Source organism: Jannaschia rubra (genome assembly GCF_001403735.1).
Lineage (GTDB): Bacteria > Pseudomonadota > Alphaproteobacteria > Rhodobacterales > Rhodobacteraceae > Jannaschia > Jannaschia rubra.
The window spans coordinates 220,642-329,038 of the sequence record NZ_CXPG01000009.1 but is presented as its reverse complement, the minus strand read 5'-3'; the positions used below and the strand labels follow the sequence as shown (position 1 = coordinate 329,038).

Below are 108,397 nucleotides of genomic sequence, written 5' to 3'. Positions count from 1 at the left end.
AGGACCACCCGTTCATCCCGCCCCTGGAAGAGTTCGTCCGCGATGCATATGCGGCGTCCAAACCTCTCGTCGGTATCTGCTTCGGGCATCAGATCGTGGCGCAGGCCCTGGGCGGTCGGGTCGAGAAGTTCCCGGATGGCTGGGCGCTCGGCCGGACGGAATACGAGCTTGCGGACGGTCGGCGGATCGCGCTCAACGCCTGGCATCAGGATCAGGTGACCGAATTGCCCGAAGGCGCCACGTCTCTTGGGCGCAATGCCTTCTGCGACAATGCAATCGTGGCATACGGCGATCGCGCCTTCACGGTGCAGCCCCACCCCGAATTCGACAACGCGCTGATGGCCGATTACGTCGACATGCGGCGGGGCAGCGGAACCTACCCCGACGACAGGATGCAGGCGGCGATGGATGGCACGGTCCTTCCCGTACAGTCCGATGTCATCGCCCGCGCCATCATCCGGTTCTTCACCACGAGGCAGGTCCATGTCGACACCTGAATGGCTGGCGCACGCGCCGGCCCACGCCCGCGCCTTCCTCGAAGGACGGCAACTCGACGAGGTGGAGTGCATCATCGCCGACCTGTCGGGCATCGCGCGCGGCAAGGCCATGCCCGCGGTCAAGTTCGCCAAGCAAACGCATTTCTACCTGCCCAGTTCGATCTTCCAGCAGACGATCGCGGGCGACTGGGCCGATGACGGCGATGCGGCCTTTCTGGAGCCCGACATGGTGCTGACACCCGACTTCAGCACAACCCGCGCCGCGCCTTGGACCGCCGACTGGACCATGCAGATCATTCACGAGATGTCCGAGCAGGATGGCACCCCGGTCCCCGTGGCTCCGCGGAACGTCCTGAAGCGGGTGGTCTCCCTCTATACGGAACGGGGGTGGAAGCCCGTCGTCGCGCCCGAGATGGAATTCTATCTGGTCGCCCGGAATATCGACCCCACGCAGCCGGTCATCCCGCCCATCGGCCGGTCGGGGCGCCGCGCCGCGGGCCGTCAGGCCTATTCGATGTCGGCCGTGGACGAGTACGGCCAGGTCATCGACGACATCTACGACTTCGCCGAAGCCATGGGGCTGGAGATCGACGGCATCCTTCAGGAGGGCGGGTCGGGGCAGGTCGAGATGAACCTGCGCCACGGCGACCCCGTCAAGCTGGCAGACGAGATCTTCTACTTCAAGCGCCTGATCCGTGAAGCGGCGCTGCGCCACGACTGCTATGCGACCTTCATGGCCAAGCCCATCCAGGATGAGCCCGGCAGCGCCATGCACATTCACCATTCGGTCGTCGATGCGGCCACCGGGCGGAACCTGTTCGACGGGGGCGACGGCACGGAAACGGCGGAATTCCTGCACTTCATCGGCGGCATGCAGAAGCATCTGCCGTCGGTCATCGCGCTGCTGGCGCCCTATGTGAACAGCTACCGCCGCTACGTCCGCGACTTCGCCGCGCCGATCAACCTGGAATGGGGCCGCGACAACCGGACCACGGGCCTGCGCGTGCCCATCTCGGACCCGGAGTCGCGGCGCGTCGAGAACCGCATCGCCGGCATGGATTGCAACCCCTACCTGGGTCTCGCCGCATCGCTGGCCTGCGGATACCTGGGGCTGGTCAACAAGCTCGACCCCGCGCCGCAATACGCAGGCGACGCCTATGACAGCGACGACGGTGCCATTCCACGCGACCTGTCCGCGGCGCTCGACATCTTCGACGCCGCGACCGAAATGCACGAGGTCCTGCACCCCCGGTTCGCGTCGATCTACTCCTCGGTCAAGCGGCTGGAATACGACGCCTTCCTGCAGGTCATCAGCCCGTGGGAACGGGAGCATCTTCTGCTCAACGTATGACCTCCTGGCTGCATGCGAACGGCGACAGGGGCGTCTGGCCGCGCACCTTCTACGCCGACGGGCTGGTCCTGCCGGACCCCTTGCCGCCGCTGAAGGGACAGGTCGACGCCGACCTTTGCATCGTGGGAGCGGGGATCACGGGCCTGTCGGCTGCTTTGCACGCAGCCCGAGCGGGAATGGAGGTCGTGGTACTGGAGGCACAGCGCGTCGGCTGGGGTGCCTCGGGGCGCAACGGCGGACAGGTCGGCACAGGCTTCAACTGGCCGCAGCGGAAGATGGAGGAGAAACTGGGCCGCGCCGACGCCCGCGCTCTCTGGGACCTGGCGGAGGAGGCGAAGGCCCTGACCCGTACCCTGATCGCCGACCATGCGCCCGACGCGAACTGGCGCCCCGGCGTCCTTGCCGCTGCCCGGACCGACACCGAATTCGCCACGCTACGCAAGGAGGCCGCGTGGATGGCCACGCACTACGGCACCGCCGCGGTCCCGCTGGACCGCGGCGCCGCGCTGGCGGACCGGATCGGCACCGGGGCCTACGCGGGCGGCGTGCTGGATGAGACGGCGGGCTTCTGCGATCCGCTGGCCTATACGCTGGGCCTTGCCCGCGCCGCACAAGCTGCGGGTGCCACGATCCACGAGGGGGCGGAGGTCCACGCGATCGACGGCACGACCGTCCGCACCGCCATCGGACAGGTCCGCGCCCGCGCCGTGGTGCAGGCGACCAACGGATATTCCCCCTGGCTGACCGACCGGACCGCCGTACGCGTCCTGCCCATCAACAACTACATTGCCGTCACCGAACCGCTGGCCCACCCGCCGATGCGGACGCCCACAGCCGTGGCCGACAGCCGCTTCGTGGTGAACTACTTCTGGCAGACGGACGACGGCCGCCTCGTCTACGGTGGAGGCGAAAGCTACGGCAAACGCTTTCCCCGCGACATCGCCGCCCGCGTCCGCCGCAACCTGGCCCGCGTCTATCCCGACCTTGCCGACGTCCGCTTCGACCACGCCTGGGGAGGCACCCTCGCCGTCACCGCCACCCGCCTGCCCTACCTCGCCGAAGTCGCCCCCGGCGTGTTCTCGGCCGGAGGATATTCGGGGCACGGGCTGGCGCTCTCGGCGCTCTTCGGAAAGCTCTGCGTGGAGGCGGCGCGGGGCGAGCGGGGCCGGTTCGACCTGGTGGGGAGATTGCCGGTTCCGGCGCTGCCGGGGGGACGGCTGTTCGGCGGGCTGATGGCGCAGGCGGGGATGGTTTGGGGTGCGGTGATGGATCGGTTTTAGCCGATCAATCGCTCCAGTAGAGCGATCAAAGCGCAGAGCGGCCGGAGTGGAGGCGGAGGAGCACGCTTGGTGTGATTAACGGCGGACTTAACACAGCTATCAACCGTATTAGAAACTCCAGTTCTGCACCCTACTTACAACAAGGGACGGGTTGAAAACTGAATGGAAAATTTTCCTCTTTGCGGTTTTTCCGCTGGCCCCAAAGGAATATCTGAAAGAAAGCGGACGGAGAACGATCCCTTAAAACAATCCCCTGAAACAAATCCATATGCGTCAAGATGATAATCAAGAGAAATATCCATGGGTACTTCTATCATGGTGCCCGTTGCAAGATCAGGAAATTCCTCGCCACGACGCAGTATCAGAGGCTGTTGATATGTAAAGTGCGTTAAGACATTTTCATCCATTGAAAGATGCGTGGCATTTGAAATAGCATGAAAACCTGATGCGCCCAGCCTTTTCTGAAGCCTCTGCATAAGAGGGAGCGGTGAAAGAGTTTCGATATAAGCAACAATTTTTCCTAACCCGCTATCTCTTGCGCACCAGCCCCGCTCGATAGAGACCCGCATACCTTGAAACAAAGCAGGAGCGCCGGGCATTTCATCGTATGTTAAACTCCCAGCTATTATATCGACCTCAGAAGGTATACCTTCTGCAAGTGGTTCGCCGACGAACAACTTGGGCTCGCTCACACCAAGAGAAGTCAGCAAACTCCTCATGCCGTCTTCCCAAGATGCTAAGTTACAATGTTGTAGATCGCTATATTTTTCGCCTCCTCCTATGGTTCGATCTTCAATATCTTCCTCGTCAAGCTTCACTGGAATCAACCAGCTCTTTGATTGCGGTCTTTTGCGGACTTCGTCAATAGCGACAACTAACTCTTCGTTAGCATAGGTACTTTCCCGAACCGTTCTGTTTTTCGAATGAACTGATATAAAGAATGAGCCATTCCTGATTGCATCCTCAAGAGCTGTTTTCCATCGAGTTCCCGGTATTAACTGCTCTTTGTCCAGCCAAACTGAAATGCCATTCTCCTCAAGTATCGCCTTAATCAGGTGTACCGCGGAATAGTCTTCTTTGACATAAGAAATGAACGCACGCTTCTTTATCATTTTGCCACGCTCCCCAATTACTGAAATCGCTCCAGACACAACACCCATAACTTTACCCCACCACCCTCCTAAACTCCCGCCACTCACCAGCACTCATCCCGCTATTCTCTAACGTCACCTCCTCCCCGGCCACCATCCGCCGCACGCACTCCACCCCCTTCGCGCTCAGCGACGCCCCTCCCAGCCGGTAGTCCTCGAAGGCCGCGTAGGCCAAGGGCACCCAGTCGGCGACGATCCGGCACATCGCCTCGGCATAGACGCGGATTTCCATCTGGGCGTGGGGGTCGGCGCGCAGGCGCAGGAAGTGGAACAGGTTGTGCAAGTCCACCTTCCAGTACCATTGCGTATAGACGTTCGCCGGCAGGTTCATCCGCGCCAGTTCGCGGGCCAGACCGGCCTGGGGGGTGCCGTCGGGGGCGGTGTCGGAGATCATCGCCTCGTAATGGTCATAGGCGCGGTTCGAATCGTCACGCAGCCAGTCAAGGACGCGGGCCGCCTCCTCGCCCGACAGGGCCTCGCCCCGTCCCTGGTTGTTGACGACGCTTTGCGCGGCGAGGTCGCATTTGGCGGGGATGTAGAATTCGCGGTCGAGGATGGAGTAGCGCGCGGAATATTCGTTCACGTTCGCCGTCCGATGCCGGATCCACTGGCGCGCGACGAAGACCGGCAGCTTGACGTGCAGCTTGACCTCGCACATCTCGAACGGCGTCGAATGCCAGTGCCGCATCAGGTAGCGGATCAGCCCTGCGTCGTTCGACACGGCCTTCGTCCCCCGGCCATAGCTGACGCGCGCCGCCTGACAGATGGCGGCATCGTCGCCCATGTAGTCGATCACGCGGATGAAGCCGTGGTCCAGCACGGGGTGCGCGGTATAGAGATGCTCCTCCATCCCCGGGACGGTGGCGCGGCGGGTCTGATGCGACTGCGCCCGTTGTTCGTCTATTTCGGCCTGCTGTTCCGGTGTCATGGCGGTCCCCTTCGATTCTCTGCCGCAAGGTATCGCGGGGGTGCGGGGGTTGCACCAAGGCGCGAGTGCATTACCGTTAGCGCTGTCACCGAAAGGAACCGGCATGCCCCTGACCTATCTGCACACCATGGTCCGCGTGAAGGACCTCGACGCCTCGATGGAATTCTACAAGCTTTTGGGCCTGAAGGAGCGCCGCCGCAGCGAAAGCGAGAAGGGCCGGTTCACATTGGTCTACCTCTGCCCGCCGGAGCAGGACGACGGCCACGCCGATCTGGAGCTGACCTACAACTGGGACGGCGACGACGGCCTGCCGTCCGACAGCCGCCATTTCGGCCACCTCGCCTACACCGTCGACGACATCTACGCGACCTGCCAGATGCTGATGGACAACGGCGTGACGATCAACCGGCCGCCACGCGACGGGCACATGGCCTTCGTCCGGTCGCCGGACAACATCTCGATCGAACTGCTGCAGGGAGGCGAGGCGAAGGCACCGCAGGAACCCTGGGCCAGCATGGAGAACACCGGCCATTGGTAAAGCTGCCCTGACCGGGGACGCGCCGCGAACTCACCATGAATTCGCCCGATTTCGCCTGCATCACGTAGTGCAACCCATCGGAGCGAACTGCCATGCGCATCCTGACCCCCTTCCTCCACGACGAGACGGCGACCGTCGCGTTGAACTGGGTCGTCCTGACGGCGGGACTCACCGGGCTTGCCGGCGCTGCCATGGTGGTCTTCTCGGGTGAGATCGACGCACTGTCGTTCAACGTGGGCGCGGGCATGCAGAACCGGGAGCAGCGTCCGTCCTGGGCCTACAAGCCTCACGATCAGGCGCGATACGACGGAATGCGGACGGCGCTGGCCACCTTGACCCGGCCGGAACTCGACGCGGTCTCGGCTTGGGGCAACGCGCTGCGCCCGTACCGCGACACGGTCTCTGGCGAGGATGGGGAGGCGTTCGACGACCTCGACGCCGCGATCACGGCGAATTTCGGCGACCGTTCGCTGGAACGCGGCACTGAAACGACGGCTGACGAGCAGGCCTTGGCAGGCGCTTTCGCCAAGCTCGGGGTTTCTGCCCAGAACGGATCGGGGGCGACCGGACCGACCTAAGCAATCGCTCAGGATCGTTCGACTGAGAGGACGGCCGCGGCCACCCGCCGCCCCTCGCCCACAAGGACGTTGTAGGTCCGGCAGGCGGCCGGGGTGTTCATGACCTCGAACCCAAGACCCGCATTCTCCACCGCCTGACGCAGATCAGCGGGAACATGCGTGATCTCCGCCCCTGTTCCGACAAGCACGAAATCCACAACGTCGGCCAGACGGGTCAGGGCGGTCATGTCGGCGTAGCCTTCCCAGCGGGCCATCCCGCCCGGGTGCAGAACGATCGCGCCCTCCACCACTTCACCGCCCACGCGGAAGAAGCCGGGGCCGTAGCCATCGAACGGGCGCGCACCGTCGAAGGTCATTTCTGTCAGGTCCATACCGAAACCCTCCTTTGCGAAAACAGCTGCGGCGCCCAGTCAGAATTGTGGCCCACCCTGTATACAATGCCTGCCGAAAGCGCCGCATCTTTGCCACAAACAAGTGCCAAGTTTGCCATAATTTCGACGAGAGCGGAGGGGGCCCAATCATGACATTGCAAGACTACGCAAGATCCGAACGCGCCACCGTGACGGTAGACTGGGTCATCCTGACGGCCGCGCTGGTGGGCCTCTCCCTGGCCGTCACGGGGGTCGTGGCCGAAGGTCTGGGCAAGGCGGTAGACGAGCTGTCCCGCATCCTGAGCAACATCGAGATCAATACGGAGTTCTGATCGCTTTCGCTCCGTCAAGCTGTGGTCCGACGATCAGGCATCCAGGTCGGCAAATTGCGTTCCCGCGTCGGAAGGTTTTTTTGGGTCGCGGTTCACGCCAAGCCACAGCACCACGTTCTTAGCGACGTAGACCGACGAATAGGTTCCCACGATCACACCCCAGAAGATCGCGAAGACAAAGCCCCGGATCACGTCGCCCCCGAGCACGAGAAGTGCCAACAGGGCGATCAGCGTCGTCCCGGACGTCATCAGCGTGCGCGACAGCGTCTCGTTGACCGAACGGTTCATCACGTCGACCAAGGGTGATTTCTTGTACTTTATGAGGTTCTCGCGCAGCCGGTCGAAGATTACCACCGTGTCGTTGATCGAATAGCCGATGATGGTCAGCAGGGCCGCGATCACGGCAAGGTCGAACCGGATCTGCAGCAGCGCGAACACCCCGATCGTCAGGATCACGTCATGGAACAGAGCGACAACCGCGCCGACCGAGAACTGCCATTCGAACCGTAGCCAGATGTAGAACAGGATCGCGACCAGCGATGCGCCGACGGCCAGGAACGCCGTCGTCACCAGCTCCCCCGAAACCTTCGGGCCGACGGATTCGACGGAAGGAAAGGTGATCGTCGGATCGACTGTCCGGAGCGCTTCCTCGACTGCGGCAATGGTCTCCGGCGTCACGGCTTCCGCGTCGCCTTGTGCCTGGATGCGGACCTGGCCAACATGTCGTCCCTCCGCAAAGGTCGGGTCGAAGACCTCGGTAATGGAGACATCACCCAATCCAAGGGGGGCGATGGCAGCGCGATAATCGCCCACATCGACCGCCTGCGCGGACTCGGTCCGGATCGTGGTCCCGCCAAGGAAGTCGATACCAAAATTCAGCCCGAAAACCACCCAGGCGAGCACGGCAACAATCATCGCGACGACGGATAAGCCGAAAGTGAACTTTCGCCAGGCGAAGAAATCCCAGTTGGTCTCGTCGGGGACAAGTTTCAGACGCATCTCAGACCTCGATCTGCTTGGGGCGGCGACGTTCGAACCAGATGATGATCAACAGTCGCGTGACGAAGATCGACGTGAAGACGGACGTCATGATCCCCACACCCAGCGTGACCGCGAACCCGCGGACGGGACCGGACCCGAGCATGAACAGGATCGTCGCGATAATGAACGTGGTGATGTTGGCATCGACGATGGCCGACAGTGCACGCTCATAACCCAGCGAGATCGCGCGCGCCGGACCGCGCGCAGTCTTCAGTTCCTCGCGAATGCGCTCGAAGACCAGGACGTTCGCATCGACCGCCATGCCGATGGTCAGCACGATACCCGCAATCCCAGGCAAGGTGAGCGTACCGCCGATCATGGACAGGATTCCGAAGATCAAGGCAACGTTGATCCCCAAAGCAACCGTTGCGAACACGCCGAACAGACCGTAGCTCGCGATCATGAAGACCACCACGGCGGCCATCGCGACGAGCGATGCGGTTTGTCCCGCGTCGATGCTGTCCTGGCCCAATTCCGGGCCGATGGTGCGTTCTTCGAGAAAGGTCATCGCCGCCGGCAAGGCCCCGGCGCGCAGCAGGATGGCCTGACGGTTGGCTTCCTCGACGCTGAAGTTGCCGGTGATCTGCCCCGACCCGCCGGTGATCGCCTCACGGATGTTCGGTGCAGTGACCACCTGATCGTCAAGGACGACGGCAAAAGGCGATCCGACGTTCTCAGCGGTATAGATGGCAAAGATGCGGGCGCCGGCCGGATTGAACCGGAAGGTGACGGAGGGAGAGCCGTTCTGGTCGAATCCCGGTTGGGCATCGACAAGGTCGTCGCCGCTGACGACCGGCGTGCGTTCCAAAATGTAGAAACGCTCTGGATCGTCGATGTCGGGCAGCAGGATCTGGTCGGCCGACACCGGCGCATTGGGGTCGCGCGTCTCGCCCCGCACAGGATGGAAGGTCAGCTTGGCCGTTGTACCGATAAGTTCCTTCAGTTCCTGAGCTGAGCCGATGCCCGGAACCTGGATCAGGATGCGGTCGCCGCCCTGTCGCTGGATCGTCGGTTCGCGGGTTCCGGCCTCGTCCACCCGGCGGCGGATGATTTCGAGCGATTGCGCCAGCGTCCGCTCGTCGATCGCCGCACGCTCGGCCTCCGACAGACGGACGGTCAGGGTGTCACCGCTGCCCGACACTTCGATGTCCTGCTGGCCCACGCCCGACAGCGAGGTGATCGGGCGGGACAGTCCGCGCACCGCATCGACCGCGGCCTGAAGACCCGCGGGCTCGGATATGCGGACGCTCAGCGCATCCCCCGGCCCATTCTGGCGACGGATGGTGCCGACGGTATCGCGAAGGTCACGCAGGGTATCGCGCACCTCGGGCCAATAGGCGTCGATCCGGCTCTCATAGACGTCGGCCAGTTGCACCTCGGCCAGAAGATGGGCGCCGCCGCGCAGGTCCAGGCCCAGGTTGACGACGCCCGATGGCAGAAACTCTGGCCAGGCCGCAATGTCCTCGGCCATCTCGGGAGTTGTGACGGCCCCGCGCTCGATCGCGGTCATGGCGTCGTTATGGCGCTCCGCTCGCGAATAGAAGGCATTGGGCAGCGCAAGCGCCAGCCCGACAAGGCAGACGAACAGGATCGCCAGCCGTTTCCAGAGCGCGAGGTCGATCATGTCAGGCGGCCGGATCGGTCTTCGACAGCACTTGGGTGATGGTAGCACGCACGACGCGCACCTTCACGCCGTCCGCAATTTCGACCTCGACCTCGGCATCGTCCTTGATCTTGCTCACCTTGCCGATCACGCCGCCTTGGGTGACAACCTGGTCGCCGCGCCGAAGGGCTGCGACCATCGCCTTGTGTTCCTTCATCTTCTTCTGCTGCGGGCGGATCAACAGGATGTACATGATCGCGAAGATCAGGATGAGGGGCACAAAGCTGGTCAGGCCACCGGCGATGCCACCGGCGGATTGCGCATAGGCGGGGGTTGCGAACATGTCTGGTCCCTTGCGTGTCCGGGGCTGTCGTGCGCCCCCTGGAAAAGTCGCGGCAACCTATAAGCCGCGCCCTGTCGGTGCAAGCGCATGTGGCAGCCTCTGGTCCGGACGGGCGGCCTGTGGCATGTCGCCGGTCGAGACTTATGCGAAGGGCAGACCCATGCACGACATCCGCATCATCCGCGAAGATCCGGCCGCCTTCGACGCGGCCCTCGCCCGCCGGGGGCTGGCGCCGGTTTCCTCCGATATCCTCGCGCTGGACGAAGCGCGGCGCAGAGCCATCGCCGGCTCGGAAAGTGCCTTGGCGGAACGGAACGCGGCATCAAAGGAAGTCGGGGTCGTGAAGTCCAGGGGCGACGACGCCGAGTTCGAACGTCTGCGCGCGCTCGTCGCCGCCAAGAAGGATGAGATCGCCCGGCTGGAGGAGGAGACCCGTGCCGCCGATGCCGCCCTGCGCACCGCGCTGCTGGAAATCCCGAACCTCCCCGACGCCGATGTGCCCGATGGCGCGGACGAGACCGACAATGTCGAAGTGAACCGCCGGGGCACGCCCCCGACCTTCGACTTCGCGCCCCTTGAACACTACGACATCGCGGGCGTGAAACCTGGCATGGACTTCGAGACCGCCGCCCGGCTGTCCGGCACGCGCTTCGTGCTCCTGCGCGGCGGCGTGGCCCGCATCCACCGCGCGCTGGCGCAGTTAATGCTCGACGTTCACACTCAGGACAACGGCCTGACCGAGGTCAACGGCCCCGTCATGGTCCGTGAAGAGGCCATGTTCGGCACCGGGCAACTGCCCAAGTTCGGCGACGACAGCTATCTCACGCGCGAAGGTTTCTGGCTGATCCCCACGTCGGAGGTGACCCTGACGAACACCGTCGCGGGCGAGATCCTCGATGCGGAAGCCCTGCCCCGGCGCATGGTCTCCCATTCGCTGTGCTTCAGGTCCGAAGCCGGTTCGGCCGGCCGCGATACCTCCGGAATGCTCCGGCAGCACCAGTTCGAGAAGGTCGAGATGGTGAGTGTCACCCACCCCGACGAAAGCCGGGCGGAGCTGGACCGCATGACCCGCTGCGCGGAGGACATTCTGGAACGGCTCGGCCTGCCCTATCGCACCGTCGTCCTGTGCACCGGCGACATGGGGTTCGGCGCGCGGCGGACCCATGACATCGAGGTCTGGCTGCCGGGTCAGGATACCTACCGCGAGATTTCGTCCTGCTCCACCACCGGCGATTTCCAGGCCCGTCGCATGAACGCGCGGTTCCGTCCCGCAGGCGGCGCCAAGCCCGAGTTCGTGCATACGCTGAACGGGTCGGGGCTGGCCGTGGGGCGTTGCCTGATCGCCGTGCTGGAAAACGGTCAGCAGGCGGACGGGTCGGTCCGGCTGCCCGACGCTCTCGGTCCTTGGCTCGGTGGCAAGCTGACGCTGACGGCCGAGGGCGCGCTCGCCTGATCAAAGTTCGCGGATCAGGTCCGGCAACTCCGCCAGCGTCTCGATCCGGCGATAGCGTTCGGCTCCCTCGGGGGCCGGCGCGGCCTCCAGCGCCCATTCGATGCGCGACGGGCAGAAGACCCCCCAGGCGCCCACGGCGATGGCAGGAAGGACGTCGGACTTCATCGAATTGCCCACCATCAGCGCGTTCGACGGACCGTCACCATGCAGCGCGAAGGCACGCACATAGGTCGCGGGCGTCTTGTCGCTGACGATCTCGATTCCGTCGAACAATTCCCCAAGCCCGGACTCGGCCAGCTTGCGCTCCTGATCCAGAAGATCGCCCTTGGTGATGAGGACGAGGGTATGACGCTCGGCCAACTGCCGGACACAATCCTCGGCGCCGGGCAGCAGGTGGACAGGATGGCGCAGCATCTCCCGTCCCTCCGCCAGAAGCCGCTCGATCACATGGGCCGGAACCCGGCCTTCGGTCACCTCGATCGCCGTCTCGATCATCGACAGGGTGAAGCCCTTTATCCCGAAGCCGTAGTGTCCGATGTTGCGACGTTCCGCCGCGAGCAGCCGTTCCATCAGGTGATCCGGATCGGAATGGTCGGCCAGAAGGTCCGCGAAACGCTCCTGCGTCAGGCGGTAGAACGTCTCGTTCTGCCAGAGCGTGTCGTCGGCGTCGAAGCCCACGGTGGTGACGGTATCGGACATGGTCGCGGGTTGCCCCCTCTTTTCCTGCGTGGATGGATGGCTATATGGTCCGGTTCATCCAGTCATGTCACCATCGGACCTGCAACCATGCGCCTCGATCCCCATTCCATGGCCGAAACGCCGGAAGACGGCGACGGCGACACGTCCGTCGTCACCCGGACCCGGCCCAAGACGCAGCGGCCACCGCTCTACAAGGTGCTGCTGCTCAACGACGATTACACGCCGATGGAGTTCGTGGTCGTCGTGCTGGAGCGTTTCTTCGGCATCACCCATTCGCAGGCGGTCGAGATCATGCTGACCGTCCACAAGAAAGGCCTCGCCGTCGTCGGCGTCTTCAGCCACGAGATCGCCGAGACCAAAGTGGCGCAGGTGATGGATTTCGCGCGCCGGCATCAGCACCCCTTGCAGTGCACGATGGAGAAGGAGGAGTAATCCTCCGCCATGAACTCACGCCTGTCCCTTGCCCTGTCGGGCGGTGCCGTCGCCCTGCCGGACGGCCGGGTGGTCCTGTTTCGCCCCCCTGCCGATCTCGACCTCGACGGCCTGCCGGACGGGGTCGTGGCGATGCAGGGGTTCCGACCCGACCATGATGCCCTTGCCGCACGCGGCGTCGATGTGATGGCGGAAGTGGGCGGGCCGGCCGACGCCGCCGTGGTCTTCGTCGCCCGGTCCAAGGCCCTCACGCGGGACATGATCGCGCGGGCCTGTGCGATGGTGCCTGCGGGAAATCCGGTCGTGGTCGACGGCGCACGGGCCGATGGCATCGATTCCATCGTGCGGGACTGTCGTGCCGTCTTCGATGTGGGCGAGGTCTTCGCCAAGGCCCACGGCAAGTGCTTTTCCTTTCCGTCCGGGCCGGCTCCCGATGGCTGGGCCGCCGCGACGCAGAGGGTCGACGGAATGGAAACGCGAGCTGGGGTCTTTTCGGCGGATGGGGTCGACCCCGGCTCCGCCATTCTGGCCCGGTACGTCACGGGCCTCTCGGGGCAGGTCTGCGACCTGGGCGCCGGATGGGGCTACCTTTCGCGGGTCGTTCTGACCTCTGACAAGATCAGCCGTTGCGCTCTGGTGGAGGCGGAGCATGACGCTTTAGCCTGCGCGCGTGGGAATGTGACGGACCCGCGCGCCGAATTTCATTGGGCTGACGCAACGACGTGGGCCGGGGGGCCGTTCGACACCGTCGTGACGAACCCGCCGTTCCACACCGCCCGAAAGGCCGACCCTTCCATCGGGCGCGCCTTCATTGCCGCCGCGGGACGCCTGCTGACGCCGGCCGGGCGGCTCATCATGGTGGCGAACCGGCATCTTCCATACGAGGCCGCGCTGGGCGAGACCTTCGCCGAGACCGTGGTGGTGGAGGATACCGGCGGCTACAAGGTGATCGAGGCGCGCAGGCCGCGCCGGACACGAGGACGGAGCCGATGACCAACAGCATCGAAGGCAAGACCGCCATCGTCACCGGGGCCGCCAACGGCGTCGGGCTGGCGGTGGCGCGGCATTTCGTCGAACAGGGCGCCAACGTCATGTTCGCCGACCGCGACGAGGAACGCCTGCTGGCCGAAGTCGGCGACGCCCAGATCGAGGAAGGCGCGCGCCTGCGGTATTTTGCCGGCGACCTGCGCGAACGCCTGACCATCGCCAACCTGCTGTCCGCCACCATCGACGCCTTCGACCGCGTGGACATCCTGGTGAACGCGTCGCGGCGCATCCAGATCACCGATCCTCTCGATCCCGATGACGACAGCGTGACAGCACTTCTGGAACAGAACCTGATGACGGCGGTCAAGCTGACGCAGGCCGTGGCCAAGCGGATGATCCATCAGGCGGAGCGGGACAAGCAGGAAAATGGGACGATCGGGACCATCGTCAACCTGAGTTCCATCGCTGGTCGCCGGACACAGCCCGCGCTCCTAGGCTATTCGATCAGTGCTGCGGCGCTCGATCAGGCGACACGCAGCCTTGCGGTCAGCCTCGCGAAGGAACGGATCCGGGTGAACGGGGTGGCCGTGGGCTCGATCATGTCGGGCAACCTGCAGGCGCTGCTGGGCGACGCCCGCGATCTGCGGCAGGCCATCGTCGATGCGACCCCGATGGGCCGGATCGCGGCCCCAGTGGAACTGGCCGAGACGATACAATTCCTCGCCTCCGACGCCTCCAGCTTCATGACGGGGCAAATTCTCACCGTCGACGGCGGGCGAACCCTAATCGACCCGGTGGTCGAACCCGCCCACTAAAAGCCGCGGGTCGCGCCTGGTCGGGCGCGGCCTGTGGGGCCGGCAGGCTGGACAGGATGAATGGCCCGAACGCTGTCAGAGGCCGGCCGGGCACACGCAGTCCGAGCCCCGCCGCGCCCCGTCATTGGTTGGCATAGCGCTGCCGAACGATCGTTCCAGCAGGCGTGACAACAAGACCAGGGTACCCGCGATGACACCACCCGACCCATGAAACATGTTCATCGCGCCCCCACCGCTTCCCTCAGGAGCAGGGCTAGCGCCAGACCGTGACCGAGCAGTTAACACCGCAGTCGATTGCGGCCCGTGGTGGCCGCGCCTATATGGGCCGTCATGCTTGAGACACCCGCACCGAACCGTCCCACCCTGCCGCCGGAGATCGCGCGCCGCCGGACCTTTGCCATCATCAGCCATCCGGACGCGGGCAAGACCACGCTGACGGAAAAGTTCCTGCTGTATGGCGGGGCGATCCAGATGGCGGGACAGGTCCGCGCCAAGGGCGAGGCGCGTCGGACCCGGTCCGACTTCATGAAGATGGAGCAGGATCGCGGCATCTCGGTCAGCGCCTCCGCCATGTCCTTCGATTTTGCCACCGCGGACCGGGCCTTCCGGTTCAATCTGGTCGATACGCCCGGTCACTCCGATTTTTCGGAGGATACCTATCGCACGCTGACGGCCGTGGACGCGGCCGTGATGGTGATTGACGGCGCCAAGGGGATCGAGAGCCAGACCCAGAAGCTGTTCGAGGTCTGCCGCATGCGCGACCTGCCGATCCTGACGTTCTGCAACAAGATGGACCGCGAAAGCCGCGACACCTTCGACATCATCGACGAGATCCAGGAAAACCTCGCCATCGACGTCACGCCCGCCTCCTGGCCCATCGGCGTCGGGCGGGAATTCATCGGATGCTACGACCTGCTGCATGACCGGCTGGAATTGATGGACCGTGCCGACCGCAACCGGGTTGCCGAAACGGTCCGCATCTCGGGGCTCGACGATCCGCAGCTGGAGGCCCGCATTCCCGCCGACCTGCTCGCCAAGCTGCGCGAGGAGGTCGAGATGGCGAGGGAGCTTCTGCCGCCGATGGATCCCGCGCGCTTTCTTGAAGGGTCACTGACGCCGATCTGGTTCGGCTCGGCCATCAACAGCTTCGGCGTGCAGGAACTGATGGCCGGCATTGCCGAGTTCGGCCCCGAACCGCAGCCACAGCGCGCAGAACCGCGACAGGTCGGTGCCGACGAAACATCGGTGACGGGCTTCGTCTTCAAGGTGCAGGCCAACATGGACCCCAAGCACCGCGACCGCGTGGCTTTCGTGCGCCTCGCGTCGGGGCATTTCGAACGCGGCATGAAGCTGACGCATGTCCGCACCAGAAAGCCGATGTCGGTGTCCAACCCCGTCCTGTTTCTGGCCGCCGATCGCGAGCTGGCGGAGGAAGCCTGGGCCGGTGACATCATCGGGATCCCGAACCACGGCCAATTGCGGATCGGCGACGCGCTCACCGAGGGAGAGACCCTGCGCTTCACCGGCATCCCGTCGTTCGCCCCCGAGCTTCTGCAGACCGTTCGTGCCGGCGACCCCATGAAAGCCAAGCATCTGGAAAAGGCGCTGATGCAATTCGCCGAGGAAGGCGCGGCAAAGGTCTTCAAACCCGCAATCGGCTCGGGCTTCATCGTCGGAGTGGTCGGACAGTTGCAATTCGAGGTTCTCGCCTCGCGGATCGAACTGGAATACGGCCTGCCCGTCCGGTTCGACACGACCCAGTTCAAGTCGGCCCGATGGCTGTCGGGCTCCAAGGCCGCGTTGGACGGGGTGATCGCGAAGAACCCGCAGCATATTGCCCACGACAACGACGGCGATCCGGTCTTCCTGACCCGACTTCAGTGGGACATCGACCGGATCGAACGCGATCATCCGGACGTACGACTGAGCGCTACGAAGGAAATGATGACGGGGTAGGCCCCGCCATCGTTCCGGCGGCGGTCAGGACACCTTGGCATCCATCGTGATCTCGGTCGCAAGCAACTTCGATATCGGGCAATTGGCCTTGGCCGTCTCGCAGGCGGCCAGGACATCCTCGTCCGACGCGTCGGGAACCGAGACGGTCACATCGAGGTGGGATTTCGTCACGGCAAACCCGCCGTCGACCTCGTCCAGAGTTACCGTGGCCTTCGTATCGATGGACGACGGCGTCAGGTCCGAATCGCCCAGAACCATCGACAGCGCCATGGAAAAGCAGGACGCATGGGCCGCTGCGATCATTTCTTCGGGGTTGGTTCCGGGCTTGCCCTCGAACCGGGTGTTGAAACCATAGGGCTGGTCGTTCAGAGCCCCGGATTCCATAGATACCCGACCCTTCCCGTCCTTCAATCCGCCTTCCCAATGGGCGCTTCCGTGTTTCTTGGGCATCGTGACCTCCTCTTGTATGGCTCATGGGTCAACACCCATCATGCCGCCCTGTTCCCCGGCGCGCTGCGCCAAGTTGACCCCTCTCCCCGCCTTTGCTAGGGCAACGCGACGGCAGCGGGCCAATGGGTCCCCGCCGCAGACGTGATTTCCGAGGGGCGCATCAGGTGCAGGCGTCCCGCCATCCCTTCTCCGAGCGCGGGCAATACGGCCCAAGGCTCCAAACAGGACGCCCATGACAAGCTTTTCCGACCTGAACCTGGACCCCAAGGTTCTCAAGGCCATTGAGGCCGCAGGCTATACCACCCCCACGCCGATCCAGTTGGGTGCCATCCCGCCCGCGTTGCAGGGGCGCGACGTCCTCGGGATCGCCCAGACCGGCACCGGCAAGACGGCGAGCTTCACGCTTCCCATGATCACCCTTCTGGGCAAGGGCCGCGCGCGGGCACGGATGCCCCGGTCGCTGGTGCTCGCCCCCACGCGGGAACTCGCCGCGCAGGTCGCGGAGAACTTCGACACCTATGCCAAGGGCAGCCGGCTCAAGAAGGCCCTGCTGATCGGCGGCGTGTCCTTCAAGGAACAGGACCAGCTGATCGACCGGGGTGTCGACGTCCTGATCGCGACGCCCGGGCGCCTGATCGACCATTTCGAGCGCGGCAAGCTTCTGCTCACCGGGGTCGAGATCATGGTCGTGGACGAGGCGGACCGGATGCTCGACATGGGGTTCATTCCCGACATCGAACGCATCTTCGAGATGACGCCCTTCACTCGACAGACGCTTTTTTTCAGCGCCACGATGGCGCCCGAGATCGAGCGGATTACAAACAAGTTCCTGTCCAATCCCGAGAAGATCGAGGTCGAGCGGCAGAACTCCACCTCCGCCACGATCACCCAGATCCTGATCGAGCATGAGCCGAAGCGCAAGGACATGGCCGCCAAGGACAAGCGCGAGATCCTGCGCGCGATCATCGAACGCGATGGGGCCGACCTGCGGAACGCGATCATCTTCTGCAACCGGAAGACCGAGGTGGACACGGTCGCGAAGTTCTTGAAAACCAACGGTTACAACGCCGAACCGATCCACGGCGACCTGGACCAGTCGCAGCGCACGCGCACGCTGGACGGGTTCCGCGACGGATCGCTGCGGTTCCTCGTGGCGTCCGACGTGGCCGCGCGTGGCCTCGATATCCCGAATGTGAGCCACATCTTCAACTTCGACGTTCCCAGCCATGCCGAAGACTACGTCCACCGGATCGGCCGGACCGGACGCGCTGGCAAGCTGGGCATAGCCTACACCCTGTCGACGCCGTCGGACGCGAAATACCTCGATGCGATCCGGCACTTGGTAAAGGCAGAGATTCCAACCGGCGAGAACCCCTGGACCGCTCCCGGCGGCAAGGCGGAGACGCAGGAGCCAGCGGCGGAGGAGCCACGTCGCACCTCGTCCCGGACGCGCAGCCGGTCGAAACCCAAGGCGGAAGCTCCGAAGGACGCGCCCGAAGCCCCGCGTGAGGAGCCAGCCGCCCAGTCGGAGGCCCCGGCGGCTCGGCCGAACGACCGGTCCCGTGGTCGGCGCAACGGCGATTCAGGCCCGCGCGTGGTGGGTCTGGGCGACCATGTTCCGAGTTTCATCGAGATGAGCTTCGAGGAACGGCGCAGCGAGGGCTGAGTCTTACCCGCGGTTCATCCGCGGGCCAGCGCCCTTTCGAACACCGCGCGATCGACATTGCCGCCCGTGGCAATGACGGCGACGTTGCCGTCGTGATGAAACAGGCCAGCGGCCAGCGCGACCGCGCCACCCGGCTCCAGTACGATCCGCAGATGGTGCCACGCCAGCGCCATGGCCCGTAGCGCTTCTTCATCGCTGACTGCGATGCCCGGCCCACAAAGCGTGGACATGATCGGAAAGGTCATCTCACCCGGCGCGGGCGTCAGGATGGCATCGCAGATCGAGCCCGTCGCCTTGTCGTTCCGGACCCGCTCCCCCAAGAGCAACGACCGCGATACGTCGTCGAACCCCTTCGGCTCCACCGGCCGCACCGTTGCGCGGCCTGCGAGGGCGATCGCGACGCCCGACGTAAGCCCCCCGCCCCCGCAGCACACGAGCACCTCGTCAACGCCCTCCGGCAAATCCTCCCCGATCTCCAGCCCGCAGGTTCCCTGCCCTGCAATCACGCGCGGATCGTCGAACGGTCGCACAAGCTCCAACCGCCGCTCCGCAACCAAGGCCGCGCCGATGGCGTCACGGTCCTCGCGCGCGCGATCGTAGAGCACGACCTTGGCTCCATAGGCGCGGGTATTGTCGATCTTCACCGCCGGCGCATCGGCCGGCATGACGATAACGGCGGGGATGCGCATCATCCACGCCGCCAGTGCCACGCCCTGCGCGTGGTTTCCCGACGAAAAGGCGACCGCCCCACGCGCACCCGGCCCGAGTTGTGACAAAGCGTTGAACGCGCCACGAAACTTGAAGCTTCCGGTCTTCTGCAGGTTCTCGGCCTTGACGAAGATCCGCCGCCCGAAGGCCGCGTCCAGCAGCGGCGCATTCAGAAGCGGCGTGCGCACGGCGTGGCCTCGCAGGCGCTCCGCGGCCGCGTCGATGTCGGCGCGGGTTACAGGAGCATCGTCCATTCGTTCAGCGCCTCCAGCGCCTCCGGCTCATCCAGGAAGGGCACATGGCCGCGGCCGGGTACTTCGGCGACGATCATGTCGGGCCTGCGACGCCGCATCTCGGCCAGCGTCGCGGGCGTCAGCAGATCAGAATTCGCCCCCCGGATGCAGGCGAGCGGCAGGCCATCCAGCGCATCGAACAGCGGCCAGAGGTCGGGCGGCGGCAGGCCATCCGCTTCCAGCACCGCATCGCGCAGCCGTGCATCGTAGTTGATGACGAGGCCGTCGTTCGTTTCGCGATAGTGCTTCTCGACCTCCTCGCGCCAACGGCTTTCGGGAACGCCTTCGAACCCGGCCATCAGCCGGGCCCGCTGCGCGACGGCGTCGTCAAGGGTGGCGGCCGAGGGGTTCCGTCCGACGTAGTCCCGAATCGCATCCATGCCGTCGGGCGCGATTTCGGGGCCGATGTCGACCAGGCAGAGCCCGCCGACCCGATCCTTGGCCATCATCGCGAGGGCCATGCCGATCAACCCGCCCCGAGACGTCCCCAGGATCGGCGCGCGGTCGATGCCCAGATGGTCCAGCAACTCCAGAACATCGCGGGCCTCGGTCGGAATGGTATAGCTGCGCCAGTCGGGCGCGCGCTGCGACTTGCCGCGTCCACGATAGTCGAGCCGGATCACCCGGTGTTCGCCGACGAGATATGGCAGGACGTATTCGAAATCGGTCGAGTTCCGCGTCAGGCCCGACAGGCATACCAGCGGCGGCCCGTCGCCCTGATCCTCGTACCAGAGGCGCAGGTTGTCGGATGACTTGAACTCGGGCATCAGATCGACGCGGCCAGGTCGGGGATGCCGGACAGATCGCTCAGCACATGGGCGGGCGTCCATGGCAGACGTTCCATCGGCTGCCCTGCCCTGTTCACCCAGACCGAGGTGAAGCCGTATCCTGCCGCCGCTGCCGCATCCCAGCCGTTTGCCGAAACGTACAGGACATCGCGTCGTTGGCCGCCGAACGCCCGGCCGACCATGTCGTAGACTTTGAAGGACGGCTTGTAGACGCCGACGCTTTCCACCGACAGGACGTGATCCAGAAGGCGTCCGATGCCCGCCGATGCGACCGCTTCCTGCAACATCTCGGGCGAGCCGTTCGACAGGATGCCGGTCGCGCGGCCCGCGTCCTTCAACGCCTGCAGAGCCTCGGTCACGTCAGGATAGGCGACCAGTTCGCCGTAAAGCTGCATCAGGCGATCCCGCAAGGCGGGGTCGTCCAACCCTGCAGCTTCGAGCGCCCAGTCGAGCGCATCGCCAGTGACCTTGTGGAAATCGGCATGGTCATCGGTGACCGCGCGAAGCCAGGTGTATTGCAGCTGCTTCTCGCGCCAGTCGCGCGCAACCTGCCGCCAGTGGTCCGATAGCGCCTCGAACCCGTCCTCCGACGCGGCCTCGCGCGCGGCGGAGGTCACGTCGAACAGCGTGCCATAGGCGTCGAAGATACAGGTTTCCATGGGCATGCCGGGCCCCTTTCGGCGTGTCGCGATCGGCCGGACCCTGACACGGGCCTTTCGCCTAGTCGAGACCGCGCAAGACGATATCGCACGCCATCAGACCGCGAATAGTGTCATTGCGTGACCAGGTCCCGCCGGGTCGGCCATCCGCCATCCGGGCATAATCCCGAAGCAGGTCCGCATCGCTGAGGCTGGCGGAATAGGTGGCGAACCAGGTGTCGGGGTCGATCGGCTCATCCCCCCGCGCGGCGGCGCTCTCCTCCTCGCGCATGCGCACGCCATCAAGCCCGCCCCCGCAGAGATCGGACCCGAAGCTTTGTCGCACCACCTGTTCGCGGAGCTGGTCGGAAGTTTCGAACGCGACGTCGTCTATCCCGCCGGATACGGTTCCGACAACGGACAGGGCCGTTCCCGCGATCACGGCCGTCAGGACGATCCAGTCCAGCGAGACAGCGCCGGATTCCTCCGAAATAAATCTATCAATCAGCGTCAGCACGTCGAAAAATTCCGTGTAACAAGGTTAATAGTGACGTCGTGCCATCAGGATGCGGCGCAATTGCGACAAAACGCCCCTCGTGCTGCCCAATTCGTCAAATTTTCCGGAGCCCTGAGCGGTGATCCGCCGACAGGTGGCGAATGTCCTTCGAATCGTCAGAGGTTCTCAGGCCGTGGCATCCCCATGACATGATAGCCACCATCCACGTGGATCACCTCGCCCGTGGTCGAGGCGCCCGCATCGCTGCAGAGGTAGAGCGCCGTGCCACCGATGGCCTCCAGCGTCGCATTGGCCCGCATGGGTGCGTTCGTCTCGGCGTGGCGGAACGTCTTGCGCGCGCCGCCGATGGCCGCACCCGCCAGCGTCTTCATGGGGCCGGGGCTGATCGCATTGACGCGGATGCCGTCCTGCCCCAGGTCGGACGCCAGATACCGCACCGATGCCTCCAACGCGGCCTTGGCCACGCCCATCACGTTGTAGAACGGCATGACCCTGCGGGAGCCTTCGAAGGTCAGCGTCAGGATGGTGCCGCCTTCGGTCATGAGCGGTGCGGCCCGGCGCGCCACCTCGATCAGGGAATAGCACGACACGTCCAGCGAATGCTTGAAGTTGGCGCGGCTGGTGTTGACGAAGCGACCGGTCAGTTCCGACTTGTCTGAAAACGCGATGGCGTGGACGACGAAGTCGAGCCGTCCGCCTTCGGCCAGGCTGGCGAAGGCCGCATCGAGCGACGTATCGTCGGTGACGTCCACGTCCAGCATCGTGTCCGCCCCCAGGCTTTCCGCCAGCGGTGCGAGCCGCTTGCCGAAGGCCTCGCCCTGGTAGGTAAATGCCAGATCCGCCCCAGCCTCGGCCAAGGCTTTCGCGATGCCCCAGGCGATGGAACGGTCGTTCGCCACGCCCATGACCAGCCCGCGCTTGCCGCGCATGTCCAGGGCGGTCATGTCCGGTGCTTCGAGATGATGACGGTGCCGTTCGTCCCGCCGAAACCGAAGGAATTCGAGAGGATCGAATCGATCTCGACTCCGTCCTTGAGCTCGGTGTTGATCTCCGACGGCGACAATTTTGGATCGAGTTCGGTCACGTTGATCGACGGCGCGATGAACCCCTTGTTCATCATCAGCATGGAGTAGATCGCCTCCTGGACTCCGGTCGCGCCGAGGGAATGACCCGTCATCGACTTGGTCGACGAGACGGGCGGCGTCTTCCCCTCGCCGAAGATGTTCCGCAGGGCCACGATCTCCTTTATGTCGCCTACCGGCGTCGATGTGCCATGCGAATTGACGTAGTCGATCCGGCGATCCTCCGGCAACTGGCTCAGCGCGAGACGCATTGCCCGCTCGCCACCCTCGCCCGACGGCGCGACCATGTCGGCCCCGTCCGAGGTCGCGCCGTAGCCCGTCACCTCGCCGTAGATCTTCGCTCCGCGCGCAATGGCCCGCTCGCGCTCCTCCAGGACCACGACCCCCGCCCCGCCCGCGATGACGAAGCCGTCGCGCGTGGCGTCATAGGGGCGCGAGGCTTTCTCCGGCGTGTCGTTGTACTTGGACGACATGGCGCCCATCGCGTCGAACAGGCACGACAGGGTCCAGTCCACCTCCTCGCCGCCGCCGGCGAAGACGATGTCCTGCTTGCCGAACTGGATCTGCTCGACCCCGTTGCCCATGCAGTGCAGCGACGTCGTGCAGGCCGAGGTGATCGAATAGTTCACCCCCTTGATCCCGAAGGGCGTCGCAAGGCAGGCCGAATTGGTGGACGACATGCAGCGCGTCACCATGAAGGGGCCCATCCGCTTGGGGCTTCCCTTGTTGATGACCGTGTCGAAGGCGGTGAAGAAGTTGGACGTGGATGGCCCGCCCGACCCCATCACGAGGCCCGTGCGCTCGTTCGAGACCTCGTTCTGCTCCAGCCCCGAATCCGCGATGGCGCGTTCCATGGCGATGAAGTTGTAGGCCGCGCCCGGCCCCATGAACCGCAGGTCGCGCTTGTCGATGTGATCCTCGACCACGATGTCGGGCACGCCGTGGACCTGGCTGCGGAAGCCGTGCTCCGCATAGATCGGAGCGAAGGTGATGCCGGACTTCCCCGCGCGCAGCGAAGCCTCCACCTCATCCGGTGTGTTGCCGATGGGCGAGACGATCCCGATCCCGGTGACGACGACGCGACGCAGCATTGTTCTACCCCTCAGCTCTCGGAAAGAGCGACTTTCATGTCCTTGACGATATAGATGACTTCTCCATCCGCCTCGACGACTCCATCGGCCACGCCCATGGTCAGGCGGCGCGTCTGCAATGCCTTGGTAAAGTCGACCTTGTAGGTCAGCATCCTGCGATCCGGCCGCACCATGCCCGTCAGCTTTACCTCACCCACGCCCAGGGCATAGCCCCGCCCCTGCCAGCCGCGCCAGCCGAGGTTGAACCCCGTCAACTGCCAGAGCCCGTCTAGACCCAGACATCCGGGCATGATCGGATTGCCGGGAAAGTGACAGCCGAAGAACCACAGGTCCGGCGTGATGTCGAATTCGGCGACGACATGACCCTTGCCATGAAGGCCGCCGTCGCCGGAGATGTCGGTGATCCGGTCCATCATCAGCATCGGCGGTTCGGGCAGTTGCGCGTTGCCCGGCCCGAACAGCTCGCCCCGCGCGCATTTCAGCAGGTCATCGCGGTCGAAAGAAGTCGGATAGTCGGCCATGAGCCCCCCAGAAGATCGGTCCCGGCCGGTCTATCACCCGACGTTTCGGCCTCGCAACCCTGCGCGAGGTGGCGATACGTCGGAAGGGGGGCCTGGCATGCGTGGCGAATCCGTTTGAAAAGCCCGTGTCCCGGCCCCTATATTGCGGTCATGGATACCCTCAGCGACATTGCACGCCAACGCGGCGAAACCTGGCTGATGCGGGCCGACGTTCGCCCGACGCGTCAGCGCGTCCTGTTGGCATCGTTGCTTGTCGGCGATGGACGTGATCGGCACGTGACCGCGGAATGGCTGCACGACGCCGCCCGACGGTCCGGCGACCGGGTCTCCCTCGCGACGGTCTACAATACGCTGCGGGCCTTTACCGAGGCAGGACTCGTGCAGGAAATCACGGTAGACGGCACGGGGTCCTATTTCGACACCCGTCTCGACGATCATCCGCATTTCTATTGGGAAGACGACGCCCGCCTCACCGATGCCGGAACCCAGCCGCTAGAAATCGTGGACCTTCCCGATGCACCCGAAGGCATGGAAATCGCGAAGGTCGACGTGGTGATCCGCCTTCGGGCGAAGGTCTGAGGAACGGAAAGGGATCCGGATGGAACGCATCGGTTTTGTGGGCGCGGGCCTGATGGGTCATGGCATGGCCATGCAGTTGATCAAGGCCGGCCATCCGCTCACCGTGATCGCCCACAGCAATCGCGGCCCCATCGACGATCTCGTGGCGAAGGGCGCATCCGAGGCGGCGACTTTACAGGATCTCGCCCGCGTCTCCGACGTCGTGCACATCTGTGCGCCGGGCAGCCCGCAGGTCGAAGCGATCGTCGACACTCTGCTCGGGCACATGGCCGAGGGAAGCGTCATCCTGGATTGCTCGACCTCGAACCCCGTCTCAACGGAAAAGCTCGCGTCGCGGGTCGAGGCAGCGGGACTGCACTGGGTCGACGCGCCCCTCGGCGGCACTCCGGCGCAGGCCGCGACCGGCGAGCTGGCCGCAATGGTCGGCGCGCGGGAGGATGTCTTCGCCCGCGTCGAGCCGATCATCAGGACGTGGGCCAGGTCCATCGTCCACGTCGGCGGCCCTGCGTCGGGTCACAAGATGAAGCTGCTCAACAACTTCGTCGCCATGGGCTATGGTGCCATCTACGCCGAGGCTCTCACGCTGGCCGATGCGTCCGGCGTGGGCCGCGAGATGCTCGACAGCGTGCTGCGGGGCAGCCGGATGGATTGCGGGTTCTACCAGACCTTCATGGCCTGCGCGGTGAAGGGCGACCGCGAATCCCACAAGTTCACCCTGACCAACGCGTTGAAGGACATGCGCTATCTGTCCGCGATGTTCGACGGTGCGGGTGTGACGAACCCGGTGCAGGCGGCGATCCGGGACAGCTATGCGATGGCGGTCGAAACCGGCGGGGACGGGCCACAGGACTACGTCCCCCATCTGGCGGACTTCGTCGCGCGCGCCAACGGCAAGGGCTGACAGAGCCTGGTTCCGTCAACCGATGCCGAGTTCGGCAAAGGCGATGTAGCGGACCAGATCGCCCGGCGCGATCTCCACGGCCCTGTCCGGCAGCTCGACGAAGCCTTCGGCCCAGGACAGACCCGACACGAGGCCGGACCCTTCGGAGCGAAAGATTTCGGCGCGACCGTCCCGCAGGCGCGCGCGCAGAACCTCGCGCCGCCCGGCCTTCTTGGACTTGGAGAACGCCGCCGGGACCGTGACGCCGACCGGCACCCGCCACCCCGCGCCGGCCATCTGGAACAGCGCCGGACGCGCGAACAATGCGGCGCAGGTGAAGGCCGCCACAGGGTTGCCCGGCAGGCCGAACAGGGGCGTTCCGTTCCAGTGCCCGAGAGCCAGCGGGCGCCCCGGCTTGATCGCAATGCGCCAGTGATGGAGGCCCCCGCGTTCGCGCAACAGGCGCGACAGGTGATCCTCGTCGCCCGCCGAAGCTCCGCCCGACGTCAGGATCGCATCGACGTCCGCCGCGTCGAGCGTGGCAGCCAAGGCTCCCGCCTCGTCAGGGGCACGCCCGAGATCGACGGCATCGAAGTCCCATCCGGCGACTATTGCCAGAAGCATGGGCCGGTTCACGTCGGGGATGCCTCCGCCCTCTCCCGGCGCGACGATCTCGTCGCCCGTGGACAGCACGCCGACGCGCAGTCGACGGCGGACCGGCAGCGTCCCGTGCCCTGCCGCAATCGCCAGGGCCACGTCGGTGGGTCGCAAGATGCCCCCGGCACGAAGGACGGGATCGCCTTCGCAGACGTCCTCGCCCGCGCGGCGCGTGTTCGCACCCTTCCGCGGGACGGCCTTGAGGTGCAGCAGGCCGTCGGCGAGCATCGCATCCTCCTGCAACGCCACAGTGTCGGCCCCTTTCGGGATCACCGCCCCGGTCAGGATGCGGATGGCCTCTCCGCGCGGCACGATCCCTTCGAACGGCCGCCCGGCGGCGGCCCGGCCATCCACTATGGGGATGCCGCCTGGCCGAAGCCCGTCATGGGCAAAGGCCCAGCCATCCACGGCCGCGTTCGCCTCGGGCGGATTGGATCGCACCGCCACGACGTCGCGCGCGAGGATGCGGAAGGCGGCCTCGACGATGGTGACATCCTCGATCCCCGTCACCACCGTCAGGTCGCGGCGCAGCGTGTCGAGAGCGACGTCCACCGGCGTCCAGTCCGCGCCCGGCGGCAGGGCGAAGCAACTCGACGGCGGCAGCACGCCCAGGATCCACCCCTCCTCCGCCGCGACACGGGCCGTGTCCGGCAGGACGGAGGGCGCGGTGAACCAGCCGGCGGGCGCCTCGCGCAGGGCGCGGGCCGTGGCGATGACCTGCCCCGCGTCCCGAAAATCATGCGCGGCGGGTTCGAACAGGCTGGGGTAGATCTCGACCAGCAGGTTTCCAGACTCGGGCAAGGCAAACCCGGTTTCCTGCGGCCAGACGCGCAGGTCCGGGTGACGCCGCCGCAGATGGGCGAGCGCAGCCAGCCCGACCAGCGATTGCGACCCGACCGATCCGGCGGTGTAGAGTTTCAGGACCGATTGCGCGCGGGGCACAAACGCGTCGACCGTTCGCCGATCGTCGACCCCATGATCCTGCCGGTCCGAGCCGCGCTCCGGCAGGTCGGGATGCAGCTGGGAAGCGGGGCGACCCCACAGCGGCCCGACGCCCGGAAAAGCCCGGTTCACCTGCTCCGCCACGGCGAAGCGGTTGTTGACGTTATCGGGGCCATCTTCGATCCGCTCGGCCAGCCAGTCCCAGACCGCAAGCGCGTCGGGCCGGCCGGTCAGCGTGGTCGCGAAGCCGGCCGGGTAGCCCATGGCGAAGTCGAAGCCGACAAGCGTGCGGTAGCCGCGCGACAGCCAGTCGTCGATCCACGCGAGAGCGAGCGACCGGGTCGGAAAATACTCGACCGTCTGCTCGCCCTTCAGATCGGCGCAGACCCAGATCGCGTCCTTGCGCGGCTTGCGGCCGGTATGGCCCGACGTCGCGGACCAGTCGGCCACCAGGATCAGATCGAACATATGAACTCCGCGACCTTGCCTACGTCGCCCAAGTCGAGTGTCGGGCAATCCACACCAGGATCGCCGGTGCAGGCGACGGCGATTATGGTCCCGTCGCGCCGGGCCAGCGGCGGCTGGCCGACCTCCGGGCGCCAGACCTCGATCCTGGGGTGGGTACCCGATTTCCAGCCTTCGGCCAGCACCACGTCACAAGGCGACAGTCGCGTCAGCAGATGGGTCAGCATCGGCTCCCGCACCTCTTCCATCAGCGTCAGGCGGCGGTCGCTCGCCAGCAGGACCTGATGCGCTCCGGCCTGCCGGTGCCGATGGGTATCGGTGCCCGGCGTTTCCAGATCGACCGCATGGTGCGTGCGTTTCAGGGTGCTGACGCGCAGCCCGCGCGACGACAGTTCGGTCACCAGCGCTTCGGTCAGGGTCGTCTTGCCGGCATTCTTGTGACCGACGATGCCCATGAGGATCATGCCATCGCCTCTGCCTGAGCCAGCTCTTCGGGCGTGTTGACGTTGAAGAACGGGTCGAACGGGTCCGTCGGAAAGACCGCCAGGCCGACAGCGTGCCGATCCGTCCAATGCAGCACCTTCCGCGTGCCCTGCGCCAGCGCCTCCCGCAGGTCGTCGCGCAGGCCCGTGGGCCAGAGGCCGAAGGTCGGCTGCGGCCAGATCCGATCCCCCTCCCGCGTGGCGGCGAGGGCTAGGCCGGAGGGGCCCGCCGCCTCCAGAAGACGGGGCACGAGGTCGGGGGGCAGGAACGGCGTGTCTGCCGCCGCAGTAACGATATACGAGCAGCCGAGCGATGCGGCCCAGTCGAGACCTGCGAGAACTCCCGCCAGCGGGCCGGGGTGCCCCTGAACGCTGTCGGGCAGAACCGGCAGCCCAAGGTCGTCCCATCGCGCCGGATCGCCGTTCGCGTTCAGCGCAAGCCGGTCCACCTGTGGCCCGAGCCTCGTCATGACCCGCGCGATCAGGGACGTGCCGCCCACGGTCAGGCGCCCCTTGTCGACGCGGTTCGCGTCGGTCCCGCCCATGCGCGTCGCCTTGCCGCCAGCAAGGATCAGTCCATGCGGCTGGATCATCGCGATACCCTTCGCCGCATCGAAATCACTCCCCGTCCCATATCACCCGCTCCTCGCCGCTCAGGCAGACGAAGCGGGCGCCCTTCATGCGGCCGATCACGGTCAGGCCGACCTGCCGCGCGATCTCCACCCCCCAGGCGGTGAAGCCGGACCGCGACACGAGCGCCGGAATCCCCATCAGGGCACATTTTATGACCATCTCGGACGTCAGCCGCCCCGTTGTGTAGAGCGTCTTGTCGTCAGGCTGGGTCCCCGTCGTCCTCATCCAGCCCGCCAACTTGTCCACGGCGTTGTGGCGGCCGACGTCCTCGAAATAGGCCAGCGGATCCGGCCCCCGGCACAGGCAGGTCCCATGGATCGCGCCCGCCTCCAGATAGAGGCTGGGCGTGCGGTTGATCGCGGCCGACAACCGCTGCAGGTCGGACACTTTCAATGCCGTCGACGGCAGGGTCAGCCCCTCCAACCCTTCCATCATGTCGCCGAACACCGTTCCGACGGCACATCCCGATGTGCGGGTCGCGCGCGCCAGCCGCGCCTCATGGTCCGTCTCGACGGCGGTGCGGACGATGACCGCATCGACCTCGGCGTCATGGTCGATGCCCGTGACGCGGTCCCCCGCGCGCACCATCCCCTGATTGACGAGGAACCCGAGCGCCAGCCATTCGGGGTGATCCCCGATCGTCATGACGGTCACGATCTCCCGAGCGTTCAGATAGATCGTCAGCGGCCGCTCCTCTACCACGCGCAGATCGACGGGCGCGCCGGCCTGATCGACGCCGCGGAGGGCGCGGGTCAGGCGCGGATCGGCCGGGTCGGGCGTGACGCGAAGCGTGGACGGCGTTGTCGTGGACACTTGAGACCAGTCGCTGGGGCGGTTACGCCACGATGTCCGGCGGTGATGGAGGATGCAAGCGATGGGGTCGCCTTTCGGCAGGGGCGTGGCCGAGGGCCTGCCCTTCGTCGTGATCATGGTGCCCTTCGGGGCCCTGTTCGGGGTGCTGGGGGTCGAGGCGGGACTGCCGCTGGCGCAGGTCATGGGCTTTTCGGTCCTGGTCATCGCCGGTGCGTCGCAGTTCACTGCCGTCCAGTTGATGACCGACGGGGTCCCGGCGGCCATCGTGGTGTTGTCGGCGCTGGCCGTGAACCTGCGGATGGTGATGTATTCAGCATCCATCGTCCCGCATCTCGGGTCCGCGCCGCTATGGCAGCGCGCCCTGGTGAGCTACATGCTGGTCGATCAGACCTATGCGCTGGCCGTCCAGACCTACGAGGGGCGCCCCGCCTGGACCGTGGCCGACAAGATCGCCTATTTCGCAGGCGTATCGCTTCCCGTCTTTCCCTCCTGGGTCGGCGCCACCTGGATGGGCGCGGTGCTGGGCGCGCGGGTTCCGGCGGGGTGGCAGCTCGACTTCGCGCTGCCGCTGGCATTCCTTGCGCTGGTCGGTCCGATGCTCAAGACACGGGCGCATGTGATCGCGGCGCTGGTATCGGCGGTGGCGGCATTGGCCTTCGCCTGGGTGCCCTGGAACCTGGGCCTGATCGTTGCGGCCGTCCTCGCCATGCTGGCCGGCGCGGAAGTGGAGCGGCGGGCATGACCGACACCCCAGTCTGGCTCATCATCGCGTCGCTCGGCGCGCTGACCTATCTCACGCGGTTCGTTTTCCTCGGGCTGGTAGGAGACCGCCCGCTTCCCCCGTGGCTGTTGCGGCACCTGCGTTATACCGGCGTGGCGATCCTGCCGGGCCTGGTCGCGCCGCTGGTCGTCTGGCCGGCCGCGGCGGGTGGCGAAACCGATCTTCCGCGTCTCGTTGCGGCGGCCGTCGCCCTTGGCGTCGGCGCGTGGCGCAAGGACGTCATCCAGGCGGTCATCGCGGGTGGGCTGACGCTCGGCCTGCTTGGATGGCTGGTCAACGGATGACCTCGGTCCGAAGGTGTCGGCGGCAGTAGAAACCGTTATCCTTTATCGCAAAGGCGAAAGAGGGAGAATCGCAATGCTCATCGGTTGCCCGAGGGAAATCAAACCGCAGGAGTTCCGCGTCGGCCTGACGCCCATGGCCGCGGCGGAGGCGATCGCCCACGGGCACTCGGTCGTCGTCGAGGCCGGTGCGGGCAGCGGGTCGGGTTTCGACGATGACCAATACCTCGACGCGGGAGCCGCGGTCGCAGACACAGCCGAGGAGGTCTTCGCGACCGCCGACCTGATCGTCAAGGTGAAGGAGCCGCAGCCGGCCGAGCGCGCGCGTCTGCGCGACGGACAGATCCTGTTCACCTATCTCCACCTCGCGCCGGACCCGGACCAGGCGGCCGACTTGCTCGCCTCCGGTGCGACCTGCATCGCCTATGAGACCGTGACGGACGTGGCAGGCGGCCTGCCCCTGCTCGCACCGATGTCCGAAGTCGCCGGTCGGCTCGCACCGCAGGTCGGCGCCTGGACCTTGCAAAAGGCCAACGGTGGGCGCGGTGTCCTGCTGGGTGGGGTGCCGGGGGTCGGCCCCGGTCGCGTCGTCGTCATCGGGGGCGGCGTCGTGGGAACCAACGCGGCCCGCGTCGCTGCGGGCATGGGGGCAGATGTGACGGTCCTCGACCGATCCCTGCCCCGGCTCCGCTATCTGGACGACACCTTCGGTGCGCTATTCAGGACGAGATACGCGAACGCCGGAAACATGGCGGAACTGATCCCAATGGCGGATCTGGTGATCGGCGCAGTTCTCATCCCCGGTGCCGCCGCGCCGAAATTGATGACCCGCGACGATCTGGCCACCATGAAGCCCGGTGCCGCCATCGTCGACGTGGCCATCGACCAGGGCGGATGTTTTGAAACGTCCCGCGCCACGACCCACGACGATCCGATTTACGACGTCGACGGCATTATGCACTATTGCGTCGCCAACATGCCGGGCGCGGTTGCCCGGACATCGACGCTGGCGCTGAGCAATGCGACCCTGCCGTATCTTCTGGCTCTCGCGGACAAGGGCTGGCGGCGGGCGTGCTCGGACGATTCGCATCTGCTCAATGGCCTGAATGTCCACGCGAGCAAGGTGATCCACCCTGCGGTGGCCGAAGCCCTGGGAATGGAGTCCGTTCCCGCCGACAGTGTCGTCTGATCGGGCGGGTCCGGGCCCGCAGGGCGAGGGTCGGCGCTCTGATACCGTGCCTCATTCGGCCGGCGTGGCGGCGCCGCCCGGGCGGTTCAGGCTGTCGCGGATCTGAAGCAGCACGTCGAGTTCGGAGGGGCCGGTGTCCACCTCGGGCGCGATGTCGTCAGGGCGCTCGGCGGCCTCCTTCAGCCGGTTCACGGCCTTCACGAGCATGAAGACGACGAACGCGATGATGAGAAAATTGATGCAGGCCGTGACGAAGGCACCATAGGCGAAAATGGCCGCGCCGGATTCGCGCGCTGCCTCCAGCCCGACGCGCGTCGTCCCGGTATTGCCCGGAACCTCGCCCGAGAGCACGACGTACATGCTGGTGAAGTCGATCCCACCCAGCACGAGGCCGATGAGCGGATTGATCAGATCGTCCACCAGGCTCGACACGATGGCCGTGAACGCCGCACCGATGATGATGCCGACGGCCAGGTCCATCACATTGCCTTTGGCGATGAAGTCCTTGAATTCCTGAATCATCCTATGTTCCTCTCATCTCCTGAATCATCGGCACGCCGCTTCCGGGCACCCGGCCCCAAGGTGTGTCAGATCAGTTTCGAAAGTCATCACCTTTGTGGCCGTCGTCACGGCGGATCGCGACGCCCCATCGTCGACAGGAGCGACCGGCGGCCCGCCCGCGACTATAGGTGCGCAGGACGCCGCCGTTCCCCTGTGTTCCACGGCGTGCCGGGTCGCGACGGTGGGCAGTCTGGTCCCGCCGAAGGCCGATCGGGGATCAAACTATCCCCAGCGACAGCACGACCACGCCCGAGAGGAAAACAAGAGCGATACACATCGCGGTGATTTCGAGTCGTATATTCATGCCGGCTTTCTGTTCCTGCAATTCTTTCCCGCGGGTTAACGGAGGCGGAGAATTCTTCGCCATTTCCGTTTAGCGTTTGGAAAGGATTGGCCGTTAGGCCAGCGGCATGAGATCGTTCCAGGCCCTCCTCGCGCTCGTGCTGTTTCCCGTCATCTGGTGTGGCGTGATGCTCGCCGCTCTACCGCGAGCGGCCGAGGGTCGTCCGGTTCTCGTGATTCCGTCTCCGTTCGGGCCGTCCGCCGATCAGATCGTCGCGCAGGCGGGCGGCTATCCCGTCGGCCTGCGCCCGCCGCTCGTCGGTATCGTCGCCCATTCGACGCTGCCCGGGTTTGCGGTCCGCCTGCAGGATGCGGGCGCGATGGTTCTTCTGAATGCCGAACGTCTCCCTGCTTTCCTGTGTGGTGCGAATGTCCAGACTATCCCTTGATCTAAGCCGAGAGCATGCCGCGACGATCCTCCTGATCGCATCCCTCGTCTCTGTCTTTCCGGTCGCAGGGTCGGCAGTCGCCAGCGGGATGATGCCGACAATTCTCGGCGCGACGTCGCTGGCGCTGACGGTCCTCGCCTTCATCGTCCGCCGCATGGAACGGTCCGTCGGCCGGATCGCGGTGGCATTGGCGATGGTCGGACAGGTCATGCTGCTGACCGCGGCGATGTCCGGGCAGAGTTGGCAGCTCGACAGCCACATGTACTATTTCGTGGCTCTGGCGGCTATAGCGGCGATGGTCGATCTTCGTGCGCTGGTCGCTGCCGCAGGCGCCATTTGCCTTCATCACCTCATGCTGTCTTTCGGCATGCCGCTGCTGGTCTACGGGCAGGACGCGGTCAGCTCCGTCCTTGAGCGGACCTTGTTCCATGCTCTGGCGGTCGCGTTGACGACCGTGTCGCTCGGCGCCGCGATCCATGTCCGGCTCCGCCTTGTTGGAGCCTGGAAGGAAGAACGCCAAGCCGCACAGGCAGCGGTCGAGCGCGCGCGATCAGCCGAGGCGCAGGCTTCCGCTGCCCTCACACAAACGGAACAGGCGCGGATTCAGGCCGATACCGCCAGAGAGGAAGCCGAAGCCGCGCTCGGCCGGATGCAGGCCGAAACCAAGCGTGCGGAGCGGGCCGATTCGGAGGCCGCTGCTCTTCGTGAGATCGACGAGAAGCGCCGCGCGCTCGAACGGGAGACTCAGGCGCACGTGATCGGAACCCTTCGCGAGGCTTTCGCCAAGCTCGCCGAAGGAGACCTTGGAGCGCGAATCACGGGTGCGCTGCCGGAGGGCTACGAAGATCTGGGCGATGGGTTCGACTCGACGCTCGCCGCGCTTGAAATCGCCCTGCAGGCTATTCGCCGCGCTTCCCGCTCGATCACGGGCGAGACTGACGAGATCGCGTCTGCCGCGACCGACCTCGCCCACCGCACCGAGGAACAGGCCGCCACCCTGGAAGAGATCACCCGCTCGACCGAGCAATTGACACAGTTGATCCGTGCGACCGCCGAAGATGCCGGTCAGGCCGAGGTCGTGATGAACGGAACCGGATCGGAGGCGCAGACGGGAGCGAAGGTCATGGAGCAGGCGATCGCGGCCATGGCGGAAATCGAGACGTCGTCCCGCGAAGTCCGCAAGATCACGTCGATGATCGAGGATATCGCATTTCAGACGAACCTGCTCGCGCTGAATGCCGGCGTGGAGGCCGCGCGCGCGGGCGACGCCGGCCGTGGATTCGCCGTCGTCGCCTCCGAAGTCCGCGCCCTTGCCAAGCGATCGTCGGATGCCGCCATGCGGATAAACACGCTGATCATGCAGTCGGGCGCGCAAATCGAGCGGGGCGTGGCCCTGGTGCATGACACCGGCGGCGCACTGGAAAAGATCATCGCGTCGGTCGAGGCGACCGGCGCGCGGATCAGCAAGATCGCCGCAATCTCCGACGAACAGGCGACCGGCGTTCACGTCATCAACGCGGCACTTCGCGACCTGGACAGGGTCTCCCAGCAGAATGCGACGATGTTCGAGGAGACGACAGCGGCCTGTCAGACCTTGCGAGCCAGCGCCCGCGGTCTTGCAACGGCCGTCGAGCGGTTCTCAGGAGACGAAGGACCGGAAATCGACGACATGTCCATTGGCAAAGCCCGGCCCAGTCGGAACCACGCCGCCTGATCGCGTGGAGATGACGATCTGTCAGCACAGCATTGGTGCACGGATCCGAACCTCCGTACCGGCCGCGCCCACGCACTACCGATCGCTGTCGCATGCCTGAGCGGACGAATCGTCCGATCTGAGAATCGAAGTTGGAAGACCGACCGACCTTCGTCGGTCTGAATGAAAAGAGCCCCGGCGTCGCTGCCGGGGCTCTTCTCAGTCAGTGTGGAAGGATCATTCCACGTCTTCGCTGGCCTGTTCCTCGCCCGTCTCCTGGTTGACCATCTTCATGGCCAATCGGACTTTGCCGCGATCGTCGAAGCCCAGAAGCTTGACCCAGACGTCCTGTCCTTCCTTGAGGACATCGGAAGGATGGTTCAGGCGACGGTTCTCGATCTGGCTGACATGAACCAGACCGTCACGCTTGCCGAAGAAGTTCACGAAGGCTCCGAAATCGACGATCTTCACGACCTTGCCCTTGTAGACCTTGCCCTCCTCCGGCTCGGCCACGATCGAATGGATCATGTCCCAAGCCTTCTGAATGGCCTCGCCGTTGGCGGAGGCTATCTTGATCGTGCCATCGTCCTGGATGTCGACCTTGGCTCCCGACGTCTCGACGATCTCGCGGATGACCTTGCCGCCCGATCCGATGACTTCCCGGATCTTGTCGGTCGGGATCTGCATCGTCTCGATCCGGGGCGCGTGGGCCGAGAACTCGGTCCGGCCCGCCGTCAGCGCCTTGGCCATCTCGCCCAGAATGTGCACCCGTCCGGACTTGGCCTGATCGAGAGCCTTCTCCATAATCTCGGGCGTGATGCCCGCGACCTTGATGTCCATCTGCAGCGACGTGATGCCGGCTTCGGTGCCCGCGACCTTGAAGTCCATGTCGCCCAGGTGATCCTCATCGCCCAGGATATCCGTCAGCACGGCGTACTCACCATCGTCCTCGAGGATCAGACCCATGGCCACGCCCGCGACCGGCGCCTTCAGCGGCACGCCCGCGTCCATCATCGACAGGGACGACCCGCAAACCGTCGCCATCGAGGACGAGCCGTTCGACTCGGTGATCTCGGATACCAACCGGATTGTATAGGGGAAGTCGGTAGCCGAGGGCAGAACGGCCTGAAGGGCGCGCCAGGCAAGCTTGCCGTGACCGATCTCGCGACGTCCCGGAGGTCCGAAGCGGCCGACTTCGCCGACGGAGTACGGGGGGAAGTTGTAATGCAGCAGGAAGTTCGACTTGAAGTTGCCGTGCAGCGCATCGATGAACTGCTCGTCATCGCCGGTGCCAAGCGTGGTCACCGCCAAAGCCTGGGTCTCGCCCCGCGTGAAGAGCGCCGAACCATGGGTCCGCGGCAACAGCCCGACCTCCGATTCGATTGGCCGCACGGTGTCGAGGGCGCGCCCGTCGATGCGCTTGCCGTTCTTGACGACATCACCGCGCAAGACGTTCGATTCCAGCTTCTTGAGCGCCGTGCCGAGATTCGGATCGGCCAGTTGATCCTCGGAAAGCGACGACTTGATCGCGTCCTTGGCCGCGGCGACGGCCGAGGTGCGCTCCTGCTTGTCGGTGATCGCGTAGGCGTCGCGCATCTTCTGCTCGCCCGCGGACTTCACGGCTTCGAACAGCGCCGAATAGTCGGGCGCCTCGAAGTCCATGGGCTCCTTCGCGGCCTGCTCGGCCAGCGAGATGATCAGGTCGATCACCGGCTGCATCTGCTCGTGGCCGAAGCGGACGGCGCCCAGCATCTCGGCCTCCGACAGCTCGTAGGCTTCGGATTCGACCATCATGACGGCGTCCCGGGTGCCTGCGACCACGAGGTCGAGCCGCTGCTCGGGGTTGGTCTTGAGGTTCTGCATATCGTCGACCGACGGGTTCAGGACGTACTCGCCGTCGACGAAACCGACGCGGGCGCCGGCGATCGGGCCCATGAAGGGCGCCCCGGAAATCGTCAGCGCGGCCGACGCGGCGATCATGGCGACTACGTCGGGGTCGTTCTCCAAATCGTGCGACAGCACGGTGCAGATGACGAGAACTTCGTTCTTGAAGCCATCGACGAACAGCGGACGGATCGGCCGGTCGATCAGGCGGGACGTCAGCGTCTCCTTCTCGGTTGGACGGGCCTCCCGCTTGAAGAAACCGCCGGGAACCTTGCCCGCCGCATAGTATTTCTCGTTGTAGTGGACCGTGAGCGGGAAGAAATCCTGCCCTGGCTTCGGCGCCTTGGCATAGGTGACGGCGGCCATGACGCTGGTTTCGCCGTAGGTGGCGATGACGCAGCCGTCGGCCTGACGGGCGATCTTGCCTGTCTCCAGGGTGAGGGTGTCGTGACCCCACTCCATCGATTTCGTAGCAATGTTGAACATTTCGTATCCTGTCTGACGCAGCCCGGCCCCTGCCGGAACGTCGTTGAATGGCGGCCCCATTGCCGCCGACCCCTGTTCCTTTGCACGACGCCGGGGTCCGGTGCGTCACGTCTCAGATGGTGGGGCATTAGACCGTTTCGGCACGGATTAAAAGCGAACCGTGACGCAGGGCAACCGTCGCACGTGCCGGAATTTCGAGGCTAGGGCCGCAAAACGCGAAAGCCGCGCCCAAAGGCACGGCCCGTCGCATATCTCGTCGGCACGGTTCAGCGGCGGATGTTCAGCCGCTTGATGAGGTCGAGGTAGCGCGCCTCGTCCTTGGCACGGGTATAGTCGAGCAGCTTACGGCGCTGCGCGACCATCATCAGAAGGCCACGACGGGAATGGTTGTCCTTCTTGTGGGTCTTGAAATGCTCGGTCAGGGTGGTGATCCGGCTGGTCAGGATGGCGACCTGGACCTCGGGCGAACCGGTGTCGCCTTCCTTGGTCGCGAATTCCTTGATGAGGCGGTTCTTCTCTTCGACGGTGATCGACATCGGGGTCTCCTGGGTTTGAGGGTGATGGCGCAGGCCGGGATGTCGTCCAGCAAGGCCCGTGGAGTGAGCAGGGCGGATACACCAGCGGCCCGGTCATGGAAAGCCCTTTCGCATTAACCTGTTTCACAGGTTTTGCTGGGGTCCGGGCGGGGCCGATGCTAGTGTAATGCACGGGCCGATGGCCCACGATCGCCGACCTTTCCGTCGCCAGTCAAAGGACGTCTTCATGTTGTTGCTCGCGGGTCTCGTGGGACTGTTCGCATCCGGCGTGATGATCGCCCTGCCGTCCGAGGCTGAAACCGAAGCGGCCGAGGTCGAAGTGCCCCAGATCGATTCGTCCGACGACGAGGTGACGGCGGGCGGCGGACTCGACGCCTACCTGGGTGAAGATTCCGTCGGAACCGATGCCGCCGTGGAAGCGGACTCCAGCGCGGCCTCGGACGGTTCTCAGGCCGATCGGGATCTTCCGCCCCGCGACGTCCTGGGCGGCGACCACCTGACCGACCGACTGGACGGCTCCTCCGTCGCACCGATCCGCCTTGACGGCGATGCGATGTACGGGAACGGGTCGGACGACAAGTTGGCCGGCGGCGTGACCAATGACCTGATCATCGGGAACGGCGGCGACGATGCCCTGTTCGGGGGCGACGGCCGCGACATCCTGATGGGCGGCGACGGCAACGACAAGCTGGCCGGCGGCTCCGGCGCGGACGAACTCCACGGCGACGCGGGCGACGACCATCTCGACGGCGGGCTGGGCGACGACCTTCTCTCCGGCGGCGACGGCGACGACATGCTGGCGGGGGGCGACGGCGACGACCGCCTGTTCGGCGGCGCAGGTAGCGACACACTCGACGGCGGCGCGGGCAACGACATTCTGGATGGCTCCGTGCTGGGTGACGACGGGACGGATCGCGATGCCGGTGACCGTCTGATCGGGGGCGACGGCGACGACACCATCGCGGGCGGCATGGGCGACGTGCTGGTCGGTGGCGCTGGATCGGACCTCTACATGGTGCAGTCGGGGGGCGGTGCGGCGAACGAGGACGAGGCTCCGATGATCGAGGACTTCGATCCCGAGCAGGACGAAATCGAAATCGTCTATGAAACGGCCAAGCCTCCGACCCTCAGTATTATCGAGAGGATGGATGTCACGAGGATCTTGGTCGACGGCATGGTCGTCGCGCAATTGAAAGGTGCGCCGGGTATCGAGTTATCGCATCTCAGGCTGGTGTCCGCCGCCTGAGCCGAGGCCGGTGTCCGCCAGATGCCGAGCCATCGGTGCCAAAGACCGCAAACCTGAGCATCGAGGTGCAACCTGATCCGGCGTGCCGATGCGTCGGCATCAACTCAAGGTCGGCTCCCACGGTGTCGGCTGCACGGTATACCCGATATACAGCGGGTGTTTCGGATGCCCGGCCTTCGACAGGCCCAGGGTCGTCAGCGGCTGTCCCGTCGCGCGCAGCAGTTGGGCAACCGCATGGCCCCGATCCAAGTATGCGCCGTGGGTGCCCCAGGCACAGATCACTTGGTCGGCCCAGAGTGCCGCATCCCGGATCGCCGCGTCGTTGGCTGGCCCACCCACAGGGTCGGGTTGCGCGCGCATGTCGCGCGGGTCCGTTGCGCGATAGGCGAAGATATTGGTCACCCGGAAAGCGCCGAAGCCCAAAGCGCGGGCCCGACGCTCACACCGCTCCACCGTCGGATCATTCGCGAACTCAGTGGCCGTCGACGGGTTCAGCATGACGAAGTTGATGCGGCTGCCCGAGTGGTTCCACGTCCGGATCAGATCGTAGCGATAGCGTTCGTCATCGGAATAGACCGCGGTCGAGGGCGCGTCGCCCTTGGTAAAGGTTCGGGTGATCATCCGCACCGGATGCCAGCACCCGCAGGGGTCTGGCAAGGTCCGATCAGGGGGCGGCAGCCGCTCCCCGGGGGTGCTGTAAGCGATGTTCCATGATGGCTGCGGCCACCACGGCGAACAGACTTTGCCCGACCAGCGCGACCCGGGTGAAGCCGAGAACCGCGGGGTTTCCCGCGACCGGCGTGGCCGTGACGTAGACCGCGAAGACCCAAAGCGTCGTCCTGTAGCCGACCGCCATCAGAGGCCAACGCAACGTCATCACGCGCCGGGCCCGCCAGCGCGCGACGAGCAGATATCCCAGCGGATAGAACTCCGGCTCCGTGACAATGCGTAGCGTATAGGCCGCGCCTGCGGGCGCATCGCCTAAGGCCCGAGACAGGACCTGCTGCGCGAGGCCCATGGGCGCGACCCTCGAACAGCCGAACAGGGGCGAAAGGCCCCGCCCAAAGGGGTCGAAGGCGACGGCGGCGAGCGCATCGGCGACGGGAACGGTCCAGACGGTATCACCCGACAGACGATGAGAAGCGGCGGCCATCGACACCACCCCAAGTGATGGCGGCGCGGGCTGCCGCGGTTGCGATGGATGAAGGGTACGCAGCCGCCCCTGGTTGTCGCGGCACCCCACGCACACATCAGGGCATGTGACGGGACCGTCCGTCCATGCGGTTCAGACCTGGAACACCTTGGTCGGATGGATCGCCCCGGCGCGGTAGACACCGATGGCCACGGGTTGCCCCAGATGCGATGCCCAGCAGGTCTCGCCATGATCCGCCCCCGACAGAACCTCGCCCGGGTTTCCGTGCCGCAGACGATGGGCAGCGGCTTCGGATACCGGCAATTCCGGCAGGTCGCACAGCCCAAGTTGCAGCGGTTTGAGCCGCGCATGCAGGGCCGGCGTGCGCGCCAGGCTTTCGATTTCCTCCAGCGACAGGCCGTCGTTGGCATCGAAAGGACCGGACCAGGTGCGTCGCAGCCATCCCACATGGCCGAGACACCCCAACGCCGCGCCCAGGTCGCGCGCGATCGACCGCACATAACCGCCCTTGCCGCAGACCATCTCGAACTCCGCCCAATCGACGTCGCCGTCTGTCATTTCCAGGCGGTCCACGAACAGGGGACGCGCGACCAGGTCCATCTCGACGCCTTCGCGCGCCAGATCATAGGCCCGTTCCCCCTCGACCTTCACGGCCGATACCTGGGGCGGTACCTGGAGGATATCGCCGCGGAACGCCACCAGCGCCGCTTCGATATCGGCCGGCGCCGGGCGCCGGTCCGACCGTTCCAGCACGGCGCCGGATACGTCGTCCGTGGCGGTCGACGCGCCCCAGATCACGCGGAAGCAATAGCACTTGAGCGCATCCGTCACGAAAGGCACGGTCTTCGTCGCCTCGCCCAGCGCCACGGCCAGGACCCCGGTCGCATCGGGGTCGAGCGTGCCCGCATGCCCGGCCTTCTGCGCGTCGAGCGCCCAGTGGACCTTGCCCACGACCTGCGTCGAGGTGACGCCAGCCGGTTTGTCCACGATCAGCCAGCCATGGACCGCGTTGCCCTTCTTCCGCCGGCCCACGTCAGCGCTCCGTCACGGCGATCATCGGGCCCATGGTTCGACCCGGGTCGTGGCGACCCGCCGCCGGCACATGGAGCCGCGAGATGCTGCCATCAAGGAACAGCGCGTTGCGGACGCCCAGCACATCGCGGAACAGCGTTCCCATCTCGTAAAAGGTAACGGGGCCGTCGGAGATCACGAAATACACGGTGCCGCCGTCGTCGCTTGCGCCGACGCCATTGCGGATCTTGGCCGACGGGCTTTCGGGCAGAAAGCGGGGATGCAACGCGCCGTCGATCACCAGCATCGGTCCCGATTGCGTCGCCGCATCGCAAGCAACCGGGTCGGCGGCGAAGGCGCGCGTCTCGAACACGTCCGCCCGGTCGGCCCGGACGCAGAAGATGCCATTGGGCAGCATGCCGAAATTTCCCGGCCCGGCCTGCGTGACCATCCCGGCGGTCTGGACACCGTCTTCGACATAGAGCCCCACGGGACGCCGATCCTGATGATACATGCCGCCGTTCATGGCAAAGACGATCGGGGCCTCGACCGCCCGCTCCAGCGCCTCGAAACTGCCCAGCGGCTGACCGTCCGGCCCGTTCAAGTGCAGCGTCACCTTCTGCGTCGCCAGATCGGCGGTGCAAACGGTAAAGACGCGATCGCGATGCGTGACCGGCGCGCAATCCTGCGCGACGGATGGCACGGCCAGCGCGAGCCAGGCGAACAGCGCGTGCCGGATCATTCTTCCTCGCCGTCCGCGTCGTCGTCGCGCGCGGCAATGTCGCGCTGCACCGTCTCGTCGGCGAACATGCGGCGGGTGTCGTCCATCCGGTCGAAGGTCTCATCGATGCGGAACCGCAGGTCGGGCGCGAATTTCAGCGTCAGGTCGCGGTTGATCGCGCGACGCAATTCGCCCTTGTTGCGCGTCAGCCCTGCAATGGCGGCCTCCCGCCCTTCCCCACCCAGAGGCAAGACCCAGGCAGTGGCGATCTTGAGGTCGTTGCTCATGGTGACCTCGCCCACGGTGATCGACATGTACTGAAGCTCCGGGTCGTGGATGTCACCGCGCGCCAAGACCTCGGACAGGGTCCGACGGATCAGCTCTCCGACCCGCAACTGTCGCTGACGGGGGCCCTTGTCGTGCGTGTCGCGGGATCGTGCCATGGCGTAGCCCTCCTGAAGGGGCGCAGATATTTGCCCGCGCCCGCGGGTGCAAGCGTTGCATGAAATCCGCCGATCCCGCAAAGACGGATCGAGCAGGAGGACGCGATGGACAGGATCGGAATTGCGGTAATGGGCGGATCGGGACGCATGGGCCGGATGCTCTGCGACCTGATCCGGGACTCGGACGATCTCCGGCTTGTCGGCGTGACCGAAGCGCCGGGGCACCCGTGGATCGGACACGATCCGGGCCGGATGGCGGGCGGCGCGGATACGGGGCTTTGCGTCACCGACACTCCGGCGGCAGCGATCACCGACGCGCGGGCCGTCATCGATTTCACCACGCCCGGCGCCACCGTCGCCATGGCGCAGGCCTGCGCGCAGGCCGGCATCGTCCATGTGATCGGAACGACCGGCCTGTCACGGGATGACATCGCCGCCATCGACCGGGCCGCCAGGCAGACCACCATCGTGCGCGCCGGCAACATGTCGCTTGGCGTGAACCTCCTGACGCAGCTCGTCCGTCAGGTCGCGGAGAGCCTTGACGACGACTATGACATCGAGATCGTCGAGGCGCATCACCGCCACAAGGTCGACGCACCTTCGGGCACGGCGTTGATGCTGGGCCATGCGGCGGCGGAGGGACGCGGCGTGGACCTTGACGCGGTGTCCGACCGGGGGCGCGACGGGATCACCGGGGCGCGGGGGCGCGGCGCCATCGGGTTCCATGCGATCCGGGGCGGCGACATCGTGGGCGAGCATGATGTCGTCTTCGCGGCCGACGGGGAGCGGATCGTCCTGCGCCACGTCGCCTCCGACAGATCGGTCTTCGCACGCGGCGCCCTGCGCGCCGCCCGCTGGGCGCAGGGCAAGGCCCCGGGGGCCTACGACATGCTGGACGTCCTGGGGTTGCGCTGACGCCGTCAGAAGTCGACGGCGATACCCTTCAACTCCCAATCGCCATAGCGCACAGGCTCCGGGCCTTTGCGGCCGCCGAGTTCGACCGGCAGGTCGGGGGCGACAAGCTTGCGGGCCTCGGCCTCCTCCAGCGCGCGGCGCGCCACTTCCGGCAACGCGGCCCGGCGGGCGGCCTCCGCCTCGGGGGGCAAGGGCGACAGGTCGATGCCGCGGTCGCGCGGCGTCGTGGGACAGGCGGGCGCATCCGCGCAGGCCTCGGGCAGGGCTGCTGGATCGACGGTCATGCGTTCGGGGCTGCTGGACCTGACAGACATCGGCTCTCCTCCTCGGCGCTCCGGTCGCGTCCTTGCGGGACGGGTGCATTGGATATACGTCGCGGGGCCTGATCTGCAAGGACACCGCCCGATGACGGACATCTCCCAAAGCCTGGCCACGCGCGCGGGCGTGCTCCGTTTGCTGGCGCATGTCCTGCGCGACGGAAGGATGCTGGGCGACGGGGCGTCCGGGCTGGACGGCGCGGCAGCGGCGCGCGCGCTTCGGCTCGCCGGCCTGACGCTGCGGCACATGGGTCGGGCCGATGCGCTTCTGGCGGGGCGGATGCAGCGGCAGCCCGCAACGCGGGTCCGCGACATCCTGCGCCTCGCCCTGACCGAAGTGTTCGAGGACGGCGCGGCACCCCACGGCGTCGTCAACGATGCCGTCGCACTGGCCCGCATGTCGCCCAGGACGGCCAAGCAGGCGGGGCTGGTGAACGCCGTGCTGCGCGGGCTGGTCGACGACCGCGCCGCCTGGGATGCGCTGCCGCCACCCAGCCTTCCGCCCTGGCTGCGCAAGCCGCTGGCCAAGGCCTGGACCCGCCCCCGGCTGGAGGCGATCGAAGCCGCGCACCTGCGGGGCGCCCCGCTCGACCTGACGCCGAAACCCGGCGTGACGGTGGACGGCGCCGAGGTTCTGCCCACCGGCACGCTGCGCCTGCCCGGCGGGCAGGTGTCGGCCTTGCCCGGCTATTCCGAAGGGGATTGGTGGGTACAGGATGCAGCCGCCGCGCTGCCCGTCCGCCTGTTGGGCGAAGTAAGGGGGCTTCGCGTGCTCGACCTCTGCGCGGCACCTGGGGGCAAGACGATGCAGCTCGCCGCGGCGGGCGCGAAGGTCACGGCGCTGGACGTATCGGCCCGTCGGCTGGAGCGCGTGGCGCAGAACCTGGCGCGCACCGGGCTGGAGGCGGAGATCGTGGAGGCCGACGCGCTCGACTGGGCGCCCGACGCGGCCTTCGACGCCGTCCTTCTGGACGCACCCTGCACCGCCACGGGCACGATCCGTCGCCATCCCGACCTGCCCCACCTGCGCGACGCCCGCGATGTCGAGGCGCTCACCGCCCTGCAATACCGCCTGATCGACCGCGCCCTGACCTTCGCCAGGCCCGGCGCCCCCGTCGTCTTCTGCACCTGTTCCCTGCTGCCGGTCGAGGGCGAGCATCAGGTCACGGCCGCCCTTGGCCGCCATCCCGGCCTGACCGCCGAAGCCCCCGAGCCCGCCGACTTCGGCCTGCCGCCGCTCGCCGTCTCGCCCCACGGGCTGCGGCTCCTGCCGGACCTCTGGGCGGAACGGGGGGGCATCGACGGCTTCTACATGGCCGTTCTGCGGACGCCCGCGTGACAGACGCCCCGGCGCCGCGTATCCTGCGCCGCGAAGGGCCGGAACAGGCCCCGACGGGGCGAAGGACATGACCGGCACGAGCCTGCGAGATCGACTGCGAACGCGCTGGCGCGTGAAGACGGCGCGACCCAGAGGCAGTGCGCGCAGTCTCGTCTGGCAGCCCGAGCCGCGCGGCACCGGATCGGCCCGGCGCGGCCAGCAGATCCTCTCGGGGTTGTGGCATTTCGCCGGCCAGCTGGTGGAGGGAACGAACGATCCCTGGGGCATTGTCCCACCATCGGCCCCGTTCGAGCGTCAGCTTCACGGCATGGGATGGCTCGATGACGTCATGTCCCTCGGCAGCCGTCAGGCCCGGCAGGCCGCGCAACGTTGGGTCCTGGAATGGGCGCAGCGCTACGGCACGGGGACAGGTCCGGGATGGGATCCGGCGCTGGCCGGTCGCCGCCTGCTGCGTCAGATCAGCCACGCTCCGACACTTCTGACGCGGATGGAGGCACGCGACCAGAAACTGTTCTTCGACCTTCTCTATCGCCAGGCTGGCTATCTCCGGCGGCACTGGAACGACGCCCCCGCCGGCCTGCCGCGGATGGAGGCGCTTACGGGGCTGCTCTACGCCGGGCTGACGCTCGAAGGGATGGACAGGCTCGCCGCCGATGCCACCCATGCGCTGACCCGCGCCATCCAGGCCGACGTCGGCTCCGACGGGGGCATCTCCTCGCGCAACCCCGAAGCCCTGCTGGAGGTGGCGATGCTGCTCGGCTGGGCGATCGACGCGCTGCGGGCGCTGGACGAAGTGCCCGAAGGCCTGACGCAAGCACAGGCCCGCATCGTGCCCACCCTGCGCGCGCTGCGCCACGCCGACGGCGGTCTGGCGCGGTTCCACGGCGGGGGGCGAGGGCGAACGGGACGGCTCGACCGAGTTCTTGCCACATCGGGCATCCGGGCGCGCAACGACAGCGGGCTGGCGATGGGCTTCGTGCCCATGGCGCACGGCCGCACCACGCTCATCGTCGATGCGGACGCCCCGCCCACGGGCGCGGCGAGCGGATCGGCCCATGCCTCCACCCTCGCGTTCGAGATGACGAGCGGCAACTGTCCCGTGATCGTCAACTGCGGCCCCGGCGGCGCCTTCGGGCCGGACTGGCACCGCGCGGGCCGCGCCACCGCGTCCCATTCCACGCTGTCGATCGAAGGCTGGTCGTCGTCGCGCATCGGTGGCCTGCTGACCGTGGGGTCGCGGCAGGTCGCTCCGCTGGTTCAGGTGCCGCGGCGTGTGCAGTGGCAGCGCAGCGCCTCGCGCCGGGCCTCGACCCTGACGCTGGGGCACGATGGCTATGTTCCGTCGCACGGGCTGACGCATCTGCGCCGGTTCGTCCTCTCGACCGACGGCCGCATCCTGCACGGCGAGGATAGCCTGCGCGCCATCACCAACGTCGACAAGGAACGGTTCGAGGATGTTCAGGCCGGCGCGGAGCGGCGCGGCGTCGCCTTCCAGTGCCGTTTCCACCTGCACCCCGATACCGAGGCCGAGATCGACATGGGCGGGCGGGCCGTGTCGCTGACGCTGCCTTCGGGCGAGGTGTGGGTGTTCCGTCCCGGCCAGCGCGTCCGCCTGTCGCTGGAGCCGTCGGTCCATCTGGAAGGCGGGCGCCTCAAGCCGCGTCCATCGCAACAGGTGGTTTTATCCGACCGGCTGGTGACATATGCGAGCACCATCGACTGGACCCTGATCCGCGCGCAGGAGGCGACCGAACTGCCGCCTTCGCCCGCCGAAGAACTCTGACGACGCAAGGATGACCCGATGACTGCAGTTGTGCCCCGGCGCGCCCTCATTTCCGTGTCCGACAAGACCGGGCTGGTCGATCTGGGCCGCGCGCTGGCCGAACGCGGGGTCGAGCTTCTGTCGACGGGCGGATCGGCCGCGTCGCTGCGCGACGCGGGGCTGGAGGTGCGCGACGTGTCCGACGTCACCGGCTTCCCGGAAATGATGGACGGGCGGGTCAAGACGCTGCACCCCCGGGTCCACGGCGGCCTTCTGGCCCTGCGCGACGAGCCGTCGCATCGCGCCGCGATGGAGGAGCACGGCATCGGCGCGATCGACCTGCTGGTGGTGAACCTCTACCCGTTCGAAGCGACCGTCGCCTCGGGCGCGGACGAGGCGACCTGCATCGAGAACATCGACATCGGCGGGCCGGCGATGATCCGCGCGGGGGCGAAGAACCACGACTGGACAACAGTGATCGTCGATCCGGAGGACTACGACGCCCTGCTGGCGGAGCTTGCGGCCCACGACGGTGGCACCACCTTGCCCTTCCGGCAGCGGCAGGCCGCCATCGCCTATGGCCGCACCGCCGCCTACGACGCCGCCGTCGCCACATGGATGGCCCGTTATGAGGACACGCCCCGCCGCGTCGCCGCCGCAGCCCGCCTGTCGCAGCCGCTGCGCTACGGCGAGAACCCGCATCAGGATGCGGCCTTCTACGTCGACGGCAGCGGCCGCCCCGGCGTGGCGACCGCGACGCAGCATCAGGGCAAGGCGCTGTCCTACAACAACATCAACGACACCGATGCCGCCTTCGAACTGGTGGCCGACCTGCCGCCCATGTCGGTGGCCATCATCAAGCACGCGAACCCCTGCGGCGTGGCGACGGGCGAGACCTTCGCCCAGGCCTATTGCCGCGCCTATGACTGCGACCGCACGTCGGCCTTCGGGGGAATCGTCGCGCTGAACGGCATCCTGGACGAGGCGACGGCCCGCGCCATCACCGAGATCTTCACCGAGGTCGTCATCGCACCGGGTGCCACCGACGCGGCCCGGGCGGTGTTCGCGGCGAAGAAGAACCTGCGCCTGCTGACGACCGGCACCCTGCCCGACCCGCGCATGCCGCGGCGGGCGATGCGGCAGGTGGCCGGCGGCTGGCTCGCGCAGGACATGGATGTGGGTCATGTGGACCCCGCCGAGATCAGCGTCGTGACGAAGCGCGCGCCGACGGACGACCAGATGCGGGACCTGATGTTCGCCTGGACCGTGGCGAAACACGTCAAGTCGAACGCCATCGTCTATGCCAAGGACGGCGCGACCGTCGGCATCGGCGCGGGGCAGATGAGCCGTCTCGACAGCTCGCGCATCGCGGCGCGCAAGGCGCTGGACGTGGCGGAGGTGCTGGGGCTGCCGCACAGTGCGGCGCAGGGGTCGGTCGTGGCCTCCGACGCGTTTTTTCCGTTCGCCGACGGCCTGATGGCGGCGGCGGAGGCGGGCGCGCGCGCGGTCATCCAGCCCGGCGGGTCGATGCGCGACGACGACGTCATCCGCGCCGCCGACGAGGCCGGGCTCGCGATGGTCTTCACTTCCATGCGCCACTTCCGTCACTGATGCGGACGGTCTGGACAGCGGCCATCATGGCCTTCGCCGTCGATCAGCTCTCCAAGCTGATCCTGGTACAATGGATGGATCTGGCGACCGCCGGACCGTTCCCCGTCTTGCCGCCCTATCTCGTGTTCACCATGGGCTGGAACGAGGGGATCAACTTCGGCCTCCTGTCACAGTCCCACGACCTGACGCGGTGGATCTTCGTGGCGCTCGCCGTCGTCGTGTCCGCCGCGCTGTTGCGGTGGTCGCGGCGGTTCCGCAGGCCGATCGCGCAGGTCGGCGCGGGGCTGGTGGTCGGCGGGGCGCTGGCCAATGCGCTCGACCGGGTGATCTACGGCGCGGTGGCCGATTACCTCAACATGTCGTGCTGCGGAATCGTGAACCCCTATGTGTTCAACCTGGCCGACGTCTTCATCTTCGCGGGGGCCATCGCGCTTGTCCTCTGGGCGGATGAGCCGGGAAAGACCGGCGGGGCAAAGACCCCGTGACGCGGCGCGGGGCTTGGGGTAGGAACGACGCGAACCGGCAGAGGCAGGGGGCGGAGCGGATGATCGGACGGCTGTTCATGGCAGGCATCCTGGCGGTGGGTCTTTCCGCCTGCGGCAACGACGCGCCCAGGCTTTTCAACATCCGCAAGGCCGACCGGACGCCGGACGAATTCTCGATCCTGCCGACCAAGCCGCTCGAGACGCCCCCGGACCTTGCCGCCCTGCCGCCGCCCACGCCGGGCGGCTACAACCGCACCGACCGCGCGCCCGAGGCCGAGGCCATTGCCGCGCTCGGCGGCAACGCCGCCGCCGGCGGCGCCGCCGAAACGGCGCTGGTCGCCTCCGTCTCGCGCTACGGCGTGCAGCCGGGGATCCGCAGTCAGCTCGCCGCCGAAGACTTCGAGTTCCGCCGCCGCAACGACGGGCGCCTGCTGGAGCGCCTGTTCAACGTGACGATCTATTACCGTGCCTACGAATCCCAGTCGCTCGACCAGTATCGGGAGCTTTACCGCCTGCGCGACGCGGGTGTCCGCACGGTCGCGGCCCCGCCCGATCCGGCAACGCTCGACTGACCTGCGAAGGCGGCACACGATCACGACCTCGTCACCGCCTTCCCCCTTTGAATTCCGCCCGGTAGCAGCGTATCTGACGTTCGATCGCAGCCCACCCGGAAGGAGGCGCCCTTGCGCATTGTACTGATCGCCGCGGCCCTGCTCGCCGCCGGCCCCGTCCTGTCGCAGACGGCCGCGACGCAGGTCGAGACCGCCGCGGCGTTGGCCGCGCCCGCGACCCGCGACGACGCCGTCACGACCTTCACCCTGCCCAATGGCCTCGACGCCATCGTGATCGAGGACCACCGCGCCCCCGTCGTCGTCCACATGGTCTGGTACGACGTAGGGTCGGCGGACGAACCGGCGGGCAAGTCGGGCATCGCGCATTTTCTGGAACATCTTATGTTCAAGGGCACCGACGACATGGCGCCCGGCGAATTCTCCGAGGTCGTCGCGGCGCAGGGCGGCACCGACAACGCCTTCACCTCCGACGACTACACCGGCTATTTCCAGCGCGTGGCCAGCGACCGGCTGGGCCTGATGATGGAGATGGAAGCCGACCGGATGCGCGATCTGGTGCTCGACGACGAGGACATGCTGACCGAACGGGACGTCGTGCTGGAGGAGCGCGCGCAGCGCACCGACAGCAACCCCGGCGCCCTGTTCAACGAGATGCGGAGCGCGGTGCAATACCTCAACCATCCCTATCGCATCCCGATCATCGGCTGGAAGCATGAGGTCGAGAAGCTGACGCTGCAGGACGCGCTCGATTTCTACCGCACCTATTACGCGCCCAACAACGCCACTCTGATCGTTGCGGGCGACGTTGATCCGGCCGAAGTCCGCAAGCTGGCCGAGGAACACTACGGCCCGCTGGAGCCCACGCCCGGCCTGGCCGAACGTGTCCGCCCGTCGGAGCCGCCGCAACTCGCGCCGCGCCGGATCGCCTTCGCCGACGAACGTGTCTCGAACCCCTATGTCCTGCGGACCTATCTCGCGCCCGAACGCGATGCGGGCAACCAGACCGAGGCGGCGGCCCTGACGATCCTGGCCGAGATCCTGGGCGGCTCCTCCCAGACCTCGCTCATGGGGCGGGTGCTGGAGCAGGACGAGAAATCGGCGATCTATACCTCGGCCTTCTATTCGGGCCTGCAATACGACGACACGACCTTCGGCGTGATCGTCATGCCCCGCCCCGGCCGCACGCTGGAGGAAGCGGAGGCCGACATGGACCGCGTGATCTCCACCCTTCTGGAAGACGGCATCGACGCGGACCAGATCGACCGGATCAAGACGCAGGTGCGCGCGGCGCAGATCTACGACCGCGACAGCCTTCAGGGCCGCGCGCAGGACTACGGCGCGGCGATCACCAGCGGACTGACCGTGCAGGACGTGGCCGAATGGCCCGGCCTTCTGGAAGCCGTCACCGAACAGGACGTGCTGGACGCGGCCGCCCGCGTCTTCGACCCGAATCGATCCGTGACCGGCTATCTGACCCGGCCCGATCCTGCCCCGGAGGCCGAGGAATGATCCGACTGCTCTGCACCCTCGTCGCGCTGGTTCTGCCGCTCAAGGCGTTGGCCATCGAGATCCAGGAGGTGACGTCGCCCGGCGGCATCAAGGCTTGGCTGGTCGAGGAACATTCGATCCCCTTCACCGCCATCGACCTGAGCTTCACCGGCGGCGCCAACCAGGAAGCGTCGGACAGGCGCGGCGTCACCAACCTGATGACCGGGCTGCTGGAGGAAGGCGCCGCCGACCGCGACGCCCGCGCCTTCGCCGAGGCCGCCGAGAGCCTGGCCGCTCGCATGTCGTTCGACGCGTCGAACGACACCGTGTCGGTCGGCATGACGTTCCTGACCGAGAACCGGGACGAAAGCGTGGCGCTGCTGCGCGATGCGCTGTTCGAGCCGCGCTTCGACGCCCCCGCCGTCGAACGGGTGCGCGAGCAGGTCCTGGCCGGGCTGGCCTCCGACGCGCGCGACCCCGATGAGATCGCGGCCCGTCGCCTTGCCGCGCTCAGCTTTCCGGGGCATCCCTACGGCACTTCCATGTCGGGCACGCCAGAGACGGTCGCCGCCATCAACATCGAGGACCTGCGCGCCGCCCACGCCCGCGCCCTGACGCGCGACCGCGTGAATGTGGGCGTGACGGGCGACATCACGGCCGAGGAACTCGGCCCGCTGCTCGACGAACTTCTGGGCGACCTGCCGCTCGCGTCCGCGCCCGAGGTGCCCGAGGCGGACGGCGCCGTGGATGGGGGGATCACGGTGGTCGATTTCCCGTCGCCGCAGTCTGTCGTCATGTTCGGACAGAAAGGCGTGCCCTTCGATGACCCGGATTATTTTCCGGCCTTCATCCTCAACCACATCCTTGGCGGATCGGGTTTCGACTCGCGCCTGATGGGTGAGGTGCGCGAAAAGCGGGGCCTGACCTACGGCATCGGAACCTACCTCGCCTCGCGCGATCTGGCCGACCAGATCATCGGGCAATTCTCCTCCTCCAACGACAAGACAGCCGCCGCCATCGACATCGTGCGCGACGAATGGGCACGGATCGCCGCCGAGGGCGTGACGCAGGAGGAGCTGGACGCCGCCAAGACCTATCTGACCGGCGCCTATCCGCTGCGGTTCGACGGCAACTCCCGCATCGCCTCGATCCTCGTGGGGATGCAGGACATGGATTTGCCGATCGACTACATCGACGGCCGCAACGACAAGGTCAACGCGGTGACGCTGGACGACGTGAACCGGGTGGCGGCGAAACTGCTGACCCCCGACCGGCTCCATTTCGTCGTCGTGGGTCAGCCCGAAGGGATCGAGCCGGGCAGCTTCTGACCTTTCAGAATCGTGCGCGCCCATGCTACCCCTCGTGGCATGGGCGCTTCCGACCGCAACATGATCCTTCCGCGCATTCGTCAGCTTGACGAAGGGGCGGTGAACCGTATCGCCGCGGGCGAGGTGGTCGAACGCCCCGCGTCGGCCGTCAAGGAACTGGTGGAGAACGCGCTCGATGCGCGGGCGACGCGCGTCACCGTCGACATCGCCGACGGCGGGCGCACCCTGATCCGCGTCACCGACGACGGGCACGGGATCGAGGCGGCGGACCTGCCGCTCGCCCTGTCGCGGCACGCGACCAGCAAGATCGACGGCAGCGACCTTCTGAACATCCACAGCTTCGGCTTTCGCGGCGAGGCGCTGGCGAGCCTTGGCGCCGTCGGGCGGCTGACGGTGACGTCGCGCACTGCAGGCGCGGCCGAGGGCGCGACGATCCGCGTCTCCGGCGGGCGTATGGACCCGCCGCGACCGGCGGCCCTGCGCGGAGGCACGGTAGTCGAACTGCGCGACCTGTTTCATGCCACCCCCGCCCGCCTGAAGTTCCTCAAGTCCGAGCGGTCGGAAGGCATGGCCGTCGCCGACGCGATCCGCCGTCTCGCCATGGCGGAACCCGCCGTCGCCTTCACCCTGCGCGATGTCTCGGACGGGGGCGAACGGGTGCTGTTCCGCGCGGATGGCTCCGACGCGGCGGGACGCCTGGCCTTGGTCCTGGGACGGGATTTCATCCGGAACGCCATGCCGCTCGACGCAGCGCGCGACGGGTTTCATCTGGGCGGCCATGCTGGGTTGCCGACGTTCTCGCGCGGGAACGCGGTCCATCAGTACCTGTTCGTCAACGGCCGGCCGGTGCGCGACCGGATGCTGACGGGTGCCCTGCGCGGTGCCTATTCGGACGTTCTGGCGAAGGACCGCCATGCCGTCGCTGCCCTGTTCCTGACCTGCGATCCGGTGCTGGTCGACGTCAACGTCCACCCCGCCAAGACCGAGGTCCGGTTTCGCGACGCGGGGCTGGTGCGGGGCCTCATCGTCTCGGGCCTGCGTCATGCGCTGGCCGAGGCGGGACATCGCAGCGCCACCACCGTCGCGGACGCCGCACTGGGTGCGATGCGGCCCGACCGCCCCGCCGCACCGGTCTACCAGATGGATCGGCCCGGTCCCGCCGCGCGAGCGCAGGCCTACGCCGCGCAGATGCCGGGCTTCGCCGAAGCCCCTTCGGCTCGGGTGGAGCAAGACTTCCCGACCCAAGACGGCCCTCTGGGGGCCGCGCGCGCGCAGTTGCACGAGAACTGGATCGTCGCGCAGACGGCTGACGGCATCGTCATCGTCGACCAGCACGCGGCGCATGAAAGGCTGGTCTACGAACGGCTCAAGGCGCAGATGCGCGACCGCGGGATCGCCGCCCAGACCCTTCTGATCCCCGAGGTGATCGAGGTTGGAGCGCAGGCGGACCGCCTCCTGTCGCTCGACCTCTCGCGGTTGGGCCTTGCCATCGAAGCCTTCGGCCCCGGCACCATCGCCGTGCGCGAGACGCCCGCGATCCTGGGCGCCGTCTCCGCCGCCGACCTGATCCGTGGCATTCTGGAGGAGTTGGAGGACGAGGAGGACGGCGATCCCCTGTCGCTGCAATCGAAGGTCGACGCCATCCTCAGCCGCATGGCCTGTCACGGCTCGGTCCGATCGGGGCGCCGCATGTCCGGCCCCGAAATGAACGCCCTCCTGCGCGAGATGGAGGCGACGCCGAACTCGGGCCAGTGCAACCACGGGCGCCCCACCCATGTGACGCTGCGCCTGTCGGATATCGAGCGGTTGTTCGGGCGGACATGACGCCCGGCCTCTCCGATCCCACGCTGATCGCCGTCGTCGTCGGGGCCGTCGCGCTCACGGCCCTCGGTGCGCTGATCCTGTCGCTGATGGCACGGCTCCGCGACATGGCGCAGACGCAGGCACAGTTGACAGGCGGGCTCGCCGCATTGGCCGACGCGCAACGGCGTGCGGAATCGCAGGTGGGCGCGGCCCTGGGCGACAGCGCGACCCGCACGGCGACGGCATTGGGCGATCTGCAGCAGCGGCTTGCCACGATCGACCGCGCGCAAGCCAATATCGAGCGTCTGTCCGGCGACGTGCTGGGCCTGCAGGACATTCTGTCGAACAAGCAGACGCGGGGCGCCTTCGGAGAGATCCAGCTGCGCGACCTGGTCGGCCGCGCCCTGCCGCCAGACGGGTTCACCTGGCAGGCGCAACTGTCGAACGGGCGGCGGGCCGACTGCCTGATCCACATGCCGGACCCGCCCGGCCCGCTGGTCATCGACGCCAAGTTTCCGTTGGAAGCCTATGAGGCAGTGATCGAGAGCCCGAAGGATCAGCGGGCGATCACGGCCTTCCGCGCCTCGGTCCGCACGCACATCCGCGCCATCGCCGACCGCTACATCCTGCCGGGCGAGACGGCGGAAGGCGCCTGCATGTTCCTGCCTTCCGAGGCGATCTATGCCGAACTGCACGCGAACCACGCCGAACTGGTGCGAGAGGGGTTCGCGGCCCGCGTCTGGATCGTCTCGCCCACGACCTGCATGGCGACGCTGAACACCCTGCGCGCCATCCTCAAGGATCACCGCATGCGCGAACAGGCCGGCGACATCCGCCGGGCGCTTGCCGCCCTGCACCGCGATGTGGAACTGGTGGTGGAGCGCGCGGCAAAGCTGGAGACGCATTTCGATCAGGCCCGTCGCGACGTCGAGGGGATAACGACCGCAGCCGAACGCGCGGGCAAGCGGGCGCAGCGTCTCGACGGCTTCGACTTCGCCGAAGACCCCGCGCCGCAGCCCCGGCTGGCCCCCGTCATCCGCCGTGGATAAGGCCGCGGCACCGTGCTAGCTGCCGGGGCATGAGCAAGCTTCCCACGAAGGCGGACATCCTGCAGTGGATCTCCGACAACCCCGCGCTGACCGCCAAGCGCGATATCGCCAAGGCGTTCGGCGTCAAGGGCGCGGCCCGGATCGACCTGAAGCGGATGCTGAAGGAGATGGAGGCCGACGGCCACCTGAGGCCCCGCCGGCGTGGGCCCGACGACCCGGACCACCTGCCGCCGGTGTCGGTTCTCAAGGTCACGGGCACGGATGCCGATGGCGATCTGTTTCTGGCCCCCCACGACTGGCAGGGCAGCGGGCCCGAGCCGCGCATCCTGTTCGTGCCCGCAAAGGACGACCCCGCTCTGGCCCCCGGCGACCGGGTCCTGGCCCGGCTGACCGAGGTGACGGCCGAGGATCACGCCTTCGAGGGCCGCCTGATCCGGCGCCTGTCCACCGGCCCGCGCCGCGTGCTGGGCATCTATCGCGCCGGGTCCGAAGGCGGACGCATCCTGCCGGTCGACAAGGGCAACGACAAGGAATGGCTGGTGCCGTCGGGTCTGGCGGAAGGCGCCCGCGACGGCGAGTTGGTCGAGGCGGAACAAACCGGCCCGCGCGGTCGCATGGGCCTGCCGCGCGCGCGCATCGTGGCGCGGCTGGGCGATCCGGGCGCGGCCAAGGCCGTCAGCCTGATCGCGATCCACGAGCATGGGCTGCGCGACGACTTTCCGCCCGAGGTCATCGAACAGGCGGAAAACGCGACCGCCCCCGATCTGGGCGACCGGACCGACCTGCGGGACCTGCCGCTCATTACCATCGATCCGTCGGACGCGCGCGACCACGACGACGCGTGTCATGCGCACGCCGACGACGATCCGAAGAACCCCGGCGGCCATGTCATCTGGGTCGCCATCGCCGACGTCGCGGCCTTCGTCACGCCGGGCTCTCCCCTCGATCGTGAGGCGCGGCTACGGGGCAATTCGACCTATTTTCCCGACCGCGTGGTGCCGATGCTGCCCGATGCGCTCTCGGGCGACCTCTGCTCGCTGCACGAAGGCGTGGACCGGGCCTGCATCGCGGTGCGGATGACGGTGGATGCGCAAGGCAACAAGACGGGGCAGACGTTCGTGCGGGGCCTGATGCGGTCGCCCGCCTCCCTGCACTACGAGGAGGTGCAGGCCGCCATCGACGGGCAACCGAACGACCGCACCGCGCCCCTTCTGGACCGCGTACTGAAGCCGCTCTACGCCGCCTACGGCGCCCTGCGGTCGGCTCGCGACCGGCGCCAGCCCCTCGACCTCGACCTGCCGGAGCGGCGGATCGTCCTGTCCGAGGAGGGAGTCGTCACCTCGGTCGCCTTCCGTGACAGGCTCGACGCCCACCGCCTGATCGAGGAGTTCATGATCCTCGCCAACGTCGCCGCCGCCGAGGAGCTGGAGCGCCTGCGCACCCCCCTCCTCTACCGCGTGCACGAGGAACCGGGCGAGGACAAGATCGACAGCCTGCGCGAGACGGCCCGCGCGTCGGGCTTCAGCCTGCCCAAGGGGCAGGTGCTGCGGACTGCGGTTCTGAACCGGCTGCTGCACGACGCGGCAGACACGGAGCTGTCGGAGCTGATCTCCATGTCCACGCTGCGGGCCATGACGCAGGCCTATTACGCGCCGCAGAACCTCGGGCATTTCGGCTTGGCCCTGCGGTCCTACGCGCATTTCACCTCGCCCATCCGGCGCTATTCCGACCTGATCGTGCACCGCGCGCTGATCGCGGCCCACGACTGGGGCAACGACGGGCTGAGCGAATGGGACGTGGCCCATCTTGACGAGACGGCGAAGCTTATATCGGAGGCCGAGCGGCGGTCGATGGTGGCCGAGCGCGATACCAACGACCGCTATCTGGCGGCCTTCATGGCCGACAAGGTGGGGGCCGAGTTCGCCGGTCGCATCTCGGGCGTGCAGGCGTTCGGCGTCTTCGTGCGACTGGACGAGACGGGTGCCGACGGCCTGATCCCGGTGCGGAGCCTCGGATCGGAGTACTTCCGTTTCGACCGCGACGATCAGATCCTGACCGGCACCGACAGCGGCATGCAGATCGGGCTGGGACAGCGCGTCACCGTGCGTTTGGCCGACGCGGTGCCCTTGACCGGCGGCCTGACGCTGGAGCTTCTGGCGCTGGAAGGCGAGCCGATGCGCCCCAAGGGCCGCACTGCGCGACGCGCCCCTGCGAAAGGCAAGCGCAAGCCGAAAAAGACGGCGCGGCGCGGATGAGGCGGCTGGCGCGATATGTCCTGCCGGTCCTGCTGATCGGCGCGCCCGCCCACCCGCAGGCCGTCGATCCGGTCCTGCCCGTGGCGCAGACTGCGCCCGCCGTGCCCTTCACGGACTGGCTCTCCGGTTTCCGCGAGCGTGCGACGGCCGCCGGAATCGACGCCGCGACGCTCGACGCCGGGCTGCGCGACGTTCGGCACCTGCCCGACATCATCCGGCTGGACCGCAACCAGTCGGAGTTCACCAAGACGCTCTGGGACTATCTCGACACCGCCACGAGCGAGCAGATCGTCGCCCGAGGCCGCGACGCGCTCGACCGGCACGCAACCACTTTCGGTGCTGTCGAGGAGCGCTTCGGCGTCCCCCGCGAAATCGTCGCCGCGGTCTGGGGGCTGGAAAGCAGCTTCGGCGCCTTCAGGGGCGATGTGCCTACCCTGTCCGCGCTGGCGACCCTGGCCGCAGATTCGCGGCGGGGCGACTTCTTCGAGGCGCAGCTTCTCGCTGCCCTCCGCATCCTGCAGGACGGCGAGACATCTGCCGACGCCCTGCGCGGCAGCTGGGCAGGCGCCATGGGACACACGCAGTTCATGCCCTCGTCCTATGCCGAACACGCCGTCGACTTCACGGGCGACGGGCGACGCGACATCTGGGGTGACGACCCGACCGACGCGCTCGCCTCCACCGCCGCCTACCTCAAGGCCTACGGATGGATCACGGGCCAGCCCTGGGGGCTGGAGGTCGTGCTGCCCGAGGGGTTCGATTACCGCCTGACGGGTGAACGGGTCGAGAAGACGCCCGCCGAATGGACCGCCCTGGGCGTGCGCACGGTGACGGGGGATCCGATTCCCGACGGCGGCCCCGCCTCGGTCCGCACGCCTGCGGGACATGAGGGCGCGGCCTTTGCCACCTTCGCCAACTTCCGCGTGATCGAGACCTACAACACAGCCGACGCCTACGTCATCGGGGTCGGGCATCTGTCCGATCGGCTGGCGGGCGGTCCGACTATCGCGTCCGGCTGGCCGCGCGGCGACCGGGCGCTGACGCTGGCCGAGAGGATCGAGATGCAGGAATTGCTGCGCGACGCGGGCTTCGACCCCCTCAAGATCGACGGCAAGGTCGGGCCCGACACGCTCGATGCGATCCAGCGGTGGCAGGCGTCGGAGGGCCTGGTCCCCGACGGCTATGTCGACCCGGACCTGCTGGACCGCCTGCGCGATTAGAGGCTTTCGCGTTCCGCCAGATCCTTCTCGTCGCCCATGGCGGCGAGCTTCAGTTCCTTCGTCAGGCGCAGCGTCGGCTTCAGGGCGAACATCCCCGACCCCACGATGAAGAACCACGTCGCCACGCCCTGCCAGCTGTCGTAGAGAAACAGGATCGAGCCGATCAGGAACGTCGCCGCCGCGCCGAAATCCACCAGCGTGTAGATCAACTCGAACGTGGCCTGCACCCTGCGCTTGGCGGCCGTGCCCGTGTTGCCATGCCCGTCGAACAGCATCAGCCGGCGTGCCGCATCGGCATCTGCAGGGCGCCGAAACCATAATGACGCAGCCAACGCAGATCGCTGTCGAAGAAGGCGCGCAGGTCGGGAATGCCGTATTTCAGCATCGCGATCCGGTCGATGCCCATGCCGAAAGCGAAGCCCTGCCATCGGTCCGGGTCGATCCCGCCAGCGGCCAGCACCTTGGGATGCATCATGCCGGAGCCGAGGATTTCGAGCCAGTCGTCGCCCTGACCCAGCTTCAGCGTGCCGCCTTCCCAGGAACAGCGGATGTCCACCTCGGCCGAGGGTTCGGTGAAGGGAAAATGCGAGGCTCGGAAGCGCAGTTCGATACCGTCGACCTCGAAGAAGGCGCGGCAGAACTCCTCGAGGCACCATTTCAGGTTCGCCATGGAGATGTCGCGGTCGATGGCCATGCCCTCGACCTGGTGGAACATGGGCGTATGCGTCTGGTCGTAGTCCGCGCGATAGACCCGGCCCGGACAGATGACGCGCACAGGCGCGCCGACCGCCTCCATCGTGCGGATCTGCACGGGGCTGGTATGGGTCCGCAGGACGTTGGGCGGCCGGTCGTCGCCTTCCGCCCGCGCCATGTAGAACGTGTCCATTTCGGCCCGCGCCGGGTGATGGCCGGGAATGTTGAGCGCGTCGAAGTTGTACCAGTCGGTCTCGACCTGCGGGCCTTCGGCCACGCCGAAGCCCATGTCGGCGAAGATGGCCGTCACCTCCTCCGTCACCTGGCTAACGGGGTGGATCGTCCCGCTGCGCCGGGCCCGGACCGGCAGGGTCACGTCCAGCCATTCGTCGCGCAGCCGCTCGTCCAGGGCTGCGTCCTCCAGCCCGGCCTTGCGGGCGGCGATGGCAGAGTTGATCTCGTCCTTCAGGGCGTTGAGGGAGGGGCCGACCTGCTGGCGCTCCTCCGGTGTCATGCGCCCCAACTCACGCATCTTCAGCGCGATCTCGCCCTTCTTGCCCACGGCCTCCAGCCGGACGGCCTCGAGCGTGGCTTCGTCGGGGGCGGCGGTGATGCGGCCCAGATACTTGTCGCGAAGATCGTCCATCGTCAGCCCCTGTCAGAACGCAGGCTGACTAGCCCGTCGCGCCCCGCCGCGCAACCGAGGCGGAGGGACGCGATGTTTCCGATCGACCGCCTTCCTCGAACGTCAGCATCCGGCGTGCCAGTTCCCGCCCAATGAGTGCCGCGCCGCGGGGGCTCGGGTGAACGAAGTCTCCGTCGTAGAGGCCGGCATCCCGCGGGTCGATCACCTCGCCCGCATCGAAGAACAGGACACCGGGTCGCTCGGCGGCCAGTCGCGTCATGCGCGCATTGATCGTGTCGAAAGCCCCCTGACAGGGCGCGAAGGCGCCCGGCTGACCCTCGACCCCGTCGTAGTAGCCGACGAAGGCCACCTTCGCGCCGGTCGTGCGGATGTGGCCGATCAGCCTTGGGACGTCTCCCGTCAACTCCGCGTCGATCAGGCCGGACAGGACGTCGTCCTCCGCAGGGGTCAGGCAGGTATCGCGCAGGTCGTTCCCGCCTCCGGTCAGGATCACCCAGTCCCAGTCACCACCTCGGAACTGCCGCGTTATGTCAAAGCCGAGCACCCCGGCCAGTCCACTCGCATTCGTCAGTCGGGCCAGCGACTGCGACCGGTCGACGACCGGACGGCCCAGCGTGGACTCGACCGCCTCCGGAATGCCGTGGTCGCCGTTCCAGGCCATCACGCTGTCGCCGATGGCCAGCACGGCGTCGCCCGGTGGCGGGGCGGCCGTGGCGCAGGCAGACAGGATCAGGGACAGGATCGACAGGATGCGCATGGGGCCTCGGTTGAAGTTTCGGTCGGAATGGAACGGTCCGGCCCCGTCGCAGGTTTCATCGGGCTGCGACCGGCAAGGGCGCGATGCCGACTTGCGACGGGACGCGATCTTCAGTCTAACACAGGGGCGCGGCGGACACCGGGCCGAGGGAGTACCGGATGAACGACGGGCGAAACGATGCGGACGATCCGTCCGACGCCGAAACGGCGAAGGCGGAGCAGGAAGCGGCCCGAGCGGCGAAGCGCGAGGAAGCCGAGACCCGCGCCAAGGTGCGGGAGCGGGAGACGCGGGAGAAGACGCCGACGCGGACCGAGAAGTCCCTGACCCGCGAGGAACGCAACGCCGTCTCCGAGCACGGCAAGCTGTCGGCGCTGACCGTCTATTCGATCATCCTGCGCGAGGGCGAGGAGGAGTTGAGCCGCCCCAAGACGTCCCTCTGGTGGTCGGGCGTGGCGGCGGGCATCGGCATCTCCACCTCCGTGCTTGTCGAGGGCGTCATCCGCGCCAACCTCGGGTCGGACCACATCTATATCAACCTGATCGAGAGCCTGGGATACACCTTCGGGTTCGTCCTCGTCATCATGTGCCGGCTTCAGCTGTTCACCGAAAACACGATCACGGTCGTCCTGCCGCTGCTGGCCGAGCCGACGCGGAAGCGGTTCCTGCATATCGCGCGCCTCTGGGCCATCGTGTTCGCCGCCAACATGATCGGCACCTTCGTGACCGCCGCGCTGGCGGTGCACGGCGGCATCCTGGCCGACGAGGTCCTGATCGCCGTCCTGGAGATCTCGCGCCACGTCGCCCATTTCTCGCCCTTCAAGTCCCTGCTGCTCGGCATCCCCTCGGGGTTCTTCATCGCGGCGCTCGTCTGGATGCTGCCGTCGTCGAAGGGATCCGAAGTCCTGATCATCATCATGTTCACCTGGCTCATCGCGGCAGGTGGCTTCACCCACGTCGTCGCCGGATCGAACGAGATCTTCACCCTGGTCTTCAACGGCGAACTGGGGATCGTGGGGGCCTTCGGCTATCATATCCTGCCTGTCCTGATCGGAAACGTTCTCGGCGGCACGGGCCTCTTCGCCATGCTGGCCTATGGGCAGATCCACGACGAAATGTGACGCCGGCCTTCGTCGGACAAGAAAAAGGGGCGCCCCGCAAGGCGCCCCCGTTCGTTTCCGGATCGCCCCCCGGTCAGGCGGCGGCGCGCGCCTGCTCGACGACGGCGGCGAAGGCCTCCGGCTCATGCACGGCCAGATCGGCGAGAACCTTGCGGTCCACCTCGATCCCGGCCTTGCCCAGCGCGTTGATGAAGCGCGAATAGGTCATCTCCGAATCGATCGACCGGACGGCCGCGTTGATCCGCTGGATCCACAGCGCGCGGAAGTTGCGCTTGCGGTTCTTGCGGTCGCGGGTCGCATACTGGTTCGCCTTGTCGACGGCCTGCGTCGCGGTGCGGAAGGTGGTCGACCGGCGGCCGTAATAGCCCTTGGCGGCCTGGATGACTTTCTTGTGGCGGGCGTGGGTGACCTTGCCCGAAGTTACGCGGCTCATGTCAGGTCCTCCTCAGCGATCGTACGGCATATAGCCCTTGACGATCTTCGCGTCAGGGGCCGACAGGGTAGTGGTGCCGCGGGCATCGCGGATGAACTTGGTGCTGCGCTTGATCATGCCGTGGCGCTTGCCGGCCTGACCCGCAAGAACCTTGCCCGTCGCCGTCATCTTGAAGCGCTTCTTGGCGCTCGACTTCGTCTTCATCTTGGGCATTTCGGTCTCCTTCTTCGTCGTCCGCCTCGGCATCCCAATCGCCGGGCGGACGGGTATTCAGAGGGACCCCCTAGCCGCCTCCGCCGCCCTTGGCAAGGTGCGTGCGGGCCGCCGCCGCCCGGGTCCGGGTTTCCGTCGTGCGATCGGCCTTACACGGGGCGCGGCGTATCCTCACAGACTGCCGGCGGCCCTTCCTTCACAACGATCACGAAACTCAGGGACCGGCACGTCATTCTGGGGATGAGCCATGTCATTGCGATCCACCGCGCGGTCCAAGGCATCGCGAACCCGTCGGTCGAACGGCTGGAAAAGGTCGCGCTTCAACGTCCCAGGCACGGGCCGGTTGCGGGCTGACCGGCTGCGGACGCTTGCGGCGGACGTGATCTGCCTTTCGCTCGCGGGCAATGACCACAACGTGCTCGGGCTGTTCGAACACTCCGCCCCGTTCACCCTGGGCGACCTGCCGGACGATGGCTTGGACCGGGTCCGCATTCCCGATTGCGTCATGCGGTCGCAGCTCGAACACCGCATGCGGCCCGTCGTCGAGAGAACAAGGCCGGTTCACCGGATCGTCGCGGACCGCCAGATCGTCCATATCTGCCCGCCGCCGCCCGACCCCGATGCCGCCCACATGGAGGCCGATCCCAAACTGTTCGGGGACATCGTGCATCGCGGGGTGGCGCCCGATCCGCTCCGTCTCCGGCTCTACCGGCTGCAATGTGCAATCGCCCGGCGGTTGGCTGGCAAGTCGGGCGCTACGTTCCTTCCGCCCCCCGGCCAGGGCTGCAACGACGCGGGGTTCCTGGCCCGCGACTGCCGGAACGACGATCCGACCCATGCGAACGCCCGTTACGGCCGGCTGGTGACCGACCAACTCGCCGATCTGGAATGGCACATGCAATGACGGCCCATCCTTATGTCGACCTGCCCGACCGGCAGTTCTGGAAACGCGATCCGGGTCTGCGCGACCCCGCGACCTTCGACCCCGTGTAACCCATGCCGTTCCGCATCATGCGCAAGGACCGCATCGTGACTGCCGGAAGCTGCTTCGCCCGGCATCTGGCCCGCATCCTGTCGGCCGCTGGCTTCAGTTACCACACCACGGAACGCGCCCATCCCCTGATCCACCCGGATGTGGCCGCCGCCCACAACTACGGCCCGTTCTCGGCGCGCTACGGCAACGTCTATACCGCGCGGCAACTGCTGCAACTGATGCAGCGGGCCTACGGGCTGTTCACGCCCCTGGCGGAGGCTTGGCCCAGCCCCGACAAGGCACCTTCGTCGACCCCCTCCGCCCGAACATCCAGCCCGGCGGCTTCGCGTCCCCGGCGGAAGTCGCGCTCGACATAACACAGCACCTCGCGGCGGTGCGGCAGGCGATCGAGACGATGGACGTCTTCGTCTTCACGCTGGGCCCGACCGAATGCTGGACCGATCCGGTCGACGGGGCGGTCTGGCCGCGTGCACCGGGCGTATCGGGCGGGGTCGACGCGCCCGGCTGGGCCGTCTTTCGCAACTTCGACGAGGTCGAGACGACCGCGGACCTGCTCGCCGCCCTCCGCTTGATCCGGGAGCGGAACCCGCAGGTGCGGATCCTTCTGACGGTCTCGCCCGTCCCGCGCAGTTCCACGTTCGAAGATCGGCACGTCGCCGTCTTGACCGCCTGGTTCAAGGCCGTCCTTCGGATCGCGGCCGAACGCGCGGTATCCGAACTGCCCGACTGCGCCTATTTTCGATTCCACGAGATCATCACCGCGCCGCACACCCGGGTCGCCTGCTTCGACCCAGACGAGCGGGGGGTTCTTCCGGCCGGGGTCGCCCATGTCATGCGACTGTTCTTTCATCATCTGGCCGGCGCGGAATGGACTGCCCCCGACGTCATGCAAGACGCTGGCGGAGCGGAGGGCGCCGCTCCCGTGCGGGCTCTCTCCGGCTACCGTCGCACGACCGCCCGGCCCACCGCCCAGACGGATGCCCACACGAAGGACGTGGATCGCCGCATCCAGATCATCTGCGACGAGGAAAGGATCGACTGAACGGGCCGCCGGGTGCGACGCCCGGCGGCCCGTTCAGTCGGCCTCGGCGCCGAAGATGCGCCGTTCGTCGCAGGGGGCGATGCGCAGGATGTTCGTCGATCCGGGAACGTTGAAGGGGATGCCCGCCATGACGACCACCTGATCCTCCGGCGTCACGAATTCGGACGCCTTGGCCGCCCGCACGGCCGAGACGACGGCATATTTGAACCGTTCGACCGGCTCGCTCTGCACGCTGTGGCAGCCCCAAGACAGGACCATGCGCCGGGCCGTCTCGCGGATGGGCGTCAGCGCGATGATCGGCACGCGGGGCCGCTCGCGGCTGATCTTGAGCGCGGTGGACCCGGAGTGCGAGAAGCAGCAGATCGCCTTGATGTCGGTCGTATCCGCGATCTCGCGGGCGGCGGCGACGATGGCATCGGCGGTGGAGGACAGGATGGCGGTGCGGCTCGCCTCGATGATCTCGCGGTAGGTCGCGTCCGATTCGACCTCGATGGCGACGTTGTCCATCGTCCGCACCGCCTGCACCGGATAGCTGCCCGCGGCCGATTCCGCCGACAGCATGATGGCGTCCGTGCCTTCGTAGATGGCGGTGGCCACGTCCGACACCTCGGCGCGCGTGGGCATGGGGCTGTCGATCATGCTCTCCAGCATCTGCGTTGCCACGATGACCGGCTTCGCGGCCGCCCGGCACCTGCGGATCAGGCGCTTCTGGATCGGCGGAACGGCCTCGACGGGGCATTCCACGCCCAAATCGCCACGCGCGACCATGATGCCGTCGGACGCCTCCAGGATGCTGTCGAACGCCTCCACCGCGGCGGGCTTCTCGATCTTGGACAATACGGCGGCGCGACCGCGGACCAGGCCTCGCGCCTCGTTCACGTCATCGGCGCGCTGAACGAAGGACAGCGCCAGCCAGTCGACGCCCAGCTCGCAGACGAACTCCAGATCCTTGCGATCCTTGTCGGACAAGGCCGCCAGCGGCAGCACCACGTCGGGCACGTTCACGCCCTTGCGGTTCGAGATGGTGCCGCCCGTCACCACGGTGCAGTCGGCGAAATCCGCCCCGCATTCATCGACGGTCAGCCGCAGCTTTCCATCATTGACCAGCAGGGTGCCGCCCGGCTTCAACGCGGCGAAGATTTCCTTGTGCGGCAGCTGAACCCGCGTCGCATCGCCCGGCGCATCGTCGAGGTCGAAGCGGAACTTCTGCCCTTCCGCGATCTCGACCGAATCCTCGGCGAAGACACCGCAGCGAAGTTTGGGCCCCTGGAGGTCGGCCAGGATGCAGATCGGCCGACCGGTGTCGCGCTCGATGTCACGAATGATGTTGTGGCGCGACCGAATGTCGTCGTGATCGCCGTGCGACATGTTGAGGCGGAACACGTCGGCGCCCGCCTCGAACAGCGCGCGGATCGTGTCATAGTCGCTCGACGCCGGGCCGAGCGTGGCGACGATCTTGACGTTGCGGTGGCGTCTCATCGGCTGTGTTCCTTCGTCTTTGATGTTAGCGTTCACATCTCTGCCCCGGTGGCCGTCTTTTCGCAACACCGGGCGGCGCCACGGGGGTCATTCTTGACGCCCGGGACTGCCAGCCTCATCTGCAAGGGCAAGCGCAGCGACACCGGAGGATATGCCGTGACCGAGATCGACGACCAGACCCGAACCGAAATCGAGGCCGCCGCCTTCCGCCGCCTGCGCAAGCACCTGCTGGAAGACCGCCCCGACGCGCAGAACATCGACCTGATGAACCTTGCCGGCTTCTGCCGCAACTGCCTGTCGCGCTGGTACGGCGAGGCGGCCGCGGAGCAAGGCATCGACATGTCCAAGGACGACGCGCGCGAGGCCTTCTATGGCATGCCCTACGATCAATGGAAGACGTGCCACCAGACCGAGGCCACGCCCGAACAGCAGGCCGCCTTCACCCGCAGCTTCGCCGAGAACGTGGGCAAGGAGTAAGCGGGCGCTTTGATCCGGCGGCCGCCGGTCCTATCTTCCGACCAAAGGAGAAACCGCAGATGATCCGCCTCGCCCTCGCCTTCGCGCTCACCCTCGGCCTGCCCGCGGCGGCGCAGGGTGTCTTCATCTCGCCGCCGGATTCGGTGATGAACCCTCCGGGCCTGTCGGGTGATCTTTCCGGCAAGCGGCTTCGGGTCGCGCATGAGTTGCGGCTGATGGGGTTCGGCAACGTCGACATCGCCGGCATGTCCAACCGGAAGGTCGCGCTTCTGGACAACGCGATCCATTCGGGGCGGCCAAACGGCGAGAGGCTCATGCGCGTGCGCTCGATCCTCAGCGGGGGCGGGCTGCTGCAGCGCGGGCTCGACCGGCTGTCGCGGCCCTGAGCGAGAGGTTCCGTCATGCGTCTCGCCCTGATCTTCGCACTGGCCCTGTCGGCCGCGGCCCCCGTCATGGCCGAACCGAACGCCCAGCTCGTCGCCTCCGTCCAGCAGCGGCTCGATATCCTGGGGTTCGCCGATGTGGACGCTCGCACGCTGACCACTCGCCAGATCGCGGCCCTGCACCTCGAACTGCAGGGGAACGCGATGGATTTCGGCGGCTTCAACCGAATGAACACGCGCCAGCGCGTCAAGATCATCCTGGGCTGGGACTGACCGGTCAGATCGCCGCCTTGCGGCTTTCCTCCAGATAAATCTCGCGCAGCCGCCTGGCCACGGGGCCCGGCTGGCCGTCACCCACGGGCCGCCCGTCGATCTCGACCACCGGCATGACGAAGGCCGAGGCCGAGGTCACGAACGCCTCCTCCGCAGACCGGGCCTCCTCGACAGTGAAGGGGCGCTCCTCGACCTTCATCTGCGCTTCCCGCGCGAAGGCCAGCACCGCCCGGCGCGTGATCCCGTGCAGGATCTCCTCGCCCAGCTGCCGCGTGACGATGGTGCCGTTCCGTACGATATAGGCGTTGTTGGACGTACCTTCGGTGACATGCCCATCCTCGACCAGCCAGGCGTCGTCGGCGCCCTGCCGCTTCGCCTCCGTCTTCGCCATGCTGGGATAGAGAAGCTGAACCGTCTTGATGTCGCGCCGTCCCCACCGCCGGTCCGGCAGGGTGACGACCTTCAACCCCGTCCGCGCCGCGGGACTGTCGGCCAGACCGGGCTTCGCCTGCGTGAACAGCACGATGGTCGGCTGCGCATCCTCGGGGAACAGGAAGTCGCGGTCCACCGCGCCGCGCGTCACCTGCAGATAGACCAGCCCGTCGGTGATGTCGTTCCGGGTCACCATCTCGCGGTGGATGGACAAGATCTCCTCCTCCGTCACCGGCATGTCCATGTCCAGCTCCGCCAGCGACCGGGCCAGACGCGCGGCGTGACCGGGAAAGTCGATCAGCTTGCCGTCCAGAACGCTCGTCACCTCATAGACGGCATCGGCGAACAGGAACCCGCGGTCGAAGACCGACACCCGGGCCTGATCCTCGGGGAAATACTCGCCGTTGACGTGGACGATGCGCATGGGGTCCCTCCTGCGGTTGACCGCACCGTCTTGAAACCGCGCCTTCGCGCGGTCAAGTCCGTCAGCCCGGCGGCAGGATCGCCGAGGGTCGCCCCTCCGGCTGTTCGTAATCGACCGGAGCGTCCGTCCGCGCATCGGTACCGCGCTTGATGTCGTAGCGCATGACCTCGCCCAAAGGCTCGCCCGCGACGATCAGGACCGACCGCAGCAGACGCGCGCCGTCGTGGATCTCGACCAGGCCGCGCAGCTTGGGCGCGACCGACAGCGCCACCTCGAACCCGTGTTCGTCATAGGCGCTGATAGGATACCAGGCGTCGCCCACCTGGACCCGCAGCCGGCCGCCGGTCTTGCGACGATCGCGGTCCCGGGCCTTTTGCAGACCCTCCCGAACGTCCTCCGGCAGGGGGAAGGGATCGGCGGGGAAGTCGGGCGTGGCCATCGGGCATCCTCCACGGAACGGTCATGTTCACGGTCCAGAGTGCCCGCTCCGCTTGAAGAGTCAACAAAAGCGTCCGCGCGCTTACCCCGCGTCGCGCACGCGGGGGCGCAGCACATGCGGCACAGCCGGATCATAGAGCGCCGAGTCGCGAAAATCGGCCACGTCGCCCAGCGCGGGCCCCACGAGGATCAGCGCCGTGCGCGTGATCTTTTCGGCGCGCACCCGCGCGTGAATATCCGACAGGGAGCCCCGCAACAGCGTCTCGTCCGGCCAGCCGACCCGGTAGGCCACGACCACGGGGCAATCGGCGCCGTAATGCGGCGTCAGCACCCGCTCGATCTCGCGCAGGGCGCGGATGCCCAGGTGGATGGCCAGCGTGGCGCCGGTGCGGGCGAAGTTCTCCAGCGTCTCGCGCGCAGGCATGGAGGTCGATTTCATGCTGACCCGCGTCAGGACGATGGACTGGGCGATCTCGGGGATGGTCAGCTCCTGCCCCAGGGCCGCCGCCGCCGCCGCATAGGCGGGCACCCCGGGGGTGATGTCATAGGCGATCCCGTCCCGCCGAAGCAGGCGGATCTGTTCGGCGATGGCGCCGTAAAGGCTCGGGTCGCCGGAATGGACACGGGCCACGTCCTGCCCCGCGGCATGGGCCGCCAGGATCTCGGCGTGCGTCTCCTCGAGTGTCATCGGCGCGGTGTCCACGACGCGCGCACCGGGCGGCGCCTCGGCCACGACGGCGGCGGGCACCAGCGACCCGGCGAACAGGCAGACGGGGCAGGCGCGGATCAGCCGCTGCGCCTTCAGCGTCAGAAGCTCCGGGTCCCCGGGCCCCGCGCCGATGAAATGCACGGTCATGTCGCCGCCCCCCGCGCCAGATCGCCGCCCGCCATCTTCCGCGCATAGCCGCGTGGTGTATACATCCGCGGCCCGTCCCCCGTGCGCGTCAGCCGCGTCTGCGACGACCCGACCAGAACGACGGTCAGCATGTCCACCTCCTCGACCCGCAGGTCGGCCAGACGGCGGTGGCGCAGGCTCTCCTCCGGACGCCCCAGCGATGAGGCGAGCAGGACAGGCGTATCGGCAGGCCGATGCTCCAGCAGGATATCCCGTGCCAAGGCCAGCAGGGTGCGGCGGCGCTTCGACACCGGGTTGTAGAAGGCGATGACGAAATCGCCCCGGGCAGCGGCGTGCAGGCGGGCGACGATATCCTCGCGCGGGGTCAGCAGGTCCGACAGCGAGATGGCGCAGAAGTCATGGCCCAGCGGCGCGCCGGCCCGTGCTGCAGCGGCCTGCAACGCGCTGACGCCGGGGGTGCAGACGATCTCGACCCGCCGCGCAGCGGGCGTCAGGGCATCGGTGGCGGCCGGATCGCGGTCCATCAGTTCGAAGACCAGCGCACCCATGGCATAGATCCCCGCATCGCCCGAGCAGACCAGCGCGACATTGCGTCCCTCGCCCGCCTGCTCCAGCGCATGACGGCAGCGCGCCTCCTCGCCCCCGAGCGGGAAATCGGCGCGCGGCTTGCCGGCCGCCAGGGGGCCCAGCAGATCGATGTAGAGCGAATACCCCACCAGTTCCTCCGCTTCCGCGATCAGGCGGCTGGCTTCGGGCGTGCGCCAGGCGGATTGGCCGGGGCCGATGGACACGATGCTGACCCGTCCCCGCGCGCGTCCGGGCAGCGTCGCGACGGGATGCGGCGACAAGGCCAGCGCGGCGGTCGCCATCGCGGACTTGCGCTTCGGGTGGGTCAGGTGGGCCTCGTCGCCCGCCCCCAGCAGTGCGGCGTTCTCCGCCACGCCATGCGATCCGATCTCGGCGAAGACGACGTCCGACGGCGTACGCGTGCGGGGGGTCGCAGCCTCCAGCTCCTCGGCGTTGAAGTAACGGACCGGAACGCCCAGATGCGCCGACAGGGCCAGAACCGCGCCCTCATCCGCCTTGATGTCTGCAGTGAAGATACCGGCGATGGCTGCGGGCGCCACGTCGGCATCGGCCAGCAGGCCATCCACCAGCGCGATCAGTTCCTCCGGCGGGCAGTCCCGCGACGCGCCCACGCCCAGCGCGGCCCGCTGCGGATGGAACAGCAGGTCGGGTACGGTCTCATCCGCACGGGGCGGGCGCAGCGTGCAGGCGATGGTGACCGCAGCGCCTTGCGGCAGGTCGTGAAGCCACTGCGCCTCCGCCGCCGCTTCCCCGGTCAGTCGCGCGCCTCCGCCGGACAGAAGGGCCGCCATCGCCCCCTTGGCCGCGCCGGGGTTCGCCAGGACCCAGCCTTCGGGCGGCTCGTCCAGTGCGACGCCCAGCGCCACGTCCCCCGCCGTCGTCACCGCCGCCGTGCCGCCGAGCGCATCCGCGATGGTGCGCGCCAGACGGTTCGCGCCGCGATGCCCGCCCAGCAACGGCACCACCACGCGCCCGTCGTCCGACACTGCGATGACCGGCGGCTCGGCCGTCTTGTCGGCCAGAAGCGGCGCGACCGCACGGATCAGGATGCCCGCCGCGCAGACGCCGATGACGGAATGGCCCGCCGCGAACAGGTCGCGCACATGGACCAGCGCGTCGGGAAAGGTGACGGAGGCCGCCGTCCGCCCCGCGCGCCCATGCAGCGGACAGTCGAGCGCCACGGCGATCCGCCGGGCGACGTCCTCGCCAGCGGCGTTCAGGCACAGGACGACGGGGTTCAAAGCCACGGATCGGCCCCTTTCGCGATCAGGATCATGGAGAAATAGGGCGCGTCATCGGGTGCGTCGGCCAGCGACAGCACGCGCTCGGCTCCCAGCGTCGCGCGTTCGATATAGGTCGCGGCCTCGAGCAACCCTTCGGCGGCCAGCAACGCTCGCAGGCGGGGCAGATGACGGCCGACCTTCATCACGGCCAGCGTATCGGCACGGCCCAGATGATCGCGCAGCGCCGCGTCGGACAGGGGGCCGGGCAGTACCGTCATCACCTCGTTGCGCGCCACGAGAGGCATCGCCGCCCGCGCGGCGCAGGCGGTGAGGGAGGTGACGCCCGGCACCACCTCGACCGCGAACCGGCTGCGAAGGCGCGCGAACAGATACATGAAGCTGCCGTAGAAGAACGGGTCCCCCTCGCACAGGCAGACGACGTCGCAGCCCCGTTCCAGACATTCGGCGATGCGGCGGGCGCCTGCGTCATAGGCCGCCTGCGCCGGCGCGCGGTCGGGCGACATGGGCAGTTCGATCCGCAGCTCCTCCACGCCCACGGGGATCAGGTCGGCGGCGATGGCGCGCGCCAGGCTGTCGCCCCCGGCCAGCGCCGGATAGGCCACGACTTCCGCCCCCTCGATCAGGCGGGCAGCGCGGCGGGTCATCAGGTCGGGGTCGCCGGGGCCCAGCCCGACGCCGTAGAGCGTGCCGGTCATCGCTTGACCAGCGACCATTGCGTCACCGTCATCGACGGCCGCCAGCCGCGATAGCGTCCCACCGCCTCGGCCCGGTCCACCGACAGGCGCACGAGGTCGCCGCCGTGCCGGGCATGAAGCTCGGCCAGGATCGTCTCGGACTCCAGCGTCACCGCATTGGCCACCAGCCGCCCCAGCGGCTTGAGCGCCGCGAAGGCCGCGTCGAACACCGCCGCCGAAAGGCCGCCGCCGATGAACACCGCGTCGGGCGCGGGCAGGCCGTCCAGCGCCTGCGGCACCTCGCCGTCGCGCAGGTCGAAGCGCGGGGTGCCCAGCGCCAGCGCGTTCTCGGCGGCCATGGCGCGGCGGTCTGCGCGCGGCTCGATCCCGATGGCGCGGGCCGACCGGGCGGCGCGCATCCACTCGATCGCCACCGACCCGCTGCCGGTGCCGATGTCCCATAGAAGCGCGCCGCGCATCGGCATCAGCTTGGCCAGCGTCGCCGCCCGGACCTCGCGCTTGGTCATGGTGCCGTCGCTGCGGAACAGCGCATCGCTCAGCCCCGGCACGCGTGGCAGCAGCGCCGCGTCGGCTGCGGCGACGCAGTGGACGGCGAGGGTGTTGAAGGCAGGCACCTCATGGTTCCAGCCATCCGCCCGCCCCTCGAACCGCTTCTCCTCCGCCCCGCCCATGTTCGCCAGAACGGTCATCGACGACTGACCGAAGCCCCGCTCCGCCAGGAACCGCGCGATCCGCGCGGGGGTCTCGGCCCCGGTCGTCAGGATCAGAAGGCGGGCGTCGGGCTGGATGAAGGCGATCATCTGCTCGACCGGACGACCGTGCACGGTCAGCGTCTCGACGTCGGCCATCGACCAGCCCATGCGCGCGGCGGCAAGCTGAAAGGCCGAAAGCTGCGGGTGATAGACGATCTGATCGGGCGGGATCGCGCGGCCGATGCGGGCGCCGACGCTGAACCAGAGCGGATCGCCCGTGGCCAGAACGACGACCCGCTGGCCGCGAAAGGCGTTCAACTGGTCCACCAGCGCATCGAAGGGGCTGGGCCAGGCGACCCGGCGGGCGGCGATGCTGTCGGACAGGTTGTGATGGCGGTCGCCGCCCACGATGATCTCCGCGGCCTCGACCACGGAACGGGTGGCGGGGGTCAACCCGGCCAGACCGTCCTCGCCGATGCCGACGATGTGCAGCCAGGGCGCCGCCCCGGTCATGCGCGCCCCCCGGTCCGCGTCATTGCAACCCCCCGCCGGCCAGCAGGCCCAGCGCGTTGACGGCGGCGCTGGCCATTGCGCTGCCCCCCTTGCGCCCGCGCAGGGTCAGGAACGGCGCGCCGCGCGGATTGGCGGCAAGCTCGGCCTTGGACTCGGCGGCCCCGACGAAACCCACGGGAAAGGCCAGGATGGCGGCCGGCCGCGGCGCGCCCTCGTCCAGCCGCTCCAGCAGGCGAAACAAAGCGGTGGGCGCGTTGCCGATGGCGATGACGGCGCCCTCCGTCTCCCACAGGTCCACAGCCGCGGCGGACCGGGTGGTGCCCAGATCGGCGGCCAGCCCGGCGACGCGCTCGTCGTTCAGCGTGCAGCGGACGTCGGTGCCCGGCAGCAGGCGGCGGGTGATGCCCGCGGCGACCATCTCGCAGTCGGCATAGACGGGCGCGCCCGCGCGAAGGGCGGCGATGCCCCGCTCCGCCACGTCGTCGGAATGGTCCAGACGGTCGGCGATCTCGGTCATGCCGCAGGCGTGAATCACCCGCACCGCCAATTCGGCCACGTCGGACGGAAAGCGCGCCAGCGAGGCCTCGCGCCGGACGGTGGCGAAGCTGGCCGCATAGATCGCGGCCGGGTCCTTCTCATAGGGCCGCACCTAGCGGCCGCCCCGGGTCCGGGCGCGGATCATGCCTTGGCCTTGCGCGCCGATTCCGGCCCGTGGGGGTGATCGGCGTGGGGATAGGGCGCGTGGACGTGATCATGGTGATGGCCGTGTTCGTGGTGATGATCGTCGTCCGGATGGTCATGGTGATGATGGTGATGCGCCGCGTCCTGCGCCTCGAGCCGGCAGAGACCCGTGCAGAAGGTGTCGCAAAGCGCGCAGTCCTCGACGTTCGATCCGGGGGCGGAGGCACCCTGCCCCTCGACATGGTGGTGATGCGATTCCTGCACGGCGCCGACCTCGGCCTCGAACCCCAGGACCTGCGTGCGGTACTTGCACATGGCGCAATTGGGCGGCGGGATCTCGCCCAGTTGCTCCGTCACGCGCTCAGCGAAGGTTTCCAGCACCTTCGGATGGTCGTTCAGATATCCGGCCTTGACGAAGGACGTCCCCGGATTGGCGGCGGCCACCCGGTCGGTGAAGCCGTAGATCCGGTCGATCAGGATGCCCGAGAACAGGAAATAGGGGAACACGACGATGCGCTTGTATCCCAGCCGCGCCGCGTGTTCGAGACAGGGTTCCACCAGCGGGAAGGTCACGCCGGAATAGCCGACCTCCAGCCATCCGGTCCCCAACCCTTCGTGCAGCATCCGCGCGACCTTGGCCACGTTGCCGTTCGCGTCGGGGTCGGAGGCGCCGCGCCCGATGACGACGAGACAGGTGTCGTGCCGGTCGACGGGGCCCTGTTCGGCATCGGCGCGGGCCAGCGCCTCCTCGATCCGGTGGCCGGCGGCGGCGATCATCTTGGGGTCCACGCCCAGCTCGCGGCCATAGCTGACCTCGATGCCGTGCTTCGCGGCATAGGTATTCAGCACCGTGGGAATGTCGTTCTTGGCATGCATCGCCGCGAACAGCATTCCCGGCACGGCGAGGATACGGTCGCAGCCCCCTTCACGCAGCCGGTCGAGGCCGTCGCGGATCACCGGGTTGGCGAACTCCAGATAGCCGTAGTCCACCATCCAGTCGGGCGGCAGATAGGCGGGCAGCTTTTCCGCCAGCACCGCGAATTCATCGACCGCCGATTGCGAGCGGCTGCCGTGGCCGCAGATCATCACCCCGATACGGGGGCCGGTGGTCATGCCTCCTGCTCCTCGGGGTCGGCTGCGTCCTCCTCCGGCTCCTCGTCCCGGCGTGGGCGCTTGATCCAGCCCAGCACGGCAGCGCCGGCCACGACGCCAAGGCCGATGGCAAGGCCCCAGTGGTCGTGGCCGCCCAGATGGTCGAGATGACCGACATGGGCCGAAGCGGGAGAGGCGATCAGGAACAGGGGCAGGAAGCGCATGGGTCGCGGGCCTTTCGCAAGGAAAGCCCCCGGAAGCCGGGCGGAGACGATGCCGGTCGCGCCCCCGGTGCGGGTCGACGTGTCGCGGCCACCTGTCCGGCCCCTTGGGGGGCGTCGTCCCCCCAGCCGTAGCGGGGGCGGCCCCCGGACGCAACGCGAATCCCGACCATGCGCGGTGCAGTGGCGTCAGCTGCCGACCCGCCCCACCGCCGGCAGCTTGAGCGCGGGGTGGACCAGGTCGAGCCCGAAGGTCTGGCCCAGCAGGTTGACCTCCACCCCCGTGCGCGGCCCGAGGGAAAAGCCGGCCAGCCCCCAGGCCGACAGGTGGATGTCGCCGCCCGCGTCACGCACCGCACCCAGCCCCGGCCCCAGCCAGTCCTTGCCCACCGCGTTGGGCGGCAGGGCGACGCCGATCTGCGGCACCTCGCGCAGGACATGGGCCAGGAAGCTGTTGGAGTTCGGGCCGGGCCAGATGACATAGCTTCCCTCACCGTTCCAGGGATAGGCGTCGATCGCCGCGCGCAGTCGGGGGATCAGGTCCGCCGCCCGCGCGCCCGTCACCGACCCCACGACGAAGGGATCGTTGGAATACCACCGGCCATCCGCCGCATAGGCATCCAGCCGCACCGGCCGGCCCCAGCCCACGACGTCGGCCCGCGTCCAGTCGCCGGCCCCTGCCGCCTTCCAGACCAGCCAGGAATGGACCGAGGCCGCACCTTTCAGGCCGCCCGTCCGCGCGGCAAGCACATGGATCGCGGCCTCAGGGGTCGCACTCGCGGCCGGCAGCACGCCCGACGGGCCCCAGTCGGCCGTGCGCCAGCCGTCGGGCCGGTCCTGCGCCACCCACCAGAGCGTCGCCCCGGCGACCGGCAGCAGGAAACAGACCGCAAAGGCCAGAACCAGCGCCCGCAGGGCGGCCTTCATCGCCTTAGCCCGCCGGGGCGAGCATCCGGCCCAGCGAACGCCCGCCGATCAGGTGCTGATGGAAATGCGGCACCTCCTGCACGGCGTTCCGGCCCGCGTTGCTGATGGCGCGATAGCCGTCGGCCACGATCCCCCGCTCGGCGCAGATGCGGGCGCAGGTGCGATGGAAATCCACGATCTCCGCGTCGGAGGCCTTGGCATGGAAGTCGTCGTAGGTGACGTATTTGCCCTTGGGGATCACCAGCACATGCACCGGCGCCTGCGGCGTGATGTCGTTGAAGGCCAGCGTGTGGTCCGTCTCGGCCACGGTATCGTTGGGGATCTCGCCGCGCAGGATGCGGGCGAAGATGTTGGTGTCGTCGTACTCGTGCGTCATGGGAAACCTCGTGATCAGTCGTCGAAGAGATAGGGCGTTTCCGCCAGGGCAAGCGCCGTCGGCGCGTCGCAGCCGAACACCAGCGCCATCACCGCCGCATTGGCCTCCGGGTCGGCCCCCTGCGAGATGCGGTGGATGCCCGGCAGGTCCGCCTCCCGGATGCGAAGCGTTTCGGAAGCGAAATCCTGCGCGACCGTGGGCATCAGGCGGTCGATGGTGGTCCGCGGCGTCTCTGCGCCGATCAGGCCGATGCGCGTGGCGTGCCCCTCCAGATAGGCTTCGTCATAGTCGCAGTCGATCACCAGCGTCTTCACGGTCGCCCGGTCGCCGTGGAAATCCTGCAGCAGGTCGAAGTTCGACGGGTCGATGCAGATCGCCATCCGATCGGACCCGATCTGGCGGAACAGCATTCGCAGCAGGGCGCGCAGGTGGCGGTGGCGCTTGCCCAGCGTTGATTCGATGCCGCCCATGTCCGGCAGGGGGGTGTCCTCCTCGTCGAACAGGTAGTCGACGGCGGGAATGACCTGATGGTCGCGCAGCGCCTGCGCCAGCCGCTTGGCGACGTGGTATTTCTTGCACACCAGCACCACCAGTTCCCGGTCGCGCCCCAGCGTGGCCGAGCGTTCCCAGAACCGCCGCGCGAACCTGCGCCCCTCCCGCCCGCGCTGCGTCAGGAAGGTGAAGAGCCGCCGCCCGTCGCCCGCGATCGGAAAACCGGTGCGCCCGGAGGTCCAGAGACTGTCGAGACGGTCCTTCAGCTCCATCGCCTCGGGCGAGATCTTGCGCGCGAAGAGGAAGTCCTGGCTGATGAGAAGGTCGTGATGGTCGTCATAGAACGTGGCCGGCATCCCGTAGTCGGTGAACATCAGGAAGGTGAGCGTGCGGGTGTCGATCTCCCGCCGCGGGACCAGATGGCGCACGAGGGTCTGGAAGAACGTCTCGTCCGGGATCCAGGTCGTCGAGAAGAAGCGGATCACGTCCCGACGCTCCCGGCAGAAGGCCAGGATGCTCTCGACCGTGGCGCGACGCAGGCACCACCACTGGGAGCCGATCATAACCTCGATGTCGGCCGGCACCGCGCGCGTCAGACCCAGCCTGCGCTGGATCGCGAGCGAGGTATAGAACAGCCCCTTCGCCGTGCGTTCGTTGAAGATATGGCGATAGATCAGCCGGTCCTCCTTCATGCCGGTCTTGATCCAGTCCGAGGTCATGAAGTCGAAGCTCTCGACATAATCCACGTCGCGCCCGTCGAGAAAGGCATGGGCATGATCGGCAGACTTGATCGGGCGGCAGTCGCCCGACAGCATGTAGAAATGCGTCGCGCGCGGGAAGGCGTCCACCGCCGCCTCGACCGTGTTCAGGGTCGCGCGGACCAGCGACCACTCGCCCCAGCCGCATTTGACCCGCCTGCGGGCCAGCACGACATTGGGGTTCGACGCGACGCCCCGCTCCAGCGTGGCGAAGGCCGCGGCGGGGGCGCTTGCATCGAAATGGATCGCCACGCAGTCGCCGGTGGCCGAAAGCCGCTCCGCCTGACGGACGATCGCCTCCGGGTCGCGGTGGCACAGAAGGATGAACGCGATCTTCGCCATGTCTGTCCTCCCTGCTTCCGGTCCCGGTCGATCCGCCATAGCGTCCGAATGGCGTTGAAGAAACCGGGCAATGCAGGTTTGATGCGCCGGATCGAGATTTGGAAGGAAATGCAGATGGGATTTCCGGGCACATGGATGACCGAGAGCGAGAGCGTCGTCTATCGCGTCGTGCCGAAATGCGCCTGTTCGTCCATCGGGCAGATCCTGTTCTATTCCGACCACGGACGGTTCTTCGACGGCGACATCCACGATTCGACCGAGGGCCTGCACAAATGGGCGCAGGAGGAGAGCCAGCCCCTGATCGAGGCCAATGCCCGCGCCCATCGGTCCTATGCCTTCAGCTGCGTGCGCAACCCCTATACGCGCATCCTGTCGTCCTTCTTCGACAAGATCGCCGGCATCCAGCGCAACGGCAAGCGGTATCGCGGCAAGCTGGTGCCGATGCTGACGCAGAAATACGGGGTCGAGGTCGGCTCCCCCGAGGATGATTTCCAGTTCGACCAGATCGCCTCCTTCCGCCGTTTCGTGCTGTTCGCGCGCGACACGATCCGGTTCCGCCGCCCGATGGACCCCGACATCCACTGGTCGGCGATGGCGGGCCATGTGGGCACCTATGTCGCCAACGGCGGCCGATACGACCACATCCTGTTCACCGAGAAGTTCAACGAGGGGATGCAGGTCGTGCTCGACCATATCGAGACGCCGGTGAAGGTCGATCTGGCCAAGGTGCCTCGCTTCAACGAATCCGAAGGTCACGGCCCCAAGCGCCTGCACCCGGTCGAGGATTACTTCGACGACCTGACGATGCACCTGATCTGGGAAATCTATCACGACGATTTCAAGCTGTTCCGCTACGACTTCGAGAACCCCGCGAACAAGATGCCGCTGGGCGAGGTCGACCTGGACGAGGTTCACGCCAAGCTGTCGGACTGACGCGCCGACGCGCCCGCCCCTGACCCGGTCACGCGTATGGCGAAGGTCAACGGCCCGAAACGTTCCGTAATGCCACCACTTCCCGCCGGTCCGTCCCGCCGCAGGTGCGAGCGAAAGCGCCGGCGGCCGAAGTCGCGGACCCAGGTTCCGGTGTCGCCGTGATGGTGCATCGTCACCGTCCCCGGCTCGCCCCGTCCGGCGAAAACTCCACGACGGCACAGACCGGCCGCGTGCCGAGCGACGGCCCCCGGTCGATCCACGCGACGCCCGTCCACTGCCAATGGGCCAGCACGTCGTGCAGGTCCTGAACTGGACCCGGTAAATTGTCCATCGCAGGGCCGAGAGACTGGGCGAACAGCGGCGGCACCGGACGTCACCTCCCGGGCGATCAGCGCCCAGCCGCGCTGCACCGGCCCCTGCGCCTTCACACGGATGCGCATCCCGCCCCGGCCGGTCCCGAACCGCTCGAACCAGCCCGCAACCCGCCGCATCGGCCGCGCGAAGGGTGCCAGCGACCGCGCCGCGCCCGCCCGCACGGCCGACGATGTAGCCCAAAGGCCCAGATGCAGCACCGTAAGCTCCGGCCCCGCTCCAAACTCCCCCGACCGTGCGCGATAATGTGCTGGAAACAGGACCGGATCGGGCGCGCCGATGTGGCCTCAAGGCCGGCAGGCGATGGCCGCGCGGACGAGCGTATAAGGGTCGTCGCCATAGGCCTGGAACGGCTCGGCGGCGACGATGACGATGCCGGGGCGCGCGGCGGACAGACGCTGCGCCATGTCGCGCGCGGTGCGGTCCGGCACCACGTCGCCGCCGGGGAACCGCCACGCCACCAGGACCCGGACCCCTGGCATCCGCCGCAGCCCTGCGACGAGGCGCGATCCGAAGACGCCGGTTCCGCCGATGACGACACCGCGGACGGCCTCTCCGCAGCGGGTCACAGCATCGACGGCACGACCAGATCGGGCGGGCGGTGCCCGTCGGCGAAGGTCTGCATGTTGATCAGGACCTTCTCGCCCATCTCCAGCCGCGCCTCGCGCGTGGCCGACCCCATGTGCGGCAGCAGGACGACGTTGGGCAATTCGCGCAGGCGGGGATTCACGCCGCGCCCGCGCTCATAGACGTCGAGGCCGGCGCCCGCCAGCTCGCCCGCGCGCAGCATCCGCGTCAGGGCGTTCTCGTCGATGACCTCTCCGCGCGATGTGTTCACGATGACCGCCGTGGGCTTCATCAGCTTGAGCCGCCGGGCATTCAGCAGGTGGAAGGTCGACGGCGTATGCGGGCAGTTGACCGAGATCACATCCGCCGTCGTCACCATCGAATCCAGCCGCTCGTGGAACGTGGCCTCCAGCGGCCCCTCCAGCCCCTCGTGCAGGCGGCGGCGGTTGTGATAGTGGATGTCCATGCCGAAGACGCGCGCGCGGCGGGCCAGCGCCTGACCGATGCGGCCCATCCCCAGGATGCCCAGCGTCTTGCCGCCCAGTCGTGTGCCCAGCAACGCCTCCGGCGCCCAGCCTTCCCAGACGCCCTCCTGCATCTTGGCCATGCCCTCGGTCATGCGGCGCAGGACGGCCAGCATTAGCGCCATGCCCATGTCGGCGGTATCCTCGGTCAGGACGCCGGGCGTGTTCGACACCAGGATGCCCCGCTGCCGCGCCGTCGCCACGTCGATGTGATCGACCCCCGCGCCATAGTTCGCGATCAGCCGCAGCCTGTCCCCCGCCGCCCCCAGAAGCGGCGCGTCGATGACGTCGGTGATCGTCGGCACCAGGATGTCCGCCTCCTGCAAGGCCGCGATCAGGGCCTCGCGGTCCAGCGGCGCCCCCTCGGGCGCCGGATGCACGTCGAACAGTTCGGCCATCCGCTCCTCGACCGGGGCGGGAAGGCGTCGCGTGACGACAACACTCAGACGTTTCGTTGACACGGCAGCGCGCCCCCCTTTATCAGCACCGTCCCATGATGGCATCATGGTCCCCACGCGCAAGGGGCGGCAGACCCCGCCGGCATCCTCGGCCGGATCGAATGGGCAGAACGGGCAGTCTATGCGAAGAACGATCCTGATTGCGGCGCTGGTGGCGATCACCGGCCTTGCGGCGTGGGCGGATGATCGGGGGCCGGTCACCGGCCTGCCGCTGCCACGATACGTGTCGATGAAGGCGGCCGAAGGCTATGCCCGGCGCGGCCCCTCCTCGACCCACCGCATCGACTGGGTGTTCAAGCGTCGCAACATGCCGCTTCTCTTGACCGACGAATACGGTCAGTGGCGCCGTGTCCAAGACCGGGAGGGGGCGGGCGGCTGGATGCACTACTCGCTGCTGTCCGGCAACCGCACCGTCATCGTGGAGCCGGAGCAGCTCGACCTGCGCCGCCGCCCCACCCCCGATTCCCCCGTCTCCGCCCGGCTGGAAACCGGCGTCGTCGCCTGGCTCGACCATTGCGAGGGCGACTGGTGCGAGGTCGAGGTGGAGGGGACCGGGGGCTGGGCCGAACGCGCGGCGCTCTGGGGCATCCTGCCGGGGGAGCCGTCGGACTAGGCCCCCGTCAGCGCCCCGTTGAACCGCGCGGCGAGCGCCTGCCACAGTTCCTCGTTGCGCGCGTTCAGCAGATGTCCCGCCCGCATGGTCGGTCGATACTCGGACCCGTCGAGCAGGCGCGACACGCCTCCCGCCTCCTGCAGGATCAGGACACCGGCGGCGTGGTCCCAGACGTGCATCATCCCGTTCAGGCAGAAATCCGTCCCGCCCAGCGCAAGCTGCCGGTATTCGTGCAGCGACGCGCCCATCGACGTGGCCCGGCGGAACAGGGGCACCGTGGCGGCCAGCGCGGGCTGCACCTCGGGCGGGAACAGATAGCCGCCGACGTTGCCGCGCAGCCGGTCGAAAGGCGCATCCGCCTGATCCGTCGTCAGGCGCTGCTGCTTGCCGGCCCGATGGAACCAGGCGCCCCCGCCCCGGTGCGCCACGATCCAGTCGTCGAAGCTCGGGTCGTAGAGCATGCCCCAGACGGTCGCGCCGTCCTCGACCACGGCGACGATGACGCCGTAGTTCCCGATCCCGTGGGCATAGTTCCAGGTGCCGTCGATCGGGTCGATGACCGTCACGCGCCCCTGCCCCACCCGGTCCAGCACATCGCCGTCCTCGGCCACGGCTTCCTCGCCCACCACGGCATCGCCGGGCAGGATGGCATGGATGCGGGCGGTCAGCGCCTCCTCCGCCGCCTTGTCGGCCACCGTCACCAGGTCGTCGAAGGCGGCCTTCGCGTCCACCTCCCCATCGGCCAGGTTGCGGAACCGCGGCAGGATCTCGGCCGCCGCGACCTCGCGGACGGCTTCGATGATGGCGGTGGACTGGAGGTCGGTCAGGGGCATGGGTGTTCCTTCGAAATGACTGTGACGATGAAGCGACGCGCTCAGGCCGCGGCGTCCAGCCCCCGCCCCTTGAGCAGCGCCTCGACCCCAGGCAGCCTGCCCCGGAACCGGGTGTAGAGCTCCGCCGCATCGACCGACCCGCCCCGCGACAGGATGTCGTCGCGCAGCGACGCGGCGAGCGCGGGGTCGAACGGGTCGCCCGCCTCCTCGAAGGCGGCGAAGGCGTCGGCGTCCATGACCTCCGACCACATGTAGCTGTAATAGCCCGAAGAATAGCCGTCGCCCGAGAAGACATGCGCGAAATGCGGCGTCGCGTGGCGCATGCGGATGGCGCGGGGCATCCCGATGGTCTCCAAGACCTCGGCCTGCTTCTGCATCGGGTCGGCGGGCGGGGGGCCGTCGTGGAACGCCAGATCGACCAGCGCCGATGCCACGTATTCCACCGTCGAGAACCCCATGTCGTAGGTCGCTGCCGCCAGCAACCGGTCGCGCAGCGCGTCGGGCATGGGTCGGCCGGTTTCGGCATGGGTGGCGAATTCGGCCAGCACCTCCGGCACCTCCAGCCAATGCTCGTAAAGCTGGCTGGGAAGCTCCACGAAATCGCGCGCGACCGAGGTGCCGCTGACCGACTGATAGGTCACGTCGGACAGCATCTGGTGCAGCGCATGACCGAACTCATGGAACAGCGTCCGCGCGTCGTCATAGGACAAAAGCGCCGGGTCCGAATGGGCGAAGTTGCAGACGTTGACCACGATGGGCCGCACTTCGCCGTCCATGCGCGACTGCGACCGCATGGCGCTGCACCAGGCACCCGACCGCTTGGACGGGCGGGCGAAATAGTCGCCCAGGAAGACGGCGACATGCTCGCCATTCCGCGTCACCTCCCACCCGCGCACGTCCGCGTGGTAGAAAGGCCCGTCGATGGGCGCGAACTCCAGCCCGAACAGGCGCGTGGCGACGGCGAAGGCCGCGTCGATCATCCGGTCGAGCTGGAAATACGGCTTCAGCTCCGCCTCATCCAGATCGTGCAGGTCAAGCCGCCGCTTCTCCGCGTAATAGCGCCAGTCCCAGGGCTCCAGCGGGCCGACGATGCCGTCCTCGCGCGCCATGCGGGCCAGATGCTCGGCATCGGCCAATGCGGCCGTCCGCGCCGGGTGCCAGACCTGCATCAGCAGGTCGCGCACCGCATCGGGCGTGCCCGCCATCTCGGTTTCGAGCTTGTAGGCGGCGAAGCTGTCGTAGCCCAGCAGATGCGCCCGCTCCTCCCGCAGTTGCAAAATCTCCGCGGCAATGGCGCGATTGTCGGTCTCGCCCCCGTTCGCGCCGCGCGCCGACCACGCCTCATAGGCCTTCTCGCGCAGGTCGCGGCGGGGGGAGAACTGCAGGAACGGCACGATCAGCGAGCGGTTCAGCGTCACCACCGGGCCGGGCCTGTCCCGTTCCTTCCCGGCCGCGCGGGCGGTGGCCTTCACGAACTCCGGCAGGCCGTCCAGGTCGTCCTCCGACAGGTCCATGAACCATGACCGCTCATCCGCCAGCAGGTTCTGCGCGAAGGCGGTGCCCAGCGTGGCGAGCCGCGACTTGATCGCCGTCAGCCGCTCGGCCTCCTCGCCCCGCAGCGCCGCACCCGCCCGCACGAACCCGCGCCGCGTCAGCATCAGGACACGCGCCTGCTCATCCGTCAGGTCCAGTTCCTCGCGCCGGGACCACAGGTCCTCGATCCGCGCGAACAGCGCGGCATTGTTGGTGATCTCGGAGGCATAGGCCGACAGGCGGGGCGCCATGTCGCGCTGCAACGCCTCGCGCGCCGGCGTGCTGTCGGCACCGGCGAGGTTGTAGAACACGCCCGCCACCCGGTCGAGCGTCGCATCCGCCCGCTCCAGCGCCTCGATCGTGTTGGCGAAGGTCGGCGCGTCCGGACCGCCCGCGATCACCGCCACCGCGGCGCGCCCTTCCTCCATCCCCCGGTCCATGGCGGGGCCGAAATCCTCGTCGGAAATCTTACCAAAGGGCGGCAGGGCGAAGGGGCCGGTCCAGTCGGTCAGCAGCGGGTTGGTCATCGGTGTCTCCTTTGGCCGGCAAGCTAGGCCCGCCCGGCCGGGGTGGCCAGAGGATCCGACGCGCCACCCGCACGAAAAGGCCCTCCCCCGCAGGGAAGGGCCGGACCAGGGGGAAAAACCCGCCGTCAGTTATCCAGATCGACCTTCGCGGTCTTGTCCTGAAAATCCTTCTTCGGATCGCTGCCCAGCAGCATCTTGATGCCCGCGACCAGCGACGACCCGTCCTCCCAGATCTGCGCTTCGCCCAGATCATAGCGCACCAGCGTCAGCTTGGGGTCGTCCTTGCCGTCGTACCAGGCGGCGACGAAGGGGTTCCACAGCCGGTCGATCACCTCCCGGTCGTTGTCGATCACCAGATGCCCGGAGGCCGAGGCCCAGATATCGTGGCCCTTGTCGACGAAGGTCATCGTCCCGCTCTTGCCGCCGGCGGCCAGGGCCTTGCCGAGATCGGTCTCGGTGCTGGTGAAGAACCAGATGGGCGACTTGTCGTCGTCGGTGCTCGCCGTCATCGGACGCGGCGGGGCGCCGTCGCAGGCCAGAAACACGGTCATGTCGGACTTGAGTTCCTTCCAGAACTTCTTTTCGAGATCGGCGGGGCTGGTCATGGCAGTCTCCTGTGGTTTTCTGCCCGGTGAACGTGCGGACCGCCCCGGTCGTTCCGTCAGCCCGGCGCGCGGGGACCGGCCGACGGGGGACCGCGGTGCGGGCGCCTGCGGAACCGGATGGCCGGACATGCCGTTGCGTCCTCACAAACCTTTGATGGGAGAAAGACCGATGACCCGGAAGATCTGGATGATCCTGGCCCTGATGTTGGCCGCACCGACGCTGTCGGGCTGTGCCGCCGCCGCATTGGGCGCGGGCGGTGCCATCGCCGCCGACGAAGTGGCCGAGAACGAGGGCGGCAACCTTTTCTGATCCCGCCGCAACCGCACTGAATACGCATGAAAGGAGCCGCAGATGGCCCGTATCCTGATGACGCTGACCCTGCTGATGGGCCTTGCCGCCTGCGAGACGGCGGAGGGCTTCGTGGAAGATTCCGAAAACGTCGGCGACGCCGTCACCCAGACGTTCTGACCCGGAACCGACCACAGGAAGACGCCCCGTCACCGCACGGGGCGTTCTGCCGGGCCTGCCTCAGACGCGCGGCCTTGCCTGGTTCGACTGGATCGCGCGCACGATGAACCACGTGGCCGGGATCGCCACGACGAACCCCACCCCCGCCGCGATCAGGATCGGCACGAGCGTCGCATATCCCATGGTCAGCACCGCGATGATGGCGATGCCCATGGTCGAGGTAGCGACCATCGAGAACAGGATGGCGGCAAGCTGGAACATCGAAGTCACTCCCGAAGCGATGCAGGTCGCGGCGGAGTGTGGCTGCACGGCGCGCGCGGAGCGTTGATCTGCGTCAACCCGGATGCAAGCACCGGCGCCCCATGGCAGAATGGCCACAGGGACGCGCGGCCCTAGCCATCCATCTTCAGCGCCGAGATGAAGGCCGATTGCGGAATCTCGACCTTGCCGAACTGGCGCATCTTCTTCTTGCCCGCCTTCTGCTTCTCCAGCAGCTTCTTCTTGCGCGTCGCGTCGCCGCCATAGCACTTGGCGGTCACGTCCTTGCGCATCGCCGACAGCGTCTCGCGCGCGACGACGCGTCCGCCGATGGCCGCCTGGATCGGGATCTTGAACATGTGCCGGGGGATCAGCTCCTTGAGCTTCTCGACCATGGCGCGGCCCCGCTGTTCGGCCCGGTCGCGGTGAACCATGGTGGAGAGCGCGTCCACAGGCTCGTCGTTGACCAGGATCGACATCTTCACCAGCGCATCCTCGCGGTAGCCGATCATCTGGTAATCGAAGCTCGCGTAACCCTTCGTCACCGACTTCAGCCGGTCGTAGAAATCGAACACCACCTCGTTCAGCGGCAGGTCGTAGACCACCATCGCCCGCGGCCCCGCATAGGTCAGGTCCATCTGGATGCCCCGCCGGTCCTGGCACAACTTCAGGACGTCGCCCAGATATTCGTCCGGCACCAGGATCGTGGCCTTGATCCGCGGCTCCTCCAGGTGGTCCACATGGGTCAGGTCGGGCATGTCGGCGGGATTGTGCAGCTCCAGCATCTCACCGTCGCGCATGTGGACGTGATAGACCACCGAAGGCGCCGTGGTGATCAGGTCGATGTCGTACTCCCGCTCCAGCCGGTCGCGGATCACCTCGAGATGCAGAAGTCCGAGAAACCCGCAGCGGAAGCCGAAGCCCAGCGCGGCCGAGGTCTCGACCTCCGACGAGAACGACGCGTCGTTCAGCGACAGCTTCTCGATGGCGTCGCGCAGATCCTCGAACTCGGCCGCATCCACCGGGAACAGGCCGCAGAAGACCACAGGCTGCGACGGCTTGAACCCCGGCAGCGCGCGGTCGGTCGGGCGTTTCTCATGCGTGATCGTGTCGCCCACGCGGGTGTCGCGCACCTGCTTGATGGAGGCCGTCAGGAACCCGATCTCGCCCGGCCCCAACTCGTCGATCTCGGTCATGGGCGGGCGGAAGACGCCGATGCGGTCGACGTGGTGAACCGTGCCGTTCGACATGAACTTGACCCGGTCGCCCTTGCGCAGCCGGCCGTCGATGATGCGGACCAGGACGATCACGCCCAGATAGCTGTCGTACCAGCTGTCCACCAGCATCGCCTTCAAGGGCGCGTCGATGTCGCCCTTCGGCGCCGGCAGCCGGTCGACGATGGCCTGCAAGGTCGCCGTGATCCCCTGCCCCGTCTTGGCCGATACCAGCAGCGCCTCCGACGCGTCGATGCCGATGACGTCCTCGATCTGCTCGCGCACGCGGTCGGGCTCCGACGCCGGCAGGTCGATCTTGTTGAGGACCGGCACGATCTCATGGTCGGCGTCGATGGCCTGATAGACGTTGGCCAGCGTCTGCGCCTCCACGCCCTGCGTGCTGTCCACGACCAGAAGGCTGCCTTCCACCGCGCGCATGGACCGCGACACCTCATAGGCGAAATCGACGTGGCCCGGCGTGTCGATCAGGTTCAGGACGTATTCATGCCCGTCGGCCGCGGTCCAGTCGATGCGGACGGTGTTGGCCTTGATGGTGATGCCGCGCTCGCGCTCGATATCCATCGCGTCGAGCATCTGCTCCTTCATGTCACGCAGGGCGACCGTGTTCGTCTCCTGGATCAGGCGATCGGCGAGCGTCGACTTGCCGTGGTCGATATGCGCCACGATCGAGAAGTTGCGGATGCGGGCGAGGTCGGTCGTCATGGGGCGCGGCCTTCGGGGCGAGGGGTTTGGCCGGGGATACACTGCACGCGAAGGCGGTGAAAGGGGGTGACGGGCGCGACAAGACGCGCGCCCGCCCGCGCATCAGGCCGTGACCGTCGGATCGGGGGCCCGCGACGGCAGCACGATCACGGTCGCACCGTGGATGCTGCGATCATAGAGGTCGATCGCATCCTGGTTAAGCATGCGGATACACCCCGAGGACACCGCCTGCCCCAACTCCCGCGGATCGGCGTCGCCATGGATGCGGTAGAGCGTGTCGACCCCGTCCTGAAACAGATAGAGCGCCCGCGCGCCCATCGGGTTCCCCGGCCCCGGATCCATCCCGCCGTTGGCGACGGAATAGGGTTCGAGTTCCGGCTGCCGCGCGATCATGCTGGCGGGCACCTTCCAGCGGGGCCACTTGCGGCTGAATTGCAACCGCGCGGTCCCGTTCCAGCTATAGCCCTGGGCGCCGACGCTGACGCCGTATCGCATGGCGGTGTCGGGCGACTGCACGAAGTGCAGCAGGGCGGCATCCGGGTCCACGACGATGGTGCCGCGCTTGTAGCCGGGCCAGGGGTTGTCCACTTCCTGACGCCAGAGTTCGGGGCGCAGCACGCCCTCCTCCACCGCCGGAACGGGATAGGGCTCATCGTAGATGGGGCCATAGAAGTCCGGCAGCGGCGGAATGGGCTCGGGCACGGCGGTGGCGGCGGCACGGGTCACGGGCTGCGGCGCGGCACAGGCCGACAGGGCGGCCATCGCGCCCAGGGCTGCGAATTTGCGTCTGGTCAACACGGGGTCTCATCCTTCTTCATCTGAACGGCTGGTGGCGCCTGGCGCCTGAATTCCGATCAGATGGAACGCGGTGGGTCGCGTGACGGATCCCTCAAGATGTCGTGGGCGGTCCAGTCGCCCCCCGGTCGCACCGCCGCGCCGGACCGCCCTTCCGGGACGGACAGGGTCGGCACCGGCAGCACCCGGTCCGGCCCGCAGGGCGCGCCGATGGGCATCGTCCGATGGCATTTCCGCTTGGCCGAAGCCTCGGGCGCGACCTGCACGGCCGACCCTTTGTCCGCCGCGACCGCCGCCTCGGTGACGGCAGCCGGAATCCCCGCCGCATACGCGCCCCAGGGCAGCATCAGGACCATCATCAGGGCCGAAAGAAGGGTTCGCACCGTCGTCATGCCGCCTTGGTCGCCCGATGGGCGGGCAAAGTCCAGACCGGCGCGATCATTCCGCCTGCCGGTATTCCAGCCGAAGCCCCTTGGCCGTCCGCTCCGGGAAGCCGGCCCATTGGGTGTGATCGTCCAGCGGTTCGCCCGCCTCGTCCATCGACCAGACGCCGGCCTCCGCATCCTCGACAAGGTCCAGGTATTCGGCCGCATCGCTGCGTCCCTCGAGGTGGATGGCGAAGAAGGCCGTGGTGAAATGCTGCAGGATGTTGTTCATCCGCACGCTGTCCCAGACGGCATCGGCATAATGGTCGAACGGCGCACGACCCAGGCTCTCGGACATTTCCCAGGCTTCCTCGGGCGCGGGGATGGGTGCGGCCGCGTTGTGGTTCGCGCCGGTGAAGGTCAGCAGATAGCGGTCGGTGCCCGTCGTCTCCTCGAAGATCTCGCGGATGGCGGGATATTCCGACACGTCGTCCTGCCCCCCCGCCACCAGCAGCAGCGGCTTCTTCAGGCCGGCCAGTCCCTCCGCGTCCCAGAAGTCGCGGTTGCGCCCCCAGGGGCCGATGGCGACGATGGCGCGCACCCTCGGGTCGACCAGTTCGGCATGGCTGTCGCTGCCCGCCGCGTGCCGCGCCAGCAGGCCCTGCGGCGGGACGTAGCGCTCCGGCTCCTCGCGCGTGACCGCCTCCTCCGACAGGCCCGCGCCCCCGAAGATCAGCGCGCCGTAGCCGCCCATCGAATAGCCCACGATGCCGGTGTGGTCGGTGTCGGCGATGGCCCCGATCCCGTCCTCCAACCCTGCGATCGCGTCGATCAGGAAGGCGTGGTCCAGCGGACGGTTCACCAGGGTCGACCCGAAGTCGCCCATGTCGTCATAGGTGCTGTCGGGGTGGTCGGCCGACACGACGACGTACCCCTTCGATGCCAGGTTCTCGCCCAGATGCGACAGCAGGAAACGGTTGCCCGGATACCCGTGCGACAGCAGCACGAGAGGATAGCTTCCCTCCAGCGGCACCGCATCCCGCGCGGCCATTCCGGTCAGCGTCACCTCCGTCTCGCCGTCGCGGAGCAGCGCGGTATAGCTGCCGCCCGGTTCGGTGTCGTCCGCCGCCGGATACCAGATCTCGGCCGTGATCTCGCGGTTGTAGGTCGGCGGCGCGCCCTCGGCCCCGGTGTTCACCACGTCGACGCGGCCTTCGTCGGCAAAGGTCATCGTGCGGACGCCCACGACGTAGTCGCCCGCAGGCGCCAGCGCGGGCGCATCGGGGCGCATAAGGTCGATGCGGTTCTCGGCCGCCGCGGGCAGGGCCAGGACCGTGGCAAGAAGGACAAGGGGTTTCATGGGCGCGACCTCCGGCGATTGTCATCTCCAACCTGCCGCCTGCGCGCCCGCATCTCAAGCGATCATCGTCGCCGCGGCGATCTTCGGCGCCGGCGCGGCGGATCAAAGGGCGAAGCTGATCCGCACCGTCAGCCCCGAAGCCTGCCAGTCGTAGTCGAGACCGCCCCCGGCCGATCGCGTCAGCTGCTGGATGATCCGCGAGCCGCTCGCCCGATCCGGCGCCTGCACGGGGGGCCCGCCGCTCTCCGTCCAGCGCAGCGCCAGGTCCCGGCCCTCCGGATCGGCCGACACGTCGATGCGGACGCGGCCCTCGGGCGCGCTCAGGCTGCCGTGTTTGACCGCATTGGTCGCCAGTTCGTGCAGGGCCAGCGTCAGGGCCGTCACCACCTGCCGGGGCACCGTCACCCCCGCCGCCCCCGCGATGGCCACCTGGCTCGCCCCGCCCGGCGCATAGGCATGCAGGATCGTCTGCAGCAAGTCGTCCAGCGGCTGACCCGCATCCTGCGCCGGATCGAAGGTGCGGAAATGCGCGTCGCTCAGCGCGTGCAGCCGCTCGGTCACGGTCTGCACCAGCCGGGTGACGTCGGTCTCCTCCCGCGCGCTCATGCGGATGACGACGGACATGACGTTGACGATGTTGCGCAGCCGGTGCAGCAACTCGCTCGTTTCCAGTTGCGCGCGCTGCAACTCCTCCGCACGCCGCTCGCTGATGTCGAGCTGCGAGCCGAAGAACAGCACCGTCTCGCCGGTGTCGTCGTGCACCGGCCCGATCTGGAGCGCGTTGACGAAGGCCCGGCCGTCCTTGCGGTAGTTGACGATCTCCACCGTCGTCACCGCCTGCTCGCGAATGGCCCGGCGGATCTGCTCGACGCTCTCCGGCGTCGTCTCGGGGCCTTGCAGGAACCGGCAGTTGCGTCCGACCACCTCCTCGCTCGAATAGCCCGTCAGCTCGCTGAACGCCGGGTTCGCATAAACGATCGGGTTGTCCTCCTGCGACGGATCGCTGATGCACAGCGGCAGCCGCGCGTGTTCGATCAGCCGCTCCAGGCCGATGGTCTGCAACAGGGTCCGGGTCGAGGGACGGGGCGTGTCTTTCATCGGGCACCGAAGAACGGGGTGGGCAGTGGCTGCGACAATATTCCACGCCGATCCGCCGGACGCAAATATTTGCCCCGACATCCATGTCTTATCTTAATGCCCGCCCCGCGCGGCGCCTTGACAGGCCCGTCCCGACCCGCCACATGGCACCCGACCCCGCCCCTCGGGCCGCGTGAGCCGGTCGTCCGCTGACGGACGATCCCACGACGGGCGGGACGCTTCCCCAAGGATCACGCCAGGGCAGCGCGACACGACCCCGCGACGGGGCGTGCCGTGACCCCTCACCCGCGTTCCACCGGGAACGCCACGACGCGCGACAGGCGCGAAGGACATTTCATGGATTTCGACATGCTGGGGCTCAAGCCCCGCCTCATCACCGCCCTGCAGGACATGGGCATCACCGACCCCACCCCCATCCAGAAGCAGGCGATCCCCCCTGCGCTGGACGGCCGCGACGTCATGGGCCTCGCGCAGACCGGCACCGGCAAGACCGCCGCCTACGGCCTGCCGCTGATCCAGCACATCCTCTCGGACGAGACCCGCCCCGCGCCCCGCACCGCCCGCGCGCTGATCCTGGCCCCCACGCGTGAGCTGGTGAACCAGATCGGCGAGAACCTCGACGGCTTCATCAAGGGCAGCCACCTCAAGGTGGCAAAGGTCGTGGGCGGCGTCGGCATCACGCCGCAGATCAAGCGCATGGAACGCGGCGTCGATCTTCTGGTCGCCACCCCCGGCCGCCTGATCGACCTGATGGACCGGGGTGCCGCGAACCTGTCGCAGACCACGTTCCTCGTGTTGGACGAGGCCGACCAGATGCTCGACATGGGCTTCATCCACGCCCTGAAGCAGATCGCCGCGAAACTTCCCGCGCAGCGCCAGACGCTCCTGTTCTCGGCCACGATGCCCAAGGACATGGAGTCGCTGGCCGCCACCTATCTCGACCGTCCGGTGCGGGTGCAGGTGGCGACCTCGGGCCAGACCGCCGACCGGATCGAGCAGTCGATCCACTTCATCGCCAAGGCCGAAAAGCCCGGCCTGCTCATCGACCTGCTGCGCGCCCATTCGGGCGAGGCGGCGCTCGTCTTCGCGCGCACCAAGCACGGCTCCGACCGGCTGGCCAAGCAGCTGACCGCCGCGGGCGTGGCCGCCGTCGCGGTCCACGGCAACCGCAGCCAGGGCCAGCGGACCCGCGCGCTCGATGAATTCTCGACCGGTAAGGCGCCCGTCATGGTCGCGACCGACGTCGCGGCGCGGGGGCTCGACATCCCCGTGGTCAAGCATGTCTACAACTTCGAGCTTCCCAACGTGCCCGAAACCTACGTCCACCGCATCGGCCGCACGGCCCGCGCCGGGCGCGAGGGGGCGGCGGTGACGCTTTGCGCGCCCGACGAGATGGGCGAACTCAAGGACATCGAAAAGGTCATCAAGGGCGAGATCCCCGTGGCCTCCGGTCGCCGCTGGACCCCCCAGCAGGAAGAAGCCAAGCCCAAGCAGACCCGCGGCGGCGGGCAACGTCGCGGCGGCGGCGGCCCGCGTCAGGGCGCGCCCAAGGCGGCGCGGCCCGGCGGAAACGCGGGCGGCCGTCCCGGCGGAAACCGTCGGCGCACCTCCCGTCAGGGCGCCTGACGACGCCCGCGCGGCCCGCGTCGCCGGGCCGCGCTTTTGCCTTCCGCCGGTCATTGTCAGGCCCCGCGACCCATGGCATCGTGGGGCAAAACGGATGACCGGAGGCTGGGCAGCGATGAATCCGATCAAGATGATGGCGCCACTGGCGGTGACGCTGGTGCTGGGGGCATGCGGCGGCGGCGGGGCCGTCGGCGGCGGCCGCTTTGATGCGCCGGTGCGCAGTTTCGCCACCGGACCCATCCACTCCGCCTGCATGCGCTCCGACCGGGCCGCCCGCTCCAGCAGCCTGTGCGGCTGCGTCCAGGCCACCGCCGACGCCACGTTGGGCCGCTCCGAACAGGCCCGCGTCGTGGCCTTCTTCCGCGACCCGCATCTGGCACAGGTGACGCGCCAGTCCGACCGTCGCGGCGACGAACGCTTCTGGACGCGCTACAAGCAGTTCGTGTCCGTCGCGGAACGGACCTGTGCGTAACGCACTGACGGCGCTTGTCCTTTTCCTGACGTTTCCCGCCCAGGCGCAGGAGGTCCTGCGCCTGTTCCCGCCCGCGGGCTTCGCCGGCGTCCACGTCAGCCAGGCCGGCGGCATCCGCCTCGTGGAATACGTCGCCGACGGCCAGACCCTCGCCGACTGGTCCGATGCGCTGACCGTGGCCGAACTGCGCGGCACGGGGATGGGGGCCACGGACCTCGTGGCACGTTTGCAGGCCGACCTCACGGCCAGTTGCTCCGGTGCCTTCTCGCTCGACCCGGACGTGGCCGAGATCGACGGCCGCACCGCCACTCTCTCGATACACGCCTGCCCCAACGCCGACATCTCCGGCCGGCCGGAGATGGACCTCCTGCGAGTGATCGAGGGGAAGGACGTCCTCTTTGCCGTGCAGCGCAGCTGGGTCGTCAGCCCGCCGACCGAGGAACTCGCTCGATGGACCGACTGGCTGCGCGACCTTCGGGTCTGCGACGCGGACGGCTGCTGAACGCTCAGAACACCGGCCGGCCCTTCGCCATTTCCAGATGGCGACGGATCGAGGGGATGAAGAACAGGACCCAGCCCCAGGTGATGAAGACATAGATCATCGCCGGAACCCACAGCACCGCCACCACCAGACCGACCACCCCCGCAACCCGCATCGCCGCACGCGGCGACACGACCCGCAGCAGCGCCAGTTGCAGAAGCTGCCCCCCGTCGAGCGGCTGCACCGGCAGCATGTTGAGCGCGAACAGCGTCAGGTTGATCCAGCCGAAGACATGCAAGTGATACGCCATCCCGAACCAGGCGTCCGATCCCCACGCCGACGCGGACATCCATTCCGCCGCCAGCGACGCCGCGGCCCAGAGCGTCAGGTTCACCAGCGGCCCCATCGCCACCATCAACTCCCGCTTCCGCGCCGTGGCCGCGCGGCGGTATTCGCAGAACCCGCCCCCGCCCCAGAGGACGACGCGGCGCACCGGCTCCCCCTGCACCAGCGCGCCCCAGGCGTGGCCCCATTCGTGCAGCAGGATCGAAAGGCCCACCAGGACAACGAAGATCAGGCCGTCCGCCTCGAAGCGGAACCCCATCAGCACGAACATCAGCAGAAGGAAGCTCGGCGCGATCTCGACAGGCACGCCCCAGGGCCCCCGCAGGGTCAGGATCGGGGTCTCGGTGGGGCGGAACATCGGGGGCCTTTCGGATCTGACCGTGGCCGAACCCTAGCCACCGACCGCGTCAGCTTTTCGACCCGACTGTGGCAATATCCACCCGTTTGCGACAAGCTCGTCACATGATCCGTCCCGCTGCCTCCTCCGCCCGCATCGTCGTCCTCTCCGGCGCGGGGCTGAGCGCCGAATCGGGCCTCGGCACCTTCCGCGACGCGGGCGGCCTCTGGGCGCGCTACGATCTGGAGGAGGTGGCCACGCCGCAGGGCTTCGCCCGCGATCCCGCGCTGGTCCACGACTTCTACAACGCCCGGCGCGCCAACATGACAGCCTCGGCTCCCAACGCGGCGCACGAGGCGCTCGCCCGCCTGTCGAGGCGGGACGGCGTGACGCTGGTCACGCAGAACATCGACGACCTTCTGGAACGCGCCGGGGCGCGGGGCGTCGTCCACATGCACGGCGACCTGTCGCGCGCGCTCTGCCATGCCTGCGGCGCCCGCTGGGACGCGCCCGCCGTCATGTCGCCCGAAGCGCCCTGCCCCGATTGCGGCGCGGCCGCCACCCGCCCCGACGTCGTCTGGTTCGGCGAGATGCCGTATCGGATGGAGGAGATCGAGACGGCGCTGGCCGCGGCCGACCTCTTCGTCTCGGTCGGCACCTCCGGCACGGTCTATCCCGCGGCGGGATTCGCCGCCCTGGCGCGCGCCGCGGGCGCACGCACGCTGGAACTGAACCTCGACCCCTCGGGCGGCGACTTCGACGAGGTCCGCACCGGCCCCGCCACGCAACTCGTGCCCGGCTGGGTGGACGAGGTCATGGGCTGACCGCCCCCGCCAGACACGAAAAAGGCCCCGCGCGGGGGCCTTCATCCAGACGTGGCGGGGGGCTCAGGCCTCCAGCGCGGCCGCCGTGTCCGAGGACTTGGCGATGTCCTTCTTGATCTTCAGCGCGCGATCCGACAGCTCGTCGTTCTTGGCCTTGGCCAGGAACGCGTCGAGCCCGCCGCGGTGGTCCACCGTCCGCAGCGCGGCGGCCGAGATGCGCAGCTTGAACGCCCGGCCCAGGGTTTCCGACTGCAACGACACGTCGTTGAGATTCGGCAGGAACCGGCGACGCGTCTTGTTGTTCGCGTGGCTGACGTTGTTGCCCGTCATCGGGCCTTTTCCGGTGAGTTCGCAGACGCGCGACATGGCAACAGCTCCGGGGAGTTAGGGTTCAGGAAAACATGAACAGGGCCGAAAACGGCCCCGCGGTCGCGGCGTGATAGTCCCCGTGGCCGGCGGCGTCAAGCAGGACGAAGCGATTCGAGCATCTCGGCCGCGGCCCCCCGCGCATCCCGCGCGCCCGACGCCACCTCGGCGGCCAGCGCCGCCATCCGCGCGCGCGCCGCCGCATCCTCGGTCAGCCGCGCCAGAAGGCCGGCGCGCACCTCCTCGCCGAACCAATGCGCCGCCTGATCGGCGCGCGTCCGGTCCCAGTGCCCCGTCTCGCGCCGCCAGCCTGCCAGCGCCTGCATCTCCTCCCAGGCGCGCTCCAACCCCGAAGCCTCCAGCGCCGACACCGGCAGCGCCTTGGGAAATCCGTCGGGGTCGCCGGGCCGCTTGCGCAACAGGCGCAGCGCCCCGGCATAATCGGCCACCGTCCGGTTCGCCGTGGCCTTCAGGTCGCCGTCGGCCTTGTTGACCATGATCAGGTCGGCGATCTCCATGATTCCGCGCTTGACCCCCTGCAACTCGTCTCCCCCGGCGGGCGCCAGCAGCAAGACGAACAGGTCCGCGATCTGCGCGACCAGCGTTTCCGACTGGCCCACGCCCACCGTCTCGATCAGCACGACGTCGAAGCCCGCCGCCTCGCAGAGCGCCACCGCCTCGCGCGAGCGTCGGGCCACGCCGCCCAGATGGCTCGCGGCGGGCGAGGGGCGGATGAAGGCCCGCGGGTCGCGCGCCAGCCGGTCCATCCGCGTCTTGTCGCCCAGGATCGACCCCCCCGTCCGGGCGCTGCTCGGGTCGACGGCCAGCACGGCGACGCGCCTGCCCTCCGCGGTCAGCATCGTGCCGAACGCCTCGATGAAGGTCGACTTGCCCACCCCGGGCGTCCCCGACAGCCCGATCCGCAGCGCCTGCCGCCCTTCGGCCTGCAACGCGTCCAGCAGCGCCGCCGCCCGCTCGCGGTGATCGGGCCTGGTGCTTTCGACCAGCGTGATCGCGCGTGCCAGCGCCCGGCGGTCGCCAGTCAGGATCGCATCGTGCAGGGGGTCGCGCGCCGTCATCGGCCAAGGGATGCCCCCGGCGCCGCGCCGATGCAAGCCGGCGCCGATGCGGGCCGGGGACGTGACGGCGCGCGGCGCTTGCCCTAGATACCGTCCGACCCGACCCGGAGGAGCCGCCATGCCCCACACCCGCCCCGCGGCGGCGCCCGATGGCCAGGCCGTGCCGCCCCGGTGAAGACGCCCCCGCCCCTTCCCATCGACGACGCCCTGCCGGACCTGCTGGCCGCGCTGAGTGCCGGTGGTGTCGCCGTCCTGCAGGCCCCGCCGGGTGCCGGCAAGACGACGCGCGTGCCGCTCGCCATGCTGCCCCATGTCGCGGGGCGCATCGTCATGCTGGAACCCCGCCGTCTCGCCACCCGCGCCGCCGCCGCCCGGATGGCGCAGACGCTGGGGGAGCCGGTCGGGCGGACCGTCGGCTACCGGATGCGCGGTGCCTCCGACGTGTCGCCCGCCACGCGGATCGAGGTCGTGACCGAGGGCATCCTGACCCGCATGATCCAGTCCGACCCCGACCTGCCCGGCATCGGCGCGCTGATCTTCGACGAGTTCCACGAACGCTCCCTCAACGCCGACCTCGGCCTGGCGCTCGCGTCGGAGGCACGGCAGGCGCTCCGGCCCGACCTGTGGCTGGTGGTCATGTCTGCGACGCTCGACGCAGGGCCGGTGGCCGAGATGCTGGACGCGCCCGTCGTCACATCCCACGGGCGCAGCTTTCCGGTGGAGCGGCGCTGGCGCGACCGGCCGCCGCCCGCGAGCCAGCGGGTCGAGGCGCAAATCGCCGCGCTGGTGGTCGAGGCGCTGGAGGCGACGGCAGGCGACGTGCTGGCCTTCCTGCCGGGCGAGGGCGAGATCCGCCGCTGCGCGGCGCTTCTGTCGGGTGTCGCGGCCGACGTCCGGCCGCTCTACGGCGCGCTGCCCTTCGCCGCGCAACAGGCGGCCATCGCCACGGGGCCGGGGCGCAAGGTGGTGCTGGCGACCGCCATCGCGGAAACCTCGCTCACCATCGAAGGGGTGCGCGCGGTGGTCGACGGCGGCCTTGCGCGGCGCGCGCGGTTCGACCCCGCCTCGGGCATGTCGCGCCTCGTCACCGAACGCGTCACGCGGGCCGAGGCGGCGCAGCGCGCCGGTCGGGCGGGCCGCGTGGCCGAAGGCGTGGCCTTCGCCAACTGGACGCGGGGCGAGGAAGGCGGGATGCGCGCCTTCCCCGACCCCGAGATCGCGCAGGCGGACCTGGCCGGCCTCGCGCTGGAACTGGCGGTCTGGGGGTCGGACGACCTTGCCTTCCTCACGCCGCCGCCCGCCGGTGCGCTGGCCGAGGCGCGGGCCCTGCTGTCGGATCTGGGCGCGCTCTCGGGCGGGCGGATCACCGATCACGGCCGCGCATTGGCGCGCCTGCCGCTGCACCCGCGCCTGGGCCACATGGTGCTTCGCGGCGGCACCGGCGCGGCGCGTCTGGCCGGGGTGCTATCGGTGCGGCTTGCGCCCGGCCCCGTCGATCTGGCCCCGGTCCTGCGCGACCCGCCCCCCGATGCGCGGGCCGAGGCGAAGCGTCTGAAGCGCCACGAGGCCGGGCCCGAGCTGTCGGACGCGCAGCGGCTGGCGCTGGCCTATCCCGACCGCATCGGCCTGCGGCGGCCCGGCGACGCGCCGCGCTGGCTTCTGTCGGGGGGCAAGGGCGCGCGGATGGACCGGGGGGATGCGCTGTCGGGCGCGCGGCTGATCGTGGCCTGCGACCTCGACGGCGACCCGACGGAGGCGCGGGTGCGCCGCGCGCTTCCCATCGCGGAGGCCGATCTGCGCGCGGTGCTGGGCGACCGGATCGCCTGGACCGACCTCTGCCGCTGGTCCGCCCGCCACCGCCGGGTCGAGGCGCGGCGGCAGGAGCGGCTGGGCGCCATCGCGCTCGATGACCGGCCGTGGACCGACGCGCCATCGGGTGCGGTGGCGGCGGCAATGCTCGACGGGGTGCGGACGCTGGGGGTGGACGCGCTGGGTTGGTCGAAACGCGCGCGGCTGCTGCGCGCGCGGATCGCGGCGGCGGGGTTGCGCGACGTGTCGGATGCGGCGCTGCTGGCCGCGCTGGAGGACTGGCTGCTGCCCTATCTGGAGGGGGTGACGGATGCGGCGGGGCTGGCGCGGCTCGACCCGTTCGACGCGTTGCAAGCGTGGCTCGGCTGGGACGACGCCCGGCGGCTCGACGGGATCGCGCCCGCGCATTACCGCACGCCGCTGGGGCGCAAGGTGCCCATCGACTACGGCCCCGACATCCCCACCGTCTCCCTGCGCCTGCAGGAGGTTCTGGGCGAGACGGTGCATCCGAAGGTCGGCGCGACGCCGCTGCGGATGGAGCTTCTGTCGCCCGCCGGACGGCCCGTCGCCATCACGCAGGACCTGCCCGGTTTCTGGGCCGGGGCCTATGCCGACGTGCGGCGCGACATGCGGGGTGCCTATCCCCGCCACCCCTGGCCCGAAGACCCCACCGCGGCCGCCCCGACCACGCGGGCGAAGCCGCGCGGAACCTGATGGTCAGCCAAGCAGGTCGGCCAGAAGGTCCGACCGTGGGTCGGTCAACGCGTCGATGACGTCGAAATGGTGCCGCCCGGGCACGCGCCGCAGGGGAATGCCCCAGGCGCGCGCCAGCACCTCCGACTGCCAGAGGAAGCTCGGGCGTTCGGCGGCGCCCACATGGACGGCGAGGCGCGGGCCGGGCATCGGGTGGCCGAGCGCGGGACTTTCGGCCGTGGCCTCCGCCGCGTCGAGGCGCCAGTCGTCGTTCATGCCGAGCGCCGTCAGCGGCCGCAGGTCGGAGAGCGGGCTGATCGGCACGCAGGAGGCGATCCGGTCCGCGCAGGCGGGGGCCGCGTCGGCCATGACCATCCGCGCCGCCAGATGCCCCCCGGCGCTGTGGCCGGTCAGGTGGATCGGGCCGGAGACGCGCGCCGCCGCGTGGTCCACCGCGCGCGCGACCAGCCGGGTGATCTCGCCGATGCGGACCTGCGGCGCGAGCGGATAGCCCACCACCGCGACGGCCTGTCCAAGCGTCACCGCGCCGGAGGCGAGGTGCGACCAGTCGGACTTGCCGAAGCTGCGCCAGTAGCCGCCGTGGACAAAGACCGTGAGGCCGCGCGCCGGGCCTTCGGGGTGGAACAGATCGAGCGTGGCGCCCGGCCTGTCGGCATAGGCGAGGTCGAGGTCGGCGGGCGTCGCCTCCCGGAACGCGGCCGCCTCCGCGCGCCAGCGGGGCGGGAAGGCGTCGGAATCCGCGATGTGGTCGGCGTTGGCATAGGCCGCGTCGAGCGTGGCGCGGTCCATCTCCTGCCAGCCGATCATCGCGGGGTCGCCGGACGCATCGAGGCCCCATGTTTCGCATGCGAAACATAGCCGGCTATGCACATGTCAGGCTTGCCGGATCAGTGCAGCTTGGCCGCAACCGTCTCGATCGACTGGTCGATCAGCCTGTTCGCCTCGGCGGCGGAGAGTTGCTTGGCGATGACCTCGCCCGCGGCGGCGATGGCGACCGACACCGCGGTGTCGCGGACTTCGCGCACGGCGGATTTCTGTGCGCTTTCGATCTGGTCCTCGGCGGCGGTCAGGCGGCGCTGGACCGAGGCGTCGAGGTCGACACGGGCCTGCTCGGCGGCCGAGGTGGCCTCCGCGCGGGCGGCGGCGACGATGGCATCGGCCTGCTCGTGCGCCTCGCGGGTCTTGCGCTCGTAGGAGGCGAGGAGCGCCTGGGCCTCGTCACGCAGGGCCTTTGCCTCGTCGAGGTCGCCGCGGATGCCGGTCGCCCGGTCGTCCAGCAACGACATCAGGCGCGACGGCACCTTGAAGTAGATCAGGATGCCGACGAACAGCAAAAAGCCCAGCATCACCACGAAGTCGGTGTTGGCGAGGTCGAAATAAGGACCCGACGCGGCCATGGCGGGCGTGCCGGTCAGAAGGGCGAGGGGCAGGACATGGCGCATGGTTCAGTTCCCCTTCACGCGGGAGGACACGGCGGCGTCGATGGTCGAGCGGTCGGCCTGCATGCCGAGCGCGGTCACGATCTCGGCGGCGACGTCGCGGGCGACTTCGGCCACGGAGGCGGCGGCACCGGCGCGGACCTCCGCGATCTGCTTCTCGCTCTCGGCCGACTTGGCGGCGATGCGCTTGTCGGCGTCGGCGATGGCCGCGTCGAGGTCGGCCTTGATCGCCGCGCGCGCCTCGCCCGAGATGCGCTGCGCCTCGGCCCGTGCGTCGGCCAGGGCCTTCTCATAGGCCTTTTCCGCATCGGTGGCTTGGCGATTCAGGTCTTCGGCGGCGGCGAGGTCGTTGGAAATGGTGCCCGACCGTTCGGCCAGCGTGGCCGAGACGCGGGGCAGCGCCACCTTGGTCAGGATCAGGTAGATCGCGACCAGTGCGACGACCAGCCAGAAGATCTGGTTGGCGAACCACGCGTCGCAGAGCTGCGGCATGCCGATGGCGCTGCCCAGCGAGTTGACGCAGTAGCCTGCGGCTTCGAGGTCGATCGGTTCGATTTCCATGTCCCGGTCCCGTCAGGTCGGTTGCCGTTGCGGCGGGAGGTATGTGCCCCCCGCCGCCGTCTTGTCGAAGGTCGCCCGTCGGATCAGACGGCGAACATCAGCAGCAGCGCGACCAGGAACGAGAAGATGCCCAGGGCTTCGGCGAAGGCGATGCCGATGAACAGGGTCGCGGTCTGGCCGCCGGCGGCGCTGGGGTTGCGCAGCGCGCCCGCGAGGAAGTTGCCGGCGACGTTGCCGACCCCGAGAGCCGCGATGCCCGAGCCCATGGCCGCGAGGCCTGCACCGAGGAACTGGCCGATTTCTGCGATATTGCCTTCCATGGGGAGTCTCCTTGAAATGGAAAAGGTCGTTGGTGTGAGGATCAGGTCCGGGAACGCCCCGGCCTAGTGGTTCGGATGCAGCGCGTCCTTGAGGTAGACGCAGGTCAGGATCGTGAAGACGTAGGCCTGGATGAAGGCGACCAGCACCTCGAGCCCGTAGATCGCGGTCACGCCCAGCACGGCGAGCGGCGAGATGGCGGCGACCTGCGCGAAGCCCGCGAAGACCTTGAGCACCGCATGGCCCGCCGTGAGGTTGCCGGCCAGTCGGATGGAGTGGCTGACCGGGCGCACGAAGTAGGAGATGAGCTCGATCACCGCCAGCACCGGCCGGATGGCGAGCGGCGCGGATGTCACCCAGAACAGGCCGAGGAAGGATGCGCCGTTCTTGACGAAGCCCACGATCGTCACCGTCAGGAAGACCGCCAGCGCCAGCAGGCCGGTGACGGCGATGTGCGACGTCGGGCTGAAGGACGACGGGATGAGGGCGAGGAAGTTGGCGAAGAGGATGAACAGGAACAGCGTGAAGACGTAAGGAAAGAACTTGACGGCGTCGCGGCCGGTCACGTCCTCGATCATCTTGTAGACGAAGCCGTAGGCAAGCTCGGCCACCGACTGGACGCGGTTGGGGATGATCGCGCGGCGGCTGGTGCCCAGGACGAACAGACCCACGACGCAGAGGACGGCGAGGGCCATCCAGAGCGTCACGTTGGTGATCGTGTACCAGTAGACCGGATCGCCGTAGTCGCCGAACAGCGGCTTGACCATGAACTGATCCATGGGGTGAAAGGACAGGCCTTCGGCATGGGCCGGATCGCCAGCGGTCAGCACGCCTGTGGTAGCTACTGGATCAGCCATGGTCGTCCCCGTCCTTGGGCGCGCCGGCGCCCGGTTCCTTCAAGGCGTCAGTCACGCTGATCCGCCCCTGTATCTCGTTCGCGGAGCCGATCATCGTCTTCACCCCGGCCGCGAAGCCGAGAAGAACGAACAGGACCATCAGCCAGGGCGATGTGCCCAGAAGCCAGTCGAGCCCGTAGCCGATGCCGAACCCGATCCCCAGGCCCGCCACCAGCTCGATGACCATCCGCCAGGCGAGCTGCGCCTGGGAATGATGCTCCGCCATGTGGTGCTTCACCTCGGGTCCCTTCGCAGCCTCGATGCGCGCCCGGAGCGCGCGAAGGCGGTCTGCGTCGGAGCCTTCGGACATTCTGAAACCCCACGGAAGTCCGCTGCGGTCTAAGGCCGGGGAGGCCCCGAGTCAACGCAGCGTAATACCGTTTTAGATCAGTGTCTTGCATGGCATCCGAGGCCGCGCGGACCGGTCCGCGGACCCCCCGGGACGTTCAACCCAGGAGTTGAACGTGCTTGACCGCCCCCGGCACAGGCGGCAAGGCGGGGGCCATGTCCGACACCCTGTCTTCCGTCTTCGCGGCGCTGGCCGACCCCACGCGGCGCGCCATCCTCGCGATGCTGCTGGAGGACGACATGGCGGTGACGGACGTGGCGGCGCCCTTCGGCATCTCGCTCGCCGCGGTCAGCAAGCACCTCGCCACGCTGGCGCGCGCGGGGCTGATCGCGCAGGAGCGGCGGGGCCGGGTCGTCTGGTGCAAGCTGGAGCCGGACGCCCTGCGCGAGGCGTCGGTCTGGATGCAGGGGTTCGGGCAGTTCGACGCCATAGACCTCGACGCGCTCGAGGCGCTGCTGGAGCGGCAGGCGGCGGGCTGACCGGGTCAGGCCAGCCGGCGCCGCAGGGCCTCGGTCAGAGTCTCCATGTCCTCGCCCGTCTGTTCGGAAAGACGCATGAGGCCGAACTGAACGCGGGCCATGTCCTGATAGTAGCTTGTGAAGATGTAGTTGGTCGCGGCACCCGCGGCGGCCCCGATCACCGGGATCGCCTGCGCGGCCAGCTTTTGCCCCAGCGGAATGGCGAGGCGCGGCGCGACGCGGGCGATCATCCCCTGCACCGCGCTGCCGGTGACGGTCAGGCGCATCGTCAGGAACGTGAGGTCGGTGCCGTCGTCGTCGTCGAGCGGACCCGCGGCGGCGAAGACGCGGACGCAGGCGGCGCGCACCTCGGGGCGGGAAGGGTCGAGCCCGTGTTCGTCGGCGATGGTCTGGATCGCGCGCAGGATGACGGTCGTCGTGACCGGCAGCTCGGCCAGGGCCGTGGGCACGCCGCCCATGCCGCCCGCGGCGCCGGTGCCGACCGCGATGGCGCGGGTCAGCCAGTCGGGCGCGTCGGCGATGCGGCCGCGGCGGGTAGCGGCGGCGGCGTTGAACGATTGCTCGAGCGCGGCGGCGGTGGCCTTTTCGAGACCGGCGCGCACCCGTTCGGGCAACATGCCGATCAGGTTCTCGGCCTGCGCGCCGACCATGTTCAGCACCTGTCGCCCGACGCCGGAAGCGGTGCGGAGCTTGAGGGCGAGGCGGTCGAGTTCGGCCTCCCGGTCGAGGGGCGGAAAGACCTGCTGGCGGGGCGGGGGCTGTATGGTGTCGCTCATGTCGCAGAGATGGGGTCGTCCGCGCGTCAAGGCAAGGCGCGCGTCACCGGACCCGCCACCCCGACCCAGTCCCAGACGCCCAGCACGCGGTCCGGGTTGGTGGGCGGCGGCATCGTCACGCCCGGCAGGACGCCGAAGCCGAAGCGGCGGTAATAGGGCAGATCGCCCACCAGCATGACCCGTTCCACCCCCGCGCGGTCGGCCGCGTCGAGGCTCGACTGGATGAGGAAGGCGCCCAGCCCCTCGCCCTGGCGCGTCGGGTGGACGGCGACGGGGCCGAGCAGCATGGCCCGCGCCGTGCCCACGAGGACGGGCCACTGGCGCACCGCGCCCGCCACCTCGCCCCCCCTGCCCCGCGCCACGAGACAGAGGTCGCGGGCGGGCGGCACGCCCTCGCGCAGGCGATAGGACGACAGCGCGGTGCGCCCCGGCGCGAAGCAGAGGTCCATCAGGGCCTCGACCTCCCAGAGGTCGGCGTCGGTTTCCACGTGCAGGTCCATCGCGTCCCTTCTGGCGCTTCCGGGTGGCGGCCGCTAGTCACCCGCGGACGACAACCGGAGTTCACGATGTTCTACCGCCCCGAGGACGGCCATGGCCTGCCGCACAACCCGTTCAACGCCATCGTCTCGCCGCGGCCCATCGGCTGGATCTCGACCAGGGGCGCGGCCGGCGACAACCTTGCGCCCTATTCGTTCTTCAACGCCGTGGCCTATGTGCCGCCGCAGGTCATGTTCGCCTCCACCTCGGCCAAGGACGACCGGGACGGCACCAAGGACAGCGTGGCGCAGGCGCGCGAGTCGGGGGTGTTCTGCGTCAACGTCGTGTCCTGGGCCCTGCGCCACGCGATGAACGCCAGCAGCGGCGCGCATCCGGCGGGGACGGACGAGTTCGCGATCGCGGGGCTGACCAAGGCGGACTGCGAGACCATCGATTGCCCCCGCGTGGCCGATGCGCCCGCCGCGCTGGAATGCCGGGTCACGCAGATCGTGCAGCTGCCGGGCGCGGCCAATTTCGCCGTCTTCGGCGAGGTGACGGGCATCCACCTGCGCGACGACGCGCTGCGCGACGGAATGTTCGACGTGCTGACCTTCGGGCCCGTGGCGCGGCTGGGTTACAGGGATTACGCGCGGGTCGAGAGCCTGTTTTCGATGGAGCGCCCCGACGACTAAGCCGGTGACGGGCCTGTGCCGCGTTTCGTTCAACGGACGCGGACTGGCGCCTCATCGTGCTGACCTCCGACACGATGCCCGCCGCGATCCAGGAGCTGGGCGCCTTGGTGGCGGAGGAGCCGCGCGTGGTGATGGAAGTCTCGGCCGCACGGGACGTCGATGCGGGGTTCTGGACCGGCTCGGCCTGCAGGACGCGGCGCAGTTCCGCATCGACGACGACGGGCTGGCGGTCAAGCTGCCCAAGCGGACGTGCGACCGGACGATCTTCAGCTTCGGGCATTTCCCGCTGGCGAACCGCTGGCTGGCCATCACCGACAACGAGGGGACGGGGCACCCCATACTGCGGAGGGTGGAACATGACAGCGAACGGCTGCGCCCCGGCAGCCCGGCGATGAAGGGGCATGAACCGATGGACTGGCAAGCCTTCGAGGCGCCCTGGCGAAAGGGTTCGGCTTCGTGGACCCGGCTGCGCTGAAGGCGGGGCTGGGCGGCTAGGTCAGCCACCAACGGCCGAGGCCGTAGGCGTAGAAGGCGGTGAACAGCAGGTTGATGTATTTCAGCTGACGCTCGCCGTGCAGCCAGGCGCAGGCGATCCAGATGAGGCAGAACGGCAGGCCGAAGATCATCGGCCAAGGGTGCCAGTTCTGCACGATGGCGAGGGTGCTGGCGACGCCCAGCATCAGCGCGGCCCATTTCAGGCGCTGTTCGTTGGTCGCGAGCCAGGCTTCGGCCAGGCGCGCGGGCGTGAACGGATCACGCATGGCGCGAACCCTCCCTGGCTGTCGAAACGGCGGATGTCGGGGGACGGGTCATCTCTGCCATCCGTCCCCCTCGTCCTACAGCCGGCCGGGGCCTGCGGCAAGGGCCGTGGTCGTCAGTGGCTTCCCAGGATGCCCGTGCGAACGCCGTAGTCCGCCGCGATGGCGTAGTCGGGGTCGTCGTCGCTGTCGATCATCAGGTGGCCGGCGCGCGTCAGCAGCCGGTGGCAGTCGCGCGAAAGGTGGCGCAGCTGGATCGACTTGCCCGCGGATTCGTATTTCGCGGCGACGGCCTCGATCGCCTGGAGCGCGGACTGGTCGGCCACGCGGCTGTCGGCGAAGTCGATCACCACGCGGTCGGGGTCGCTCTCGGGCTCGAACAGTTCGACGAAGCCCGTGGCCGAGCCGAAGAACAACGGGCCCTGCACGCGGTAGACCTTGGCGCCGTCGGGCGTCTCGTCGACCTTGGCGTGGATGCGCGTCGCGTTCTGCCACGAATAGGCCAGCGCCGAGACGATGACGCCCACGACGACGGCGATGGCGAGGTCGAAGCGCACCGTCACCGCGGTCACGAGGACGATGACCACCGCGTCGACGCGGGGCACGCGGGCCAGGATCTTGAGGGAGTTCCAGGCGAATGTGCCGATGACGACCATGAACATCACGCCCACCAGCGCGGCGAGGGGGATCCGCTCGATCAGCGCGGAGGCCGCGAGGATGAACAGCAGCAGGAACAGCGCCGCCGAGACGCCCGAGATGCGGGTCCGGCCGCCCGATTTCACGTTGATCATCGACTGGCCGATCATGGCGCAGCCGCCCATGCCGCCGAAGAAGCCGGTGACGGTGTTGGCCGTGCCCTGGGCGATGCATTCCTGCGAGGCGCCGCCGCGCTGGCCCGTGATCTCGCCCACGAGGTTCAGCGTGAGCAGGGATTCGATCAGGCCCACGGCGGCGAGAATGATCGCATAGGGCAGGATGATGCTGAGCGTCTCGTAGGTGAAGGGCACGTCGGGCAGCGCGAATATCGGCAGGCCGCCCGAGATGGATGCGAGGTCGCCCACGGTGGGCACGGGCAGGCCGAACAGGATCACCACGCCGGCCGTGATGGCGATGCCCGCGAGCGGCGCCGGGATGGCGGTCGTCAGGCGGGGCAGGCCCCAGATGACGAGCATCGTCAGGGCGACCAGCGCCAGCACGAGGACGAGCTGCCCCCCTTGCATCCACGACCCGTCCGCTTGCCGGAAGAAGTCGAGCTGCGACTTGCCGATGACGATGGCCAGCCCGTTGACGAAGCCCAGCATGACCGGATGGGGCACGAGCCGGATGAACTTGCCCCACCGCATGACGCCCACGATGATCTGGAGGATGCCCATGAGGACGACGGTGGCGAACAGGTATTGCAGCCCGACCCCGTCGGGAAACCGCGCCACGAGGCTGACCATGACGACGGCGAGGGCGCCGGTGGCACCCGAGATCATGCCGGGACGCCCGCCGATGAGCGCGGTGATGAGGCCCACGATGAAGGCGGCATACAGGCCCACGAGCGGCGGCACATCGGCGACGAAGGCGAAGGCCACGGCTTCGGGCACGAGCGCCAGGGCCACGGTCAGGCCGGCCAGCACCTCGACCCGCACGACGGTGAGGCTGAGGCTGGTGGTGGGGGCGACCCGCAGGTCGGGGCCGTCGAATCGGTCGGCAAGTCTTGCAAGCACGGATCTGCTCAAGGTGTCACGCTCTCGTGGTTTTTCGGGTTTCGGCGCGCTTAGCAGGGATCGGCGCGGGACGATACCCCTGCGGGCCGTTGCGGTTTCCCGCCGGGCGCGGCAGGGTCCACCGGCGGCAACGGCGAGGGGTGCGGGCATGGCGCCGGTCATCGGGATCATCGGGGGCTCGGGCCTCTATGCGGTCGAGGGGTTGCGGGACGCGGCGTGGCACGACGCGCCGACGCCCTGGGGCGCGCCGTCGGACCGGTTGCTGCACGGCACGCTGGAGGGCACGCGCATGGTGTTCCTGCCGCGCCACGGGCGGGGGCACGTCCATACGCCCACCTCCGTGCCCTACCGCGCCAATGTCGCGGCGATGAAGGCGGCGGGGGTCACGCATCTGGTGTCGGTCAGCGCGACGGGATCGTTCCGCGAGGAGATGGCGCCGGGCGACTTCGTCATCGTGGACCAGTTCATCGACCGGACCCGCGGGCGGGAGGGGTCGTTCTTCGGGCCGGGGCTGGTGGCGCATGTGTCGCTGGCGCACCCCGTCTGCCCCCACCTGTCGACTGCCTGCGCCCAAGCCGCGCGCCGGGCGGGGGCCAGGGTGCACGAGGGCGGCACCTATCTGGCGATGGAGGGACCCCAGTTCTCGACGCTGGCCGAATCGCAGCTCTACCGGTCGTGGGGGTGCGACGTGATCGGCATGACCAACATGCCGGAGGCCCGGCTCGCACGGGAGGCGGAGCTGCATTACGCCTCCGTCGCGATGGTGACCGACTACGACAGCTGGCATCCCGACCACGGCGCGGTCCAGATCACCGAGATCATCGAGACGCTGCAAGGCAACGTGGCGCGGGCTGCGGCCATGGTAGCGGCGTTGCCGGGGCTGGTCGGTGGGGGGTGCGATGCAGGTTGCGACCGCGCGCTGGACCATGCGGTGATGACCG

General features: G+C 68.1%; 123 protein-coding genes (2 of these 123 running past the window's edge). 52 read left to right on the top strand and 71 right to left on the bottom strand.

Translation table 11 applies throughout. The features are described 5' to 3' along the window. The 3 genes in view from JAN5088_RS01945 to JAN5088_RS01935 are tightly spaced (each overlapping or abutting the next) and all read left to right on the top strand, a layout consistent with a single transcriptional unit that may run on beyond the window. Positions 1-497 carry the 3' portion of a type 1 glutamine amidotransferase gene (locus tag JAN5088_RS01945; protein WP_055681098.1) on the top strand. It extends 202 nt beyond the left edge of the window, so the window shows 497 of its 699 coding nt (coding positions 203-699); the start codon falls outside the window, past its left edge; its stop codon occupies positions 495-497. Further along, positions 484-1,848, top strand: a complete 1,365-nt coding sequence (locus JAN5088_RS01940) for a glutamine synthetase family protein (protein ID WP_055681097.1) — start codon at positions 484-486, stop codon at positions 1,846-1,848. Before JAN5088_RS01945 ends, JAN5088_RS01940 begins: the two co-directional genes overlap by 14 nt. After that, on the top strand, positions 1,845-3,128 hold the full coding sequence (locus tag JAN5088_RS01935; RefSeq protein ID WP_055681096.1) for an NAD(P)/FAD-dependent oxidoreductase: 1,284 nt from the start codon (positions 1,845-1,847) through the stop codon (positions 3,126-3,128). The genes JAN5088_RS01940 and JAN5088_RS01935 overlap by 4 nt, the downstream gene beginning before the upstream one ends. Before the next feature lie 134 nt (positions 3,129-3,262). Here JAN5088_RS01935 and JAN5088_RS18100 read toward each other — a convergent pair whose 3' ends face one another. After that, the gene (locus JAN5088_RS18100; RefSeq protein ID WP_143114529.1) at positions 3,263-4,327 is read right to left on the bottom strand and encodes a toll/interleukin-1 receptor domain-containing protein; all 1,065 of its coding nucleotides are present in this window, start codon (positions 4,325-4,327) and stop codon (positions 3,263-3,265) included. After that, a complete protein-coding gene (gene thyX, locus JAN5088_RS01930; protein ID WP_055681095.1) occupies positions 4,293-5,207 on the bottom strand; it encodes an FAD-dependent thymidylate synthase in 915 nt (304 codons plus the stop codon). Before thyX ends, JAN5088_RS18100 begins: the two co-directional genes overlap by 35 nt. 103 nt (positions 5,208-5,310) lie before the next feature. Between thyX and JAN5088_RS01925 the strand changes: the two genes are divergently transcribed. Together JAN5088_RS01925 and JAN5088_RS01920 are read left to right on the top strand one after the other, a co-directional pair. Further along, positions 5,311-5,745: a VOC family protein gene (locus tag JAN5088_RS01925; RefSeq protein WP_055681094.1), complete on the top strand. Its 435-nt coding sequence runs from the start codon at positions 5,311-5,313 to the stop codon at positions 5,743-5,745. Positions 5,746-5,837: 92 nt separating this feature from the next. After that, positions 5,838-6,323, top strand: coding sequence for a hypothetical protein (locus tag JAN5088_RS01920; protein ID WP_055681093.1), 486 nt, complete (start codon positions 5,838-5,840; stop codon positions 6,321-6,323). A gap of 8 nt (positions 6,324-6,331) precedes the next feature. Here JAN5088_RS01920 and JAN5088_RS01915 read toward each other — a convergent pair whose 3' ends face one another. Next, positions 6,332-6,694, bottom strand: a complete 363-nt coding sequence (locus tag JAN5088_RS01915) for an Mth938-like domain-containing protein (protein WP_055681092.1) — start codon at positions 6,692-6,694, stop codon at positions 6,332-6,334. A 149-nt stretch (positions 6,695-6,843) separates the two neighbouring features. Between JAN5088_RS01915 and JAN5088_RS01910 the strand changes: the two genes are divergently transcribed. Further along, complete coding sequence (locus JAN5088_RS01910; RefSeq protein WP_055681091.1) at positions 6,844-7,026, top strand: hypothetical protein; 183 nt, start codon at positions 6,844-6,846, stop codon at positions 7,024-7,026. A 33-nt stretch (positions 7,027-7,059) separates the two neighbouring features. Here JAN5088_RS01910 and secF read toward each other — a convergent pair whose 3' ends face one another. The 3 genes from secF to yajC are packed head-to-tail and all read right to left on the bottom strand — an operon-like array spanning position 7,060 to position 10,013. Beyond that, complete coding sequence (gene secF / locus JAN5088_RS01905; protein WP_055681090.1) at positions 7,060-8,025, bottom strand: protein translocase subunit SecF; 966 nt, start codon at positions 8,023-8,025, stop codon at positions 7,060-7,062. Position 8,026: 1 nt separating this feature from the next. Then, complete coding sequence (gene secD / locus JAN5088_RS01900; RefSeq protein WP_055681089.1) at positions 8,027-9,691, bottom strand: protein translocase subunit SecD; 1,665 nt, start codon at positions 9,689-9,691, stop codon at positions 8,027-8,029. A 1-nt stretch (position 9,692) separates the two neighbouring features. Then, on the bottom strand, positions 9,693-10,013 hold the full coding sequence (yajC, locus tag JAN5088_RS01895; RefSeq protein ID WP_055681088.1) for a preprotein translocase subunit YajC: 321 nt from the start codon (positions 10,011-10,013) through the stop codon (positions 9,693-9,695). Between the two features lie 160 nt (positions 10,014-10,173). Here yajC and serS point away from each other — a divergent pair, with 160 nt between their 5' ends. Continuing rightward, complete coding sequence (serS, locus tag JAN5088_RS01890) at positions 10,174-11,466, top strand: serine--tRNA ligase (protein ID WP_055681156.1); 1,293 nt, start codon at positions 10,174-10,176, stop codon at positions 11,464-11,466. Here the strand turns inward: serS and JAN5088_RS01885 are convergent, their stop codons facing one another. Continuing rightward, positions 11,467-12,165 carry an HAD family hydrolase gene (locus JAN5088_RS01885; RefSeq protein ID WP_055681087.1) on the bottom strand — a complete coding sequence of 233 codons (699 nt, stop codon included), beginning with the start codon at positions 12,163-12,165 and terminating at the stop codon, positions 11,467-11,469. 87 nt (positions 12,166-12,252) lie between these two features. Here JAN5088_RS01885 and clpS point away from each other — a divergent pair, with 87 nt between their 5' ends. From clpS to JAN5088_RS01865, 4 genes are all read left to right on the top strand, one after another. Next, positions 12,253-12,597 carry an ATP-dependent Clp protease adapter ClpS gene (gene clpS, locus JAN5088_RS01880; protein WP_055681086.1) on the top strand — a complete coding sequence of 115 codons (345 nt, stop codon included), beginning with the start codon at positions 12,253-12,255 and terminating at the stop codon, positions 12,595-12,597. Positions 12,598-12,606: 9 nt separating this feature from the next. Further along, complete coding sequence (locus tag JAN5088_RS01875) at positions 12,607-13,590, top strand: class I SAM-dependent methyltransferase (RefSeq protein ID WP_055681085.1); 984 nt, start codon at positions 12,607-12,609, stop codon at positions 13,588-13,590. Beyond that, positions 13,587-14,399: an SDR family NAD(P)-dependent oxidoreductase gene (locus tag JAN5088_RS01870; RefSeq protein ID WP_055681084.1), complete on the top strand. Its 813-nt coding sequence runs from the start codon at positions 13,587-13,589 to the stop codon at positions 14,397-14,399. Before JAN5088_RS01875 ends, JAN5088_RS01870 begins: the two co-directional genes overlap by 4 nt. 330 nt (positions 14,400-14,729) lie before the next feature. Further along, on the top strand, positions 14,730-16,355 hold the full coding sequence (locus JAN5088_RS01865; protein WP_055681083.1) for a peptide chain release factor 3: 1,626 nt from the start codon (positions 14,730-14,732) through the stop codon (positions 16,353-16,355). A gap of 24 nt (positions 16,356-16,379) precedes the next feature. Here JAN5088_RS01865 and JAN5088_RS01860 read toward each other — a convergent pair whose 3' ends face one another. Further along, positions 16,380-16,805: an OsmC family protein gene (locus tag JAN5088_RS01860; RefSeq protein ID WP_055681082.1), complete on the bottom strand. Its 426-nt coding sequence runs from the start codon at positions 16,803-16,805 to the stop codon at positions 16,380-16,382. Between the two features lie 232 nt (positions 16,806-17,037). Here JAN5088_RS01860 and JAN5088_RS01855 point away from each other — a divergent pair, with 232 nt between their 5' ends. Continuing rightward, positions 17,038-18,471, top strand: a complete 1,434-nt coding sequence (locus JAN5088_RS01855; protein ID WP_055681081.1) for a DEAD/DEAH box helicase — start codon at positions 17,038-17,040, stop codon at positions 18,469-18,471. 14 nt (positions 18,472-18,485) lie between these two features. Here the strand turns inward: JAN5088_RS01855 and JAN5088_RS01850 are convergent, their stop codons facing one another. From JAN5088_RS01850 to fabA, 7 genes are all read right to left on the bottom strand, one after another. Further along, the gene (locus tag JAN5088_RS01850) at positions 18,486-19,433 is read right to left on the bottom strand and encodes a threonine ammonia-lyase (RefSeq protein ID WP_055681080.1); all 948 of its coding nucleotides are present in this window, start codon (positions 19,431-19,433) and stop codon (positions 18,486-18,488) included. Next, positions 19,415-20,239, bottom strand: a complete 825-nt coding sequence (locus JAN5088_RS01845) for an alpha/beta fold hydrolase (protein ID WP_055681079.1) — start codon at positions 20,237-20,239, stop codon at positions 19,415-19,417. The genes JAN5088_RS01850 and JAN5088_RS01845 overlap by 19 nt, the downstream gene beginning before the upstream one ends. Then, complete coding sequence (locus JAN5088_RS01840; protein WP_055681078.1) at positions 20,239-20,925, bottom strand: haloacid dehalogenase type II; 687 nt, start codon at positions 20,923-20,925, stop codon at positions 20,239-20,241. The genes JAN5088_RS01845 and JAN5088_RS01840 overlap by 1 nt, the downstream gene beginning before the upstream one ends. A gap of 55 nt (positions 20,926-20,980) precedes the next feature. Then, positions 20,981-21,415, bottom strand: coding sequence for a Flp family type IVb pilin (locus JAN5088_RS01835; protein WP_055681077.1), 435 nt, complete (start codon positions 21,413-21,415; stop codon positions 20,981-20,983). Positions 21,416-21,570: 155 nt separating this feature from the next. Next, positions 21,571-22,359 carry an enoyl-ACP reductase FabI gene (locus JAN5088_RS01830; protein ID WP_055681076.1) on the bottom strand — a complete coding sequence of 263 codons (789 nt, stop codon included), beginning with the start codon at positions 22,357-22,359 and terminating at the stop codon, positions 21,571-21,573. Next, complete coding sequence (gene fabB, locus JAN5088_RS01825; protein ID WP_055681155.1) at positions 22,356-23,585, bottom strand: beta-ketoacyl-ACP synthase I; 1,230 nt, start codon at positions 23,583-23,585, stop codon at positions 22,356-22,358. Before fabB ends, JAN5088_RS01830 begins: the two co-directional genes overlap by 4 nt. A gap of 14 nt (positions 23,586-23,599) precedes the next feature. Continuing rightward, positions 23,600-24,109: a bifunctional 3-hydroxydecanoyl-ACP dehydratase/trans-2-decenoyl-ACP isomerase gene (gene fabA / locus JAN5088_RS01820; RefSeq protein ID WP_055681075.1), complete on the bottom strand. Its 510-nt coding sequence runs from the start codon at positions 24,107-24,109 to the stop codon at positions 23,600-23,602. 150 nt (positions 24,110-24,259) lie between these two features. Here fabA and irrA point away from each other — a divergent pair, with 150 nt between their 5' ends. Beyond that, complete coding sequence (gene irrA, locus JAN5088_RS01815; protein WP_055681074.1) at positions 24,260-24,688, top strand: iron response transcriptional regulator IrrA; 429 nt, start codon at positions 24,260-24,262, stop codon at positions 24,686-24,688. A gap of 13 nt (positions 24,689-24,701) precedes the next feature. Further along, positions 24,702-25,589, top strand: coding sequence for an NAD(P)-dependent oxidoreductase (locus JAN5088_RS01810; RefSeq protein WP_267885355.1), 888 nt, complete (start codon positions 24,702-24,704; stop codon positions 25,587-25,589). Positions 25,590-25,604: 15 nt separating this feature from the next. Here the strand turns inward: JAN5088_RS01810 and JAN5088_RS01805 are convergent, their stop codons facing one another. The 4 genes from JAN5088_RS01805 to JAN5088_RS01790 are packed head-to-tail and all read right to left on the bottom strand — an operon-like array spanning position 25,605 to position 29,560. Further along, entirely contained in the window at positions 25,605-27,635 is a 2,031-nt protein-coding gene (locus tag JAN5088_RS01805) for a molybdopterin-binding protein (RefSeq protein ID WP_055681072.1), read from the bottom strand. Next, a complete protein-coding gene (mobB, locus tag JAN5088_RS01800; RefSeq protein WP_055681071.1) occupies positions 27,623-28,096 on the bottom strand; it encodes a molybdopterin-guanine dinucleotide biosynthesis protein B in 474 nt (157 codons plus the stop codon). Before mobB ends, JAN5088_RS01805 begins: the two co-directional genes overlap by 13 nt. Further along, complete coding sequence (gene mobA / locus JAN5088_RS01795) at positions 28,093-28,707, bottom strand: molybdenum cofactor guanylyltransferase MobA (RefSeq protein ID WP_055681070.1); 615 nt, start codon at positions 28,705-28,707, stop codon at positions 28,093-28,095. Before mobA ends, mobB begins: the two co-directional genes overlap by 4 nt. A gap of 25 nt (positions 28,708-28,732) precedes the next feature. After that, positions 28,733-29,560: a formate dehydrogenase accessory sulfurtransferase FdhD gene (locus JAN5088_RS01790; RefSeq protein WP_055681069.1), complete on the bottom strand. Its 828-nt coding sequence runs from the start codon at positions 29,558-29,560 to the stop codon at positions 28,733-28,735. A 61-nt stretch (positions 29,561-29,621) separates the two neighbouring features. On the opposite strand from JAN5088_RS01790, the gene JAN5088_RS01785 reads away from it, so the two are divergent. From JAN5088_RS01785 to ald, 3 genes are all read left to right on the top strand, one after another. Next, on the top strand, positions 29,622-30,302 hold the full coding sequence (locus tag JAN5088_RS01785; RefSeq protein ID WP_306455435.1) for an AzlC family ABC transporter permease: 681 nt from the start codon (positions 29,622-29,624) through the stop codon (positions 30,300-30,302). Then, complete coding sequence (locus tag JAN5088_RS01780) at positions 30,299-30,625, top strand: AzlD domain-containing protein (RefSeq protein ID WP_055681067.1); 327 nt, start codon at positions 30,299-30,301, stop codon at positions 30,623-30,625. Before JAN5088_RS01785 ends, JAN5088_RS01780 begins: the two co-directional genes overlap by 4 nt. Positions 30,626-30,698: 73 nt before the next feature. Further along, the gene (gene ald, locus JAN5088_RS01775) at positions 30,699-31,811 is read left to right on the top strand and encodes an alanine dehydrogenase (protein WP_055681066.1); all 1,113 of its coding nucleotides are present in this window, start codon (positions 30,699-30,701) and stop codon (positions 31,809-31,811) included. 51 nt (positions 31,812-31,862) lie between these two features. Here the strand turns inward: ald and mscL are convergent, their stop codons facing one another. Beyond that, on the bottom strand, positions 31,863-32,333 hold the full coding sequence (gene mscL / locus JAN5088_RS01770; RefSeq protein ID WP_055681065.1) for a large conductance mechanosensitive channel protein MscL: 471 nt from the start codon (positions 32,331-32,333) through the stop codon (positions 31,863-31,865). 449 nt (positions 32,334-32,782) lie between these two features. Between mscL and JAN5088_RS18510 the strand changes: the two genes are divergently transcribed. Next, positions 32,783-33,103: a hypothetical protein gene (locus JAN5088_RS18510; RefSeq protein WP_055681064.1), complete on the top strand. Its 321-nt coding sequence runs from the start codon at positions 32,783-32,785 to the stop codon at positions 33,101-33,103. Beyond that, on the top strand, positions 33,048-34,817 hold the full coding sequence (locus tag JAN5088_RS01760; protein ID WP_082429759.1) for a methyl-accepting chemotaxis protein: 1,770 nt from the start codon (positions 33,048-33,050) through the stop codon (positions 34,815-34,817). Before JAN5088_RS18510 ends, JAN5088_RS01760 begins: the two co-directional genes overlap by 56 nt. A 216-nt stretch (positions 34,818-35,033) precedes the next feature. Here JAN5088_RS01760 and pnp read toward each other — a convergent pair whose 3' ends face one another. Together pnp and rpsO are read right to left on the bottom strand one after the other, a co-directional pair. Continuing rightward, a complete protein-coding gene (gene pnp, locus JAN5088_RS01755; RefSeq protein WP_055681062.1) occupies positions 35,034-37,166 on the bottom strand; it encodes a polyribonucleotide nucleotidyltransferase in 2,133 nt (710 codons plus the stop codon). Positions 37,167-37,432: 266 nt separating this feature from the next. Then, positions 37,433-37,702, bottom strand: coding sequence for a 30S ribosomal protein S15 (gene rpsO, locus JAN5088_RS01750; protein ID WP_055681061.1), 270 nt, complete (start codon positions 37,700-37,702; stop codon positions 37,433-37,435). 226 nt (positions 37,703-37,928) lie between these two features. Between rpsO and JAN5088_RS01745 the strand changes: the two genes are divergently transcribed. Beyond that, positions 37,929-38,948 carry a calcium-binding protein gene (locus JAN5088_RS01745; RefSeq protein WP_055681060.1) on the top strand — a complete coding sequence of 340 codons (1,020 nt, stop codon included), beginning with the start codon at positions 37,929-37,931 and terminating at the stop codon, positions 38,946-38,948. A gap of 99 nt (positions 38,949-39,047) precedes the next feature. On the opposite strand, the gene JAN5088_RS01740 is transcribed toward JAN5088_RS01745, so the two are convergent. The 5 genes from JAN5088_RS01740 to rbfA all read right to left on the bottom strand — a co-directional run bounded on the left by JAN5088_RS01740 (position 39,048) and on the right by rbfA (position 42,276). Then, positions 39,048-39,569, bottom strand: coding sequence for a DUF1643 domain-containing protein (locus JAN5088_RS01740; RefSeq protein WP_055681059.1), 522 nt, complete (start codon positions 39,567-39,569; stop codon positions 39,048-39,050). A 43-nt stretch (positions 39,570-39,612) separates the two neighbouring features. Next, the gene (locus tag JAN5088_RS01735) at positions 39,613-40,101 is read right to left on the bottom strand and encodes a hypothetical protein (RefSeq protein ID WP_055681058.1); all 489 of its coding nucleotides are present in this window, start codon (positions 40,099-40,101) and stop codon (positions 39,613-39,615) included. A gap of 132 nt (positions 40,102-40,233) precedes the next feature. Continuing rightward, entirely contained in the window at positions 40,234-41,133 is a 900-nt protein-coding gene (gene truB, locus JAN5088_RS01730) for a tRNA pseudouridine(55) synthase TruB (RefSeq protein WP_055681057.1), read from the bottom strand. A gap of 1 nt (position 41,134) precedes the next feature. Next, complete coding sequence (locus JAN5088_RS01725; RefSeq protein ID WP_055681056.1) at positions 41,135-41,854, bottom strand: phosphodiester glycosidase family protein; 720 nt, start codon at positions 41,852-41,854, stop codon at positions 41,135-41,137. Next, complete coding sequence (gene rbfA / locus JAN5088_RS01720) at positions 41,851-42,276, bottom strand: 30S ribosome-binding factor RbfA (protein WP_055681055.1); 426 nt, start codon at positions 42,274-42,276, stop codon at positions 41,851-41,853. The genes JAN5088_RS01725 and rbfA overlap by 4 nt, the downstream gene beginning before the upstream one ends. Before the next feature lie 105 nt (positions 42,277-42,381). On the opposite strand from rbfA, the gene dapB reads away from it, so the two are divergent. Further along, positions 42,382-43,191: a 4-hydroxy-tetrahydrodipicolinate reductase gene (gene dapB, locus JAN5088_RS01715; RefSeq protein WP_055681054.1), complete on the top strand. Its 810-nt coding sequence runs from the start codon at positions 42,382-42,384 to the stop codon at positions 43,189-43,191. A 5-nt stretch (positions 43,192-43,196) separates the two neighbouring features. Here dapB and JAN5088_RS19610 read toward each other — a convergent pair whose 3' ends face one another. Beyond that, positions 43,197-43,382, bottom strand: a complete 186-nt coding sequence (locus JAN5088_RS19610) for a DUF1674 domain-containing protein (protein WP_055681154.1) — start codon at positions 43,380-43,382, stop codon at positions 43,197-43,199. A gap of 214 nt (positions 43,383-43,596) precedes the next feature. Here JAN5088_RS19610 and JAN5088_RS01705 point away from each other — a divergent pair, with 214 nt between their 5' ends. From JAN5088_RS01705 to JAN5088_RS01655, 11 genes are all read left to right on the top strand, one after another. Next, entirely contained in the window at positions 43,597-44,847 is a 1,251-nt protein-coding gene (locus tag JAN5088_RS01705; RefSeq protein WP_055681053.1) for an RsmB/NOP family class I SAM-dependent RNA methyltransferase, read from the top strand. A gap of 67 nt (positions 44,848-44,914) precedes the next feature. Further along, positions 44,915-46,630, top strand: a complete 1,716-nt coding sequence (locus JAN5088_RS01700) for a heparinase II/III family protein (RefSeq protein WP_055681052.1) — start codon at positions 44,915-44,917, stop codon at positions 46,628-46,630. 18 nt (positions 46,631-46,648) lie between these two features. Continuing rightward, positions 46,649-48,220: a bifunctional phosphoribosylaminoimidazolecarboxamide formyltransferase/IMP cyclohydrolase gene (purH, locus tag JAN5088_RS01695; RefSeq protein ID WP_055681051.1), complete on the top strand. Its 1,572-nt coding sequence runs from the start codon at positions 46,649-46,651 to the stop codon at positions 48,218-48,220. Further along, positions 48,220-48,705 carry a signal peptidase II gene (lspA, locus tag JAN5088_RS01690; protein WP_055681050.1) on the top strand — a complete coding sequence of 162 codons (486 nt, stop codon included), beginning with the start codon at positions 48,220-48,222 and terminating at the stop codon, positions 48,703-48,705. Before purH ends, lspA begins: the two co-directional genes overlap by 1 nt. Positions 48,706-48,764: 59 nt before the next feature. Beyond that, complete coding sequence (locus JAN5088_RS01685) at positions 48,765-49,277, top strand: DUF3035 domain-containing protein (RefSeq protein ID WP_055681049.1); 513 nt, start codon at positions 48,765-48,767, stop codon at positions 49,275-49,277. Between the two features lie 159 nt (positions 49,278-49,436). Next, entirely contained in the window at positions 49,437-50,786 is a 1,350-nt protein-coding gene (locus JAN5088_RS01680) for a M16 family metallopeptidase (protein WP_055681153.1), read from the top strand. Then, positions 50,783-52,093, top strand: coding sequence for a M16 family metallopeptidase (locus tag JAN5088_RS01675; protein ID WP_143114533.1), 1,311 nt, complete (start codon positions 50,783-50,785; stop codon positions 52,091-52,093). The genes JAN5088_RS01680 and JAN5088_RS01675 overlap by 4 nt, the downstream gene beginning before the upstream one ends. A gap of 39 nt (positions 52,094-52,132) precedes the next feature. Next, positions 52,133-53,917: a DNA mismatch repair endonuclease MutL gene (gene mutL / locus JAN5088_RS01670; protein WP_055681048.1), complete on the top strand. Its 1,785-nt coding sequence runs from the start codon at positions 52,133-52,135 to the stop codon at positions 53,915-53,917. Beyond that, positions 53,914-54,945, top strand: coding sequence for a DNA recombination protein RmuC (locus tag JAN5088_RS01665; RefSeq protein ID WP_055681047.1), 1,032 nt, complete (start codon positions 53,914-53,916; stop codon positions 54,943-54,945). The genes mutL and JAN5088_RS01665 overlap by 4 nt, the downstream gene beginning before the upstream one ends. A 29-nt stretch (positions 54,946-54,974) precedes the next feature. Further along, positions 54,975-57,200 (top strand): ribonuclease R, encoded by a 2,226-nt coding sequence (rnr, locus tag JAN5088_RS01660; RefSeq protein ID WP_055681046.1) that lies wholly within the window; start codon positions 54,975-54,977, stop codon positions 57,198-57,200. Beyond that, positions 57,197-58,420 carry a lytic murein transglycosylase gene (locus JAN5088_RS01655; protein WP_082429753.1) on the top strand — a complete coding sequence of 408 codons (1,224 nt, stop codon included), beginning with the start codon at positions 57,197-57,199 and terminating at the stop codon, positions 58,418-58,420. The genes rnr and JAN5088_RS01655 overlap by 4 nt, the downstream gene beginning before the upstream one ends. Here the strand turns inward: JAN5088_RS01655 and JAN5088_RS01650 are convergent. The 3 genes from JAN5088_RS01650 to JAN5088_RS01640 are packed head-to-tail and all read right to left on the bottom strand — an operon-like array spanning position 58,417 to position 60,516. After that, complete coding sequence (locus tag JAN5088_RS01650) at positions 58,417-58,695, bottom strand: YrhK family protein (protein WP_055681045.1); 279 nt, start codon at positions 58,693-58,695, stop codon at positions 58,417-58,419. The two genes, JAN5088_RS01655 and JAN5088_RS01650, sit on opposite strands and share 4 nt — an antisense overlap. Then, positions 58,695-59,759, bottom strand: coding sequence for a phenylalanine--tRNA ligase subunit alpha (gene pheS, locus JAN5088_RS01645; protein WP_055681044.1), 1,065 nt, complete (start codon positions 59,757-59,759; stop codon positions 58,695-58,697). The genes JAN5088_RS01650 and pheS overlap by 1 nt, the downstream gene beginning before the upstream one ends. A 28-nt stretch (positions 59,760-59,787) precedes the next feature. Then, a complete protein-coding gene (locus tag JAN5088_RS01640) occupies positions 59,788-60,516 on the bottom strand; it encodes an SGNH/GDSL hydrolase family protein (protein ID WP_055681043.1) in 729 nt (242 codons plus the stop codon). 158 nt (positions 60,517-60,674) lie between these two features. On the opposite strand from JAN5088_RS01640, the gene JAN5088_RS01635 reads away from it, so the two are divergent. Further along, entirely contained in the window at positions 60,675-61,634 is a 960-nt protein-coding gene (locus JAN5088_RS01635; RefSeq protein WP_082429751.1) for a formate/nitrite transporter family protein, read from the top strand. A gap of 73 nt (positions 61,635-61,707) precedes the next feature. On the opposite strand, the gene rplT is transcribed toward JAN5088_RS01635, so the two are convergent. Next, the gene (rplT, locus tag JAN5088_RS01630; RefSeq protein ID WP_055681042.1) at positions 61,708-62,067 is read right to left on the bottom strand and encodes a 50S ribosomal protein L20; all 360 of its coding nucleotides are present in this window, start codon (positions 62,065-62,067) and stop codon (positions 61,708-61,710) included. 12 nt (positions 62,068-62,079) lie between these two features. After that, entirely contained in the window at positions 62,080-62,280 is a 201-nt protein-coding gene (rpmI, locus tag JAN5088_RS01625) for a 50S ribosomal protein L35 (RefSeq protein WP_055681041.1), read from the bottom strand. A 247-nt stretch (positions 62,281-62,527) separates the two neighbouring features. Here rpmI and JAN5088_RS01620 point away from each other — a divergent pair, with 247 nt between their 5' ends. From JAN5088_RS01620 to JAN5088_RS01610, 3 genes are all read left to right on the top strand, one after another. Beyond that, positions 62,528-63,184 carry a hypothetical protein gene (locus JAN5088_RS01620; protein WP_143114534.1) on the top strand — a complete coding sequence of 219 codons (657 nt, stop codon included), beginning with the start codon at positions 62,528-62,530 and terminating at the stop codon, positions 63,182-63,184. 92 nt (positions 63,185-63,276) lie between these two features. Next, positions 63,277-63,630 (top strand): GSCFA domain-containing protein, encoded by a 354-nt coding sequence (locus tag JAN5088_RS19390; RefSeq protein WP_055681039.1) that lies wholly within the window; start codon positions 63,277-63,279, stop codon positions 63,628-63,630. Beyond that, a complete protein-coding gene (locus JAN5088_RS01610) occupies positions 63,534-64,316 on the top strand; it encodes a GSCFA domain-containing protein (protein ID WP_074962367.1) in 783 nt (260 codons plus the stop codon). Before JAN5088_RS19390 ends, JAN5088_RS01610 begins: the two co-directional genes overlap by 97 nt. 33 nt (positions 64,317-64,349) lie before the next feature. Here the strand turns inward: JAN5088_RS01610 and pyk are convergent, their stop codons facing one another. After that, positions 64,350-65,795, bottom strand: coding sequence for a pyruvate kinase (gene pyk, locus JAN5088_RS01605; protein WP_055681037.1), 1,446 nt, complete (start codon positions 65,793-65,795; stop codon positions 64,350-64,352). A 165-nt stretch (positions 65,796-65,960) separates the two neighbouring features. Here pyk and JAN5088_RS01600 point away from each other — a divergent pair, with 165 nt between their 5' ends. The 3 genes from JAN5088_RS01600 to JAN5088_RS01590 are packed head-to-tail and all read left to right on the top strand — an operon-like array spanning position 65,961 to position 66,928. Beyond that, the gene (locus JAN5088_RS01600; protein WP_055681149.1) at positions 65,961-66,272 is read left to right on the top strand and encodes a DUF1244 domain-containing protein; all 312 of its coding nucleotides are present in this window, start codon (positions 65,961-65,963) and stop codon (positions 66,270-66,272) included. 59 nt (positions 66,273-66,331) lie between these two features. Further along, positions 66,332-66,658, top strand: coding sequence for a hypothetical protein (locus tag JAN5088_RS01595; RefSeq protein WP_055681036.1), 327 nt, complete (start codon positions 66,332-66,334; stop codon positions 66,656-66,658). A gap of 15 nt (positions 66,659-66,673) precedes the next feature. Beyond that, positions 66,674-66,928, top strand: a complete 255-nt coding sequence (locus tag JAN5088_RS01590; protein ID WP_055681035.1) for a hypothetical protein — start codon at positions 66,674-66,676, stop codon at positions 66,926-66,928. Positions 66,929-66,932: 4 nt separating this feature from the next. Here JAN5088_RS01590 and JAN5088_RS01585 read toward each other — a convergent pair whose 3' ends face one another. From JAN5088_RS01585 to JAN5088_RS01530, 12 genes are all read right to left on the bottom strand, one after another. Next, positions 66,933-67,784, bottom strand: coding sequence for a D-amino-acid transaminase (locus JAN5088_RS01585; RefSeq protein WP_055681034.1), 852 nt, complete (start codon positions 67,782-67,784; stop codon positions 66,933-66,935). Positions 67,785-67,845: 61 nt separating this feature from the next. After that, a complete protein-coding gene (locus JAN5088_RS01580; protein WP_055681033.1) occupies positions 67,846-68,223 on the bottom strand; it encodes a hypothetical protein in 378 nt (125 codons plus the stop codon). Positions 68,224-68,304: 81 nt separating this feature from the next. Next, positions 68,305-69,078, bottom strand: coding sequence for a precorrin-4 C(11)-methyltransferase (cobM, locus tag JAN5088_RS01575; RefSeq protein ID WP_055681032.1), 774 nt, complete (start codon positions 69,076-69,078; stop codon positions 68,305-68,307). Then, the gene (cobJ, locus tag JAN5088_RS01570) at positions 69,075-70,913 is read right to left on the bottom strand and encodes a precorrin-3B C(17)-methyltransferase (RefSeq protein ID WP_055681031.1); all 1,839 of its coding nucleotides are present in this window, start codon (positions 70,911-70,913) and stop codon (positions 69,075-69,077) included. Before cobJ ends, cobM begins: the two co-directional genes overlap by 4 nt. Beyond that, on the bottom strand, positions 70,904-71,605 hold the full coding sequence (gene cobI, locus JAN5088_RS01565) for a precorrin-2 C(20)-methyltransferase (protein WP_055681030.1): 702 nt from the start codon (positions 71,603-71,605) through the stop codon (positions 70,904-70,906). The genes cobJ and cobI overlap by 10 nt, the downstream gene beginning before the upstream one ends. Next, entirely contained in the window at positions 71,602-72,810 is a 1,209-nt protein-coding gene (locus tag JAN5088_RS01560) for a bifunctional cobalt-precorrin-7 (C(5))-methyltransferase/cobalt-precorrin-6B (C(15))-methyltransferase (protein ID WP_055681029.1), read from the bottom strand. Before JAN5088_RS01560 ends, cobI begins: the two co-directional genes overlap by 4 nt. A gap of 19 nt (positions 72,811-72,829) precedes the next feature. Continuing rightward, on the bottom strand, positions 72,830-73,459 hold the full coding sequence (locus JAN5088_RS01555) for a precorrin-8X methylmutase (RefSeq protein ID WP_055681028.1): 630 nt from the start codon (positions 73,457-73,459) through the stop codon (positions 72,830-72,832). A gap of 29 nt (positions 73,460-73,488) precedes the next feature. Next, positions 73,489-74,604 carry a sirohydrochlorin chelatase gene (locus JAN5088_RS01550; protein WP_055681027.1) on the bottom strand — a complete coding sequence of 372 codons (1,116 nt, stop codon included), beginning with the start codon at positions 74,602-74,604 and terminating at the stop codon, positions 73,489-73,491. Next, positions 74,601-74,807 (bottom strand): DUF6732 family protein, encoded by a 207-nt coding sequence (locus JAN5088_RS01545; protein WP_055681026.1) that lies wholly within the window; start codon positions 74,805-74,807, stop codon positions 74,601-74,603. Before JAN5088_RS01545 ends, JAN5088_RS01550 begins: the two co-directional genes overlap by 4 nt. Before the next feature lie 186 nt (positions 74,808-74,993). Continuing rightward, positions 74,994-75,731 (bottom strand): DUF3750 domain-containing protein, encoded by a 738-nt coding sequence (locus JAN5088_RS01540; protein ID WP_055681025.1) that lies wholly within the window; start codon positions 75,729-75,731, stop codon positions 74,994-74,996. Positions 75,732-75,735: 4 nt separating this feature from the next. Then, a complete protein-coding gene (locus JAN5088_RS01535; protein WP_055681024.1) occupies positions 75,736-76,107 on the bottom strand; it encodes an HIT domain-containing protein in 372 nt (123 codons plus the stop codon). Between the two features lie 14 nt (positions 76,108-76,121). Continuing rightward, a complete protein-coding gene (locus JAN5088_RS01530) occupies positions 76,122-77,699 on the bottom strand; it encodes a DUF5928 domain-containing protein (RefSeq protein WP_055681023.1) in 1,578 nt (525 codons plus the stop codon). A gap of 114 nt (positions 77,700-77,813) precedes the next feature. On the opposite strand from JAN5088_RS01530, the gene JAN5088_RS01525 reads away from it, so the two are divergent. Further along, the gene (locus tag JAN5088_RS01525; RefSeq protein WP_055681148.1) at positions 77,814-78,632 is read left to right on the top strand and encodes a sulfotransferase family protein; all 819 of its coding nucleotides are present in this window, start codon (positions 77,814-77,816) and stop codon (positions 78,630-78,632) included. A 172-nt stretch (positions 78,633-78,804) separates the two neighbouring features. Here JAN5088_RS01525 and JAN5088_RS19015 read toward each other — a convergent pair whose 3' ends face one another. The 3 genes from JAN5088_RS19015 to JAN5088_RS01515 all read right to left on the bottom strand — a co-directional run bounded on the left by JAN5088_RS19015 (position 78,805) and on the right by JAN5088_RS01515 (position 80,556). After that, a complete protein-coding gene (locus JAN5088_RS19015; RefSeq protein ID WP_177220030.1) occupies positions 78,805-78,999 on the bottom strand; it encodes a hypothetical protein in 195 nt (64 codons plus the stop codon). 292 nt (positions 79,000-79,291) lie between these two features. After that, positions 79,292-79,573, bottom strand: a complete 282-nt coding sequence (locus JAN5088_RS01520; protein ID WP_055681022.1) for a hypothetical protein — start codon at positions 79,571-79,573, stop codon at positions 79,292-79,294. Beyond that, entirely contained in the window at positions 79,570-80,556 is a 987-nt protein-coding gene (locus JAN5088_RS01515) for a 2-hydroxyacid dehydrogenase (protein WP_055681021.1), read from the bottom strand. The genes JAN5088_RS01520 and JAN5088_RS01515 overlap by 4 nt, the downstream gene beginning before the upstream one ends. Positions 80,557-80,674: 118 nt before the next feature. Between JAN5088_RS01515 and JAN5088_RS01510 the strand changes: the two genes are divergently transcribed. Continuing rightward, positions 80,675-81,166 (top strand): SH3 domain-containing protein, encoded by a 492-nt coding sequence (locus tag JAN5088_RS01510; protein WP_055681020.1) that lies wholly within the window; start codon positions 80,675-80,677, stop codon positions 81,164-81,166. Here JAN5088_RS01510 and JAN5088_RS01505 read toward each other — a convergent pair. The 3 genes from JAN5088_RS01505 to JAN5088_RS01495 all read right to left on the bottom strand — a co-directional run bounded on the left by JAN5088_RS01505 (position 81,163) and on the right by JAN5088_RS01495 (position 84,664). Next, positions 81,163-81,999 carry an inositol monophosphatase family protein gene (locus JAN5088_RS01505; RefSeq protein ID WP_055681019.1) on the bottom strand — a complete coding sequence of 279 codons (837 nt, stop codon included), beginning with the start codon at positions 81,997-81,999 and terminating at the stop codon, positions 81,163-81,165. The two genes, JAN5088_RS01510 and JAN5088_RS01505, sit on opposite strands and share 4 nt — an antisense overlap. 41 nt (positions 82,000-82,040) lie before the next feature. Beyond that, on the bottom strand, positions 82,041-84,059 hold the full coding sequence (locus JAN5088_RS01500; RefSeq protein ID WP_055681018.1) for a M3 family metallopeptidase: 2,019 nt from the start codon (positions 84,057-84,059) through the stop codon (positions 82,041-82,043). A gap of 125 nt (positions 84,060-84,184) precedes the next feature. Next, positions 84,185-84,664: a pyridoxamine 5'-phosphate oxidase family protein gene (locus JAN5088_RS01495; RefSeq protein WP_055681017.1), complete on the bottom strand. Its 480-nt coding sequence runs from the start codon at positions 84,662-84,664 to the stop codon at positions 84,185-84,187. Positions 84,665-84,833: 169 nt separating this feature from the next. Between JAN5088_RS01495 and JAN5088_RS18810 the strand changes: the two genes are divergently transcribed. Beyond that, positions 84,834-84,974, top strand: coding sequence for a hypothetical protein (locus JAN5088_RS18810; protein WP_158448457.1), 141 nt, complete (start codon positions 84,834-84,836; stop codon positions 84,972-84,974). 42 nt (positions 84,975-85,016) lie between these two features. After that, complete coding sequence (locus JAN5088_RS18500) at positions 85,017-85,133, top strand: entericidin (RefSeq protein WP_143114538.1); 117 nt, start codon at positions 85,017-85,019, stop codon at positions 85,131-85,133. A gap of 60 nt (positions 85,134-85,193) precedes the next feature. On the opposite strand, the gene JAN5088_RS01490 is transcribed toward JAN5088_RS18500, so the two are convergent. The 6 genes from JAN5088_RS01490 to JAN5088_RS01465 form a co-directional block, all read right to left on the bottom strand. Continuing rightward, complete coding sequence (locus tag JAN5088_RS01490; RefSeq protein WP_055681016.1) at positions 85,194-85,394, bottom strand: hypothetical protein; 201 nt, start codon at positions 85,392-85,394, stop codon at positions 85,194-85,196. A gap of 131 nt (positions 85,395-85,525) precedes the next feature. After that, positions 85,526-87,328 carry a translation elongation factor 4 gene (gene lepA, locus JAN5088_RS01485; RefSeq protein ID WP_055681015.1) on the bottom strand — a complete coding sequence of 601 codons (1,803 nt, stop codon included), beginning with the start codon at positions 87,326-87,328 and terminating at the stop codon, positions 85,526-85,528. A gap of 102 nt (positions 87,329-87,430) precedes the next feature. Beyond that, positions 87,431-88,126, bottom strand: coding sequence for a L,D-transpeptidase (locus JAN5088_RS01480; RefSeq protein WP_055681014.1), 696 nt, complete (start codon positions 88,124-88,126; stop codon positions 87,431-87,433). Positions 88,127-88,182: 56 nt separating this feature from the next. Next, positions 88,183-88,506: a hypothetical protein gene (locus JAN5088_RS01475; protein WP_144431843.1), complete on the bottom strand. Its 324-nt coding sequence runs from the start codon at positions 88,504-88,506 to the stop codon at positions 88,183-88,185. A gap of 55 nt (positions 88,507-88,561) precedes the next feature. After that, on the bottom strand, positions 88,562-89,848 hold the full coding sequence (locus JAN5088_RS01470; RefSeq protein WP_055681012.1) for an alpha/beta hydrolase family protein: 1,287 nt from the start codon (positions 89,846-89,848) through the stop codon (positions 88,562-88,564). Between the two features lie 102 nt (positions 89,849-89,950). Next, a complete protein-coding gene (locus JAN5088_RS01465) occupies positions 89,951-90,946 on the bottom strand; it encodes a PAS domain-containing protein (protein WP_055681011.1) in 996 nt (331 codons plus the stop codon). A 336-nt stretch (positions 90,947-91,282) separates the two neighbouring features. On the opposite strand from JAN5088_RS01465, the gene JAN5088_RS01460 reads away from it, so the two are divergent. The 3 genes from JAN5088_RS01460 (at position 91,283) to JAN5088_RS01450 (ending at position 93,546) form a co-directional block, all read left to right on the top strand. After that, on the top strand, positions 91,283-92,572 hold the full coding sequence (locus JAN5088_RS01460; RefSeq protein ID WP_055681010.1) for a DEAD/DEAH box helicase: 1,290 nt from the start codon (positions 91,283-91,285) through the stop codon (positions 92,570-92,572). 115 nt (positions 92,573-92,687) lie between these two features. After that, the gene (locus JAN5088_RS19140; protein WP_074962370.1) at positions 92,688-93,044 is read left to right on the top strand and encodes a hypothetical protein; all 357 of its coding nucleotides are present in this window, start codon (positions 92,688-92,690) and stop codon (positions 93,042-93,044) included. Continuing rightward, complete coding sequence (locus JAN5088_RS01450; RefSeq protein WP_055681009.1) at positions 93,037-93,546, top strand: hypothetical protein; 510 nt, start codon at positions 93,037-93,039, stop codon at positions 93,544-93,546. The genes JAN5088_RS19140 and JAN5088_RS01450 overlap by 8 nt, the downstream gene beginning before the upstream one ends. Positions 93,547-93,550: 4 nt before the next feature. On the opposite strand, the gene JAN5088_RS01445 is transcribed toward JAN5088_RS01450, so the two are convergent. Then, positions 93,551-94,228, bottom strand: a complete 678-nt coding sequence (locus JAN5088_RS01445; RefSeq protein WP_055681008.1) for a site-2 protease family protein — start codon at positions 94,226-94,228, stop codon at positions 93,551-93,553. A gap of 104 nt (positions 94,229-94,332) precedes the next feature. Here JAN5088_RS01445 and JAN5088_RS01440 point away from each other — a divergent pair, with 104 nt between their 5' ends. After that, on the top strand, positions 94,333-95,031 hold the full coding sequence (locus JAN5088_RS01440) for an NAD-dependent deacylase (protein ID WP_055681007.1): 699 nt from the start codon (positions 94,333-94,335) through the stop codon (positions 95,029-95,031). Positions 95,032-95,094: 63 nt separating this feature from the next. Here the strand turns inward: JAN5088_RS01440 and rpmB are convergent, their stop codons facing one another. Beyond that, positions 95,095-95,397, bottom strand: coding sequence for a 50S ribosomal protein L28 (gene rpmB, locus JAN5088_RS01435; RefSeq protein ID WP_055681006.1), 303 nt, complete (start codon positions 95,395-95,397; stop codon positions 95,095-95,097). 95 nt (positions 95,398-95,492) lie between these two features. Continuing rightward, the gene (meaB, locus tag JAN5088_RS01430) at positions 95,493-96,476 is read right to left on the bottom strand and encodes a methylmalonyl Co-A mutase-associated GTPase MeaB (RefSeq protein ID WP_055681005.1); all 984 of its coding nucleotides are present in this window, start codon (positions 96,474-96,476) and stop codon (positions 95,493-95,495) included. A gap of 171 nt (positions 96,477-96,647) precedes the next feature. Here meaB and hrpB point away from each other — a divergent pair, with 171 nt between their 5' ends. Then, a complete protein-coding gene (gene hrpB / locus JAN5088_RS01425; RefSeq protein ID WP_055681004.1) occupies positions 96,648-98,999 on the top strand; it encodes an ATP-dependent helicase HrpB in 2,352 nt (783 codons plus the stop codon). Positions 99,000-99,002: 3 nt separating this feature from the next. On the opposite strand, the gene JAN5088_RS01420 is transcribed toward hrpB, so the two are convergent. The 6 genes from JAN5088_RS01420 to JAN5088_RS01395 all read right to left on the bottom strand — a co-directional run bounded on the left by JAN5088_RS01420 (position 99,003) and on the right by JAN5088_RS01395 (position 102,523). After that, entirely contained in the window at positions 99,003-99,806 is an 804-nt protein-coding gene (locus JAN5088_RS01420; RefSeq protein ID WP_143114540.1) for a hormone-sensitive lipase, read from the bottom strand. 80 nt (positions 99,807-99,886) lie between these two features. Beyond that, on the bottom strand, positions 99,887-100,441 hold the full coding sequence (locus tag JAN5088_RS01415; protein ID WP_055681003.1) for a F0F1 ATP synthase subunit B: 555 nt from the start codon (positions 100,439-100,441) through the stop codon (positions 99,887-99,889). 3 nt (positions 100,442-100,444) lie between these two features. Then, positions 100,445-100,999, bottom strand: coding sequence for a F0F1 ATP synthase subunit B' (locus JAN5088_RS01410; protein ID WP_055681002.1), 555 nt, complete (start codon positions 100,997-100,999; stop codon positions 100,445-100,447). An 83-nt stretch (positions 101,000-101,082) separates the two neighbouring features. Next, positions 101,083-101,319 carry a F0F1 ATP synthase subunit C gene (locus tag JAN5088_RS01405; RefSeq protein WP_055681001.1) on the bottom strand — a complete coding sequence of 79 codons (237 nt, stop codon included), beginning with the start codon at positions 101,317-101,319 and terminating at the stop codon, positions 101,083-101,085. Positions 101,320-101,382: 63 nt separating this feature from the next. Beyond that, positions 101,383-102,174: a F0F1 ATP synthase subunit A gene (locus JAN5088_RS01400; protein WP_055681000.1), complete on the bottom strand. Its 792-nt coding sequence runs from the start codon at positions 102,172-102,174 to the stop codon at positions 101,383-101,385. Next, on the bottom strand, positions 102,167-102,523 hold the full coding sequence (locus tag JAN5088_RS01395) for an AtpZ/AtpI family protein (protein WP_055680999.1): 357 nt from the start codon (positions 102,521-102,523) through the stop codon (positions 102,167-102,169). The genes JAN5088_RS01400 and JAN5088_RS01395 overlap by 8 nt, the downstream gene beginning before the upstream one ends. Positions 102,524-102,717: 194 nt before the next feature. Between JAN5088_RS01395 and JAN5088_RS01390 the strand changes: the two genes are divergently transcribed. After that, a complete protein-coding gene (locus JAN5088_RS01390; RefSeq protein WP_055681145.1) occupies positions 102,718-103,041 on the top strand; it encodes an ArsR/SmtB family transcription factor in 324 nt (107 codons plus the stop codon). Positions 103,042-103,046: 5 nt separating this feature from the next. Here JAN5088_RS01390 and JAN5088_RS01385 read toward each other — a convergent pair whose 3' ends face one another. Both JAN5088_RS01385 and JAN5088_RS01380 read right to left on the bottom strand, forming a co-directional pair. Continuing rightward, on the bottom strand, positions 103,047-103,817 hold the full coding sequence (locus tag JAN5088_RS01385; protein ID WP_055680998.1) for an EcsC family protein: 771 nt from the start codon (positions 103,815-103,817) through the stop codon (positions 103,047-103,049). Between the two features lie 26 nt (positions 103,818-103,843). Then, on the bottom strand, positions 103,844-104,317 hold the full coding sequence (locus JAN5088_RS01380; RefSeq protein WP_055680997.1) for a GNAT family N-acetyltransferase: 474 nt from the start codon (positions 104,315-104,317) through the stop codon (positions 103,844-103,846). Positions 104,318-104,383: 66 nt separating this feature from the next. Here JAN5088_RS01380 and JAN5088_RS01375 point away from each other — a divergent pair, with 66 nt between their 5' ends. Both JAN5088_RS01375 and JAN5088_RS01370 read left to right on the top strand, forming a co-directional pair. Beyond that, complete coding sequence (locus JAN5088_RS01375; protein WP_055680996.1) at positions 104,384-104,986, top strand: flavin reductase family protein; 603 nt, start codon at positions 104,384-104,386, stop codon at positions 104,984-104,986. A gap of 4 nt (positions 104,987-104,990) precedes the next feature. Further along, positions 104,991-105,461 carry a hypothetical protein gene (locus JAN5088_RS01370; protein ID WP_055680995.1) on the top strand — a complete coding sequence of 157 codons (471 nt, stop codon included), beginning with the start codon at positions 104,991-104,993 and terminating at the stop codon, positions 105,459-105,461. Between the two features lie 16 nt (positions 105,462-105,477). Here the strand turns inward: JAN5088_RS01370 and JAN5088_RS01365 are convergent, their stop codons facing one another. Beyond that, positions 105,478-105,747: a hypothetical protein gene (locus JAN5088_RS01365; protein ID WP_055680994.1), complete on the bottom strand. Its 270-nt coding sequence runs from the start codon at positions 105,745-105,747 to the stop codon at positions 105,478-105,480. Between the two features lie 113 nt (positions 105,748-105,860). After that, positions 105,861-107,468, bottom strand: a complete 1,608-nt coding sequence (locus tag JAN5088_RS01360; RefSeq protein WP_055680993.1) for a SulP family inorganic anion transporter — start codon at positions 107,466-107,468, stop codon at positions 105,861-105,863. 136 nt (positions 107,469-107,604) lie between these two features. Here JAN5088_RS01360 and JAN5088_RS01355 point away from each other — a divergent pair, with 136 nt between their 5' ends. After that, positions 107,605-108,397: the 5' portion of an S-methyl-5'-thioadenosine phosphorylase gene (locus JAN5088_RS01355; protein WP_055680992.1), read on the top strand. The gene runs 65 nt beyond the window's last position; only the first 793 of its 858 coding nucleotides appear in the window; its start codon is at positions 107,605-107,607; its stop codon lies beyond the right edge, outside the window.

Coding starts and splice junctions, on each gene's coding strand:
- JAN5088_RS01940 (WP_055681097.1), top strand. CDS start 484: ATGTCGACACCTGAATGGCTGGCGCACGCGCCGGCCCACGCCCGCGCC.
- JAN5088_RS01935 (WP_055681096.1), top strand. CDS start 1,845: ATGACCTCCTGGCTGCATGCGAACGGCGACAGGGGCGTCTGGCCGCGC.
- thyX (WP_055681095.1), bottom strand. CDS start 5,207: ATGACACCGGAACAGCAGGCCGAAATAGACGAACAACGGGCGCAGTCG.
- JAN5088_RS01925 (WP_055681094.1), top strand. CDS start 5,311: ATGCCCCTGACCTATCTGCACACCATGGTCCGCGTGAAGGACCTCGAC.
- JAN5088_RS01920 (WP_055681093.1), top strand. CDS start 5,838: ATGCGCATCCTGACCCCCTTCCTCCACGACGAGACGGCGACCGTCGCG.
- JAN5088_RS01915 (WP_055681092.1), bottom strand. CDS start 6,694: ATGGACCTGACAGAAATGACCTTCGACGGTGCGCGCCCGTTCGATGGC.
- JAN5088_RS01910 (WP_055681091.1), top strand. CDS start 6,844: ATGACATTGCAAGACTACGCAAGATCCGAACGCGCCACCGTGACGGTA.
- secF (WP_055681090.1), bottom strand. CDS start 8,025: ATGCGTCTGAAACTTGTCCCCGACGAGACCAACTGGGATTTCTTCGCC.
- secD (WP_055681089.1), bottom strand. CDS start 9,691: ATGATCGACCTCGCGCTCTGGAAACGGCTGGCGATCCTGTTCGTCTGC.
- yajC (WP_055681088.1), bottom strand. CDS start 10,013: ATGTTCGCAACCCCCGCCTATGCGCAATCCGCCGGTGGCATCGCCGGT.
- serS (WP_055681156.1), top strand. CDS start 10,174: ATGCACGACATCCGCATCATCCGCGAAGATCCGGCCGCCTTCGACGCG.
- JAN5088_RS01885 (WP_055681087.1), bottom strand. CDS start 12,165: ATGTCCGATACCGTCACCACCGTGGGCTTCGACGCCGACGACACGCTC.
- clpS (WP_055681086.1), top strand. CDS start 12,253: ATGCGCCTCGATCCCCATTCCATGGCCGAAACGCCGGAAGACGGCGAC.
- JAN5088_RS01875 (WP_055681085.1), top strand. CDS start 12,607: ATGAACTCACGCCTGTCCCTTGCCCTGTCGGGCGGTGCCGTCGCCCTG.
- JAN5088_RS01870 (WP_055681084.1), top strand. CDS start 13,587: ATGACCAACAGCATCGAAGGCAAGACCGCCATCGTCACCGGGGCCGCC.
- JAN5088_RS01865 (WP_055681083.1), top strand. CDS start 14,730: ATGCTTGAGACACCCGCACCGAACCGTCCCACCCTGCCGCCGGAGATC.
- JAN5088_RS01860 (WP_055681082.1), bottom strand. CDS start 16,805: ATGCCCAAGAAACACGGAAGCGCCCATTGGGAAGGCGGATTGAAGGAC.
- JAN5088_RS01855 (WP_055681081.1), top strand. CDS start 17,038: ATGACAAGCTTTTCCGACCTGAACCTGGACCCCAAGGTTCTCAAGGCC.
- JAN5088_RS01850 (WP_055681080.1), bottom strand. CDS start 19,433: ATGGACGATGCTCCTGTAACCCGCGCCGACATCGACGCGGCCGCGGAG.
- JAN5088_RS01845 (WP_055681079.1), bottom strand. CDS start 20,239: ATGCCCGAGTTCAAGTCATCCGACAACCTGCGCCTCTGGTACGAGGAT.
- JAN5088_RS01840 (WP_055681078.1), bottom strand. CDS start 20,925: ATGCCCATGGAAACCTGTATCTTCGACGCCTATGGCACGCTGTTCGAC.
- JAN5088_RS01830 (WP_055681076.1), bottom strand. CDS start 22,359: ATGACCGCCCTGGACATGCGCGGCAAGCGCGGGCTGGTCATGGGCGTG.
- fabA (WP_055681075.1), bottom strand. CDS start 24,109: ATGGCCGACTATCCGACTTCTTTCGACCGCGATGACCTGCTGAAATGC.
- irrA (WP_055681074.1), top strand. CDS start 24,260: ATGGATACCCTCAGCGACATTGCACGCCAACGCGGCGAAACCTGGCTG.
- JAN5088_RS01805 (WP_055681072.1), bottom strand. CDS start 27,635: ATGTTCGATCTGATCCTGGTGGCCGACTGGTCCGCGACGTCGGGCCAT.
- mobB (WP_055681071.1), bottom strand. CDS start 28,096: ATGATCCTCATGGGCATCGTCGGTCACAAGAATGCCGGCAAGACGACC.
- mobA (WP_055681070.1), bottom strand. CDS start 28,707: ATGATCCAGCCGCATGGACTGATCCTTGCTGGCGGCAAGGCGACGCGC.
- JAN5088_RS01785 (WP_306455435.1), top strand. CDS start 29,622: ATGGGGTCGCCTTTCGGCAGGGGCGTGGCCGAGGGCCTGCCCTTCGTC.
- JAN5088_RS01780 (WP_055681067.1), top strand. CDS start 30,299: ATGACCGACACCCCAGTCTGGCTCATCATCGCGTCGCTCGGCGCGCTG.
- ald (WP_055681066.1), top strand. CDS start 30,699: ATGCTCATCGGTTGCCCGAGGGAAATCAAACCGCAGGAGTTCCGCGTC.
- mscL (WP_055681065.1), bottom strand. CDS start 32,333: ATGATTCAGGAATTCAAGGACTTCATCGCCAAAGGCAATGTGATGGAC.
- JAN5088_RS18510 (WP_055681064.1), top strand. CDS start 32,783: ATGAGATCGTTCCAGGCCCTCCTCGCGCTCGTGCTGTTTCCCGTCATC.
- JAN5088_RS01760 (WP_082429759.1), top strand. CDS start 33,048: ATGCCGAACGTCTCCCTGCTTTCCTGTGTGGTGCGAATGTCCAGACTA.
- pnp (WP_055681062.1), bottom strand. CDS start 37,166: ATGTTCAACATTGCTACGAAATCGATGGAGTGGGGTCACGACACCCTC.
- rpsO (WP_055681061.1), bottom strand. CDS start 37,702: ATGTCGATCACCGTCGAAGAGAAGAACCGCCTCATCAAGGAATTCGCG.
- JAN5088_RS01745 (WP_055681060.1), top strand. CDS start 37,929: ATGTTGTTGCTCGCGGGTCTCGTGGGACTGTTCGCATCCGGCGTGATG.
- JAN5088_RS01740 (WP_055681059.1), bottom strand. CDS start 39,569: ATGATCACCCGAACCTTTACCAAGGGCGACGCGCCCTCGACCGCGGTC.
- JAN5088_RS01735 (WP_055681058.1), bottom strand. CDS start 40,101: ATGGCCGCCGCTTCTCATCGTCTGTCGGGTGATACCGTCTGGACCGTT.
- JAN5088_RS01725 (WP_055681056.1), bottom strand. CDS start 41,854: ATGATCCGGCACGCGCTGTTCGCCTGGCTCGCGCTGGCCGTGCCATCC.
- rbfA (WP_055681055.1), bottom strand. CDS start 42,276: ATGGCACGATCCCGCGACACGCACGACAAGGGCCCCCGTCAGCGACAG.
- dapB (WP_055681054.1), top strand. CDS start 42,382: ATGGACAGGATCGGAATTGCGGTAATGGGCGGATCGGGACGCATGGGC.
- JAN5088_RS01705 (WP_055681053.1), top strand. CDS start 43,597: ATGACGGACATCTCCCAAAGCCTGGCCACGCGCGCGGGCGTGCTCCGT.
- JAN5088_RS01700 (WP_055681052.1), top strand. CDS start 44,915: ATGACCGGCACGAGCCTGCGAGATCGACTGCGAACGCGCTGGCGCGTG.
- purH (WP_055681051.1), top strand. CDS start 46,649: ATGACTGCAGTTGTGCCCCGGCGCGCCCTCATTTCCGTGTCCGACAAG.
- lspA (WP_055681050.1), top strand. CDS start 48,220: ATGCGGACGGTCTGGACAGCGGCCATCATGGCCTTCGCCGTCGATCAG.
- JAN5088_RS01685 (WP_055681049.1), top strand. CDS start 48,765: ATGATCGGACGGCTGTTCATGGCAGGCATCCTGGCGGTGGGTCTTTCC.
- JAN5088_RS01675 (WP_143114533.1), top strand. CDS start 50,783: ATGATCCGACTGCTCTGCACCCTCGTCGCGCTGGTTCTGCCGCTCAAG.
- mutL (WP_055681048.1), top strand. CDS start 52,133: ATGGGCGCTTCCGACCGCAACATGATCCTTCCGCGCATTCGTCAGCTT.
- JAN5088_RS01665 (WP_055681047.1), top strand. CDS start 53,914: ATGACGCCCGGCCTCTCCGATCCCACGCTGATCGCCGTCGTCGTCGGG.
- rnr (WP_055681046.1), top strand. CDS start 54,975: ATGAGCAAGCTTCCCACGAAGGCGGACATCCTGCAGTGGATCTCCGAC.
- JAN5088_RS01655 (WP_082429753.1), top strand. CDS start 57,197: ATGAGGCGGCTGGCGCGATATGTCCTGCCGGTCCTGCTGATCGGCGCG.
- JAN5088_RS01650 (WP_055681045.1), bottom strand. CDS start 58,695: ATGCTGTTCGACGGGCATGGCAACACGGGCACGGCCGCCAAGCGCAGG.
- pheS (WP_055681044.1), bottom strand. CDS start 59,759: ATGGACGATCTTCGCGACAAGTATCTGGGCCGCATCACCGCCGCCCCC.
- JAN5088_RS01640 (WP_055681043.1), bottom strand. CDS start 60,516: ATGCGCATCCTGTCGATCCTGTCCCTGATCCTGTCTGCCTGCGCCACG.
- JAN5088_RS01635 (WP_082429751.1), top strand. CDS start 60,675: ATGAACGACGGGCGAAACGATGCGGACGATCCGTCCGACGCCGAAACG.
- rplT (WP_055681042.1), bottom strand. CDS start 62,067: ATGAGCCGCGTAACTTCGGGCAAGGTCACCCACGCCCGCCACAAGAAA.
- rpmI (WP_055681041.1), bottom strand. CDS start 62,280: ATGCCCAAGATGAAGACGAAGTCGAGCGCCAAGAAGCGCTTCAAGATG.
- JAN5088_RS01620 (WP_143114534.1), top strand. CDS start 62,528: ATGTCATTGCGATCCACCGCGCGGTCCAAGGCATCGCGAACCCGTCGG.
- JAN5088_RS19390 (WP_055681039.1), top strand. CDS start 63,277: ATGCCGTTCCGCATCATGCGCAAGGACCGCATCGTGACTGCCGGAAGC.
- pyk (WP_055681037.1), bottom strand. CDS start 65,795: ATGAGACGCCACCGCAACGTCAAGATCGTCGCCACGCTCGGCCCGGCG.
- JAN5088_RS01595 (WP_055681036.1), top strand. CDS start 66,332: ATGATCCGCCTCGCCCTCGCCTTCGCGCTCACCCTCGGCCTGCCCGCG.
- JAN5088_RS01590 (WP_055681035.1), top strand. CDS start 66,674: ATGCGTCTCGCCCTGATCTTCGCACTGGCCCTGTCGGCCGCGGCCCCC.
- JAN5088_RS01585 (WP_055681034.1), bottom strand. CDS start 67,784: ATGCGCATCGTCCACGTCAACGGCGAGTATTTCCCCGAGGATCAGGCC.
- JAN5088_RS01580 (WP_055681033.1), bottom strand. CDS start 68,223: ATGGCCACGCCCGACTTCCCCGCCGATCCCTTCCCCCTGCCGGAGGAC.
- cobM (WP_055681032.1), bottom strand. CDS start 69,078: ATGACCGTGCATTTCATCGGCGCGGGGCCCGGGGACCCGGAGCTTCTG.
- cobI (WP_055681030.1), bottom strand. CDS start 71,605: ATGACCGGCACGCTCTACGGCGTCGGGCTGGGCCCCGGCGACCCCGAC.
- JAN5088_RS01560 (WP_055681029.1), bottom strand. CDS start 72,810: ATGACCGGGGCGGCGCCCTGGCTGCACATCGTCGGCATCGGCGAGGAC.
- JAN5088_RS01550 (WP_055681027.1), bottom strand. CDS start 74,604: ATGACCACCGGCCCCCGTATCGGGGTGATGATCTGCGGCCACGGCAGC.
- JAN5088_RS01545 (WP_055681026.1), bottom strand. CDS start 74,807: ATGCGCTTCCTGCCCCTGTTCCTGATCGCCTCTCCCGCTTCGGCCCAT.
- JAN5088_RS01540 (WP_055681025.1), bottom strand. CDS start 75,731: ATGAAGGCCGCCCTGCGGGCGCTGGTTCTGGCCTTTGCGGTCTGTTTC.
- JAN5088_RS01535 (WP_055681024.1), bottom strand. CDS start 76,107: ATGACGCACGAGTACGACGACACCAACATCTTCGCCCGCATCCTGCGC.
- JAN5088_RS01530 (WP_055681023.1), bottom strand. CDS start 77,699: ATGGCGAAGATCGCGTTCATCCTTCTGTGCCACCGCGACCCGGAGGCG.
- JAN5088_RS01525 (WP_055681148.1), top strand. CDS start 77,814: ATGGGATTTCCGGGCACATGGATGACCGAGAGCGAGAGCGTCGTCTAT.
- JAN5088_RS01510 (WP_055681020.1), top strand. CDS start 80,675: ATGCGAAGAACGATCCTGATTGCGGCGCTGGTGGCGATCACCGGCCTT.
- JAN5088_RS01505 (WP_055681019.1), bottom strand. CDS start 81,999: ATGCCCCTGACCGACCTCCAGTCCACCGCCATCATCGAAGCCGTCCGC.
- JAN5088_RS01500 (WP_055681018.1), bottom strand. CDS start 84,059: ATGACCAACCCGCTGCTGACCGACTGGACCGGCCCCTTCGCCCTGCCG.
- JAN5088_RS01495 (WP_055681017.1), bottom strand. CDS start 84,664: ATGACCAGCCCCGCCGATCTCGAAAAGAAGTTCTGGAAGGAACTCAAG.
- JAN5088_RS18810 (WP_158448457.1), top strand. CDS start 84,834: ATGACCCGGAAGATCTGGATGATCCTGGCCCTGATGTTGGCCGCACCG.
- JAN5088_RS18500 (WP_143114538.1), top strand. CDS start 85,017: ATGGCCCGTATCCTGATGACGCTGACCCTGCTGATGGGCCTTGCCGCC.
- JAN5088_RS01490 (WP_055681016.1), bottom strand. CDS start 85,394: ATGTTCCAGCTTGCCGCCATCCTGTTCTCGATGGTCGCTACCTCGACC.
- lepA (WP_055681015.1), bottom strand. CDS start 87,328: ATGACGACCGACCTCGCCCGCATCCGCAACTTCTCGATCGTGGCGCAT.
- JAN5088_RS01470 (WP_055681012.1), bottom strand. CDS start 89,848: ATGAAACCCCTTGTCCTTCTTGCCACGGTCCTGGCCCTGCCCGCGGCG.
- JAN5088_RS01465 (WP_055681011.1), bottom strand. CDS start 90,946: ATGAAAGACACGCCCCGTCCCTCGACCCGGACCCTGTTGCAGACCATC.
- JAN5088_RS01460 (WP_055681010.1), top strand. CDS start 91,283: ATGGATTTCGACATGCTGGGGCTCAAGCCCCGCCTCATCACCGCCCTG.
- JAN5088_RS19140 (WP_074962370.1), top strand. CDS start 92,688: ATGAATCCGATCAAGATGATGGCGCCACTGGCGGTGACGCTGGTGCTG.
- JAN5088_RS01445 (WP_055681008.1), bottom strand. CDS start 94,228: ATGTTCCGCCCCACCGAGACCCCGATCCTGACCCTGCGGGGGCCCTGG.
- JAN5088_RS01440 (WP_055681007.1), top strand. CDS start 94,333: ATGATCCGTCCCGCTGCCTCCTCCGCCCGCATCGTCGTCCTCTCCGGC.
- rpmB (WP_055681006.1), bottom strand. CDS start 95,397: ATGTCGCGCGTCTGCGAACTCACCGGAAAAGGCCCGATGACGGGCAAC.
- meaB (WP_055681005.1), bottom strand. CDS start 96,476: ATGACGGCGCGCGACCCCCTGCACGATGCGATCCTGACTGGCGACCGC.
- JAN5088_RS01420 (WP_143114540.1), bottom strand. CDS start 99,806: ATGATCGGCTGGCAGGAGATGGACCGCGCCACGCTCGACGCGGCCTAT.
- JAN5088_RS01415 (WP_055681003.1), bottom strand. CDS start 100,441: ATGCGCCATGTCCTGCCCCTCGCCCTTCTGACCGGCACGCCCGCCATG.
- JAN5088_RS01410 (WP_055681002.1), bottom strand. CDS start 100,999: ATGGAAATCGAACCGATCGACCTCGAAGCCGCAGGCTACTGCGTCAAC.
- JAN5088_RS01405 (WP_055681001.1), bottom strand. CDS start 101,319: ATGGAAGGCAATATCGCAGAAATCGGCCAGTTCCTCGGTGCAGGCCTC.
- JAN5088_RS01400 (WP_055681000.1), bottom strand. CDS start 102,174: ATGGCTGATCCAGTAGCTACCACAGGCGTGCTGACCGCTGGCGATCCG.
- JAN5088_RS01395 (WP_055680999.1), bottom strand. CDS start 102,523: ATGTCCGAAGGCTCCGACGCAGACCGCCTTCGCGCGCTCCGGGCGCGC.
- JAN5088_RS01390 (WP_055681145.1), top strand. CDS start 102,718: ATGTCCGACACCCTGTCTTCCGTCTTCGCGGCGCTGGCCGACCCCACG.
- JAN5088_RS01385 (WP_055680998.1), bottom strand. CDS start 103,817: ATGAGCGACACCATACAGCCCCCGCCCCGCCAGCAGGTCTTTCCGCCC.
- JAN5088_RS01380 (WP_055680997.1), bottom strand. CDS start 104,317: ATGGACCTGCACGTGGAAACCGACGCCGACCTCTGGGAGGTCGAGGCC.
- JAN5088_RS01375 (WP_055680996.1), top strand. CDS start 104,384: ATGTTCTACCGCCCCGAGGACGGCCATGGCCTGCCGCACAACCCGTTC.
- JAN5088_RS01365 (WP_055680994.1), bottom strand. CDS start 105,747: ATGCGTGATCCGTTCACGCCCGCGCGCCTGGCCGAAGCCTGGCTCGCG.